General features: G+C 59.6%; 103 protein-coding genes and 2 pseudogenes (1 of these 105 running past the window's edge). 56 read left to right on the top strand and 49 right to left on the bottom strand.

Going from position 1 to position 115,343, the window contains the following annotated elements:
- The 3 genes from nadA to GGD46_RS22810 form a co-directional block, all read right to left on the bottom strand.
- Positions 1–329: the start of a quinolinate synthase NadA gene (gene nadA / locus GGD46_RS22820; protein ID WP_184708237.1), read on the bottom strand. Its footprint begins 643 nt before the window's first position; only the first 329 of its 972 coding nucleotides appear in the window; its start codon is at positions 327–329; its stop codon lies off the left edge, out of view.
- Between the two features lie 69 nt (positions 330–398).
- The gene (locus tag GGD46_RS22815; protein WP_184708235.1) at positions 399–1,301 is read right to left on the bottom strand and encodes an NUDIX hydrolase; all 903 of its coding nucleotides are present in this window, start codon (positions 1,299–1,301) and stop codon (positions 399–401) included.
- Between the two features lie 113 nt (positions 1,302–1,414).
- Positions 1,415–2,107, bottom strand: coding sequence for a GntR family transcriptional regulator (locus tag GGD46_RS22810; protein WP_184708233.1), 693 nt, complete (start codon positions 2,105–2,107; stop codon positions 1,415–1,417).
- Between the two features lie 226 nt (positions 2,108–2,333).
- Here GGD46_RS22810 and araD point away from each other — a divergent pair, with 226 nt between their 5' ends.
- The gene (araD, locus tag GGD46_RS22805; RefSeq protein WP_184708231.1) at positions 2,334–4,070 is read left to right on the top strand and encodes an L-arabinonate dehydratase; all 1,737 of its coding nucleotides are present in this window, start codon (positions 2,334–2,336) and stop codon (positions 4,068–4,070) included.
- Between the two features lie 19 nt (positions 4,071–4,089).
- Complete coding sequence (locus tag GGD46_RS22800; RefSeq protein ID WP_184708229.1) at positions 4,090–4,815, top strand: ribonuclease activity regulator RraA; 726 nt, start codon at positions 4,090–4,092, stop codon at positions 4,813–4,815.
- 48 nt (positions 4,816–4,863) lie between these two features.
- Here the strand turns inward: GGD46_RS22800 and GGD46_RS22795 are convergent, their stop codons facing one another.
- The 3 genes from GGD46_RS22795 to GGD46_RS22785 form a co-directional block, all read right to left on the bottom strand.
- Complete coding sequence (locus tag GGD46_RS22795) at positions 4,864–5,466, bottom strand: DUF922 domain-containing Zn-dependent protease (RefSeq protein WP_184708226.1); 603 nt, start codon at positions 5,464–5,466, stop codon at positions 4,864–4,866.
- 75 nt (positions 5,467–5,541) lie between these two features.
- Positions 5,542–6,078 (bottom strand): recombination regulator RecX, encoded by a 537-nt coding sequence (gene recX, locus GGD46_RS22790; RefSeq protein WP_184708224.1) that lies wholly within the window; start codon positions 6,076–6,078, stop codon positions 5,542–5,544.
- 161 nt (positions 6,079–6,239) lie between these two features.
- Positions 6,240–7,274, bottom strand: a complete 1,035-nt coding sequence (locus GGD46_RS22785; RefSeq protein ID WP_184708222.1) for an aldo/keto reductase — start codon at positions 7,272–7,274, stop codon at positions 6,240–6,242.
- Positions 7,275–7,367: 93 nt separating this feature from the next.
- On the opposite strand from GGD46_RS22785, the gene GGD46_RS22780 reads away from it, so the two are divergent.
- Positions 7,368–8,270, top strand: a complete 903-nt coding sequence (locus GGD46_RS22780; protein ID WP_184708219.1) for a LysR family transcriptional regulator — start codon at positions 7,368–7,370, stop codon at positions 8,268–8,270.
- Between the two features lie 46 nt (positions 8,271–8,316).
- On the opposite strand, the gene GGD46_RS22775 is transcribed toward GGD46_RS22780, so the two are convergent.
- The 4 genes from GGD46_RS22775 to msuE all read right to left on the bottom strand — a co-directional run bounded on the left by GGD46_RS22775 (position 8,317) and on the right by msuE (position 10,533).
- Complete coding sequence (locus tag GGD46_RS22775) at positions 8,317–8,976, bottom strand: peroxiredoxin (RefSeq protein WP_184708217.1); 660 nt, start codon at positions 8,974–8,976, stop codon at positions 8,317–8,319.
- Positions 8,977–9,089: 113 nt separating this feature from the next.
- The gene (locus GGD46_RS22770) at positions 9,090–9,674 is read right to left on the bottom strand and encodes an RBBP9/YdeN family alpha/beta hydrolase (protein ID WP_184708215.1); all 585 of its coding nucleotides are present in this window, start codon (positions 9,672–9,674) and stop codon (positions 9,090–9,092) included.
- Between the two features lie 57 nt (positions 9,675–9,731).
- Positions 9,732–9,908, bottom strand: a complete 177-nt coding sequence (locus tag GGD46_RS22765; protein WP_184708213.1) for a hypothetical protein — start codon at positions 9,906–9,908, stop codon at positions 9,732–9,734.
- A 64-nt stretch (positions 9,909–9,972) separates the two neighbouring features.
- On the bottom strand, positions 9,973–10,533 hold the full coding sequence (gene msuE, locus GGD46_RS22760; protein WP_184708211.1) for an FMN reductase: 561 nt from the start codon (positions 10,531–10,533) through the stop codon (positions 9,973–9,975).
- A gap of 415 nt (positions 10,534–10,948) precedes the next feature.
- On the opposite strand from msuE, the gene GGD46_RS22755 reads away from it, so the two are divergent.
- Together GGD46_RS22755 and GGD46_RS22750 are read left to right on the top strand one after the other, a co-directional pair.
- Positions 10,949–11,944 (top strand): ABC transporter substrate-binding protein, encoded by a 996-nt coding sequence (locus tag GGD46_RS22755; RefSeq protein WP_184708209.1) that lies wholly within the window; start codon positions 10,949–10,951, stop codon positions 11,942–11,944.
- A gap of 206 nt (positions 11,945–12,150) precedes the next feature.
- Positions 12,151–13,587: a family 16 glycosylhydrolase gene (locus GGD46_RS22750; protein WP_184708207.1), complete on the top strand. Its 1,437-nt coding sequence runs from the start codon at positions 12,151–12,153 to the stop codon at positions 13,585–13,587.
- A 25-nt stretch (positions 13,588–13,612) separates the two neighbouring features.
- On the opposite strand, the gene GGD46_RS22745 is transcribed toward GGD46_RS22750, so the two are convergent.
- The 7 genes from GGD46_RS22745 to GGD46_RS34530 all read right to left on the bottom strand — a co-directional run bounded on the left by GGD46_RS22745 (position 13,613) and on the right by GGD46_RS34530 (position 21,048).
- Positions 13,613–14,263: a glutathione S-transferase family protein gene (locus GGD46_RS22745; protein WP_184708205.1), complete on the bottom strand. Its 651-nt coding sequence runs from the start codon at positions 14,261–14,263 to the stop codon at positions 13,613–13,615.
- 80 nt (positions 14,264–14,343) lie between these two features.
- On the bottom strand, positions 14,344–15,657 hold the full coding sequence (locus GGD46_RS22740) for an HlyD family type I secretion periplasmic adaptor subunit (protein WP_184708203.1): 1,314 nt from the start codon (positions 15,655–15,657) through the stop codon (positions 14,344–14,346).
- Positions 15,654–17,390 carry a type I secretion system permease/ATPase gene (locus GGD46_RS22735; protein ID WP_184708201.1) on the bottom strand — a complete coding sequence of 579 codons (1,737 nt, stop codon included), beginning with the start codon at positions 17,388–17,390 and terminating at the stop codon, positions 15,654–15,656. Before GGD46_RS22735 ends, GGD46_RS22740 begins: the two co-directional genes overlap by 4 nt.
- Positions 17,391–17,403: 13 nt before the next feature.
- Positions 17,404–17,709 carry a hypothetical protein gene (locus GGD46_RS22730; RefSeq protein ID WP_184708199.1) on the bottom strand — a complete coding sequence of 102 codons (306 nt, stop codon included), beginning with the start codon at positions 17,707–17,709 and terminating at the stop codon, positions 17,404–17,406.
- Between the two features lie 17 nt (positions 17,710–17,726).
- Positions 17,727–18,500, bottom strand: coding sequence for a siderophore-interacting protein (locus GGD46_RS22725; RefSeq protein WP_184708197.1), 774 nt, complete (start codon positions 18,498–18,500; stop codon positions 17,727–17,729).
- Positions 18,501–18,771: 271 nt separating this feature from the next.
- On the bottom strand, positions 18,772–20,661 hold the full coding sequence (gene htpG / locus GGD46_RS22720) for a molecular chaperone HtpG (protein ID WP_184708196.1): 1,890 nt from the start codon (positions 20,659–20,661) through the stop codon (positions 18,772–18,774).
- Positions 20,662–20,667: 6 nt separating this feature from the next.
- Positions 20,668–21,048 carry a nucleotidyl transferase AbiEii/AbiGii toxin family protein gene (locus GGD46_RS34530; RefSeq protein ID WP_409527707.1) on the bottom strand — a complete coding sequence of 127 codons (381 nt, stop codon included), beginning with the start codon at positions 21,046–21,048 and terminating at the stop codon, positions 20,668–20,670.
- Positions 21,049–21,260: 212 nt separating this feature from the next.
- On the opposite strand from GGD46_RS34530, the pseudogene GGD46_RS34525 reads away from it, so the two are divergent.
- From GGD46_RS34525 to GGD46_RS22685, 6 genes and pseudogenes are all read left to right on the top strand, one after another.
- Positions 21,261–21,314, top strand: a pseudogene (locus GGD46_RS34525) (hypothetical protein); the annotation flags it as partial.
- A 31-nt stretch (positions 21,315–21,345) separates the two neighbouring features.
- A complete protein-coding gene (locus GGD46_RS34520) occupies positions 21,346–21,627 on the top strand; it encodes an SIP domain-containing protein (RefSeq protein ID WP_409527706.1) in 282 nt (93 codons plus the stop codon).
- 378 nt (positions 21,628–22,005) lie between these two features.
- Positions 22,006–22,215: a cold-shock protein gene (locus GGD46_RS22700; protein ID WP_184708194.1), complete on the top strand. Its 210-nt coding sequence runs from the start codon at positions 22,006–22,008 to the stop codon at positions 22,213–22,215.
- 113 nt (positions 22,216–22,328) lie between these two features.
- Positions 22,329–22,610 carry a cold-shock protein gene (locus GGD46_RS22695; RefSeq protein ID WP_184708193.1) on the top strand — a complete coding sequence of 94 codons (282 nt, stop codon included), beginning with the start codon at positions 22,329–22,331 and terminating at the stop codon, positions 22,608–22,610.
- Positions 22,611–22,683: 73 nt separating this feature from the next.
- A complete protein-coding gene (locus tag GGD46_RS22690; RefSeq protein ID WP_184708192.1) occupies positions 22,684–22,914 on the top strand; it encodes a hypothetical protein in 231 nt (76 codons plus the stop codon).
- Positions 22,915–23,575: 661 nt separating this feature from the next.
- Positions 23,576–23,749: a hypothetical protein gene (locus tag GGD46_RS22685; protein WP_015342656.1), complete on the top strand. Its 174-nt coding sequence runs from the start codon at positions 23,576–23,578 to the stop codon at positions 23,747–23,749.
- Positions 23,750–23,826: 77 nt separating this feature from the next.
- Here the strand turns inward: GGD46_RS22685 and GGD46_RS22680 are convergent, their stop codons facing one another.
- Together GGD46_RS22680 and GGD46_RS22675 are read right to left on the bottom strand one after the other, a co-directional pair.
- Entirely contained in the window at positions 23,827–24,660 is an 834-nt protein-coding gene (locus tag GGD46_RS22680; protein WP_210325679.1) for an alpha/beta fold hydrolase, read from the bottom strand.
- 342 nt (positions 24,661–25,002) lie between these two features.
- The gene (locus GGD46_RS22675; RefSeq protein ID WP_409527705.1) at positions 25,003–26,007 is read right to left on the bottom strand and encodes an alpha/beta hydrolase; all 1,005 of its coding nucleotides are present in this window, start codon (positions 26,005–26,007) and stop codon (positions 25,003–25,005) included.
- Between the two features lie 305 nt (positions 26,008–26,312).
- On the opposite strand from GGD46_RS22675, the gene GGD46_RS22670 reads away from it, so the two are divergent.
- Together GGD46_RS22670 and GGD46_RS22665 are read left to right on the top strand one after the other, a co-directional pair.
- Positions 26,313–27,332, top strand: a complete 1,020-nt coding sequence (locus GGD46_RS22670; protein WP_184708189.1) for an alginate lyase family protein — start codon at positions 26,313–26,315, stop codon at positions 27,330–27,332.
- Between the two features lie 97 nt (positions 27,333–27,429).
- The gene (locus GGD46_RS22665) at positions 27,430–28,338 is read left to right on the top strand and encodes an acetamidase/formamidase family protein (RefSeq protein ID WP_184708188.1); all 909 of its coding nucleotides are present in this window, start codon (positions 27,430–27,432) and stop codon (positions 28,336–28,338) included.
- 14 nt (positions 28,339–28,352) lie between these two features.
- Here the strand turns inward: GGD46_RS22665 and GGD46_RS22660 are convergent, their stop codons facing one another.
- Together GGD46_RS22660 and GGD46_RS22655 are read right to left on the bottom strand one after the other, a co-directional pair.
- Entirely contained in the window at positions 28,353–30,095 is a 1,743-nt protein-coding gene (locus GGD46_RS22660; RefSeq protein WP_184708186.1) for a cation:proton antiporter, read from the bottom strand.
- Positions 30,096–30,319: 224 nt separating this feature from the next.
- Entirely contained in the window at positions 30,320–31,366 is a 1,047-nt protein-coding gene (locus GGD46_RS22655; RefSeq protein WP_184708184.1) for an NAD(P)-dependent alcohol dehydrogenase, read from the bottom strand.
- Positions 31,367–31,623: 257 nt separating this feature from the next.
- On the opposite strand from GGD46_RS22655, the gene GGD46_RS22650 reads away from it, so the two are divergent.
- A complete protein-coding gene (locus GGD46_RS22650) occupies positions 31,624–31,764 on the top strand; it encodes a hypothetical protein (protein ID WP_184708182.1) in 141 nt (46 codons plus the stop codon).
- Between the two features lie 12 nt (positions 31,765–31,776).
- Here the strand turns inward: GGD46_RS22650 and GGD46_RS22645 are convergent, their stop codons facing one another.
- Positions 31,777–33,240, bottom strand: coding sequence for a DHA2 family efflux MFS transporter permease subunit (locus tag GGD46_RS22645; RefSeq protein WP_210325678.1), 1,464 nt, complete (start codon positions 33,238–33,240; stop codon positions 31,777–31,779).
- Positions 33,241–33,656: 416 nt separating this feature from the next.
- Here GGD46_RS22645 and GGD46_RS22640 point away from each other — a divergent pair, with 416 nt between their 5' ends.
- Positions 33,657–34,451: a FadR/GntR family transcriptional regulator gene (locus GGD46_RS22640; RefSeq protein ID WP_184708178.1), complete on the top strand. Its 795-nt coding sequence runs from the start codon at positions 33,657–33,659 to the stop codon at positions 34,449–34,451.
- 170 nt (positions 34,452–34,621) lie between these two features.
- Here GGD46_RS22640 and GGD46_RS22635 read toward each other — a convergent pair whose 3' ends face one another.
- On the bottom strand, positions 34,622–36,118 hold the full coding sequence (locus GGD46_RS22635; RefSeq protein ID WP_184708176.1) for an MDR family MFS transporter: 1,497 nt from the start codon (positions 36,116–36,118) through the stop codon (positions 34,622–34,624).
- 411 nt (positions 36,119–36,529) lie between these two features.
- Between GGD46_RS22635 and GGD46_RS22630 the strand changes: the two genes are divergently transcribed.
- The 10 genes from GGD46_RS22630 (at position 36,530) to GGD46_RS22585 (ending at position 49,002) form a co-directional block, all read left to right on the top strand.
- Complete coding sequence (locus tag GGD46_RS22630) at positions 36,530–37,561, top strand: ROK family protein (RefSeq protein WP_246806448.1); 1,032 nt, start codon at positions 36,530–36,532, stop codon at positions 37,559–37,561.
- A 7-nt stretch (positions 37,562–37,568) separates the two neighbouring features.
- Positions 37,569–39,011: a M81 family metallopeptidase gene (locus GGD46_RS22625; RefSeq protein ID WP_184708172.1), complete on the top strand. Its 1,443-nt coding sequence runs from the start codon at positions 37,569–37,571 to the stop codon at positions 39,009–39,011.
- A 186-nt stretch (positions 39,012–39,197) separates the two neighbouring features.
- The gene (locus tag GGD46_RS22620; protein ID WP_184708170.1) at positions 39,198–39,935 is read left to right on the top strand and encodes a FadR/GntR family transcriptional regulator; all 738 of its coding nucleotides are present in this window, start codon (positions 39,198–39,200) and stop codon (positions 39,933–39,935) included.
- 82 nt (positions 39,936–40,017) lie between these two features.
- Positions 40,018–41,526, top strand: a complete 1,509-nt coding sequence (locus tag GGD46_RS22615) for an ABC transporter substrate-binding protein (protein ID WP_184708168.1) — start codon at positions 40,018–40,020, stop codon at positions 41,524–41,526.
- Positions 41,527–41,593: 67 nt separating this feature from the next.
- Entirely contained in the window at positions 41,594–42,541 is a 948-nt protein-coding gene (locus GGD46_RS22610; protein ID WP_184708166.1) for an ABC transporter permease, read from the top strand.
- A complete protein-coding gene (locus GGD46_RS22605; protein ID WP_184708164.1) occupies positions 42,538–43,416 on the top strand; it encodes an ABC transporter permease in 879 nt (292 codons plus the stop codon). The genes GGD46_RS22610 and GGD46_RS22605 overlap by 4 nt, the downstream gene beginning before the upstream one ends.
- Before the next feature lie 24 nt (positions 43,417–43,440).
- The gene (locus GGD46_RS22600) at positions 43,441–45,228 is read left to right on the top strand and encodes a gamma-glutamyltransferase family protein (RefSeq protein WP_184708162.1); all 1,788 of its coding nucleotides are present in this window, start codon (positions 43,441–43,443) and stop codon (positions 45,226–45,228) included.
- A 48-nt stretch (positions 45,229–45,276) separates the two neighbouring features.
- The gene (locus tag GGD46_RS22595; protein WP_184708160.1) at positions 45,277–47,124 is read left to right on the top strand and encodes an ABC transporter ATP-binding protein; all 1,848 of its coding nucleotides are present in this window, start codon (positions 45,277–45,279) and stop codon (positions 47,122–47,124) included.
- Positions 47,125–47,203: 79 nt separating this feature from the next.
- Positions 47,204–47,755 carry a glutathione peroxidase gene (locus GGD46_RS22590; protein ID WP_184708158.1) on the top strand — a complete coding sequence of 184 codons (552 nt, stop codon included), beginning with the start codon at positions 47,204–47,206 and terminating at the stop codon, positions 47,753–47,755.
- A 185-nt stretch (positions 47,756–47,940) separates the two neighbouring features.
- Complete coding sequence (locus GGD46_RS22585; RefSeq protein WP_184708157.1) at positions 47,941–49,002, top strand: class I SAM-dependent methyltransferase; 1,062 nt, start codon at positions 47,941–47,943, stop codon at positions 49,000–49,002.
- 43 nt (positions 49,003–49,045) lie between these two features.
- Here GGD46_RS22585 and GGD46_RS22580 read toward each other — a convergent pair whose 3' ends face one another.
- From GGD46_RS22580 to GGD46_RS22550, 7 genes are all read right to left on the bottom strand, one after another.
- The gene (locus tag GGD46_RS22580; RefSeq protein ID WP_184708155.1) at positions 49,046–50,131 is read right to left on the bottom strand and encodes an ABC transporter ATP-binding protein; all 1,086 of its coding nucleotides are present in this window, start codon (positions 50,129–50,131) and stop codon (positions 49,046–49,048) included.
- A 3-nt stretch (positions 50,132–50,134) separates the two neighbouring features.
- The gene (locus GGD46_RS22575; protein WP_210325682.1) at positions 50,135–51,037 is read right to left on the bottom strand and encodes a carbohydrate ABC transporter permease; all 903 of its coding nucleotides are present in this window, start codon (positions 51,035–51,037) and stop codon (positions 50,135–50,137) included.
- Positions 51,038–51,042: 5 nt separating this feature from the next.
- The gene (locus GGD46_RS22570) at positions 51,043–51,981 is read right to left on the bottom strand and encodes a carbohydrate ABC transporter permease (RefSeq protein WP_184708151.1); all 939 of its coding nucleotides are present in this window, start codon (positions 51,979–51,981) and stop codon (positions 51,043–51,045) included.
- A gap of 73 nt (positions 51,982–52,054) precedes the next feature.
- On the bottom strand, positions 52,055–53,302 hold the full coding sequence (locus GGD46_RS22565; protein WP_246806447.1) for an ABC transporter substrate-binding protein: 1,248 nt from the start codon (positions 53,300–53,302) through the stop codon (positions 52,055–52,057).
- Positions 53,303–53,510: 208 nt separating this feature from the next.
- A complete protein-coding gene (locus GGD46_RS22560) occupies positions 53,511–54,632 on the bottom strand; it encodes a Gfo/Idh/MocA family protein (protein ID WP_184708149.1) in 1,122 nt (373 codons plus the stop codon).
- A 12-nt stretch (positions 54,633–54,644) separates the two neighbouring features.
- Positions 54,645–55,574, bottom strand: a complete 930-nt coding sequence (locus tag GGD46_RS22555) for a sugar phosphate isomerase/epimerase (RefSeq protein WP_184708147.1) — start codon at positions 55,572–55,574, stop codon at positions 54,645–54,647.
- Between the two features lie 241 nt (positions 55,575–55,815).
- Complete coding sequence (locus GGD46_RS22550; RefSeq protein WP_246806449.1) at positions 55,816–56,877, bottom strand: LacI family transcriptional regulator; 1,062 nt, start codon at positions 56,875–56,877, stop codon at positions 55,816–55,818.
- Positions 56,878–57,109: 232 nt separating this feature from the next.
- Here GGD46_RS22550 and GGD46_RS22545 point away from each other — a divergent pair, with 232 nt between their 5' ends.
- On the top strand, positions 57,110–57,256 hold the full coding sequence (locus GGD46_RS22545) for a hypothetical protein (RefSeq protein ID WP_184708143.1): 147 nt from the start codon (positions 57,110–57,112) through the stop codon (positions 57,254–57,256).
- Between the two features lie 152 nt (positions 57,257–57,408).
- Here GGD46_RS22545 and GGD46_RS22540 read toward each other — a convergent pair whose 3' ends face one another.
- The 3 genes from GGD46_RS22540 to GGD46_RS22530 form a co-directional block, all read right to left on the bottom strand.
- Positions 57,409–58,200 carry an HpcH/HpaI aldolase/citrate lyase family protein gene (locus GGD46_RS22540; RefSeq protein ID WP_184708141.1) on the bottom strand — a complete coding sequence of 264 codons (792 nt, stop codon included), beginning with the start codon at positions 58,198–58,200 and terminating at the stop codon, positions 57,409–57,411.
- Between the two features lie 544 nt (positions 58,201–58,744).
- The gene (gene rhaI / locus GGD46_RS22535; protein ID WP_184708139.1) at positions 58,745–60,037 is read right to left on the bottom strand and encodes an L-rhamnose catabolism isomerase; all 1,293 of its coding nucleotides are present in this window, start codon (positions 60,035–60,037) and stop codon (positions 58,745–58,747) included.
- A 64-nt stretch (positions 60,038–60,101) separates the two neighbouring features.
- Complete coding sequence (locus tag GGD46_RS22530) at positions 60,102–62,198, bottom strand: bifunctional rhamnulose-1-phosphate aldolase/short-chain dehydrogenase (RefSeq protein WP_184708137.1); 2,097 nt, start codon at positions 62,196–62,198, stop codon at positions 60,102–60,104.
- 220 nt (positions 62,199–62,418) lie between these two features.
- Here GGD46_RS22530 and GGD46_RS22525 point away from each other — a divergent pair, with 220 nt between their 5' ends.
- The 7 genes from GGD46_RS22525 to GGD46_RS22495 all read left to right on the top strand — a co-directional run bounded on the left by GGD46_RS22525 (position 62,419) and on the right by GGD46_RS22495 (position 69,721).
- Positions 62,419–63,231 (top strand): DeoR/GlpR family DNA-binding transcription regulator, encoded by an 813-nt coding sequence (locus GGD46_RS22525; protein ID WP_184708135.1) that lies wholly within the window; start codon positions 62,419–62,421, stop codon positions 63,229–63,231.
- A gap of 53 nt (positions 63,232–63,284) precedes the next feature.
- Positions 63,285–64,280, top strand: a complete 996-nt coding sequence (gene rhaS, locus GGD46_RS22520; RefSeq protein ID WP_184708133.1) for a rhamnose ABC transporter substrate-binding protein — start codon at positions 63,285–63,287, stop codon at positions 64,278–64,280.
- 73 nt (positions 64,281–64,353) lie between these two features.
- Complete coding sequence (locus GGD46_RS22515; RefSeq protein ID WP_184708132.1) at positions 64,354–65,889, top strand: sugar ABC transporter ATP-binding protein; 1,536 nt, start codon at positions 64,354–64,356, stop codon at positions 65,887–65,889.
- Positions 65,890–66,001: 112 nt separating this feature from the next.
- Entirely contained in the window at positions 66,002–67,006 is a 1,005-nt protein-coding gene (locus GGD46_RS22510) for an ABC transporter permease (protein WP_184708130.1), read from the top strand.
- Complete coding sequence (locus tag GGD46_RS22505) at positions 67,003–68,019, top strand: ABC transporter permease (protein WP_184708128.1); 1,017 nt, start codon at positions 67,003–67,005, stop codon at positions 68,017–68,019. The genes GGD46_RS22510 and GGD46_RS22505 overlap by 4 nt, the downstream gene beginning before the upstream one ends.
- On the top strand, positions 68,016–68,342 hold the full coding sequence (gene rhaM / locus GGD46_RS22500; protein ID WP_184708126.1) for an L-rhamnose mutarotase: 327 nt from the start codon (positions 68,016–68,018) through the stop codon (positions 68,340–68,342). The genes GGD46_RS22505 and rhaM overlap by 4 nt, the downstream gene beginning before the upstream one ends.
- Positions 68,339–69,721, top strand: a complete 1,383-nt coding sequence (locus GGD46_RS22495; protein WP_184708124.1) for an FGGY-family carbohydrate kinase — start codon at positions 68,339–68,341, stop codon at positions 69,719–69,721. The genes rhaM and GGD46_RS22495 overlap by 4 nt, the downstream gene beginning before the upstream one ends.
- Here the strand turns inward: GGD46_RS22495 and GGD46_RS22490 are convergent.
- Together GGD46_RS22490 and GGD46_RS22485 are read right to left on the bottom strand one after the other, a co-directional pair.
- Positions 69,718–70,542: an aminoglycoside phosphotransferase family protein gene (locus GGD46_RS22490; protein WP_184708302.1), complete on the bottom strand. Its 825-nt coding sequence runs from the start codon at positions 70,540–70,542 to the stop codon at positions 69,718–69,720. The genes GGD46_RS22495 and GGD46_RS22490 overlap by 4 nt on opposite strands.
- Positions 70,529–70,969: a hypothetical protein gene (locus GGD46_RS22485; protein ID WP_184708122.1), complete on the bottom strand. Its 441-nt coding sequence runs from the start codon at positions 70,967–70,969 to the stop codon at positions 70,529–70,531. The genes GGD46_RS22490 and GGD46_RS22485 overlap by 14 nt, the downstream gene beginning before the upstream one ends.
- On the opposite strand from GGD46_RS22485, the gene GGD46_RS22480 reads away from it, so the two are divergent.
- Positions 70,954–72,060 (top strand): branched-chain amino acid ABC transporter substrate-binding protein, encoded by a 1,107-nt coding sequence (locus tag GGD46_RS22480; RefSeq protein ID WP_184708120.1) that lies wholly within the window; start codon positions 70,954–70,956, stop codon positions 72,058–72,060. The two genes, GGD46_RS22485 and GGD46_RS22480, sit on opposite strands and share 16 nt — an antisense overlap.
- Before the next feature lie 82 nt (positions 72,061–72,142).
- Here the strand turns inward: GGD46_RS22480 and GGD46_RS22475 are convergent, their stop codons facing one another.
- The 4 genes from GGD46_RS22475 to GGD46_RS22460 form a co-directional block, all read right to left on the bottom strand.
- On the bottom strand, positions 72,143–72,967 hold the full coding sequence (locus tag GGD46_RS22475; protein ID WP_184708118.1) for a sugar phosphate isomerase/epimerase family protein: 825 nt from the start codon (positions 72,965–72,967) through the stop codon (positions 72,143–72,145).
- A 130-nt stretch (positions 72,968–73,097) separates the two neighbouring features.
- Positions 73,098–74,273, bottom strand: a complete 1,176-nt coding sequence (locus tag GGD46_RS22470; RefSeq protein ID WP_184708117.1) for a dihydrodipicolinate synthase family protein — start codon at positions 74,271–74,273, stop codon at positions 73,098–73,100.
- A gap of 12 nt (positions 74,274–74,285) precedes the next feature.
- The gene (locus GGD46_RS22465; RefSeq protein ID WP_184708114.1) at positions 74,286–75,443 is read right to left on the bottom strand and encodes a Gfo/Idh/MocA family protein; all 1,158 of its coding nucleotides are present in this window, start codon (positions 75,441–75,443) and stop codon (positions 74,286–74,288) included.
- 129 nt (positions 75,444–75,572) lie between these two features.
- Positions 75,573–76,277 carry a TetR/AcrR family transcriptional regulator gene (locus GGD46_RS22460; RefSeq protein ID WP_184708112.1) on the bottom strand — a complete coding sequence of 235 codons (705 nt, stop codon included), beginning with the start codon at positions 76,275–76,277 and terminating at the stop codon, positions 75,573–75,575.
- 257 nt (positions 76,278–76,534) lie between these two features.
- On the opposite strand from GGD46_RS22460, the gene GGD46_RS22455 reads away from it, so the two are divergent.
- Positions 76,535–77,743, top strand: coding sequence for a TIGR03862 family flavoprotein (locus GGD46_RS22455; protein WP_184708110.1), 1,209 nt, complete (start codon positions 76,535–76,537; stop codon positions 77,741–77,743).
- 479 nt (positions 77,744–78,222) lie between these two features.
- Here the strand turns inward: GGD46_RS22455 and GGD46_RS22450 are convergent, their stop codons facing one another.
- Positions 78,223–78,990, bottom strand: a complete 768-nt coding sequence (locus GGD46_RS22450; RefSeq protein ID WP_184708108.1) for a GntR family transcriptional regulator — start codon at positions 78,988–78,990, stop codon at positions 78,223–78,225.
- Positions 78,991–79,174: 184 nt separating this feature from the next.
- Here GGD46_RS22450 and GGD46_RS22445 point away from each other — a divergent pair, with 184 nt between their 5' ends.
- The 5 genes from GGD46_RS22445 (at position 79,175) to GGD46_RS22425 (ending at position 84,211) form a co-directional block, all read left to right on the top strand.
- Positions 79,175–80,161: an ABC transporter substrate-binding protein gene (locus GGD46_RS22445; RefSeq protein WP_184708106.1), complete on the top strand. Its 987-nt coding sequence runs from the start codon at positions 79,175–79,177 to the stop codon at positions 80,159–80,161.
- 88 nt (positions 80,162–80,249) lie between these two features.
- Positions 80,250–81,029, top strand: a complete 780-nt coding sequence (locus GGD46_RS22440) for an ABC transporter ATP-binding protein (protein WP_184708104.1) — start codon at positions 80,250–80,252, stop codon at positions 81,027–81,029.
- Between the two features lie 7 nt (positions 81,030–81,036).
- Positions 81,037–81,960: an ABC transporter permease gene (locus GGD46_RS22435; RefSeq protein WP_184708300.1), complete on the top strand. Its 924-nt coding sequence runs from the start codon at positions 81,037–81,039 to the stop codon at positions 81,958–81,960.
- Positions 81,961–81,979: 19 nt separating this feature from the next.
- The gene (gene kynU, locus GGD46_RS22430; protein WP_184708102.1) at positions 81,980–83,227 is read left to right on the top strand and encodes a kynureninase; all 1,248 of its coding nucleotides are present in this window, start codon (positions 81,980–81,982) and stop codon (positions 83,225–83,227) included.
- 153 nt (positions 83,228–83,380) lie between these two features.
- Positions 83,381–84,211, top strand: a complete 831-nt coding sequence (locus GGD46_RS22425; protein WP_184708100.1) for an alpha/beta hydrolase — start codon at positions 83,381–83,383, stop codon at positions 84,209–84,211.
- A gap of 63 nt (positions 84,212–84,274) precedes the next feature.
- On the opposite strand, the gene GGD46_RS22420 is transcribed toward GGD46_RS22425, so the two are convergent.
- Positions 84,275–84,706, bottom strand: a complete 432-nt coding sequence (locus tag GGD46_RS22420; RefSeq protein WP_184708098.1) for a glyoxalase/bleomycin resistance/extradiol dioxygenase family protein — start codon at positions 84,704–84,706, stop codon at positions 84,275–84,277.
- A gap of 456 nt (positions 84,707–85,162) precedes the next feature.
- Here GGD46_RS22420 and GGD46_RS22415 point away from each other — a divergent pair, with 456 nt between their 5' ends.
- Complete coding sequence (locus GGD46_RS22415; RefSeq protein ID WP_184708096.1) at positions 85,163–87,631, top strand: glycoside hydrolase family 2 protein; 2,469 nt, start codon at positions 85,163–85,165, stop codon at positions 87,629–87,631.
- A 176-nt stretch (positions 87,632–87,807) separates the two neighbouring features.
- On the top strand, positions 87,808–91,068 hold the full coding sequence (locus GGD46_RS22410; RefSeq protein WP_184708095.1) for a GH36-type glycosyl hydrolase domain-containing protein: 3,261 nt from the start codon (positions 87,808–87,810) through the stop codon (positions 91,066–91,068).
- Between the two features lie 58 nt (positions 91,069–91,126).
- Here GGD46_RS22410 and GGD46_RS22405 read toward each other — a convergent pair whose 3' ends face one another.
- Entirely contained in the window at positions 91,127–91,957 is an 831-nt protein-coding gene (locus GGD46_RS22405) for an aldo/keto reductase (RefSeq protein WP_184708093.1), read from the bottom strand.
- Between the two features lie 30 nt (positions 91,958–91,987).
- Positions 91,988–93,181 (bottom strand): MFS transporter, encoded by a 1,194-nt coding sequence (locus tag GGD46_RS22400; RefSeq protein ID WP_184708091.1) that lies wholly within the window; start codon positions 93,179–93,181, stop codon positions 91,988–91,990.
- Between the two features lie 144 nt (positions 93,182–93,325).
- Here GGD46_RS22400 and GGD46_RS22395 point away from each other — a divergent pair, with 144 nt between their 5' ends.
- The 3 genes from GGD46_RS22395 (at position 93,326) to GGD46_RS22385 (ending at position 96,677) form a co-directional block, all read left to right on the top strand.
- A complete protein-coding gene (locus GGD46_RS22395; RefSeq protein ID WP_184708089.1) occupies positions 93,326–94,222 on the top strand; it encodes a LysR family transcriptional regulator in 897 nt (298 codons plus the stop codon).
- A gap of 33 nt (positions 94,223–94,255) precedes the next feature.
- The gene (locus GGD46_RS22390) at positions 94,256–94,912 is read left to right on the top strand and encodes a DUF2161 domain-containing phosphodiesterase (protein WP_184708087.1); all 657 of its coding nucleotides are present in this window, start codon (positions 94,256–94,258) and stop codon (positions 94,910–94,912) included.
- Positions 94,913–95,177: 265 nt separating this feature from the next.
- The gene (locus tag GGD46_RS22385) at positions 95,178–96,677 is read left to right on the top strand and encodes a DegQ family serine endoprotease (RefSeq protein WP_184708085.1); all 1,500 of its coding nucleotides are present in this window, start codon (positions 95,178–95,180) and stop codon (positions 96,675–96,677) included.
- 56 nt (positions 96,678–96,733) lie between these two features.
- Here GGD46_RS22385 and GGD46_RS22380 read toward each other — a convergent pair whose 3' ends face one another.
- Together GGD46_RS22380 and GGD46_RS22375 are read right to left on the bottom strand one after the other, a co-directional pair.
- The gene (locus GGD46_RS22380) at positions 96,734–97,687 is read right to left on the bottom strand and encodes a sugar kinase (protein ID WP_184708083.1); all 954 of its coding nucleotides are present in this window, start codon (positions 97,685–97,687) and stop codon (positions 96,734–96,736) included.
- 3 nt (positions 97,688–97,690) lie between these two features.
- Entirely contained in the window at positions 97,691–98,710 is a 1,020-nt protein-coding gene (locus GGD46_RS22375; RefSeq protein ID WP_184708082.1) for an SPFH domain-containing protein, read from the bottom strand.
- Positions 98,711–98,832: 122 nt separating this feature from the next.
- On the opposite strand from GGD46_RS22375, the gene GGD46_RS22370 reads away from it, so the two are divergent.
- From GGD46_RS22370 to GGD46_RS22350, 5 genes are all read left to right on the top strand, one after another.
- Positions 98,833–99,528, top strand: a complete 696-nt coding sequence (locus tag GGD46_RS22370; protein ID WP_184708080.1) for an NUDIX hydrolase — start codon at positions 98,833–98,835, stop codon at positions 99,526–99,528.
- Positions 99,529–99,781: 253 nt separating this feature from the next.
- Complete coding sequence (locus tag GGD46_RS22365) at positions 99,782–100,414, top strand: J domain-containing protein (RefSeq protein WP_184708078.1); 633 nt, start codon at positions 99,782–99,784, stop codon at positions 100,412–100,414.
- Positions 100,415–100,729: 315 nt separating this feature from the next.
- Positions 100,730–102,226, top strand: a complete 1,497-nt coding sequence (locus GGD46_RS22360; protein ID WP_184708076.1) for a lipopolysaccharide biosynthesis protein — start codon at positions 100,730–100,732, stop codon at positions 102,224–102,226.
- A 93-nt stretch (positions 102,227–102,319) separates the two neighbouring features.
- Positions 102,320–103,135 carry a galactosyl transferase gene (locus GGD46_RS22355; protein WP_184708074.1) on the top strand — a complete coding sequence of 272 codons (816 nt, stop codon included), beginning with the start codon at positions 102,320–102,322 and terminating at the stop codon, positions 103,133–103,135.
- A gap of 38 nt (positions 103,136–103,173) precedes the next feature.
- The gene (locus tag GGD46_RS22350; protein WP_184708072.1) at positions 103,174–104,244 is read left to right on the top strand and encodes an acyltransferase family protein; all 1,071 of its coding nucleotides are present in this window, start codon (positions 103,174–103,176) and stop codon (positions 104,242–104,244) included.
- Between the two features lie 10 nt (positions 104,245–104,254).
- Here GGD46_RS22350 and GGD46_RS22345 read toward each other — a convergent pair whose 3' ends face one another.
- On the bottom strand, positions 104,255–105,583 hold the full coding sequence (locus GGD46_RS22345) for a PLP-dependent aminotransferase family protein (protein ID WP_184708070.1): 1,329 nt from the start codon (positions 105,581–105,583) through the stop codon (positions 104,255–104,257).
- A 98-nt stretch (positions 105,584–105,681) separates the two neighbouring features.
- Here GGD46_RS22345 and GGD46_RS22340 point away from each other — a divergent pair, with 98 nt between their 5' ends.
- From GGD46_RS22340 to GGD46_RS22320, 5 genes are all read left to right on the top strand, one after another.
- Positions 105,682–106,659, top strand: a complete 978-nt coding sequence (locus tag GGD46_RS22340) for a nitrate ABC transporter substrate-binding protein (protein ID WP_184708068.1) — start codon at positions 105,682–105,684, stop codon at positions 106,657–106,659.
- Positions 106,660–106,703: 44 nt separating this feature from the next.
- Positions 106,704–107,597 (top strand): ABC transporter substrate-binding protein, encoded by an 894-nt coding sequence (locus GGD46_RS22335; RefSeq protein WP_184708066.1) that lies wholly within the window; start codon positions 106,704–106,706, stop codon positions 107,595–107,597.
- Positions 107,594–108,547 carry an amino acid ABC transporter permease gene (locus tag GGD46_RS22330; RefSeq protein ID WP_184708064.1) on the top strand — a complete coding sequence of 318 codons (954 nt, stop codon included), beginning with the start codon at positions 107,594–107,596 and terminating at the stop codon, positions 108,545–108,547. Before GGD46_RS22335 ends, GGD46_RS22330 begins: the two co-directional genes overlap by 4 nt.
- Positions 108,548–108,555: 8 nt before the next feature.
- Positions 108,556–109,335 carry an amino acid ABC transporter ATP-binding protein gene (locus GGD46_RS22325; protein ID WP_184708298.1) on the top strand — a complete coding sequence of 260 codons (780 nt, stop codon included), beginning with the start codon at positions 108,556–108,558 and terminating at the stop codon, positions 109,333–109,335.
- A gap of 75 nt (positions 109,336–109,410) precedes the next feature.
- Positions 109,411–110,592, top strand: a complete 1,182-nt coding sequence (locus tag GGD46_RS22320) for a M20 aminoacylase family protein (protein WP_184708062.1) — start codon at positions 109,411–109,413, stop codon at positions 110,590–110,592.
- A gap of 157 nt (positions 110,593–110,749) precedes the next feature.
- Here GGD46_RS22320 and GGD46_RS22315 read toward each other — a convergent pair whose 3' ends face one another.
- A complete protein-coding gene (locus GGD46_RS22315; RefSeq protein WP_184708060.1) occupies positions 110,750–110,926 on the bottom strand; it encodes a hypothetical protein in 177 nt (58 codons plus the stop codon).
- A 188-nt stretch (positions 110,927–111,114) separates the two neighbouring features.
- Positions 111,115–112,116 (bottom strand): hydrogen peroxide-inducible genes activator, encoded by a 1,002-nt coding sequence (locus tag GGD46_RS22310; RefSeq protein WP_246806446.1) that lies wholly within the window; start codon positions 112,114–112,116, stop codon positions 111,115–111,117.
- Positions 112,117–112,415: 299 nt separating this feature from the next.
- On the opposite strand from GGD46_RS22310, the gene katG reads away from it, so the two are divergent.
- Positions 112,416–114,614, top strand: coding sequence for a catalase/peroxidase HPI (gene katG / locus GGD46_RS22305; protein ID WP_184708058.1), 2,199 nt, complete (start codon positions 112,416–112,418; stop codon positions 114,612–114,614).
- Between the two features lie 33 nt (positions 114,615–114,647).
- On the opposite strand, the pseudogene GGD46_RS22300 reads toward katG, so the two are convergent.
- Positions 114,648–115,343, bottom strand: a pseudogene (locus GGD46_RS22300) (hypothetical protein); the annotation flags it as partial.

Here is a 115,343-nt window from a genome sequence, read left to right as displayed (position 1 = left end):
CATCCAGCCTCCAGATCCGGGATTAGAACCGTCTTGGTGGGGTTCAGCAGCTTGGCGGTCTCTGCCATGAAATGCACGCCGGCAAGGACGATGACGTCCGCATCGACCCCCACAGCCTTGCGGGCCAGCGCCAGACTGTCGCCGACGATATCGGCAACGCCATGGAAGATTTCCGGCGTCTGGTAGTTGTGCGCGAGAATGACGGCGTTGTGTCGCCGCTTCAGTTCGAGGATCGCCTCGACATCATCCTGGAATGTCAGCCATTCGGCCTTGGGAATGACGCGGCTGACGCGCTCGTAAATAGAGGATGCGGATATGGGAAGATTCATGGCCGGCTCCTAATTATGCTCATATTGAGTATATTATGCGCAAATAGATATTCTCAATGTGAGTACATGTCAATTGCGGGAGAGCGGCAATTTCGTTCCGGCGAGTTCGCGTTCCTCAAGGACGGCGCGGCGAAAGCGGAAGAGCTTTGCCGGACGACCACCGGTCTCGCTCTCGGTGCCGCCGCTTTCCTCCACCAAGTCCTGCTGCTCGATCAATCTGCGGAAATTCTGCTTGTGCAGGGTCAGGCCGGCCAGCGCCTCCACTGCCTTCTGCAATTGCAGAAGCGTGAAGGTCTCGGGCATGAGCTCGAAGACAACTGGTCGATATTTGATCTTGGCTCTCAGTCGCGCCATTCCGGTGGCCAGAATGCGGCGGTGATCCGCAAACATGGGGCGACCGAATGCGTGCGATTGATCGCAGCGCGCTTCGGCCACGAGACCTGCCTCATAGAGCAGCTCATAACGCTGCAGGACAAGATCTTCGTTCCAGGGGGCGCCGTTCAGCCCGAAATCGAAATCGGCGCGACGTTTGCGCCCATAGGCCTTGGCTACATCGTCTGCCACCCACGACTCAAGCCGGGCGGCGATGTCGTCAAGGATCGCCGGCCGGCCCTTGCGGTGATCTTCCCAGGGGAGATATTCGTACCAGCCGTGCCAACCCGGCAAGCCAGCACCAGGTGCCGCCTGTTCGCGCACGAGACCGAGATAGCTGATCGAAATCGTCCGGCCGCCGAGGATCTCGTTATTCCGATCGCGGTCGGCGAAAGTGTAGAGTTGTTCGAGATAACCGACCGGATGAGCCGTCTGCTCCCTGATCCATTCGCGCAGCCCGCTCTGCAGCGTTCGATGTCCAAGCTCGAACGGACCTGACGGCAAGGCCTCGCCCGACCGAACCGTCATCACCCTGGGATCATTCCCCGTGACAGCCGTCAAAACCGCGATCAGTTCGGCATGCGCAAGCCCGATGGTCAAGCAAACTCCCTCGTCATGTCAATCCCATGCTTTCTCGCATGAAGCGGCGCGCAAGCCAATGCATGCGGCGGCTCAGTCCACATCTCCCGGCAATTTTAAGGGGTAGCTTGGGCCTATCGGCTCACATAGTCCGGATGCTGCTCGCAAATCAGATCGACGATCGACAAGGTGCCGGACAGATGTTTGCGCATGGCGGCAACCGCCGCGTCCGGATCGCCCAAGCGAACGGCATCGACGATGCCCTCATGATCGCCAATGATTTGCTGCAACTTGCCCGGCATCGGCAGGTTCAGCATACGGAGCCGATCAAGATGCACGCCTTGACGCCGAACGGTCAACCACAGGCCCAGAATATCGGCTCTCTCGTAAAGCACCCGATGAAAATCCTTATCGAGAGTGTCGAAGAGATCGTAGGTCTCCGGCGACATGACGCGCTTCTGCCGGGTCAGAACCGTCTCCAGAGCCTCGGCGGTCTCGGCGGGCGATTCCAGCGTCAGCCGGCGCACCGCCTCAAGCTCTATCGACAGCCGCAGGAAGTGGGCCTCGGTCGCATTGCTTACATCGATGCGCGAAACAACGGTCGCATATTGCGGATAGACCTCGACCAGCCCCTCCTCCTCCAGGCGGATCAAGGCGTCGCGCACCGGCGTCTGGCTGACGTTGAACTCGCTCTGCAGCGAAATGCGCGACAGCACCGTCGTCGGAGGCAAGGCCATGGAAAGAATACGCGAACGCAGGATTTCCAGGATCTGCGGCGCCACCTGGCGGGAGCGATCCAGCGCGAATTCTTTCGGGTTAAGTTTCACCGGCAGCCTTTCTGACTGAGAACGTCGATCCATTAAGCACAGCTTCGGACTTGATGCACTGATACATTAGTGCTTTAGTCCGTTTCTGCCAACGTCCTTTCTTGCAGTTGGCGCAATCGGGAGGATTGAGCGAACAGGCGTCGCAGCCAGCAATCGGAAATCATCCAATGATGCGACACTTGCGCCACTCGGTTCTGCCCATCGTCACGAACAAGGCTCGAACACAATGAACAGCAGGAAGAAGCCCTCGGAACTGCGCAGCGCCAGATGGTTCGCCCCGGACGATCTCAGAAGCTCCGGGCATCGCTCGCGCACCATGCAGATGGGCTATGCCCCCGAGGAATGGATCGACAAGCCTGTTATCGCCATCCTCAACACCTGGTCAGACGCCAATCCCTGTCATGCCCATTTCAAGCATCGCGTCGAGGATGTGAAACGCGGCATCCTGCAAGCCGGCGGTTTTCCGCTGGAGCTACCCGCGCTTTCCCTTTCGGAAAGCTATGTGAAGCCGACCACCATGCTCTATCGCAACATGCTGGCGATGGAAGCGGAAGAGCTTCTGCGCTCGCACCCCGTCGACGGTGCGGTGCTGATGGGCGGTTGCGACAAGACCACACCCGGTCTTGTCATGGGCGCGCTCTCGATGGGCCTGCCGATGATCTATCTGCCGGCCGGCCCGATGCTGCGCGGCAATTATCGCGGCGAATATCTGGGATCCGGCTCGGACGCCTGGAAATTCTGGGACGAACGCCGCGCCGGCACCATCTCGGAGAAGGAATGGGTCGATGTCGAGGCCGGCATCGCCCGATCCTACGGCCACTGCATGACCATGGGTACGGCAAGCACGATGACGGCAATCGCCGAGGCATTGGGCCTGACCTTGCCCGGCGCCAGCTCTATCCCCGCCCCCGACGCCAATCATATCCGCATGTCCTCGGCCGTCGGTCGGCGCATCGTCGAGATGGTGTGGGAGGATCTTGTTCCCGCGAAGATCGTCACGGAAGCTGCCGTCAACAATGCCGTCGCCGTTGCGATGGCAACGGGCTGTTCCACCAATGCCGTCGTGCATCTGATCGCGATGGCGCGGCGTGCCGGCATCGACCTTTCGCTCGATGATCTCGATCAGGCCGGACGCACGACGCCGGTGCTCGCCAATATCAGGCCGACCGGCAAAGCCTACCTGATGGAGGATTTCTATTATGCCGGCGGCCTGCGGGCACTGATGGCGAAGCTTGCATCCAAGCTCGATCTCACCACGCTGACCGTATCCGGCGTCACCCTTGGGGAAACGCTGGAAGGTGCCAAATGCTACAATGACGACGTCATCCGCTCGCTCGACAATCCGGTCTATCACGAAGGGTCGCTGGCGGTGCTGAAGGGAAATCTTGCCCCAACGGGCGCCGTCATCAAGCCCGCCGCCTGCGACCCGCGCTTCCATAAGCATCAGGGACCGGCGCTCGTCTTCGACACCTACGCAGAGATGAAGGCGGCGGTCGACGATGAAACTCTCGACATCACGCCCGACCACGTCATGGTGCTGCGCGGCGCCGGCCCGCAAGGTGGTCCCGGCATGCCGGAATGGGGCATGCTGCCGATCCCGAAGGCGCTCCTCAAGCAGGGCCACAGGGACATGCTTCGTCTCTCCGACGCCCGCATGAGCGGCACAAGCTACGGCGCCTGTATCCTGCATGTTTCGCCGGAATCCCATGTCGGCGGCCCGTTGGCGCTGTTGCGCAACGGCGACATCGTCCGTCTCGATCTCGAGGCGCGACGCATCGACATGCTGGTCGATGAAGACGAGTTGCAGCGGCGGCGCGACGCCTGGGTCAAGCCCGCGGAGAAATTCGGCCGTGGCTATGGCTGGATGTTTTCGCGCCATGTCGCGCAGGCCGATACCGGCTGCGATTTCGACTTCCTGGAATCAAGCTTCGGCCCGTCGCCGGGCGAACCCGACATCTATTGATCTCAAGAGGATAAACCGCATGAGCAATTACGTGCTGAGCCATGAGACGCGCGACAAGCTGATGGGCGTCGCGACACCCACGATCGCGACCGCGCTTTTCAGGCGGGGCTTGCGCAACCAATTCATTCAGGATGTGCGCCCGCTCTCGCCGAAGAAGGCGAATATGGTCGGCCAGGCTTTTACGCTGCGCTATATTCCGGCCCGCGAAGATCTGAATACGCTCGAAGTCTTCCGCAACCCGGAGCATCCGCAACGCGCTGCCGTCGAGCAATGCCCTCCCGGCTTTGTGCTGGTGATGGATAGCCGCAAGGATGCCCGAGCTGCCTCGGCCGGTTCCATTCTTGTCTCGCGGCTGCAAGTGCGTGGCGCAGCCGGCGTCGTCACCGACGGCGGCTTCCGCGACAGCCCCGAAATCGCCGCCCTCGACATTCCTTCCTATCATCACCGCCCGTCTGCTCCGACGAACCTGACGCTGCATCAGGCCATCGAAATCAACGGTCCGATCGGCTGCGGCGATGTGGCGGTTTTCCCCGGCGACGTTCTCGTCGGCGACAATGAGGGCGTCATCGTCATCCCGGCACATCTTGCCGACGAGATTGCCAATGAGACGGTGGAGATGACGGCCTACGAAGACTTCGTCACCGAAGAGGTGATGAATGGCGCAACCATCATCGGCCTCTATCCGGCAACGAGCGACGCGCCAAAACTAAAATTCGCCGAATGGCGGAAGAAGAACGGCCGCTAGTCCGACCAGGCGAATGCAGCCAGCCATGGCTGGCTGCGCTCCGCAGGACTACTCTTCCTGCACCAGCTTCAGGACGAGTTGCTGGAGATTGCCGCCATCGCTAAATTCGACTTTGTCGAAATCACTGTTGCGACGCCGCTCCTTATTCGAAATCTCGCCGAGCCGTTTCGTCAGTTCCACACGGATCTTGGTGCATTTCGGATCATTCGGCACGGCAAAGCCGACGCTCATGGCCTCGATTTCCTTGACCATGTCCTTGATGTAACCACCATGCACGCGCTCATGCGCCTCAACGCCGGCGATGAATTTCTGCCAGCTTCTACGCGTGGACGGCGGCAGTTGCGCAGACGGCTTCGGCAAGGTGTAGGTGATGATCAGTTTCGGTATGTTGACGGTGATCTTGCAAGCGCCATCCGGCTGAGGCCCGTATTTCCGCGTCCAGGTCAGCTTGAAATCGGTATGGGCAATCGCCCTGACCTTCGGTCCGAGCAAGGGGCCACGTTCGCCGATGGAGTCGTAAAGCTCGCGGCCGGATGTTCCAGAGATCGCATAGGTCTTGATTGTTTCCACGGCCTGCCAGTCGGCATGGGCAGCCACCGGTAAGGAGACGATGGTTATTGCTGCTGCAAGTGATCGAATGCCTGCTTTCACGAACTTCCCCTGCACATCCTATTGACGCGCGGCAAAGCTAACCATTGACCCCAACCATTTCAATGAGCATTGAATTCAGAAGGCCGAGCCCGACTGCAATAGCTCTTCGGCGTCCTCCCGCTCCATGTCGAAAACCCGTTTGCCGATGGCGAAGCTGAAACCGTTGCGCGCAAAGGCGGACAGTTCTTTCGATTTGCGCTTTTCATCGAGATCGCCGCGCCGGAAAGGCCCGAAGCCGCGCTTCCTGGCAAAAATGATGGCGGAATGGAGATCATCGACCTCCCCGACTGCCGCGACGACCGTCTCGCCATCAATGCCCTTGGAGGCAAGCTTGAAGGCGATGGCCTTCTTCGATTTACCGGAGCGAACCGCCGAGCGCGTGCTGATTTCGGCGAAGGCGACATCGTCGAGCACCTTCAGTTCATAGGCGAATTTGACGGCAAAATCGGCGAGTGCCTTGACCTGCGTCTCGCTGATATCCTCGAATTTCTGCTTTGACTTCTTGGCGATCGCGTCGAACAGCTGCTTCTCCGTCATCATCCGACGTTCGAGGCGGTAGATCGTGGAGTTGCGTGCCCAGGAAAGCATGCGGCTGGTCGGCGTTTCATCCATGGGAATTGGCATTCGGCAAGAGAGGAATCAGTCTGGCAAAACTAGCCGACCCGTTCTGCTTGGGCAACGAAAGCCACCCCCAGCTGAAGCGGCCTTACGACAAACAGTCGGAGCGCTTCGCATTTCCGTGAAAGGCGAAGCACTCTAAGCACTACCCCCGATCAGACAAGCGGCGGGTTCAGCCGGGCAAATCCCTCCTGCCGCCGATAGGGGAAATAAGGATAGGGTGCGGCGACCGCGCTCACCTTATCGAGCTTCTCGATCTGCTGCGCAGAGAGCGTCCAACCGATCGCGCCGAGATTCTCCCGCAATTGCGGCTCATTGCGAGCGCCGATGATCACGCTCGTAACGGTCGGTCTGTTCAGCAGCCAATTCATGGAAATCTGCGGCACGCTCTTGCCCGTTTCTGCCGAAATCTCATCCAGTGCATCAACGATATCGAAGAGCTTCTCGTCATCGACCGGTGGTCCAAACGAGGCGGTCTCATGCAGGCGGCTGGTCTCCGGCAATGGCTGACCTCGACGGATCTTGCCCGTCAATCTGCCCCATGCAAGGGGGCTCCAGACCAGCGCTCCGACCTTCTGATCCGCACCGAGCGGCATCAGCTCCCATTCGTAGTCGCGGCCCGCCAGCGAGTAATAGACCTGATGGGCGACGGGGCGGACATAGGAATGCCTTTCCGAAACGGCGATCGATTTCATCAGTTCCCAGCCGGCAAAATTCGAAGCACCGACGTAGCGGACCTTCCCCGCCTTCACGAGACCATCGAGTGCGGAAAACGTCTCCTCCAGGGGCGTTGAGGCGTCAAAGGCATGCAACTGCAGCAGGTCGATATAGTCGGTGCCGAGGCGACGCAAAGCGGCCTCGACCGATCTGATCAACCGGGAGCGCGAAGCACCCCAATCTGCCGGCCCATCACCCATGGGCAAGCCCAGCTTGGTCGAAATCGTCACCGCGTCTCGCATGCCACGCACCGCCTGACCGAGAATTTCCTCGGAGGCACCGGCCGAATAGACATCTGCGGTATCGAAGAGCGTGATGCCCGCCTCGAGGCATATATCGACGAGACGCCGTGCCTCGTTCGCATCCGTGGATCCCCACGCGCTGAACAACGGCCCGCTACCGCCGAACGTGCCGGCCCCAAAGCTCAATGTCGATACTTTCAGGCCGGAGGCACCAAGTGTTCTGTATTCCATCGTCCAACTCCTTTGCTATTACGAATAGATAGACGCGTTATGCATGCTGATATAGATTGCCCGAAAGAAACAGATCTGTGATTTGAATTCATCATGAGCCGTCAAGATATCAATCGCTCCGGTGAAATGGAGGTCTTCGTCCGCGCCGTGGAACTGGGTGGTTTCACTGCCGCCGCAACGGCGTGCGGGATGACGCCCTCGGCGGTCAGCAAACTTGTTACCCGGCTGGAAAAACGACTAGGCGCCCGACTGATCAATCGCTCCACCAGACGGCTGCAGCTGACGCCGGAAGGCTGCGGATTCTACGAACGCAGCATCACGATCCTTGCGGATATGGCGGAAGCGGAACGCCATGCTTCGGCCGGCGAGCAGGTCGCGGGATACATCCGCATCAATACAAGCGGCTCCTTTGGCAATCACGTGCTGGCTCCGCTCGTTCCGATCTTCATGGGACTCTATCCAAAGGTCTCACTCGAGATCGTTCACACGGATCGGATCGTGGATTTGATGGAGGAGCGTGCGGATGTCGCCATTCGCACGGGACCTTTGAAGAGTTCGAGCCTCATTGCGCGCAAGCTTGGCGCGACACGCAATATGATTGTTGCATCACCGGACTATCTGCGCCAGCACGGCATTCCGAACTCACCGGCCGAAGCCGAGAGGCACAGTCGTATCGGCTTTTCCTACTCCCGGGCGCAGGAGGGCTGGCCCGTAAAATTCGGTGACCGGCTGGTGACGCTACCAGTAACGCGCGGATTGCAGGTGAGTGACGGTGAAGCCATGCGCCATTTGGCGCTCGCCGGCGCCGGTATTGCGCGTCTTGCTGCCTTCGCCGTAAAAGCCGACCTCGAGGCCAGGCGCCTGGTTCCTGTCCTCGAGGAACTCAACCCCGGCGATATCGAGGAATTCTACGCCGTTTACATCGGCCAGGGCGGTCCGCTGCCGGCACGTGTGCGCGCGCTGCTCGAATTCCTCAGCGAAAACGTCAGGCTATGAAAGTGATGCGGCCTGCATGGCCGCATCACTCAGTGTTCCCGCGCGCTCAGCCGGCAGGTTGGCGGGTCTTGCGCAGATAAGGCAGGACCGTATCGAACGATCCGAAACGCGTGATCGCATCCTCGTTGGAAACGGCTGCGGTGATGATGACATCCTCGCCCTGCTGCCAGTTGGCCGGTGTTGCCACCTGATGCTTGGCCGTAAGCTGGATCGAGTCGATTGCACGGAGAATTTCACCGAAGTTGCGGCCCGTGGTCATCGGATAGGTAAGGATCAGCTTGATCTTCTTATCCGGGCCGATGACGAAGACGGAGCGAACCGTGGCATTGTCCGCCGGCGTACGCCCTTCCGAGCTTTCACCGGCGCCGGCCGGCAGCATGTCATAGAGTTTGGCGACCTTGAGATCCTTGTCGCCGATCAGCGGATATTCGACGTCGAAACCGGTCGCAGTCTTGATGTCGCTCTTCCACCTGCTGTGGCTTTCGACCGGATCGACGGAAATGCCGATCACCTTGACGCCACGCTTGGCGAACTCCTGCTCCAGGCCCGCCATAGCACCGAGTTCCGTCGTACAGACGGGTGTGAAATTCTTCGGATGGGAAAACAGAACGGCCCAACCGTTGCCGATCCAGTCGTGGAACTGAAGTTCACCCTGTGTGGTGTCGGCGGTGAAATCGGGAGCGATATCGTTGATACGCAAACTCATTACCTTACCTCCAAAATGGCAGCCTTGCCGCATGCCCTGGACAGCGACAAAAGGCCATGGTCAAGAAATGCTAGCCGCACAATGGCGCTGAATGGCTCCCATGAAAAGCCCTTTCAAACCGAGGCAGCAATCGCCGTTGAGATTCCCTGCGGTCTGCGATGTCTCGCGCGGGTCTTCAGCGTCTCAAGGAAGCCATAACCGCTCGGCCACCGCCCAAATCCGCTTGCAACGTTGATATGTCCGGCAAGCCCGATATTGCGAACTTCGGAATTCCACAGCCGCCCGAACATTGTGAGACGATCGAGCGACATATAGACGTCGTTCAAACTGCCGATGGTGATACTGGGAAATGGCAACGCCTCCGTCGGCATCGTCCCGAACGAAAGTCGGCCGGCATGCAGCCTCTCCGTCGCCGGAATGTCGCAGGGCGCAACGAGAAGTGCGCCTTTGACCCTTCGCGCCGCCGGGCGCCCCGCCAGCCTCGCGGCCAGCAGGCAACCGAGACTATGTGCAACGAGATAGGCTTCGCCTGCCTCTTCAAGCGCAACCTCCAACCCGTCCATCCAGCTGCCGAGATTGGGGAAATCCCAATCGCTCTGCTCCACGAGACGGACGTCAGAATGATCCTGAAGCCAATAATGTTGCCAGTGTCCTTCGCCCGATCCGAACAAACCCGGCACGATGAGAATTCTGCTCATGATATCCTCGCAGCCGATTTCAGCGAGCCCCGCAAGACGAAGCCAGCGCTTATTCGCTCAGTACCAAGGTGCAGGCGTTGCGCACCAATAATAGAGTTCGTAGTCGCGGGCCGAAGGCTCCCGGTCAAAGTTCGCCGCAGGTGCCGCATACACTGCGGCAAAGTCGTCCTGCCTTTTATCCAACGGACGCAAGCCGAAGAACGTCTTCAGGCGACTGATGATGCCAATTGTCATGCAACCCTCCATCCTGTTGAATTCAAAGCTGGATACTCGTGTCTGGCGCACCCGCTTTGCAGCGTTACTCCGCAGCCGCCAAGACTCTTACCGGATGCGGAAAGAAGGCGGCCAGTTCACCGACAACCTCACTGATCCGCGCCGCCAGAGGCTCGGAGGAAACCTTGTAGTCGGTGAAATCGCGGTCCGAGGCATAAACCGCGGTCGGCAGCGTATGGGCCATGAAGAAGCCGAAGAGCGGCCGCAGCTGGTGTTCCACCATCAATGCATGCCGATCGCCGCCGCCGGTCGCGGTGATAATGATAGGCTTGGCGCGCAGCTCATGCGGATCGATGAGATCGATCAGATGTTTGAAAAGCCCCGGATAGGATCCTTTGAACGTCGGAGAACCAATGATCAGCGCGTCAGATGAAACGATATCGTCGATCACGCTCTTCGCCTGATCATCAAGATCCTTACGCCATTGGGCCGATCCGAGGGAGGGACCGACATCGTGCAGATCGTAAACCTTGCTCGTGAAGCCGTAGCGATCACCTGCCAGATCAGCGACGGTCTGAACAAGCGTGTAGGTCTTAGATGGCCGGTTGAAGCTGCCGGCAATGCCGACCAGTTTAGGCGCACTCATTATCATCCCTTTCCGAACGTCGGACACGTTTTCGATCATGCGAATATTGTCCACAAATTTGATAGATTAAAAGAAACAGCCATCTCTCCCTTCGCCGGAAAGGGGAAATCTGTTTCCCGCATGGCGACCTTGCCTCGCCTTCGGGTCTTTGCTGTGCAGCGCCTTGGCGCCATCGTGGCCGCAGACCGGGTACAGTCATTTCCTGTGGGAAAACCTAAAACTTCATGCCGCCAACACATGACCGGGATGGGCATGTGGCAGTAATCCCGGGCGTCCCCGACGACGACAGTCGATCCGGGTTGGCCTTGGCGTGCCCTGATGAGGCCGCAGGGTATCGCAAGCGCGAAGAGACATGAACGGCGGATTTGCCGTGGAACCCTTCGACAACAGCAACATCAGGACCTGGGGGTCTGAAATGAAAAAGCATATCGCTGCCGCCATCTTCGCTGCAGCACTCTATACCTTTGCCGGCGCAGCTCATGCCGATTGCGGTTCGGTTTCGATCGCCGAAATGAACTGGGCGTCGGCCGGGGTCGCGGCCAATGTCGACAAGATCATCCTCCAGGAAGGGTATGGCTGCTCGGTGGAGCTCGTCACTGGCGATACGCTGCCGACCTTCACGTCCATGAACGAAAAGAGCCAGCCCGACGTCGCGCCGGAGCTTTGGATCAACGCCGTTCGCACGCCGCTCGACCAGGCCGTTTCCGAGGGCAGACTGGTCATTGCCGCCGGCATTTTGTCCGAAGGCGGCCAGGACGGCTGGTGGATTCCGAAATTCCTGGCCGATGCCCATCCGGAGATCAAGACCGTTCAGCAGGCGCTGGAGCATCCGGAGTTTTTCCCCTCGCCGAACGACCCGAAGAAGGGCGTCATCTACAACTGCCCGCCCGGTTGGCAATGCCAGGCCTCGCTCGGCAATCTGTTCCGTGCGCTCGATGGCGAGAAGAAGGGATTTGAAATCGTCGAGACGGGTTCCGCCGCTGCCCTCGATGGCACGATCGCCAATGCCTTCGAAAGGAAAAACGGCTGGCTCGGTTACTATTGGTCGCCAACGGCTATCCTCGGCAAATATCCGATGGTGCGACTTTCCTTCGGCGTTCCCCATGACAAGACCGAGTGGGACGCCTGCACCTCGGTGATCGATTGCGCCAACCCGAAGGTCAACTCCTATCCCGTCTCCGAAGTCTTTACCGTCGTCACCAAGAAATTTGCCGACAAGGCCGGCGTTGCGATGGATTATCTCAAGACGCGGAAGTGGACCAATGATGTGGTGAACAGCGTCCTTGCCTGGCAGACCGACAATCAGGGTACCAATGAGGATACTGCGAAATATTTCCTGAAAACCCACGAGGACATCTGGACGACCTGGGTTAGTCCGGAGGTCGCCAAGAAAGTTAAGGCGTCTCTCTAATTGCAGACCTTGGTGGCGCAACGAAAGTTGCGCCACCAATCAGGTTGTCCTGACGGTGTCAGGGTCGACCGACGTTTTCTGCACCAAGGTGAAAAAACTTGTCGCAGGGGGTGGGCAAAAAAACAAAGCACGCTATCTGATGCAGATGAGTGGGGAGACATATTCAGTCGATCGGGAGGCAATTCGGCACATGGAAGAGACATCTCATGCGTAATTCCGTCTTGAATGCTCTTGGACAACCGCTTTACTACAGCGACACATCGACTGGTTTCTTTTCCGCCACCGGCTCAGGCCCAGTGCTCAATGGTACCGCAGGCAACGACTCGATGTGGGGCGACGCCTCCGTCAATGTGACGATGGCCGGCGGCACCGGCGATGACATCTATTATCTCTATTCCAGCCTCAACCACGCCTATGAGGCGCCAGCATCCGGCATCGATACCATCATCACCTGGATGGATTACACGCTGCCCGACAATTTCGAAAACCTCACGGTCACGGGCAACAACCGCCACGCTTACGGTAACGCTGCCGACAATATCATCACCGGTGGCAGCGGCAGCCAGACAATCGATGGTGGCCCTGGCAACGACGTGCTCACCGGCGGCGGCGGCGCGGATACATTCATTATCACCAAGGGCAACGGCAGCGATCTGATCACCGACTTCAGCGATGATGATAAGGTCAGGTTCAACCAGTATGGCCTGACCTCATTCAATCAAGTCATCAGCCATTCGACCCAGGAGGGGGCCAATGTGCGGCTCGATCTCGGCAACGGCGAAAGCTTGGTTTTTGCCAACAAGACTGTCGCTGATCTGCACGAAGACCAGTTTCAGCTGGGGCTCGACCGGTCGTCGCTGACACAGACCTTTTCCGACGACTTCAATACGCTTTCGTTGCATCAGGGCACGCAGGGCACATGGGATGCGAAATATTCCTGGGCTCCCGAAAAAGGCAGCAGCCTGAACAATGAGCTGCAATGGTACATCAATCCGTCCTATGCGCCGACAGCATCCGCAAACCCATTCTCAATCTCCGACGGCATTTTGACGATCACGGCCAAGCAAACACCGGATGCGCTGAAGTCGATCGTCGAAAATCATGATTATACGTCGGGCATCCTGACCACCCATTCCTCGTTCTCCCAGACCTACGGCTATTTCGAAATGCGGGCGGAAATGCCGCATAACCAGGGCGTTTGGCCTGCCTTTTGGCTATTGCCGGAAGATGGCTCCTGGCCGCCGGAGCTCGACGTTGTGGAGATGCGGGGGCAAAATCCCAACACGGTCAACGTCACGGTTCATTCGAACGCCACCGGCCAGCACACGATGAATTCGATCCCGGTCGAAGTGCCGAGCACGGATGGCTTTCACAATTACGGCGTGCTGTGGGACAAGGACCAGATCGTCTGGTATTTCGACGATGTTGCAGTCGCCCACGCCGCAACGCCTGCCGACATGCATGGCCCAATGTATATGCTGGTTGATCTTGCCGTCGGCGGTGTGGCGGGAACCCCGACCGACGGGCTGCCAAACGGATCCGAGATGAAGATCGACTACATCAAGGCCTATTCTCTGGACGATCATGCGGCCCAGCTTGCCGCCTCGGCCCAAACCGCCCACACAACGGATTGGCACATCTGACGATTTCGCGCTTGGAGCGGGCTCGTCAGCTGGCCGACGCGGCAATGAAAGCGGCCAATTGAGCAGCAAAGGCGCGCCGGTAAGCCGGTCGCGCTTCGCCCCGGGCGACGTAAGCGGAGAGGTTTGGATACTCGTCCAATAGACCCGCGCTCTTCAATCTGAGCAGTACCGACACCATCAAAAGGTCACCGGCGCTAAATTGACCGTCGAGCCAATCGGCTTCCCCGAGGCGTTTAGACAGCTCGCCCAGTCGCTGGCGAATGCGCTCATCGACGATCGGCAGGCGTTGCTCGCACCAGCTCTCGTTGCGCTCCACCAGCCTGGCGACGGTGCGCTCCGCGATTGGCGGCTCCATCGTGGAGACCGCGGCAAACATCCACATAATCGCACCTGCTCGGGCATTTGCATCGATTGGGAGGAGACCAGGATGGCGATCAGCGATGTAAAGGACGATTGCCCCTGACTCAAACAAGGCAAGATCGTCCTCCTCATAGGTCGGAATCTGTCCGAAGGGCTGAAGCGCGCGATGCGCAGGTTCTTTCATCGCCTGGAAGGAGACGAGGCGGACCTTATAAGGCTGCCTAACCTCCTCAAGCGCCCAGCGCAAGCGCATGTCGCGTGCAAGGCCTCTGCCACCGTCCGGCGAGCGTTCGAAAGCGGTAATCGTGATCGTCATAGCGGTCTCCATGGCTTGTTCGCCTTAAAGACGCTCGGCAACACGACAATCCGACATCATCGGAACAATCGGCCCCGGTTCTAATCCTCCTTGAAGGCGCGCCTGATCTGATCGGCCATCGGTTTGGTCAGATAGGCCAGAACGGTTCGTTCACCTGTCTGCATGAAGGCTTCCACCGGCATGCCCGGCAATGGCGTCAGCGGCCCCAACCGCCCCCACTCGTCCTTCGATACCCTCGCCCTTACGATATAGTAGCTCTGGCCCGAATGCTGATCGGTCACAAGGTCTGCGGAGACGGTCTCGACACGCCCATTCAGCTCCGGTGTGATCCGTTGATTGAAGGCAGGAAATCGCAGTGAGACCGGCTGGCCGACGGTGATCTGATCGATGTCCTGTGGCGCAAGTTTCAGCTCCGCCACCAACGCATCCTTGTCCGGAACGATCTGCATGACGGTTTCAGCCGGTGAGATCACCGCGCCTTGAGCGTGGACACCCAACTGATCCACGATACCGGCCTGTGGTGAGCGGATGTCGATCCGCTTGAGATCATCCTCGGCCGCGACCATGCGCTCGGCAAATTGTCCCAAGTCGCTTTGCGCCTGGCGCAGTTGTTCGGACACTTGCGAACTGCGATCGGCATCGACCTGCAGGATCTGCAATTCCGTCTCAGCGATCTTGCCGCGGGTCTGGGCAATCGAGGAAACGAGATTGCCCAGATCGCCAGTCAATGAGGCGCTCTCCCGCTGCAAGGAGTAAACCTTTGTTGCCGAGATGATCCCTTGATTGAGCAGTCCCTCGAGGCTGCCGAGCTCTTTGGCAATCAGCGCAATTTCACGGCGCTTGCCCTGCTCCTGCGCGATAAGGCCCGTAATCTCCTGGCGCAGCTGTTGAACTCGCTCGCGCAGCTGCGCCTTCTGCCCCTGGCTCGACGCCAGACGATCGCCAAAGAGCTGCTGCTCGCCGGTCAGCATGGCCCGAACGTCCTCATTGCCAGTAGCGGAAAGCAGATCGACGGGAAATGTGATATCGCTCTTGCCGTCGCGTTCGGCGACCAGACGCGCCGTGCGTGCCGAGAGTTCATTGAGGCGCTTGCGGATGATGGCGAGACTTGCCCTGGTCTGCGTGTCGTCGAGCCGCACCAATACCTGGCCCGCATCGACATGGTCGCCGTTGCGAACGAAAATCACACTCGCGATGCCGCCCTTCAGATGCTTCACCGGCTTGACGTAACTGTCGACGACCAGGCTGCCTGAGGCGATCACTGCGCCCGAAATCCTGGTTGCGGCGGCAAGGCCTCCCATGACGCCAAACAACAGCACGATCGCGACCACCACAGACAGAGACAGGCGGCGGATGGCTCGATCGGTTGATGGCAATGGCCCGTCATCGCTCATCGCGACTCTCCGCCGGAAATGGAAAGCGGTGCCGGCATGGCATGCTTGGGCGGCAATCCGAGAACCTCCGTCTTCGGCCCGAATGTCTGCACTTGGCCGCCGGCAACGATCATCACCGTGTCTGCAGCGGCAAGCGCACTCGGTCTGTGCGCAATGACAATGGCAATTCCACCGCGCTCCCGTACCCCCGACAGCGCCGCGGTGAGGCATGCTTCGCCTTCAGTATCGAGATTTGAATTGGGCTCGTCGAGCACCACGAGGAACGGGTCGCCGTAGAGAGCGCGCGCCAAGGCGATGCGCTGCCTTTGGCCGGCGGAAAGCCGTGATCCCGCCTCCCCAACCATCGTGTCGAACCCATCCGGAAGCTTGACGATCATGTCGTAGACGCCGGCAGCCCTCGCCGCCCTTATGACCGGCTCCGCCGTCACGTCCTTGGCAAATCGCGAGATATTGGCGGCGATCGAGCCTTCGAGCAGGCCAACATCCTGCGGCAGGTAACCGATATGCCGCCCAAGTTCGTTTACATCCCATTGCGAGAGCGCAGCCTTGTCGAACCTGACGGTGCCGATTGCTGCCGGCCAAAGGCCTGTCAGTGCCCGTGCAAGCGTCGATTTTCCCGACGCGCTTGGACCGATGACGCCGAGCACCGTCCCGGCAGTTAGCTTGAACGAGACATTCCGCAAAATCAGTTCTCGGGCACCGGGAGCGGTCACACTGATATTTTCGACGGCAAGCTCGCTGACTGGAGGGGGAAGAGAGAGGATATGGCTTTCGACGGGTGCTGCTCCGAGAAGAGCTGCAAGCCGCGCCCAGCCCTGGCGTGCGGCAATGAGACCCTTCCATTGGCCGATCGCGACCTCAACCGGCGCCAGTGCCCGGCTTACCAGAATCGAGCTCGCTATGATGATTCCACCAGTTGCTTCCTGGCGAATGACGAGAATGGCCCCGACCGCGAGCACGGCGGATTGAAGCATCATGCGGGCCATTTTTGCAGCGATTGTCAGCGCACCGACGACGGTGCCTGCCGCAACTTGATAACGCAGATAATCCTCATTCATGGCCGCCCATCTTTCGGTGAGCCTTCCGGCAAATCCCATGGAAATCGCAGCCTCCCAGTTTCTCCGGGCGGCCTGCGCAAAACCGAGACGTGCCGACGACGACTTCGCCGCCTCAAGCGCCGGCCGCCGCGACAGCGTTTCCGCAAGCAAGGTGATAGCAACGAGAAGAACCGCTCCACATAAAGCGGTCACGCCGATCCAGACATGGAACAGAAAGCATAGGAGGAGATAAAAAGGCACCCAGGGCAGATCGAAAAAAGCGGCAGAGCCGTTGCCTGAGAGAAAGGAACGAATTTGTTCGAGATCGCGCACGGACTGCAGGCCATCGTCTGAAGTCTGCTTTCGCGTCGGCAGAAAAAGGAGTGAACGGAAAACACTTCTGTTCAATTGTTCGTCGAGCGACATACCGATCCGCGCCAGCAGCATGGAGCGCAGCAATTCGAGCGTCCCCTGGAAAAGGAATAGGGTTGCGACGATTACCACCAGGCCGAGAAGCGTCGGCAAGCTGCGACTTGGAATGACCCTATCATAGACCTGCAGCATGAAGAGCGAACCGGTCAGCGCCAGCACGTTGATGGATGCGCTTGCAAGCGCAATACTCAAGAACGCCTTGCGTAACGATCCAAGCATCAACATGACGAAGGTCTGCGGCGGTTCTTTCGGGACGGCAAGCACCTCGCTAGGATCCTTAATATTGGCCGTCGCGTGCGGCGGGGTATTGCGCGATGTTCATCGACGCCGCCTCCCGCTCGGCGCCTGGAACCTGCAGAGAAATTGGCGACGATTGCGTCGCCATTTCCCCGTTGCAGCTAACCTTTGGCGATCTCACGCAATTTAGGAAGTCGAAATCCGCCCCGATTCCGGCCTTGGTGAACCCAATCTTAACATCGAGCGCCTCGTCCGTTTCCGACACAGTTGCGCAACAGATGGAGCAGTGCGTTTCACCGGCAAGAGCTATCGAATTGAAATCGCGCTCGGCGAGCGCCTTTTTCATCGCCCGCCGGATGGAGCCTATTCGAATTTTTCGGTCGTATCAGCTTTGCCCTTAACCCAGTAGCCGGAGGCCTTGATCCAGGCCAGCGAATATCCGCGCTTTTCGACGAGATAGGTTCTGATCGCCCGCGTGACCGAAGCTTCCGCTGCGATCCACACAAAGGTGCCTGGAGCGAGCTCCACCGATTGAAGTGCGGCGAGCAAGGCGGATGCATCGGTGGCGGCGGACAAGGGGCGATGCACCCAATGTGTGCTCACGTGGGCCTTGCTTTGAAAAAGCTGATGTTCGGCCGCATCGGCGACAGCCACAACGGCGGCGACATGGGCATCGCCACTGGCCTCTTCTATGCGGCGGCCGATGGCCGGCAGGGCTGTTTCGTCGCCGATCAACAACCAGTTCTTGATCTCGTTGGAGACCACCGCCGAACCGCGCGGGCCACCTATCTCCAGCTTGTCACCAACGCCGGCTTCGAGCGCCCACTGCGTGGCGGGGCCTGCTTCGTGGATTGCAAAATCGATGACAAGCGTGCGCGCAGCGACATCGTAGCGCCGAGGCGTGTAGTCGCGCCGCTCCATTTCTTCACCCGCGCCGGGCACGATGACTTTGATGTGGTCGTCGGGCGCCAGGCTGACGAAGTCGGCAAGGTCATCACCGACAAGTTCGATGCGCAACATTCCCGGCGTGATCTTTTCGACGTTGGAGACTATGAGCGAGCGCCGCTTCAGCTCATGGCGCACGCGCTCGATTTTCGGAGCGGAACCATTCGGGATCGAAGTGTGGGAGGTATCCATCTGCATCCTTTCGAGGCTTGTTGGTCTCGATCTGCAGGACACAGTCGCGCAGACCGAAGCCGCAGAGCCGTTCGATCATACGCGTTGAGTGACGTTAACGCTTACGTGGCGGGCAACACCCGGCCAATTCGGATTTCTCTATAGAAGAAGAAAACCGATCCCGCAATGAAAAGATGATTATTACAGGCAAGTTTTATGATCAAGCCGCGCCGACCGCGCTCGAGCTGGATCGGCCGGCACGCCCCTTCGCGGATCGTGCCGGCCTCGTCGACTACTGCAGCGCCTTTTCCATTACCCGCACGAGGCGCTCGGCAAAGGCGCGTGGATCTGCCGGCTTGTCGCCATCCAGAACACGGGCCTGGTCGAGCAGCAGGAACGCCGCATCGTCGCGCAGCGACGGTGCGTCGATCTTGGCGGCAATGGCCTTGACGACCGGGTGCTCCATGTTGACTTCCAGGATCGGCTTGGCGCCGGACTGCAGGCGCCCTGCCCCCTGCAGAATCTTCTCAAGCTGACGGTCGTAACCCTGCTCGGACGCAACCAGGCACACAGCGCTCTCGATCAGGCGATCCGAGGCGCGGACATCGGAAACCTCGTCGGCCAGCTTCTCCTTGGCGAAGTCGATAAAGGCCTGCACCTCGGCCGGAGCAGTCGCGCTTTCCGACTTGTCGTCGTCCTGCTTCTTGAACTGGGCAAGATCGGCGGAACCCTGGGTGATGGACTTGAAGCTCTTGCCTTCGAACTCAGGAGCGCTCATCACCCAGAAACTGTCGACCGAATCCGTCAGCAGCAGTACTTCGATGCCGCGAGCACGGAAACCTTCCAGCTGCGGCGATGCCTTCAACTGCTCGAGACTGCCGCCGACGAGATAATAGATCGACTGCTGGCCTTCCTTAGCATTCGCGACATAGTCCGCAAGCGAACGATAGCCATCTCCCGAGGCCGTCGTGCGGAAGCGCGATAGCGCCAACAGCTGCGAGCGCCGTTCGAAATCTTCATGGATGCCTTCCTTGATCAGGCTGCCAAAGTTCTCCCAGATCTTCAGGAACGCATCCTGGTCGCTCTCCGCCTGCTTTTCGATCGCGGTGATGATGCGGTTGGTGACGCCCTTTCGGATGGCCGACAGGATAGCGCTTTCCTGAATCATCTCGCGCGAAACATTGAGTGGCAGATCGGCCGTGTCGACAAGGCCGCGCACGAAGCGGAGATAACGCGGCAGCAATTCCGCCTCGTCCGTGATGAACACACGCTTCACGTAGAGCTTCATCCGGCCCTTGCGATCCGGGTCGAAGAGGTCGAAGGGCTGCGAGCCCGGCACGAAAGCCAAGGCGGAATATTCATGGCGGCCCTCGGCGCGAAAATGCACCGTCAGCGCCGGCTCGTCATATTGTCCGGAAACACTGCGATAGAAATCGGTATACTCTTCCGCTGTGATGTCGTTCTTCGACTTGGTCCACAGCGCCGTGCCGTCCGTAAGCTGCGTAGCTTCCTCGCCGGGCTTTTCAGCAATCTTGATCGGAACCGGTACGTGGCCCGACTGCTCCTTGACGATGCGCTCGACAGTCCAGCGCGACGCGTAGCTCTTGGCATCCTCCATCAGATGCAGCGTGATGCGGGTGCCGCGCGCCGGAGCTTCGCTCACATCGACGGGCGCAACGCTGTAGCCGCCCTTGCCGTCGGAAGACCAGAGCCATGCATCCTCGGCACCGGCGCGGCGCGAGACCACATCGACGCGATCAGCGACCATGAAGCAGGAATAAAAACCGACGCCGAATTGGCCGATGAGCTGCGCACCCTCACCCTGCTTGTTGGCCTCGATCCGCTCCATGAAAGCGCGCGTGCCGGAGCGGGCGATCGTGCCGAGCGCTTCGATCATTTCGTCACGGCTCATGCCGATGCCGTTATCTTCCACAATGAGCTTGCCGCCGTCGACATCGAGCGTCAGCAGGATGCGGCTGTCAGGATCGTTGCCAAGCAGGCCAGGATGCGCGATGGCCTCGTAACGCAGCTTCTCGCAGGCGTCGGCGGCGTTCGAAATCAGCTCGCGCAGGAAGACGTCCTTGTCCGAGTAAACCGAGTGAACCATCATATGCAGAAGGCGGGCGACATCAGCTTCGAAGACGTGGCTCTCGGCGATATTTTCTGCTGTGGTGGCTGTCATTTGCGTCTAGTCTCCTGGGAATGTTGAAAGTCGCGCCGCACAGGTGGCGGAAGAAGAGGCAAATTTCAAGCGGGCATTGTCAATCCAAGAGCAAAACGGACGAAGAGCTTCTGATCTATCCTCATTCGCGAGCAGGTCTCTGACATCGAACAGATCTCGCGGGTGCTGCCGACCCAAGGCGGCGACGATCTTGCCTGCGTAAAGGTCCGGGAAGGACGCAACTGGCACCTCGGCATAGCCGAAGAACTCTTCGACCCGGTCGCAGACCGAGCGTGTCTCGGGAGAGTAGACGCAGCCGCAAATGACGGGCGTCACCTCGATCTTGATCTGTACACCGTCGGGCGCAACTAGCGCCTTTGTGGCTGCGCCTTCGCTGTGCAGCGGCACGGCCTGGGTGCGGCTGCGCGGTGCAGATGAACATCGACTTCGTGGTACACGAGGGCGACAATGTCCCGGGAGCCAGATAGGCCCTCACCGCCCGCCCAGGTGATCGCGCCGGCCTCAGCGGTCCCGGTGGAGGCGGCGCGCCGGCGCCCCGCAAACTTATCCTTGCCGGCGATGAAACGGCCTTGCCGGCAATCGCGCGCATCGCCGCCGCCATGCCGGCCGATGCGGAACTGCGTATCGTTCTCGAAGTGGCGGACAGGCTTGAAGAACAACCCGTGATCTCCCAGGCATTCACAAATGTCACTTGGCCCCACCGCGATGGCGGCGTCGGCCGGGACAACCGGAGAGTTGGAACGCAACATCCGCAATGCCGTACTGGCTTGCGATGCAGAAACCTATGTCTGGGTCGCCTGCGAACAGACCGAGGCCCGCGCCATCCGGTCCTTCATGAAAGGCGAGAGAGCCAGAGAGCAAGCAAGCTTCATAACAACAATGTGGGAGGGAGATACTTCCTCTTTCGATTATCACCTCTCTTGCTCCCGAGGACTGCATCGAATGTGCCAATTCCGCAAGCTTTGAGATTGCCAATAATGCCGATGGACTTGAGGCTCCTGGGATTGAGTTAGCACCCGGGAACTCGCCAAGTGTCAGCCAAGTGCGGCCGACGCGCCTCGCAAGCGGTGCCGAAATAATGGCGCTGAATGGCTTGTAAAATTTGACCACTTCACATCGATTTCTCTGCAATTCTTAGTCGTTTTTCAGCTCAAACTGTCGACCTGAAAATGTAGCCTTGCCTTACCGCTATTTCGCCCCTATGTTATCAGGTGTCGATCTTGCTTGATGATCTTTGTTTGCGCAGATGCGTGGCGCGAATTTTCTTTCAATTTCGGTTTAAAATACTGCTGAGAGAACCTTTCAGCAGAACAAAATTCTATGTCCAATTGAAAGGAATCCACCATGACTTCAGGAACCGTAAAGTGGTTCAACAGCGCCAAGGGCTTTGGCTTCATCCAGCCCGAAGATGGTGCGACGGATGTGTTCGTTCACATTTCCGCCGTTGAACGCGCAGGCATGAACTCTCTCGCAGAAGGTCAGAAGGTGAGCTACGAACTGGTGCGCGATCGCAAGACCGGCAAGAGCTCCGCTGACAATCTGAGAGCCATCTAATTGTCATCCATCATGCTGACCACGGATGTACTGGCAGCACTGATTTAAGTGGCGGAAAGGTCGGGGCAAACCCGGCCTTTTGTATTTCTGCGAACCATCAGTAAGGGGATGCGATGAGCGGAACGAAATATTCGATCGGTGACCTGGTGGTCATGAAGGCCGATCTTACCCGACTAAAAGCAGCGCCGAGGGTATGCCGCATCCTGAGTCTGCTTCCCTCCGAAACGGAAGACGCCAACTATCAGGTTCGCTTCACGCATGAGAGCTTCGAACGGCGCATTTCGGCGACCGATATCGAGAAACTCTATACGGAGCCACTTGGCAGCGAACGGGGATCAGCATCATCCAAAGCAGAGCCATGGCTAAAGCCTCTTGGCAAAGGCCTCAAAAGATAGGCCATTCGATAAGACCGAATTTGTCTTAGTTCGACCGGCGGTCCGCATTGCCACTCAGCAGAAAGGAGCGATCATGTCCGCTACCAAAGGACAATTCTTCAAGAAAACCGCATCCATCCGTAACGATAAGGCCACTGCGACCGATAGCCTGTCGAAGAGCATCGTTGCGGCGGAAACCATCGCCCGAGAAAAGAAAACCGAAGCGCTGCGCGCCTTGCGTCTACAACAGGAGGCGATGGAAGAGCCGAAGGCTGTGAAGCCGGCAAAGGAAAAGAAAAAGGCCGTACGCCGCACTCGCGTATAATTATGCTTCCCTAAGAGGCCACAGGCGAGGACCCTATTCGCCGTGACGAGAGGAGTAGATCCGGTTTCGGACCGGCCATAGATACCCGGCATCCATCGCCATGATCGCCGCAGCAGATCACAGGTTCGCGTCGCCGCGCCATCGAAAATACTTCCACCAGCGGCGCCTCGATTGCCAATCGTTAGAAATAAATTTCTCAACACTTGCAATCATCGGAATGGTGGTCTATATAGGCTGGTAGCATTGCTGGTGAGCGCTGATGAAATTTGACGCTCGCAATGCTTTATTCGCTTTCTTCTTCTGACCACGGATGTACTGGCATTGGTTTGAGAGCGACTTCAGGAAGGTCGGCGCGTTTCGCTCCGGCCTTTTTTGTTGCGGACGTGGCGGCGCGTTTTGAGGGCGCTTCCGGCGAGTTAATAGATCGAACGCCCTCCCTACCGCTATGGAGACGAGAGCAGGTCTGACCGGGGAATTACCCCGTGAACTGATCGTAGAGTGTGAGTTCGATCCGCCACATGAGCCGACAGACCGGCATCGAAGCATTTCGCACCAGTTCCGACCAACTCGAGATACAGGCAGCCGACGCACGGGCGACGCTTACCAGCCTTGACATTATGGACTCCCTATGAGAACATAAAGTGAACAAATGGAGTTATCCATGACCAAAGCCGAGCAAGTCATCGAACGTGCAATGACCTTTGTCGCTGTCTCGAAGGCCCTTCGGGAGCGCGAACAAGAACGGCGCGCCACCTGGACGCGTCGTGTCGAAATCAGCCGGCCGCTACCGCCTTTGCCGCGCGCCGTTCAGCTCTCGTTGAAACTCGATAGCTGAAATGGCAAGGGTGGGAACAGCACCCGGCAGGCTGTGAAGCGCCCGCCTTATGGCGGGCGCCCCATCTCCTAGTCGGATCAGGCCTTGAAGAAGGCCAGCAGATCCGCATTGATGATATCCGCATGCGTGGTGGCCATGCCGTGCGGAAGCCCCTTGTAGACTTTCAGCGTGCCGTTCTTCAGCAGCTTGACGGAGAGGAGCGCCGAGTCCGCGATCGGCACGATCTGGTCGTCATCGCCATGCATGACGAGCGTCGGCACCTCGATCTTTTTCAGATCTTCGGTGAAGTCGGTTTCCGAGAAGGCCTTGATGCAGTCATAATGCGCCTTGGTGCCACCCATCATGCCCTGGCGCCACCAATTATCGACCACGCCCTGCGATACGGCAGCACCTGGGCGATTGAAACCATAGAACGGGCCGGCCGGGATATCGCGGAAGAACTGGGCACGATTGGCGGCAAGCGCTGTACGGAAGCCGTCGAACACTTCCAGCGGCAAGCCGCCGGGGTTCTTATCGGACTTGACCATGATCGGCGGCACCGCACCGATCAAAACCGCCTTCGAAACTCGTCCATGGCCGCCATACTGCGCCACGTAGCGAGCAACTTCGCCACCGCCGGTCGAATGGCCAACATGGATAGCTCCCTTGAGGCCTAGATGTTCCGTCAACGCCGCCACATCGGCGGCATAGGTGTCCATCTCGTTACCGGTCGCCGTCTGGCTCGAACGGCCATGGCCACGGCGGTCGTGAGCGATGACGCGATATCCCTGATTGAGGAAAAACAGCATCTGGGCATCCCAGTCATCCGAACTCAGGGGCCATCCGTGATGGAAGACGATCGGCTGACCCGTTCCCCAATCCTTGTAGAAGATCTGAGTTCCGTCCTTGGTGGTGATCGTGTTGCTGCTCATTGTGTCCTTACCTTTCGAAGATTGCTTTGTAGAGGCTTGCGCAGGTTGAGCGAAGGGCGCGGCAGCTGCGGCTGCAAGACCGAGCCCTGCTGCCATGACACCCCGGCGAGTAGCTTGATGGATCGACTGGCTCATTTCAATCTCCACTTATCTAATATCGCACGATTTATTATCGCGCTATCAATATGCATAGCGAACCACCTTTGCTCTGTCTACAATAAAATTTATCTTTCGATTATTTATCGCGCTATTTAATTGACGTAATGACACCAGCCGATGGAACTCCGCCCCTACCGATCTGCATGAATGACTGATGATCGAGGGTCGTCACGCCCCCCGAGCTTATTGTCCAGGCTTGTCGGCAAAATGCGAAATGGCAAACTCCGCGGCTCTCCCGACCGCCCTTCTTGAATCGTCGAGCCAGAAGGGGAACAGCTGCCATTGATGGATCATGCCGGGCCAGACCTCCAGACTGACATCGCCACCGGCCTCCCGCACCTTATCCGCCAGCCTCCGGCTGTCGTCGAGCAGCGTCTCGCGGGATCCAACCTGGATAAGGAGAGGCGGAAAATTGGCAAATTTGCCATAGAGTGGCGACAATGCGGGATCCGCCGCGGAATGGTTGGGTGCAAACGCATTGCGAATGATCGCCAATTCCTCCTTACCCATGAACGGATCTTCTCCGGCATTTGTTGCCAGCGACGCCCCGGTCGCGGCGAAATCGGTCACCGGGCTCATGGCGATCACGCCAGCAGGGAGCGGTCCCGAAAGGCGCATCTGATTGAGGACGACCTCGATCGCCAGGGTCGCTCCCACGGACTCACCGGCAATCACGATGTTTCCCGGCCTGTATCCCGATGTCGTAAGCCAGCGGTAAGCGGCAACGCAATCGTCGATCTGTGCTGGATAGCTGTAGTCTGGCGCGAGACGGTAGTCGATGAGCAACACATCTGCCGAAGCCGCCTTGGCAAGTGCCGAGGCGATATTTCGATGTGTCCTCAGCGAACCGCTGTAGAAGCCGCCGCCATGCAGATAGAGAATGGCGCGCCGGCCGATCGGATGGTGCAAGCGGGCCGGCCATATGAGATCGGCATCGACACCGTTTGCGTCAACGCGTCGGATCTGCACGCGCGTTGCATCCGGTGTCGCCCCCATGAGCTTCTCGAAATCCGCCCGCCGTCGCAACAGATCCTTGTCGGACATTGCGCCGCTGTCGCGCATGGAACCGATCAGTTTCTCGACCTGTTCGCTCGATGCCTTCGTTTGTGGCGGCAAATCCAACACCTCGTCAGCCGATGCCGATGTTACAGGCGGAAGGCTCATCGCCGCCGCGGCAACGACCGTCATGGCAAGACGGCACAGGCAACGAAGTAACCGTAACTCATTCATAGACGAGCCTTTTCCCTGAAGGCCGAAAGGGATGTCGCGATGCTACGGTCGCAGAATTGCGCTTTTAGTCAAGCAGCGGGACCAACGGGATGGATGGAAAGGCGAGCGAATGAGAGACCGACCCATGGCGGCATTTACCGGTCGAATACGGACGCAAAATCGCCATCAACCGGGCAATAGTGACGTGGCCATCAGCCGCAAACACGCGACCACACGCCCGGTGTCAAATGTCACATTTGGATAAGCTACCTCTGAAATCCGCCATGCTTACCCTCTCTCTGCTGCTTACAGGTATCGCCCAGGGACGAGCCGCCGAATTGCGAAGCCCGTGGGATATGCCCGTCTCGGTCCAGAAAAGAGATGCGTTTACCTGTCCGTCGCCGCCAGAGTTGCCAAACACGATCAAGGCGGCGGATTATTACACCGACGCGGCCCATTCCATTGTCGATCCCGTACGCAAGAAGGCCTATGATGAAGCAACGGGCGGTCTGCGTTCGGCAATGCGAGATGTCATCGATATGGCCGACCGCTATCAGGCCGACGGCGATGAGATGAGTGCGCGCTGCGCCGCACATTTCCTTGACAGTTTTGCCGCGAATAGCGCGCTGACCGGCGATACGACTACGAACCAGGCTGTTTACGTGCAGGGTTGGACGCTCGGTTCCTTCGCCATCGCCTGGCTCAAGATCCGCTCGGATAGCGATATCTCGGCGAAGGAACGATCGCGAATAACGGCCTCGCTGGCGGACGTCGCCTCGCGAAACATCGACTACTACAAGAAACGAGACGACAAGAGCGACGGCCGCAATAATCACCGCTATTGGGCTGGCTTCACCGCCATGGCAGCCGGCATCGCCGCCGATCGGAAAGATCTGTTCGATTGGGGCGTGGGCAGCTTCAAAATCGGAGCGAGGCAGGTCCAGCCTGATGGAACCATGCCGCTGGAAATGGAGCGGCGATCTCGGGCGCTGCACTATCATATCTTCGCCGCCGCTCCGCTGGTGACGATGGCGGAACTGGCCTCGGCCAACGACATCGATCTCTATGCAGCCAACGACAATGCGCTGTCTCGCCTCGTACGATTGATCGTTGCGGGCATCGATGATCCCTCCCTCTTTGCGACGAAAGCCGGAACGGCCCAAGAGGCCATGCATCTTCACGCTGACGACATCGCATGGGCGACCCCATTCGAACGCCGGTTCCCCAACTCAGAGCTTGCGGCATTGTTGAAAAAGTTGACCGCGCACAGCATGCCCTATCTGGGCGGGATGCCGCCGGTTTGATGAAAAGCGCAACGTCCTGGCGTAACAGTCTTTTCGGCATCGTCCCGGCAGCTTAGAAGATCTCTCGGACCCAAGTGCACAAGAGGCTGCAAACGCAATGACCACGCATCGTTTCGTTCCGAATAGTTTCCATAACGTCATCGGCTCGCTACCGTCGGCCTTGCATATCGCCGACGGCGATACGGTCGTCACCGAAACACTCGATGCAGCCGGTTACGACAAGCATGATATCAATCGCATCTCAGGCCCGAACCCGATGAACGGACCGATCTTCGTCGAGGGCGCGGAACCGGGCGATTCCCTGAAGGTCGAGATCCTGAGCATGGTGCCGACCCGGGACACGGGATTTACCCGTAACATGGTGGCCAGCAATGTCGTCGATCCCCAGGATGTACGCACACTCCCCGCAAGCGAGAGGGTGATCTGGAAGATCGACCGCGAGGCTCTGACGACCAGGCTCGCCGAGCCGGTCGCGGGTCTTGAAGATTTTACCTTGCCGCTTTCGCCGATGATCGGCTGCTTTGGCGTTGCGCCGTCGCTCGGGCAGGCGATATCGACAGCGACCAGCGGCGAGTTCGGTGGCAACATGGACTATCGCCTGCTGGGACCTGGCACGACCGTCTGGTTTCCAATATCGGCGCCCGGTGCGCTCTTCTTTCTCGGCGATTGCCATGCCGTGCAAGGCGATGGCGAGATCGTCGGTACGGGGATTGAAACCACCTTCGAGGTGACGGTGCGCCTGAGCGTGGGAAAGAAGAGGATCATCTGGCCGCGCGGCGAAACGGCAGACGACATCTTCACCATCGGCAATGCCCGGCCGCTCGATCAGGCGCTGCAGCACGCCACCAGCGAAATGCTGCGCTGGCTCGGTTCAGATTACGGGTTGGACAAGACGGCGGCAAGCCATCTGCTCGGACAAGTCGTTCGCTACGATGTCGGGAATGTCTTCGACCCGGCCTACACCATGGCCTGCCGCGTTTCGAAGTCCTGGCTCAAACGCCGATAGGGCGTCGGAAGCAATCAGCCCGCATCGAGCGACTGGTCGCGCCGCTGGCGTGACACGTTGCTTTCCTGCCGCTCCCTCGCCATCCGGCTGACGGCGGCGCGCAACTGCGGATGGCGCGACATGAACAGGTTAAAGTCGCGGCGTTCCAGAACGAAGAGCTGACAAAAGTCGACGGCAACGACATCGGCGGTGCGGCGTGCACCCGTCAGCAGGGCCATTTCGCCGAAGAACGACCCGGCACCGAGCGGAATTTCGTCTTCCTCGAGTTGCACTTCGACGGCACCGGATGCGATGAAGAACATGCTGTCGCCGCGATCGCCGGTGCGGATGACGCGGTCGCCGGGAGAAGCCGAGCGCGGCCGGAAGAGCAGAAGGAGCTCTTCATGCGCATTATCGTCCAGTTCGGCGAACATCGGGAATGTCTCGATCAGTTGCTCGATCTCGAGGTGATGCTGGCGGTCTCGTTCCTCGCGCTGCTTGTTGATGACGGCCAATTCGCGGCGTAGCCCGTCCTGCTTTGCCATGCCGTATCTGTTCGCAAGCGACGGCCACCGGGCAAATGTCCATGTCTCGAGCTTGCCGATGGCAAAGAAAGCCAGCGGGTTAAGCGTGATCGACAAGATTGCGCCTGCGAGAATGAGATCCTGTCCCTCGCGGGACAGAAGCCCCAGCGAAACGCCAAGCCCGGCCAGGATGAAAGAGAATTCCCCGATCTGTGCCAGACCGGCCGCGACCGCAAAGCCCATGGTGGCGGGATACCGGAGCAAGAGCACGACGCCGAAGGCGATTAAGGACTTGCCCAGCATGATCAGCGCAAGCACGCCGATGATCATCAGCGGCTCGCGGATCAATACCGACGGATCGAACAGCATTCCGACCGAAACGAAGAACAGTACCGAGAACGCATTCTGCAACGGCAGCGAGTCGGCCGCAGCCCTATGGCTGAGATGGGATTCACTCATCACGAGCCCAGCGAAGAACGCGCCGAGAGCAAAGGAAACGCCAAATATCTCCGCCGCACCGAAGGCGATACCGAGCGCAATCGCCAGAACGGACAGTGTGAAGAGTTCCCGCGAGCCCGTTCGGGCAACAGAAGTCAGGAGCCAGGGTACGACACGCGGGCCGAGGAAGATCGCAACGACGGCGAAGGCCGCCACCTTGAGGAGCGTCATCCCGATCGTCAGCCAGATCGAGCCTGATGCCGCGTGATCGCCCGCGTCCGCATGGCCGCCCATCACACCGGCAAAGGCCGGCAGCAGGACAAGCGCCAGCACCATGGCCAGATCCTCGACGATGAGCCAGCCGACAGCCACGCGACCATTGGTCGAACTCACCAGATTGCGCTCCTCCAGCGCCTTCAGAAGCACGACCGTACTGGCAACAGCAAGGCTAAGCCCGAAGACGACGCCTGCGCCGAAGCTCCATCCCCAAAGTGAGGTCAGGCCGATACCCAGGAGGGTGGCTATCAAAATCTGGCCGATGGCGCCGGGAATTGCGACGCCACGGACCGCCAGGAGATCGGCGGCGGAGAAATGCAGGCCGACACCAAACATCAGGAGGATGACGCCGATCTCCGCCAATTGCGAGGCGAGCGAGACGTCGGCGACGAAGCCGGGTGTGGATGAGCCGATGATGACACCGGCAACCAGATAGCCGACCAGCGGCGGCAACCGCAGCCTGTCGGCCACATAGCCGAAAACGGCCGCGAACACGAAGCCAGCGGCAATCAATGCGATCAATGCAACGTCGTGCGGCACGGCAATCCTTCCCGTTTCACGGCGTCAAGCCTGTTCCGTTGTTTCCGGCTACTACAGCACCTTTAGATCTGCTGCATAATTTGTCCTTAAATCGTTTTCCGATTTAAGGAATCATGCAGTAGCATCGCTTTTACCAAGCCGTCTACCGCCGATATGAAACATCGCCCCGCCGATGCACAGCCCGATATCAGGCATAAGGCAAGGCGATGTGACATGGTCGGAATTTACTGATCCAGAACGATCTGTAGCTTCACATCCGTCGGTCGGGCCTCGACGGCGCGGTCGAAGGCCTTGATGGACTGTTCGAAGGCGAAGGTCTCCGAGATCAGCGGTTTCAGATCGACGCGACCGGAGGCAATCAATGCGATCGAACGCTCATACTGATGCGCATAGCGAAAAACCGTCTCGATGCGGATTTCCTTGGTCGAGGCGGTCGAAACGTCGAAGCCGACCGGATTGACCGGCAGGCCCACGGCAACGATCACGCCGCCCGGACGGGGAAGCTCCATCACAGTCTCCCAGGCCTTGGGCGAGCCTGAGCATTCGAAGATTACATCGGCGCCCCAGCCGTCCGTCAGGCGGTCAACCTCTTCAAGCAGGTTCTTCTCGCGAATGTTGACCGGGATCACGCCCTGATACTGCGCTGCGATATCGAGCTTCGGCTGGGCCAGATCGGCAACGATCGCCCTTGCGCAACCGCCTGCCAGCGCCGCGATCGCCACCATAATACCGATCGGCCCGGCGCCAAGCACGACGGCCGTGTCGCCGGGCGTGATACGTGCCTTGGTCGCCGCCTGCATGCCGACTGCAAAAGGCTCGACCATCGCACCTTCGGCAAAGCTCACATTATCGGGCAGCTTGAAGGTATAGTTCGCTGGGTGCACGACAAAGGGCGTCAGCACGCCATGGATCGGCGGCGTCGCCCAAAAGGTGACGGCGGGATCGACATTGTACATGCCGAGGCGGCTGGCCTTGGAGTTGGGATCGGGAATCCCAGGCTCCATGCAGACGCGATCGCCCACCTTCAGATGCGTCACACCGGCGCCAACCTCGACGATCGTGCCCGCGGCCTCGTGGCCAAGCACCATCGGTTCGTTGACGACGAACGGACCGATCTTGCCATGCGTATAGTAATGCACGTCGGACCCGCAAACGCCGACGGTATGGATCTTGATCTTGACCTCTCCTGGCCCGACCTTCTGCGGCAGATCGATATCACGGATTGCCAGTTCATGCTGACGTTCCAGCACCAGGGCACGCACCTTGCTCATCGCACTCTTCCTCTTTCAAAGCGCCAATGATCCCGCTGTCGCAGGATCGAATTCCTTGTCCTTTATACGCGCCCGATCGCATGCTAAGAAGCGATCGTCGCTCTGCAGTGATCCAAGTCGCGCTCAATCGGCGCAGGGTAACAACACCAAGCCTTTGAGTATTAGAAAATCCTGATTATTCAGCGACCCCATTGCCAATATTGACTGGAGTTCCATTTCTTGCCTTTCTAATAATCGAGGAACAGGAGGGGATTATCATGGCAGTATATGACTGGACTGGCCAGCGCGCCCGGCGGATGAGGCTGGTGCGTACGGCAAGCGTTGCAATGCTTCTTATCATCCTGATGGCGATACCCGCGCTGTTGCTGCACTACAATCTTATCCAGTACCCCCATTGAGCGAGAATAATCTTATGCCGCCTTCTTCGTGCTGACCTTTGGTTTGCGCGAAACATTGTCGCCAGCCTTGCGGTCGAGCGGCAGGCAATCGAGAACGGCCAGCAACGCGATAATTCCAAGCAGCACGAAGGCGATGCGAAATTCTATCGCGACGATGCCGTTCCCTCCGAGCGGAGCACCGATCGCCTGGCCAATGCGAATACCGATGGCGCCGACGGCTATCCCCATGCCCATGGTCAACTGAAAAACAGTGCTGAACAGCGTGTTGGCACCGGTCATCTGCTGCGGTGGAATATCGGCAAAAGCGATTGTATTCAGTGCCGTGAAATGCATCGAGCGGCACATGCCGCCGATGAACAATACCGGCACGATGAACCAGAGCGGTGTGTCCGGCGAGAACAGGGCGCAGGCCGCGATGAAGATCGCATTCAGGATGCCGTTGACGATCAGCACCGGCTTGAACCCGAAGCGCCGCAAGATCGGCGTCGTGGCCGGCTTCATTGCCAGGTTGCCGGCAAAGACTGCCAGGGTCAGCATGCCGGCATGAAAGGCGCTGAGCCCGAAGCCGACCTGGAACATCAACGGCAGCAGAAAGGGCACGGCACCAATGGCGACCCGGAACAGCGACCCACCGGAAATCGTGATCGCAAATGTCGACAGCTTCAGCCCCGAGAGATCGATGAGCGGATGTTCTGCCCTGAGGAAATGAAACACCGAAACGGCAAGCAGGATCAGTCCGGCAAGAACATAGGACCAAGCCTCCATCCAGACCGGATCTGGACGACCGATCAGTTCCAGCCCATACATTAAGCTTGCCAGCCCGAGACCGCTGAGGACGAACCCCGCCCAATCGAAGGGCGGCCGCGCCGTCGTCTTCGTTTCGGGAATGAGCATCAGCGCGAAGGCAAATGCCAAAATGCCAAGTGGCAGATTAAGGAAGAAGATCCAGCGCCAGCTCGCATGATCGGTAATGAAGCCACCTAGCGGCGGCCCCAGGATCGGCGCGACCAGCGCCGGCCAGGTAATGGTCGCAATCGCCGAAATCAACTTGTCTTTCGGCGTGTTGTTCAAAACAACGAGACGGCCGACCGGCACCATCATCGCACCGCCGATGCCTTGCAGGATCCGCATCGCGACAAAAGAACCAACCCCATTGGCAAAGCCGCACAGAACCGAGGCAAGCGTGAAGATCACGACTGCCGTGGTAAATACCAGGCGCGCGCCGAAGCGATCGCTGATCCAGCCGCTGATCGGGATGAAGACACCGAGCGTCAGAAGATAGGCGCTCATGCCGATATTGAGATCGACGGGACGGGCACCGAAGGATACGGCCATCTGCGGCAACGCGGTTGCGATGACGGTACCATCCAAATTCTCCATGAAGAACGCGCCGGCAACAAGCAGGGCGATCCACAACGAGCGGGAACCGGCTGCCTGCATCTTCTCCTTTTCCCCGCGCGTAGACATGTCCGTCATCCGTCGATCACCTCGAATCCTCCTCGCACTCCACGTCATTTAATCGGTTCGGGAACGTTTACGATAGGTGAAAATCGCCACATTTCTCGCTTGGCCGATCACGTTTCGCTTAAGGGACGGTGCGCAACTTGATCACCGCACTGCCGCAGCCTGCACTGCGAATGGAGGTATCCGATACGCTGTTCTTGAGCTCGCAACCGGAAACAGACCGGTCAACGGCAGCCAGTAGGCATTCATGTGGAAGACATGCTAGGCTTTTCCGCCTGAATACGCCGCACGAAGAACGACAACATTGAAACAAGAACACTATGGAACAGCCCGAGGCAGCCGAGACGCCGGTACAGAAACCTCCCAGCCGACAAGAGCTGACGGCCGGTTTCACGACGTCGCATCAATAGGAACGAGAGCCCCGCATAATGAAACATGGCCCTGACGCAATGCCCACTCCGGTCACTCCGGAGTCGAAACTGATCGTAGCGCAGTCACCATTCGATGCCTTTGTGCGAAAATACGGTACGACCCCGCGCCGCGGCGTCTTCGGCTATTTCGTCCACGAGCTCGGTCGCCGTATCGTCGGCGGACGCTATCCGGCCGGCACGACATTGCCGAACGAGCCGGACCTGGTCGAACAATTCGGTATTAGTCGCACTGTTATCCGCGAAGCAATGAAGTGCCTCGCCGGAAAGGGCCTGGTCGAGATCAAAACGCGCGTGGGCACTCGCGTCAAGGAACGCAGCAACTGGCATCACCTCGATACGGATGTCATGGTCTGGTACTATGAGACTGGGCCTTCCGTAGAGATCATGCGGGCGATCAAGGATCTCAGGCTGGCCCTTGAGCCGGAGGCGACGGCACGCGCAGCGGCGCGCTGCACGGATGAGGACATCGCCGCCATTCGCTCCGCCTATGAGGAAATGGTCGCCAGTATTGGCGACATCGACACCAATGCGGATGCCGACCTGCGCTTCCACACCGCGATCTTCGCCGCCACGCACAACATGATCTATTCGCAGCTGATCGACCTGATCGCGGTCGGGATCTATGCCAACCGCACGCTTTCCGGCCATGAGGACGTTGCGGCGGGCCAGAAGAACGCCCTGCCTTATCACAAAGCCATCCTCGACGCGATTGCTGCGCGCGATGCCGAGGCCGCACTTCAGGCGTCACGGCGCCTGCTGGATTCCTGGCTGGTCAACTATCGCGACTTCTGATCGCGTTAAAGCAGGTCGCGATCCCTGAGATTCGCTTCCTGTGCTTTAAGCCATCCTTTCTGCGCATGTCGTTGCCGCAAAACCGCTACGCACTTTTACGCGACATGCTCCAGCATCGATGCAGAGAGAAATGCCGGCAGTGCGATTGGAGCAATGCCGGCCCTACTGTATCAATGCGTCATCGCATCCTGCGCATCGGCCTTGAGCGTCGAGCGGCCGCCGGCATCGTGAGCAACCGGGATCAGCCAGATCGTTGCAAAGGTCGTGACGGCGACGGCGACGACACCCCAGAAACTCCAATGCAAGGCGGCATCGAAGACATTTCTGATCGCCGGGTCACCGCCGAGGTTTGAAAGGCCCGTCGGCTGATTGAGGATATCGTGAAGCCTGCTTGCCAGTTCGCCGCTGCCGTAATGCGCTATGCCGACATTCATAATTGCACCGAGCGCCGTCGCACCAAGCGTATTGCCGAGACTGCGTGAGAAAATGATCGACGCAGTGGCGCTGCCGCGCATCGACCACTCGACGCTTTCCTGGACGAGGACGACGCTGGTGAGGCTGATGAGGCCCATGCCGAAACCCATCAGGAAGGAGCCGATACCCGCAATCACCGGGCTGCTTTCAGGGGTGAGAAACAACAGAAACAACGCGCCGAGCGGAAACATGAAGCTGCCGAAGCGCAATGTCCGGCGGATCCCGAAGGTGCGAAAGAACCGGCTCGAGAGCATGACCGCGAGCGGCCACCCGACGATCAGCATCGTCAAGGTGAAGCCGGCCTCCAGCGGCGAACGGCCGAGGACACCCTGCACATAGATCGGCAAAACTGTCGTCAGACCGATGAGGGCCATGCCCGCAAGCAACGTCGCGGCATTGCTGGTGGCGATGAGACGCCGGCTCCAAAGTGCGATCGAAATGATCGGCTCGGGCGCGCGCCGTTCCTGCCATAGGAACAGAATACCGCTGACCACGAAGACAATGGCAAGCGGACAGAGGACGGCAAAGCCGGCATCGGTCTCCGTCAGAATGACCAGCAGCGATATGATCGATATCGAGAACAGGATCGTGCCGAGATAGTCGATCTTCGCCTCACGCGGCGTGATACGCTCGTGCAGAAAGAATATGAAGCCCGCAATGGCCAGAACGCCAACGGGCAGGTTGATCCAGAAAATCCAGGCCCAGGAGAAATGATCGACGATGAGGCCGCCTGCAAGCGGACCGATGACGGCCGAAACAGCCCAGACGCTGGCGAGCGCGCCCTGCACCTTGGCCCGCTCCTCCAGCTTGTAGAGATCGCCGACGACGGTCATCGTCACGGGCTGAATGGCGCCGGCGCCGAGCCCCTGAAGCAATCGGAAAGCGATCAGCGAGGCCATCGACCAGGCAAAACCCGCAAGCGCAGACCCCACCAGAAAAATAAGAATTCCGCCGATCAGCATCGGCTTGCGCCCGAAAATATCGGAAAGCTTGCCGTAAATGACCGTCGTCGTGGATTGTGCGAGCAGAAAGGCGGAGAACACCCAGCTGTAATAGGTGAAGCCGCCAAGCTGACCCACAATATGCGGCATGGCGGTCGCGACAATGGTCGCTTCGACGGCAACCATGAAGGTCGCCAGCATGATCGAGACGATGACCAACGGGCGTCTCGAACGGTCGACCGTAGTGGACATGGTGTTCCTTTCTGACTGCGGCGCCTGACATCGGACACGCGGGCCGCCGAGCGGCCAGGATCGGGTGTTGATTTTGGAATCGACGTCGGAAGACGAGGCGACGGGAGGGCTAAGCCTGCTGAATCGTTATAATAAGCATTGCATATTGGTAGGGGCCGATGTCAACTGTTTAAATGCGGACGCCGGTGATGGGAATTTCCGCAGAATTTGCCGGCTCCATGCTCAGTTTGGCTCCCAGAAAAATTTATTTCCGTTGATTTGTTTATTTCCTGAACTTATGGTCGGGAAAAATGCGGGCGGAACGTTGAATTGCTTACCTCTTCTCAACAACAGCTTCTAAGGGTCATCGGGCAATCCGGGCCATCGAGCCGCACCGCCCTGGCTGCGTCCATGGGGCTCAGCAAGGCCGCCATGAGCGGGATCGCTCGCGATCTGATCGCGCTTGGCGTCCTGCACGAGACAGAGACGGTCCAGGGCCAGGGACGCCCATCGATTCTGCTTGATCTGCATCCCGAAGGCGCCTTCTTCGTCGGCATATCCTTGCTGGAAGATCCCGCGCCGCTGGTGCTGAGCGACTTCAACGGCAATATTCTCGCACGGCAGACCATGCCGCTGTCGCGCGATCCGGGCGTCATTGCCGGGTTGATCGCCGATGCTCTGCCGAAGCTGCTGTCCGGTCGGAAGGATGCCAAGCGAAAGCTCTACGGTCTTGGTGTCGCTCTTTCCGGTTTCGTCGACGAGAGACAGGCAAACTGCGTTCAGTCTACTTTGCTTGGATGGCAGGATGTGCCCCTGGCTCAGATCATTAGCCAGAAGTGCGGCATCGACACATTCATCGAAAACGACGCCAAGGCGGTTGCCGTCAGCGAGAAGTTGTTTGGTAGCGCCCGCGACGTGCAGAATTTCAGCGTCGTCTCCTTCGATGACGGCATAGGCTGCGCTCACTTTATCGGCGGCAAGCTTTACCGTGGCAATCACGGCGGTGCTGGCGAGATCGCCCATTGCACTATAGAGCCGGGCGGTTCGCCCTGCCGCTGCGGCAAGCGCGGCTGCCTCGATACCGTCGCTTCGCTAAAGGCAATCAGGGAAATGGCCAAGGCGGAAGGCCTTTCCTGCCATTCGATCGAGGACCTGGAAACCGAAGCGGCGCGCGGAAATGCAGCCGCCGTGCGCGTTCTGCATCGAGCCGGCAATGCCCTCGGGCTGGCCATCGCTCACCTGATCCAGTTCAACGATCCCGGCATGATCCTGATCGCCCATGTCGAGGGGCGCTTCGATGGCCTTTTCGGCACCGTCATGCGGCAGACGGCCGAGGCAAATGTATTGCCGCGCTACGCCGGGCAGACGCCGATCCGCACCCATCGCGTCGATCGCGACGTCTGGGCGCGGGGTGCCGCCAGCATTGCCGCTCACAATTTTCTGATTGGTCCCACCCCGAATTGAGGTTCCCATGCGCATTGCCGTCGGAGGCATTCATATTGAATGCAGCACCTATAATCCCGTTCTGAATGAGGAAAAGGACTTTCGCGTTCTTCGCGGCGAAGAGCTGGCGGCCGCGCCCTATTTTGCCTTTCTTAGGGATTACGACGGCGAATTCCTGCCAACCATTCACGCCAGGGCTATCGCCGGCGGCCCGGTCGCCCGCCACACCTACGAAGCGTTCAAGGCGGAATTCCTGGAGCGCCTGAAACCCCTCTTGCCGCTCGACGGACTCTACCTTGCCATGCACGGCGCCATGTATGTCGAAGGCATGGAAGATGCCGAAGGCGATTGGATCAGCGCTGCGCGTGCCCTCGTCGGCGACGATTGCACGGTCTCGGCCAGCTACGACCTCCACGGCAACGTCACGCAGCGCATCATCGACGCGCTCGACATGTACTCCACCTATCGCACCGCACCGCATATCGATGTCGAGGAAACGATGCGCCGTGCCGTCAAGATGCTGACGGAAAGCCTGAAGACCGGCGTAAAACCGATCCTGCTCTGGGCGCCGATCCCCGTCGTGCTTCCGGGCGAACGCACCAGCACGGTCGACGAGCCGGCAAAGAGCCTCTACGATCGGCTTCCCGAGATCGATGCCATCGACGGCATCTGGGATGCCTCCCTGATGGTCGGCTACGTGTGGGCCGACGAACCGCGCTGCACGGCAGCCGTCATCATGACTGGCACGGATCACGCCGTTCTCGAACGCGAGGCAAAGCGCCTGGCACAAGCCTATTGGGACGTGCGCGAGGACTTCGTCTTCGGTTGCGAGGTCGGCTCAACCGAAGAATGCGTCGACAAGGCAATTGCCAGCACGACCGCACCCGTTGTTCTGGCCGAATCCGGTGACAATCCCACTGGCGGCGGCGTCGGCGACCGCGCCGACGTGCTGGCCGAACTCCTCGCAAAGAAGGCCGAAGGGGTCATCTTCGCAGGCATCGCCGACCGGGCTGCGACCGAGGCTTGCTATGCAGCCGGCATCGGCGCCACTCTTGATCTCTCCGTCGGCGCATCGCTGGACACCAAGGGCAGCAAGCCGGTCAAGGGCACTTTCACCGTCAAATTCCTGCTTGAGACGAAGGATGCCAGCGACGCGCAAGCTGTCGTTTCGATCGGCGGCATAGACCTTGTGCTATCCGCCAAGCGCCGCCCCTATCACAACATCGCCGACTTCACCCGTCTCGGCCTCGATCCCCACAAGGCAAAAATCATCGTGGTCAAATCCGGCTATCTCTCGCCGGAGCTGGCTCCTATCGCCAACCCGAATCTCATGGCGCTGTCGCCCGGCGTTGTCGATCAGTTCGTTGAGCGTCTGCCGCGGCCCCGGAAGACGAAGCTCACCTACCCTTTCGACAAGGATTTCGACTTCACGCCGGAGACGGCGCTTTCGGCGCGCACCGTCGGTCGCTGAACCTTTCCCCGGCGAACGCCGGGGATATTCGCTCCCTCACCCTTCCCGAGGCGGCTGCACATCGCAGGCCGCCTTGAAGCATTGCGCACAAGCATTGTGCATTGTCAAAATTGCACAAAAAAGAGCTTGACGGAGCGGTTGCGTTGAATTTCAATCGAACCAATTCCAAATTGGTTCATCCTCGACATGGCAAGCAACAGCCTTCCGGAGAATTCGGTTCATGCTCTGGAGAAGCTTCGGGGCTTGCTGAGTTCGGATGGCTTGCCAGCCGATGGAAAGCTGCCGACGGAACGGGCCTTATCTGAGACCTTTGGCGTCAGCCGCCGAGCCATACGACGAGCACTGGAGGTGTTGGAAGCAGAAGGGCGCGTCTGGCGGCGTCAGGGCTCGGGAACCTATGCCGGACAGCGACCAAATGGCTGGAGCGAGCATGTCAGCTCGCTCGTTGCGGGCACAGATCTCATGGAAGTCATGGAAGTGCGCCTGCGCATCGAGCCGCAATTGGCTCAGTTGGCGGCCATGCGGGCCAAGCCTGCGGACATCGACCGCATGTATGAGCTGACGAAGAAGATCACCGCCAGCGACGATGCCGATAGCCGCGAACTCTGGGACGGCGCCTTGCATCGGCTCATCGCCGAGAGTGCCGGCAACCAGTTCTTTCTGACCATATTCGACGTCATCAATCACGTCCGACAGGATGAGGCCTGGCAAACCATTCGCGAATTGGCCCGCAGCACCAACAAGACACGCCCGGTCTCCTACGCGCAGCATATCGCAATCATCGACGCGATTGCGGCGCGCAACCCGATGAAGGCTGGCGAGGCCATGCGCGAACACCTTCTCATGCTTCAGGAGAGCCTGACCCGCATCACCTCTCTCGATGCGCAATACGCAAAGGAGTCGCCGGCCGGTGAGGCGGGCTGAACCAAAATCTCAAGTCAGGCCATGACCGGAGAGGAAACCGGCCAGGATCTGCGCACAACAAAACTATAATCAGGAGAACGAAATGAAGATCACCAAATTCCTGGCATCGCTTGCCGCCGGCGTCCTGATTGCCTTGCCGGCCTTCGCTGTTGAACTCAAGATCGGCCTTCAGGATGATGCCGATGCACTGGACCCGGCACAGTCGCGCTCGTTTGTCGGCCGTATCGTCTATACGGCCCTTTGCGACAAGCTTGTCGATGTCACCCCGGATCTGCAGTTCGTGCCGCAGCTCGCCACATCCTGGAAATGGTCTGACGACGGCAAGCAACTGATGATGGAACTGCGTCAGGGCGTCAAGTTCCAGGACGGAACGCCGTTCAATGCGCAGGCTGTGGTCGACAACATCCAGCGCTATCAGACCATGCCGGAATCCCGCCGCAAGAGCGAGCTCTCTTCCGTCGCCAAGGTCGAGGCATCGAGTGAATATCAGGTCACGTTCACCCTGAAGGCCCCCGATGTCACGCTGCTTGCCCAGCTTTCCGATCGCTCCGGCATGATGGTTTCGCCAACGGCGGCGAAGGCTTCCGGTGCGAAATTCGGCGACCACCCGGTTTGCTCCGGCCCGTTCAAGTTCGTCGAGCGCGTGCAGCAGGACCGGATCGTGCTCGAAAAGTTCCAGGATTACTGGAACAGGGACAATATCTTTATCGACAAGGTGACCTACCTGCCGATCCCGGACACGACGGTTCGCCTCGCAAACCTGCGATCCGGCGATCTCGATATGATCGACCGTCTCGCCGCATCCGACGCGGCCACGGTGAAGGGCGATCCCAATCTTGTCTACGCGGATGCGATCGGCACCGGCTGGCTCGGCATCTATGCCAATGTCGGCAATGGGCAGCGCGCCGACAATCCGATGGGCAAGGACAAGCGCCTGCGTCAAGCCTTTTCCCTGGCAATCGACCGCGAAGCCGCCATGCAGATCGTCTTTGACGGCACGGGCCTTGCCGGCAACCAGCCCTTTGCGCCGAACAGCCCTTGGTTCGACAAGACTATCCCGGTGCCGGCCCGCGACGTCGATAAGGCCAAGGCTTTGGTCAAGGCGGCCGGCTTTGATCGCGTACCTGTTGAAATGATGGTCTCGAACAATCCCGTCACCATGCAGATGATGCAGATCATCCAATCGATGGTCGCCGAGGCAGGTTTCGACGTGACGCTGAAGACGACGGAATTTGCGACATTGCTCGACGCGCAGACGGCCGGCAACTATCAGATCAGCCGCTCCGACTGGTCCGGCCGCTCCGATCCGGATGGCAACATCCAGCAGTTCGTGACGACCGGCGCCGGCCTCAACGATTCCAAGTACAGCAATCCGGAGGTCGACAAGCTGCTGCTCGACGCCCGCCAATCGCAGGACAACGCGGTGCGCAAGCAGAAATACGATGCGGCCGAAGCAATCCTCAACGATGATCTGCCGATCACTTTCCTTGGACACCAGGCGTGGATCTGGGGCTACAACAAGAAAGTGTCCGGTTTCCTGCCCTCGCCTGACGGCATGATCCGCCTTGTCGGCGTGAAGAAGAGCAACTGAGCCAGCCATGCCATGCGGCTTTGCCGCATGGCGCTTCCACCATCGATAGCGCGGCGAGGATCCAACCATGTATCGTTATATTGGAAAGAGGCTGATCGTCGCGATACCGACGCTGCTGATCATTTCGATCTTCGTCTTCTCGCTGCAAAAGTTGTTGCCGGGCGATCCGGTGCTCGCCATGGCGGGAGAAGAGCGCGATCCGCAAGTGCTCGAGCTGCTCCGCGAAAAATATCGCCTGAACGACCCGGTTATCTTCCAATATGGCTACTGGCTGCAGGGGATCGCGAAAGGCGATCTCGGCGTGTCGCTGCGCACCAATCAGCCCGTCCTGACGCTTGTCGCCGAAAAGCTGCCCGTCACCATCCAGCTTGCCGTCATGTCGATGATCTTCGCCTTCGTGATCGGTATTCCAATGGGCATTCTGGCTGCAGTGAAGAAGAATACCTTCATCGACTTTCTCGCCAATATCGTTGCCCTTTGCGGCCTGTCCGTGCCGAACTTCTGGCTGGGCATCATGCTGATCCTGCTGGTTTCGGTAAAGCTCCACTGGTTGCCGGCATCCGGATACCAGCCGTTCTTCGAGGATCCCTGGCGTTCGATCCAGACCATGCTGATGCCGGCCTTCGTGCTTGGCAACGCGCTGGCCGCCACACTGATGCGCCACACCCGCTCCTCCATGCTGAGCGTGCTCAGCGCCGACTATATCCGCACGGCACGAGCCAAGGGCTTGCCGGAGACGGCCGTGATCCTGCAGCACAGTTTCCGCAACGCCATCCTGCCCGTTATCACCGTTAGCGCCCTGCTTTTCGGCGAGCTGCTGGCTGGGGCGGTGCTGACGGAGCAGATCTTCACCATCCCCGGCTTCGGCAAGCTGATCGTCGATGCGGTCTTCAACCGGGATTACGCGGTCGTCCAGGGCGTGGTGCTATGCACGGCCATCGGCTTCATCGCGATGAACCTGATTGCCGATATTCTCTACGTCCTCCTCAATCCGCGCATGAGGGCAGCCCTATGAGCTCGATCGTTCAGGCAAATGTCGCGCAGCCTTCCGCCAAGCGCGTGCCCAACAGGGCTTGGCGTAAGCTAAAAGCCAACAAGGGTGCCTTGGTCGGGCTTGGGATCATCTTCTTTTTCACGGCACTTGCCGCGCTTGCCCCGCTCCTGCCAATCGCTGATCCGATCGCCACAAGCTGGTCGGCGATCCGCAAGGCGCCGTCGGCTGCCCATTGGCTTGGCACCGACGATCTCGGCCGGGACATCCTGTCCCGCATGATCTGGGGCGCGCGGGCATCGCTGATGGCGGGTGTGTTTTCTGTCGCCATCGCAGTCCTGATCGGCGTGCCGTTTGGCCTGATCTCCGGGTACTACGACGGCTGGATCGACCAGATCATCTCGCGCATTACCGAAGCCTTTCTGGCGATGCCCTTCCTTATCACCGCCATTGCGCTTGCCGCCTTTCTCGGACCGAGCCTCACCAATGCAATGATCGCGATCGGGCTATCAGCAACACCGGTCTTTGTGCGGCTGACACGCGGCCAGGTACTGGCGGTCAAGACGGAGGAATATGTCGAAGGTGCCCGGTCGATCGGTCTGCGCCACGTCAGCATCATCACTCGCTATATCTTGCCGAACGTCTTTGCTCCCATTCTCGTGCAGGCAACGCTGACGATAGCGACGGCTATCATCGCCGAGGCGAGTCTCTCCTTCCTCGGGCTCGGCCAGCAGCCACCCGCCGCAAGCTGGGGCTCGATGCTCAACGTCGCGAAAAACTATCTGGAACAGGCGCCCTGGATGGCCATGTGGCCGGGTGCCGCCATCTTCCTCGTCGTGATCGGCTTCAATCTCCTCGGCGACGGCCTGCGCGATGCGCTGGACCCGCGCGAAGCATGACTAAACCCAAAAGGATGCCCCCCTATGACTGCATTCACCACCCGCCCCGAAATCCTCGGCACTTTCGGCGTCGTCACCTCGACGCACTGGATTGCGTCTGCCGTCGGCATGAGCATCCTCGAAAAAGGCGGTAATGCCTTCGACGCAGCGGTTGCCACCGGCTTCGTGCTCCAGATCGTCGAACCGCATCTTTGCGGGCCAGGAGGTGACATGCCGGCCATTCTCTATTCGAAGAAGAAGGACAAGGTCGAGGTCATCTGCGCCCAGGGATCGGCGCCGGCCGGTGCGACGATCGAGCATTATACGAGCGAGGGTCTGTCGCTCATCCCCGGCGACGGCCTACTCGCCACCGTCATCCCCGGCGCCTTTGACGGCTGGATGCTGATGCTGCGCGACTATGGCACGTTGACCGTCCGCGACGTTCTCGAACCCGCGATCCACTACGCCGAGAATGGCCACCCTGCTCTTCCGCGCGTGTCTGCGACCATCGAGGGACTGGCTGATTTCTACCGCAAAGAATGGCCAACTTCCTACGAGACCTGGCTCCCCGGAGGCTCCGCTCCTCGGCCGTGGTCCAATTTCAAGAACCCCGTTCTCGCCGAAACCTGGAAGCGCATCGTCGCCGAAGCTGAGAGCAAAAGCGGTCGCGAGGCGCAGGTTGAGGCCGCCCGAGATGCCTATTACCGCGGCTTTGTCGCCGAGGCGATTGATCGCTACGTCAGCAAGACCGAAGTCATGGATGCGAGCGGTAAGCGTCACAAGGGCGTGTTGAACGCGGAGGACATGGCCAACTGGTCCGCCACAGTCGAGGAGCCACTGACCTATGACTATCACGGCTGGAATGTCGCGAAGATCGGCCCCTGGGGCCAGGGACCGGTTTTCCTGCAAACCCTGTCTCTTCTGAAGGGCTTCGATGTTGCCGGCATGGACCCGGCCGGTGCCGATTTCGTGCATACCGTCACCGAAGCCATGAAACTCGCCTTTGCCGATCGCGAAGTCTATTACGGCGATCCGAATTTTTCGGCCGTGCCGGTTGAGACGCTCCTTTCCGATGCCTATGCCGAAAAACGTCGCAGGCTGATCACACCGGAAGCTTCACTCGCCTTGCGGCCGGGCAAGCTGGCCGGATTCGAGAGCCAGTATGACCTTACCATGCAGATGCTCGAAGCGCCGGAGGCCAAAAGCGGCCCGGTCTACGAGCCCACCATGTCGCATCTCACTGAAAAGCGCGGCGATACCGTGCATATCGACGTGATCGACCGCGAGGGCAACATGGTATCGGTCACACCGTCCGGTGGTTGGCTGCAATCCTCGCCGATCATCCCCGGCCTCGGCTTCTGCCTGAATTCGCGCGCGCAGATGTTCTGGCTGAAGCATGGCCTGCCCTCCTCGCTTGCGCCGGGCAAGCGGCCGCGTACGACATTGACGCCGACGCTAGCGCTGCACGAGGGTCGACCGACACTCGCCTTCGGCACCCCCGGGGGCGATCAACAGGAGCAATGGCAGCTCTCCTTCTTCCTGCGCTATGTCCACCACGGGCTGAACCTGCAGGAAGCGATCGACAAGCCGCTATTCCATAGCACGCATTTCCCGAGCTCCTTCTATCCGCGCACGCGCGAACCGGGCGGCCTTACGGCGGAAGCGAATTTCAGCGTGGACGTTCTCGATGCGCTGCGCAGAAAGGGTCATCAGTTGACGGTTGCGCCGGAGTGGACGGTCGGGCGTCTCACTGCAGCAAGGCGCGACGCGGACGGCCTGCTACGCGCGGCCGCGACGCCGCGACTTATGCAGGCCTACGCTATTGGACGATAGCTGCCGCTCTCAGCTGCGCCAAGTGCAAGAACAGGAAAAGGGGATTTCATGACGACCACGAAGGCGCAGCAAGCCGATCCGGGCACTCGACCCGTTCTGTCGGTGTCCAATCTGACGACATCTTTTCTCGTCGATGGCGAATGGCGTCAGGTAGTCAGGAATATCTCCTTTGACATCATGCCGGGCGAAACCGTTGCAATCGTCGGAGAAAGCGGCTCCGGCAAGAGCGTGACCTCACTGTCGATCATGCGGCTGCTTGCCAAAGCCAGCAGCCGCATCGAAGGCACCGTCAAGTTGAACGGCCGGGACATCCTCCCCCTTTCGGAAGGTGAAATGCGCGACGTCAGAGGCAAGGACATCGCGATGATCTTCCAGGAGCCGATGACATCACTCAACCCGATCTTCACCATCGGCCGGCAGATTTCCGAGGCACTCACCTGCCATGGTGACATCTCCAAGGCGGAATCCCGCGCCGAGACGATCCGGTTGCTGGAAAAGGTGCGCATCCCCAACGCATCCTCGCGCTTCGACGAATATCCGCATCAGTTTTCCGGCGGCATGCGCCAGCGCGTGATGATTGCCATGGCACTTGCCTCACGCCCGAAGCTTTTGATCGCCGATGAGCCGACGACCGCTCTCGACGTGACCATTCAGGGACAGATCCTCGACCTCATCAAAGTGCTGCAGGAGGAGGAAGGCATGTCCGTCCTCTTCATCACGCACGACATGGGTGTCGTCGCCGAGATTTCCGATCGCACCATCGTCATGTATCGCGGCGAGGCGGTCGAGACCGGCAAGACGGACGATATTTTCCATCGTGGCCGGCATCCCTATACGCGCGCCTTGCTATCGGCCGTGCCGAAGCTTGGCTCGATGAAGGAACAGCCGCGGCCGCTGCGCTTTCCGATCGTCGATATCGGCACCGGCGAACGTAAAGAACCAACTGCGCTCGCCGATGCGATCGACTATGCCAAGCCACCCGTGCTTGAGGTTAAAAACCTCGTCACCCGGTTTGATCTTCGCGGCGGCCTGTTCGCCCGCCCCACCGGCGCCATTCACGCCGTCGAAAACGTCTCCTTCAATCTTGCCCAGGGGGAAACCCTGTCGCTGGTCGGTGAATCCGGCTGCGGCAAATCGACAACCGGTCGCTCCATCATGCGCCTCGTCAATCCGAAATCAGGCGACGTCCATCTCGACGGCTATGATGTGATGAAGCTCAATACGGGCGATCTGCGCCGAATGCGGCGCAGCATCCAGATGATCTTTCAGGATCCGTTCGCAAGCCTCAATCCGCGGATGACAATTGGATCGACGGTCGCCGAACCCTTCATCGAACATCGCCTCGGCTCCCGCTCACAAGCGCGGGAGAAGGCGGTCGACCTTTTGGAGCGTGTGGGTCTGAATGCGGATATGATGAGCCGTTATCCCCATGAGTTCTCGGGCGGACAGCGTCAGCGTATCTGCATCGCACGCGCGCTCGCACTCGATCCCAAGGTCATCGTCGCCGATGAAAGCGTCTCGGCGCTTGACGTGTCCATCAAGGCGCAGGTTTGTAACCTCTTGATGGATCTGCAGCAGAATCTCAACCTGTCATTTCTCTTCATCTCGCATGACATGGCCGTCGTCGAGCGCGTCAGCCATCGCGTGGCGGTCATGTATCTCGGCGAAATCGTCGAAATCGGCCCGCGCGCCTCGGTGTTCGAGAACCCGCAACATAGCTATACGAAAAAGTTGATGGCGGCCGTTCCTGTTCCGGATCCTGCGCGGCGCGGTATCAAGCGCAATCTTTCCGTCGATGAACTGAAGAGCCCGGTTCGGCCGGTCGGCTACAAGCCGCCCGTTCGGCAATATCGCGAAGTATCGAGTGGTCATCTGGTTCGAATTGACGCCGCCTGAACTCATTTCTGACCTTGACGGCGTTGAAATCCAGACAAATATCGGCATCCTGCTTTTCCAAAGGATTGGAGTGAAGATAATGACTGACAGCGTGCTCGATATTCCGGTGAAAAGGATCGATGGCGGCGATACGACGCTTGCCGATTATCGCGGCAAGGTCATCATGGTCGTCAACGTCGCCTCCAAATGCGGGCTGACCGTTCAGTATGAGGCGTTGGAAAAGCTCTACGAAGACAAGCGCGACGAAGGTCTTGTCATCGCCGGCTTCCCCGCCAACGATTTTAAGGGACAGGAACCCGGTACGAACGAGGACATTCTGAGCTTCTGCACGCTGACCTACGACGTGCAATTCCCGATGTTTTCCAAGATCGCCGTAACCGGCCAAGACCGGCATCCTCTCTATAACGGCCTGATCGCGTCAGGCGTCGAAGCAACCGGCGATGGGCCGATGCGCGAACGTCTTGCAAAGCACGGTCTGGAAACCGGGCAGGACGGCGGCGTTGTCTGGAATTTCGAGAAATTCCTGATCGGCCGCAACGGCAAGGTCGTGGCACGCTTCGCACCGGACGTGACGCCGGACGACCCTCGCCTTCTGTCCGTTTTGGAGAAGGAACTGGCGCAGTCAAACTAAAGCCCCAAGATGCCTTTCTGAACGCCAGAAACGACCAATTGCGTCAATAGGTTGCATTTCCTGCTGGGCGGCGCAGAGCACGCTCAACCGGATGGCTTAATTGCGCGCCCGGCTGCCCGGGAGTATGATTTCCTATTCGAATACATCATGACGGAATGCTGCATCAATTCTGATGGGAGGATGTCATGCGCGAACCTGATATGCAGAAACTCGATAGCCTCGTCGGACGCTTGGTCGGCGATCTCGGTGCGGCGGTCTCGGGCGTATTGGTAACACTCGGGGACCATCTGGGCCTGTTCCGGGCCATGGCGGACGGGACGCCGATGACGTCGGCGGAATTGGCCGACAAAGTCGGCGTGAAGGAACGCTACGTGCGCGAGTGGCTGTCGGCGCAGGCCGCGGCCGACTATGTCAGCTACGACGACGGGACCGAACGCTTCTATCTGTCGCCGGAGCAGGCGATGGTGTTTGCCGAGGAGAATAGCCCGGCCTTTTTCACCGGCGCCTTCGATGTCGTACAATCCATGTGGCTCGACGAGCCCAAAATCGCCAATGCCTTCAAGACCGGCAGCGGCCTCGGCTGGCATGAGCACAACGCCTGCCTGTTTCGTGGAACAGAGCGCTTCTTCCGGCCTGGCTACAACAGCCATCTCGTTTCGGAATGGATACCGGCACTGAACGGCATGGAGGAAAAGCTAAAGGCCGGTGCCATGGTTGCCGATGTAGGCTGCGGCCACGGCGCTTCGACCATCCTGATGGCGCAAGCCTATCCGAACTCGACGTTCTTCGGCTTTGACTATCATCTGCCTTCCATCGAGCGAGCAAAAGCCGCTGCGAAGGAAGCGGGCGTTGCCGACCGCATCACGTTCGAGCAGGCAAGCGCCAAGGATTTCCCGGCCGTCGACTACGATCTCGTCGCGATGTTCGATTGTCTGCACGATATGGGTGATCCTGTCGGTGCAGGCAAACATGTCAAGGAATGCCTTGCGGATGACGGTATCTGGATGATCGTCGAACCCTTTGCGCATGATTGCCTGAAGGACAATCTCAATCCCGTTGGGCGCGTCTTCTATGGCGCATCCACGATGATTTGCACGCCGGCGTCACTATCCCAGGAAGTTGGGCTGGGTTTAGGCGCGCAGGCGGGTGAACTGAAGCTGCGCAAGGTTGCGATGGATGCAGGCTATTCTCATTTCCGCAAAGCCACCGAAACACCATTCAACATGGTCTTCGAGGTCAAGGCATGAGGCGTCTGCCGCGCGTCTCCGAGCGCGCGGCAAGCGTGACGCGCTATAAACGCTGTCCGTCTTCACCGAACAACGACGCAAGCGCGGGCTGGAAGTAGGCCGGCTGCTCGCTGCCGAGCGCGATCTCCTCATCGGCATCGATACGCACCGACAAGGTCTCACTGCCGACCTGGCCCCAGATCAGGTTATCCGAGCCCATCGGCTCGACGATGGTGAAAGTCGCCGGCAGGCTTGAGGCCCTATCGCTGGCCGGCTGGAACTGCATTTGCTCCGGCCGCACGCCGAGCGTTGCCTTCCGGCCTTCGCCGGGTGTGCCGAAAAACTCATAACCGTTGAGATCGATCTTGCGGCCATCGGGCAGCGCAAAGGCGGGCATGCCATTGCTGCTCGTCACCTGGCCCGAAAGGAAGTTCATGGAAGGTGAGCCGACGAAGCCCGCAACGAAGCGGTTGACCGGACGGCGATAGATTTCCTTCGGCGAGGCGAATTGCTGAATCACCCCGCCGCTCATGACGGCAATGCGGTCCGCCAGGGTCAGCGCCTCGATCTGGTCGTGCGTGACATAGATCATCGTCGAGCCGAGGCCACTGTGGAGCCGTTTCAACTCGACGCGCAACTCGGTTCTAAGCTTGGCATCGAGATTGGAGAGCGGTTCGTCGAACAGGAAGACATCGACATCGCGCACCAGCGCGCGCCCGATGGCGACGCGCTGCCGCTGACCGCCGGAGAGTTCGCCCGGACGCCGCTTGCGCAACGGGTCGATCTGCAGGATTTGTACAGCGCGATTGACGCGCTCCGCGATCTCCTCCTTCGGCATGCCGGCGATGCGCAGCCCGAAGGAGAGATTTCCCTCGACCGTCATCGTCGGATAGAGCGCGTAGGACTGAAACACCATGCCAATGCCGCGATCCTTCGGCTCCTCCCAGGTGACGTTCTTGTCGCCGATCCAGATCTGCCCATCACTGATATCCGTGAGGCCGGCGATGGCGTTGAGCAAGGTCGACTTGCCGCAGCCGGACGGGCCGAGCAGAACGATGAACTCGCCCGAATTTATCTCAAGATTGAGCGATTTCAGAACGTTGACGTTGCCGAAATCGATTGCAAGTTCGCGAATGGAAACATTGGCCATGAACTATCCCTTGACTGCACCCGCGGTGATACCGCGCACGAACCAGCGACCTGAACCGAAATAGACGATCAGCGGAATGAGAGCGGTCAAGATCGTTGCCGCCATGTTGACGTTGTAGAGCTTCTCACCCTGGGTGGAGTTGACGATGTTGTTGAGCTGCACGGTCATGGGGAAGTTTTCGCGGCCGGCGAAAACCACGCCGAACAGGAAGTCGTTCCAAATGCCTGTCACCTGCAGGATCGACGCCACCACCAAAATCGGGATCGACATGGGTATCATCAAGCGGAAGAAGATCTGCCATAGTCCCGCGCCGTCGATGCGCGCAGCCTTGAACAGCTCCATCGGCAGGCTGGAATAGTAGTTGCGGAACAAAAGCGTCAGCACCGGCAGGCCGAAAACCGTATGGGTGATGATGATGCAAGGCAAAGTCGAATAGATCCCGATATCACGGTAGATCAGCACCAGAGGATAGATGAACACCTGATAAGGGATGAAAGCGCCAAGCAGCAGGACGGCAAAGAGCACGTTTGCTCCCCTCACCCGCCAGAAAGAAAGCGCATAGCCGGTCAGCGATGAAATGAAGATCGACAGGATCATGCTCGGGATCAGGATCTTCACCGAATTCCAGAAGCCGACGCTGATGCCGCCACATTCAAGGCCGGTACAGGCGGTGCTCCACGCCTGTATCCAGGCATCGGCCGACCAGGCTTGCGGAAAGGCAAAGATGTTGCCCTGCCGGATTTCCGGCATGGACTTGAAGGATGTCACAAGCATCACATAAAGCGGCAGCAGGAAGAACAACGCCGCAATGGCGAGAAAGAGATAAAGGCCTATACGCCCCGGGGTCAGATGCTGTGGCTTGCGGCCGGTCGGACCCTGCATGGCACCAGTGACGGAAGATGGCATCGTCATCAGTTCCCCCTCGGCTTTTCGCGGAAATATTCATAGTAGAGCCAGGGCGTCACGAGGATGACCACAGTGATGAACATCACGGTCGACGCGCCGGTTGCAAGCCCGATGTTACCGCGCCCGAAGAGGTAGTCCATGATGAACTTTCCGGGCACTTCGGTCGATATTCCTGGTCCGCCGCCGGTCGTTGCCAGCACAAGCTCGTAAACCCTGACGACGGCAATCGCCAGGAGGACGCTTGCGGTAATGATGGTTGGCCTCAGGATCGGGATGACGATGTGGAGGTAGACGCGCCAGCTCGGAATACCGTCAATGCGTGTGGCCTTCCAGAGCTCGCGGTCGATTCCGCGCAATCCCGCCAGCATGATCGCCATGACAAGCCCTGAAGACTGCCAGATGCCGGCAAGCACGATGACATAGAGGGCGAGGTCGCTCTGGACGATCCAGTCGAAGCGGAACCAGGTGAAGCCGATGCTGTCGGCGACCTTCTGCAGCCCAAGCGTCGGATTCATGATCCACTGCCAGACAAGGCCGGTGACGATGAAGGACATGGCGAAAGGATAGAGGAAGATCGTGCGGAAGGTGTTTTCGAAGCGCACCTTCTGGTCTAGCGCCACGGCAAGAAGAAAGCCGAGGATCAGACAACCGGCGATGAAGAGGACGCCGAAAACCACGACATTTTGCAGCGATATCAGCCAGCGCGCCGTATCGAACAGTCGCTCATATTGCTTGGTGCCGACAAAAATGTTGACTGGCAGCACCTTGCTGTCGGTGAAAGATATCCAGATGTTCCAGACGACCGTCACGACATAGGCCAGGACGACGATGGCAAAAGCCGGCAGCAGAGCCAAATAAGGCGAGAAATGCACCCGCCTGCGGGTGGCGGCTTTCGGCGCGACGGTCGCGCCGACGGCAGCGGCGCTTGTTTCAGGTGTGGTCATGGGCGCACTCCTCCTCAGCATTCATGAGAACCGGCGGCAGGCGAACCTGCCGCCGCATGGATGTCGGTGAAGCTTACTTCGCCTGCTCGATGACCTTGGCGAACTGATCGGCGAACTGGTCGGCCGTCATGCTCGGGGTCGTCCAATACTGGGCGACAAGGTCCTGTTCGGTCTGGACGATATCCTGCGGCGTCAACACGTCGGAGGTCAGAATCTGGCGGCTCGGATCCTTGAGCGCGGTCAAGCCCTTCTGTGCGCAGGCATCAAGCTTCGACGTATCGACGTCGAGACGCACGGGCACGGACCCCTTCTTGGAGTTGAAGGCGACCTGACCTTCCTTCGACATGATGACCGTTGCCAAAAGGGTCTGTGCATCGGTTGTCGCCTTGTCCTTCAGGACCGGGAAGACGAAGATGTCGCCGCCCATCATGAAGTTGGATTCGCCCGGTCCGAGGATGCAGCCGAAATCCTTGTCGGCGGCGAGGCCGGCATGGATGAATTCACCCTTGGCCCAGTCACCCATGAACTGGATGCCGGCCTTGCCGTCGATCAGCATGCCGGTCGCAACGTTCCAATCGCGGTTCGGGCTGCCTGTATCCTGATAGTTGCGCAACTTGGCGAAGACTTCCGCAACATGCTTGAACTTGTCGGACTTGACGGCGCTGGTGTCGAGATCCTTCCAGACCTTGCCGTAAAGATCCTTGCCACCTTCGCCAAGCAGGATGGCGTTGAACATCAGCTGCAGCTGCCAGGGCTGGCCGCCGACAGCAACAGGAATCAGGCCTGCGGCCTTGATCTTGTCGAGTGCGGCAAACATTTCATCCCAGGTTTTCGGCTCGGCGGTCACGCCCGCCTTGGCGAAAACGGGCTTCGAATAGAACAGCCAGTTCTGACCATGGTCGTTGATCGGCGCACCGTAGATATGGCCGTTATACTGGATGGCTTGATAGAAGGATGGCGTCAGGACAGACTTCCAGTCCTGTTCCTTGGCCAGATCGTCGAGCGGCCGCAGCAGGCCCTGCTGGGCGAGATCGTTCATCTGCGTACCGGTGTTGAACTGCATGGCGGCCGGCGGGTTGCCGCCGATGATGCGGTTGATGCCGATCGGGCGGGCCGTCGAGCCAGATCCGGCAATTGCAGTATCCACCCATTCGCCGCCGGCGGCGTTGAAGGCCTTGGCGAGTTCCTTGACTGCGGCGGCTTCGCCGCCGGATGTCCACCAATGCAGGACTTCGGCCTTCTTGCCCTCGGCCAGTGCACCGGTCACGCTTGCTGCGACCAGCGCCGTAGCGCCGACCAATGCCATCATCAATTTGCGCATTCGTTCCTCCTCCTTTGACGGCGTTCTCCAAACGCCTCTGTTCAGCCGCCGCCGTCTCCAGACATCGGATGCCGAATTTCATGATCCTCCAAAGCGATGCAACAGAGCCTCCGTTCCCTGCAGCAAGCGAGCAATGGTTCCTCAGCCACTGCCCCTTCGTCAAGCCCACAGTCCAAAAGGACTGCATTTTCCCAACCTATAGCGCAGCCTATGAGAAACGTCCCTCATTAATTGTGCGCGGTATCGGGTCGGGACGGCCGCAGCTGCTATGAATTGCAACCACGCCGCGAGATTGGGCAGATCGCTCAAAGGCAGTCATCACCTCGAGCACATGAAATGCAAGCTCGGACGATACCCTGTGTGGCCGACTGGAGCGAAGGGAATCCACCATCTCAGCTGCCCCCAATCCGCGCAGCCCGAGATGGCCAGGTACGCCTTCAGTGTAAGGGTGATCGACGGGAATATCACGCCATGCGTCATCGCCATCGCGGAAGATCTCGACCTTGCCGGTGAAGTTGTTCGGATCCGGCGTCACCATGGAGCCTTCCGAACCATAAAGCTCGATCTGGTTATGCTTGTGCCTGATGACGTCGAAGCTTGTGGCAATCGTGACCGTCGCGCCGCTGTGAAACTCCATAACCCCAGTCAGATGCGTCGGCACCAGAACCTTGATCGTCTCGCCACGACGCGGGTCGGTTTTCACCGTGCGTTCGATGCGGGTTATCTTTGCCGTGCCGAACACTTCGCGTACAGGACCGAGCAGCGCTATGAGGTTCGTAACGTAGTAGGGACCGACATCGAGCATCGGGCCGCCGCCGCGACCATAGAAGAAGGCTGGGTTGGGGTGCCAGTGCTCATGGCCGGGGAGCAGCAGCATGGCCGTTGCGGAAATTGTTTTGCCGATGCGTCCTTCATCCAGCAGTCGGCGCGTCAGCTGGTGGCCTCCGCCAAGGAAGGTATCGGGAGCGCAGCCAAGCCGCAGATCGCCTGCACGCGCGATTGCCATCAACTCTTCGGCCTCGGCCATAGACACGCCAAGCGGCTTTTCCGAATAGACATGCTTGCCGGCCTGCAGCGCCTTCTTGCTGATGGCATAATGCGAGACCGGCGTCGTCAGGTTGATGATCAATCCGATCTCCGGATCGGAGAGCATCGCATCCAGCCCAACGGCCTCGATGCCGAACTGCTCCGCGAGCTTGCGAGCGGGTTCATGATAGAGATCGTAGATCGACTTCACACGGATGAAATCGAACATATGCAGGGTCGCGACGTAGGTAGCGCTGATATTTCCGGCGCCGACGATGCCGACTTTCATGGGCTCTTTATTCATGGGAATTGCCTCTTACGAAATGGTGATCTCAAGCTCGGCGGCTGCGGCGCGCAGATAGGCCATGCCACGCCGCATCTCGTCATCGAATTCCGGCGTCGCTTCGCGGAAATGGGTCCAATGGGATGCTCCGGGCGCATCCTCCAGTTCGAGCGTGATCGGCCCCGAATAGCCAATGGCTAGAAGTGCGGAGAAGATCGCCTTCCAATCGATCTTGCCCCGTCCAGGCCGCCAATGGGCGTTCGTATGGCCCTCATTGTCGGAGAAATGCGTGTTGAAGATGCGGCTGCCGAGCGCCAGCACGACATAATGCGGCATATCGCCGGCGGGGAAGAGATGGCTCGGATCGAAATTAAGCCCGAGGTTGGCGGCGCCGGTGCGCTCGATCAGGCGCAGCATAGCTTGGCCGGAGCTGACCCAACGATAGGGATGCGGCTCGATCGCAACCTTCAGACCGGCAGCGGCCGCGATCTCGCATGCCTGAGCGAAACCCTCCACCACCACATCATACTCGCCCGTCCAGTTCCATTGCGGCTCAACGGCCGCACCCCATTCCTGCGAGATCGGGCGCTGCAGGATCGGCTTGATCTCGGACTGAAACGGATAGGGCGTCATGCTGGTGACGATGGGCGTACCTATCGCGGCGGCGACATCCATTCCACGCCTGTAGCCATCGAGATCGACGGTCGATACGGTGGCATTCGCGGCATGGCTGAACGGCAGATTGAAGAAGAAGTTGGTGAGCACCAAGCCCTCCCCCTCCGCGATCTCCTTCAACTCATGAACGGTTCGCGGCGTGTAGTAGCTCAGCATGTCCACCGACCATGCGGTGAGCTCGAAACCCTTGCAGCCGGTACGAGCAAGCCGCCGCAACGGTTCCTGGTACGGCGGGTTCCAGTTGAAGGTCCAAATTGGCGATCCGAAAAAAAGCGAGCCGCTATTCACGTCATCCTCCCTGGGAATGCGGAGCCTGCCTGCGGCCTAGCTTCCGCCATGTTCCGATAGTCTCGTCGACAAGCCTCCCAGCTCGAAATCAACGATCCGTAACGTTACGATTCATCGAAAATGAGGTGCTGTCAATCGTCTATTTTCTGGGCGATAAGGTATGATATTCACGAAATTCCGAAATTCGTAACGTTACGAATTGTTTCGCTGTACGTGTTCATGTGGCGAGCCATGGAAATATTCAGGCGTGAAGGATCTGGCTCTGATGATCTACGAAGGCGGCACGGACCACTTCGCGCAGGTCCGCAGGATCTTCGCCAGCGATCGCGCGATGCAGGAAGGCGGCCAATCGCTCGCCGATCGCATGATTGGAGTAGTAGAAGCTGCTCAGCGGCGGATTGAAGAAATCGGGTAGCGCCGTGCCACCATAGGTAATCAGCGCGAAATCCCTGCCGGCCTCTCGCCCGACGTCGCGCAGGCCCGCAAGGAAGCCAAGTGCCGCTTCCTCGCTTGCGACGAATGCCGCAGTTGCCTCCGGATTGGTCGCAATCACATGCTTTGCCATCTCGCGCCCATTGTCAGGCGTTGTCGCGGTGCAGTGGATGAGATCATCAGGGGCAATAAGATGGCGGTCGGCAAAGGCCTTGTGCCAACCCCGCATAAACTGCAGGCTGTAGGTGAAGTGGCTGCTTGGCGCTATCAGCAGCGGCCTGTGATGGCCGGCATCCAAAAGCAGGCCCGCCGCTTCGGCGCCGATCACCTCATGGTCGAGATCGACGCTCGGATGCGCACTCAACAGTTCTGTTCGCCCGAAGGTGACAAAGGGTATGCCAACCTCGAGCAGATATTTGACACGATCGTCCTGCGGGGTCGTATGCGTTATGATAATGCCGTCGACCGATCCTTCTTCGACGATATCGCGCACGCCCGTCAGGGGATCGTCCGCCTGCGACTGCGGCACGAGCGTGGTGCGATAACCCCTAGCTTTCATGTAGCGCGAGGCGCCTTCGATCAGCGAGGCGACGACGATATTCATCTCGCCTTCGCGACCGAACGGTAACACGATGCCGATGGCGTGGGTTTTGCCGGTGCGAAGATTGATGCCGCCGAGATTGGGGCGATAGCCGAGCTCGCCGGCAACGCGCTTGACCAGCTCGATCGTTTCCTTGTTGACCTCGGGGCCTTCCTTCAGGGCCCGGCTAACTGTCGTGACCGAAAGACCCAAAGCAGTCGCGACCGTGCGCAAAGTGACGCGCTGGCCTGCCTCGCGCCGCACATTTCGCCCCGCTGCCAATCCATGCATTTTCGACAAATCATTCCGCTCCGCCACGTCGGCGCGAGAATGCCCGCAGCCAAGCGGCGATGCAAGCACACGCTGAGATTCCAAACGTCGGAGGTAGATGCCCGTTGGAGCAGCCTGTCCGATAGCGGCGGCGCTACATAAGAATGCAACCTTGGGCGCCCCATTCAGGCAGCATTCAGAAAAGCACCTTTAAAGTGCATTTTGTTAACAATTCTATCATTGGGGGAAATTCATGGATAAGTATACCAAGACCGTATTGACCGTCATTGCCTTCGCGCTCGTGCTGATCGCAACGCAAAATGCAATCACGCCGGCAAAAGCCCGCGGCGATTGTGGCAATGCGGACTACAATCCCTGCTACGTAAGACTGGTAAAGTGATGGCCGCTTAACGCCGCCACGCAATCTGTACAACATTCGGATCTTGCGCTCTCTTGAGAGCTGCCGATCCGAATGTGACGACAGAGCCCGAAGGGACGCATCGACATAAGCCTGGAACCTCTTCCAGACATGCATCCTAGTTAACCTGACGATTATGCTTCAGCGATCTTGCGCGCAGCCTGAATGGCCGTGCGTGCACCTGCCCTTAGCTGCGCTGTTTCCGTGCCAGCGATGACGAGATCGAGGCCGAGCTTCAGATATTCTCCGGCGCGGGTACCGTCGCCACCGAAGGCGCAGATCACCTTGCCGTGGGCGCGGCAGCGCGCAAGCGCGGTTGCAAGCGCCTGATCGATCGCGGCGCTGTCAGGCGCGAGCCGGGCGCCGTTCGAAAGCGCGATGGAAAGGTCGGACGGGCCGACGAAGATGCCGTCGATACCGTCAACTGCAAGGATCTCGTCGATCGCGTCGAGAGCAGTGCGCGTTTCCACCATGGCGATGGTGACGGTCAGGCTGTTGGCGGTCTGCAGATACTCGTCTGCGGGGAGACCGAAGTGATTGATTGCCAGCGACGGTCCCCAGCTGCGCTCGCCGAGCGGGGGATATTTCGTCGCCTTTACCAGGGCGCGCGCGTCATCGGCGGAGTTGATCATCGGCGCGATGATGGCGGAAGCTCCGGCATCGAGAAGCCTGGAGGCGGCAGCAAAATCGCCGACGGGAATGCGAGCAACCGCCGGCTTGCCGGCCAGGCGCACATAGGCAATGCCGTTGGCGGCCGACGTCATGTCCCACATGCCATGCTGCATATCCAGCACCACGGTATCGAAGTCTTCCTGCGCCAGATGATTGACGAGCATCGGGTCGGGTATGCCAACCCAGCCGGAGATCATGCCGCCACTCTCGCGGCGCTTCAGTCGTCCGGCAAAACCGCTAATATCAGTCGTCATTGTCTTTCCTCACCTATCAACACAGGCTCAATCTTTGAAGGCAGCCTCGCCGTCAAATCACGGCGAGCCGTTGCGAGCGACAATACTCAATTCTCGTTGCCGAACCACTCGAAAGTGAGCAAGCAGCATATACGAGCCGATAAATTGGCCTCCGCCAGGCGCGGCTAAGAAGCCGAAAATCCATTCGGAATCTGCCAGACCAACATGACAAACATACGGAATTCTTTGGCGTCTAGGCATTCAGCCAGGTCATAGATGCGCTGGCGACGATAGGAAGCAAAGCCTTCCTATCGTCGCGACGCCCCCCGGGCATGCCGATGGAAGGGGCGTTTCCCGGTGTGCTTGTGCTCAGCTCAAGGAGGATCCATGAGGCGTCGGATGAAGACGAAACCATGGGGATCATCTCGCCGGGTCAGCCCTTTGCTTGTAAGCGATCAAAACCGATCAAGGGCAACGCGCTCGATGGTTCACCCGCAGACATGCGAACGGGTGCGGCCATAGGCAAATAGGTGCCGACCCCATTTTCAGTCGACACCCGATAACATCAGATGATTCCACCACCGCCGGCAACGGATGCCGGACGTTCGGCGGCGACCTTGTCGCGATAGCCGCTCGCACGATAGGCCGCGACCGGATCGATGGCGCCACCGGCCCGGCGGCGTGCTTCGGCAAGGATAGGTTCGACATCGGCGCGGTAAGCGCGCTTCAGTGTTTCCGATGCCATCAGCGCGTCATTCGCATCCTGATATTCGCCGAGCGCATTGCGATCGACGATCAGCGCCTGCGCATAGGCACGGCGGATTTCGTTGGCGCTGGAAATCAGGCTTTCGATCGGGTCCGTGACATTGTGCGACTGGTCGATCATGTGAGCCGGGTTGAAATCGTTGACCCCACGCCGTTCCGCATCGACCAGTTCGTTGAAGACGAGGAATAGGCGATAGGGCTCGATCGCGCCGGCATCGAGATCGTCATCGCCATACTTCGAGTCGTTGAAGTGGAAGCCACCAAGCTTGCCGAACTGGATGAGGCGCGCCACGATCATCTCGATATTGGTATTCGGCGCATGATGGCCGAGATCGACGAGGCAATGCGCCTTGGGGCCGAGCGTCTGCGCAATCAGGTAATTGGTGCCCCAATCCTGGACGACCGTCGAATAAAAGGCCGGCTCGTACATCTTGTGCTCGGAGAACAGCCGCCAATCGTCAGGCAGCGCCTTATAGATATCGGCCATGGCGGAGAGGTAGCGCTCGAACGCCTTGGTGAAATTGGTCTGTCCGGGGAAGTTCGAACCATCTCCCACCCACACGGTCAGCGCTTTCGAGCCGATCGCCTTGCCGATCTCGATGCATTCGATGTTGTGCTCGACGGCCTGGGCCCGGGTTGCCGCGTCGACGTGGCTGAGCGAGCCGAACTTGTAGGAATGCGCCTGACCCGGCACGTCGGAGAAAGTGTTGGAGTTCATGGCGTCGAAGCCGAGGCCAAGCGCCTCGCCCTTCGCCTTGAGCTCGCGCGGATCCGCCTTGTCCCAGGGAATATGCAGCGAGACTTTCGGCGTCGCGCGGGTGAGCTGCTGAATGACCGCACAATCGTCGAGTTTGTCGAAAATGCCACGCGGCTCGCCTGTGCCGGGGAAGCGGGCAAAGCGCGTGCCGCCGGTGCCGACACCCCAGGATGGAACTGCAACGAAGAATTCGGAAACCTTGCGGGTGACAACTTCGATATCGACACCGCGTCGTGCAAGCGCGGCGCCAAGTGCCTCGTAATCGGATTTCAACGCAGCGGCGCGCTTGTCGTTTTCTGCAGCAACCAGATCGGGCGCAATTCTAAACTCGGCCATTCTTTCCTCCCAAACGATGAAGGCCCGCGCCGGCAAATACAGCCGCGGCGCGGGCCGCTTGATATCAGCGCGTGAAGCTTTGCGCGTTGCCGGCATCGACGTTGATGATATTGCCCGTTGATTTGGCGGAAAGGTCCGAGGCCAGGAAGTAGATCGCCTCGGCGATATCCTCGGGCAGGACATTCAACTTCAACATCGAACGCTTGCGGTAATGTTCCTCCAGTTCGTCCACTTCGATCTTCGAGGAAGCGGCGCGCTGCTCGCGCCATTCGCCGTTCCAGATCTTCGAACCACGAAGAACGGCATCTGGATTGACCGTATTCACTCGGATGCCGGCCTCGGCACCCTCCAGCGCCAGGCAGCGGGCCAGATGAATTTCTGCGGCTTTCGCCGTGCAATAGGCGGCGGCATTCGGTGAGGATGCAAGGCCGTTCTTCGACGCGACGAAGACGACGTTGCCGCCGAGGTTCTGGCGGCGGAACAGCCGGAAGGCTTCACGCGAAACGAGGAAGTAACCTGTCGCGAGGATATCCATGTTGCGGTTCCACATCGAAAGCTCCGTGCTTTCGATCGGCGCAGATGATGCGATCCCAGCATTCGAGACCAGGATATCGACACCACCGAACTCGACGCACGCCTCCGCGAAGGAGGAAATGACGGCATCTTCCTTCGTCACATCAAGCTTGACACTGCGCACGGCGTCGGCGCCGAACATTTTTGCAAAATCCGCCTGGGTGCCCTCAAGTGCTGCCTGGTCGATGTCAGCCAGAACGACGCAGGCGCCCTCGCCCACCAAGCGAGCAGCGGTAGCGCGGCCGATGCCGCCGGCACCGCCGGTCACAAAGGCGACGCGCCCGGCAAGGCTTTTCGGCTTGGGCATGCGCTGCAGCTTTGCCTCTTCCAGCAGCCAATATTCGATATCGAAGGCTTCCTGCTCCGGCAGGCCTTGATATTCGGAAACGGTGGAAGAACCGCGCATGACGTTGATAGCGTTGACGTAGAACTCGCCGGCGATACGGGCGGTCGCCTTGTCACGGGCAAAGGAAAGCATGCCGACGCCGGGAACGAGGAAGATCACCGGGTTCGGATCGCGCATGGCAGGCGAGTTGTCATGCTTGCAATCATTGTAGTAGCGCGCGTAATCGGCGCGATAGTCTTCCAGTGCCTTGTCGAGACCGGCAATCACGGCTTCGACGTCGGGCTTTGCCGGATCGAAATCGACGATCAACGGGCGGATCTTGGTGCGCAGGAAATGATCCGGGCAGCTCGTGCCGAGCGCGCCGAGCGGGCGAAGATTCTTCGAATTGACGAATTCGAGTACGGCGCCCTGATCGTCGAAATCGCCGAGCTTGCGCTCGGCCTTGCCGATGCGGCCGCGGATTTCCGGCATCAGCCGGGCGGCGACGGCACGGCGTTCCGCCAGCGGCAGGCTTTCGACGACAGCGCCACCGAAAACCGTCTTGCCTTCGGTCTTGGCGGCAAACCATTCGATCGCCTTGTTGATGATGGCAAGCGTCAGTTCGTAGCAGGTCTTGGCGTCATCGGCCCAGGTGAAGAGGCCATGGCTTTCGAGGACAACGCCCTTGGCATTGGGATGCGCCTTGACGAAGGCTTCAAGATCGAGCCCGAGCTGGAACCCAGGACGGCGCCAGGACAGCCAGCCGATTTCGTCGCCAAAAATTTCGCGCGTCAGTTCACGCGAATTCTTCGCAGCGGCAATGGCAATGATGGCATCAGGATGCATGTGGTCGACATGGGCGAAGCGCACGAAGCCGTGCAACGGCGTATCGATGGAGGCGGCGCGCGCATTCAGATTGAAGGTACAATGCGGCAGGAAGCCGACCATGCGATCCTCGTCTGCAACACCCTGATAGATATTCTTCAGGCTATCGAGCTTGTCCTGATAGAGCGTCGCGAAGCCATCGAGCTTGATGGTACCGACATCGCCGCCAGAACCCTTGACCCACAGTACCTTGACCTTTTCGCCAGAAAGCGGATCGGTTTCCATGACCTTGGCCGACGTGTTGCCGCCACCGTAGTTGGTGATACGCTTGTCTGCACCGAGCAGATTCGAGCGATACAGCAGTTTGCCCGGCTCATCGAGGCCGGCCGCATATGCATCATCCCAACGGTTCTTCAGAAGCTGAACGTCAGCCGCCATGTCATCCTCCCTTGAAATCAAGTCTTGTAGATCAAGCCTTCGGGCGGTTCGGATCGTGATAGAGCCGCCCTTTGTGAGCAGGGTATCGCTCACACTTCATCACCTTGTCAATCGAAAACGATCAAAACCGATAATGTTGCGATGCAATATGAAAGATTATGATCGTTTGTGATTGACACATTGTCATATTTGCGAAATAACCGCCAATACGGAGGAACCAATGCACGAACGTGAACGCCATCGCATTATTCTGAGCGCCGTACAGGAAAAGTCTGTCGTGACGATTCAGGATATTTCCGAGCTCACCGAAGCTTCGGAAGCGACGATACGTCGTGATATCGCTGCCCTGCATGTACAGGGAAAGATCCGGCGCGTACGCGGCGGCGCGGAATCGATCCACCCTCCACAGCTCGGCAATCTGGCGGCGCGGCCGTTCCGCGTATCCGAAGCCGTCAATATCGATAGGAAACGCGCAATTGCGCGCAAGGCTGCCGAGCTTTGCAATCCCGGCGACGCAATCATCATCAACGGCGGCACGACGACGTTCCAGCTCGTGCACTATATCTCGGCCTTCCGGCTGCAGGTGATGACCAACTCTTTCGCTATTGCAGAACATCTGATCAAGCATTCGAAGAACACGGTGACGGTGCCGGGCGGCGCGATCTATCGCGAGCAGAGCCTGATCCTCTCGCCCTTCGATAACGACACCATCCGGAACTTCTATGCGCGACGCATGTTCATCGGTGCGCAGGGTGTCGGCCCGCTCGGCATCATGGAAGCCGATGCGCTGGTCATCCAGAGCGAACAGAAGCTCATGCGCCAGGCAGACGAACTCGTCGTCATGGTGGATTCGAGCAAATTCCGTCAGCGCTCAAGCCTGATCCTGTGCCCGCTCGAACAGGTCTCGACCATCATCACCGATGACGGCATCTCGGCCGACACGGTGCGAATGATCGAAGATGCGGGCATTTCGCTCATCATCGCAAATGTTTCGGCTGAGGCCGAGGAGGAAGATTCCCCATCGGTCGCATGAAACGCGCGGCTCAGGTGGGGTGAGCATGCCTATTAACTTTGGGAGGAAGTGACATGAATATTGCAAAGAAATTGGCGATCGGCGTCGCGCTCGCCGCAACGCTTTTCGCCGGCGCGGCCAGTGCAAAGGACATCAAGATCGGTCTCGTGGTGAAATCGCTGGGCAACGGCTTCTTCGAAGCCGCCAACAAGGGCGCCCAGGAAGCTGCCAAGGATCTCGGCGGCGTGCAGGTGATCTACACCGGCCCGACCTCGACCACGGCCGAAGGCCAGATCGAAGTGATCAATTCGCTGATCGCGCAGGGCGTCGACGCCATCGCGATTTCCGCAAACGATCCCGATGCAGTCGTCCCGGCACTGAAGAAGGCCACTCAGCGCGGCATCAAGGTCATTTCCTGGGATTCCGGCGTTGCCAAGGCCGGCCGTATCCTGCAGCTGAACCCCTCATCCAATGAGTTGATCGGCAAGATGTGCCTGACGCTCGCCAAGGATCATCTTGACGGCGGCAAGGGCGACTTCGCCATCCTGTCTGCGACAACAACGTCGACGAACCAGAACATCTGGATCGGCGAGATGAAGAAGCAGCTCAAGGATTTCCCGGGTCTCAACCTCGTCACGACCGTTTATGGTGACGATCTCTCGGACAAGAGCTATCGTGAAGCCCAGGGCCTCCTGACCTCGCATCCGGAAGTCAAGGTCATCGTTGCTCCGACCACCGTCGGCGTGCTCGCCGCGTCGCAGGCCGTCAAGGATGCCGGCAAGATCGGCAAGGTCTACGTGACCGGTCTTGGCCTGCCGTCCGAGATGGCCGGCGCGATCAAGTCCGGCGCAACGAAGGAATTCGCGATCTGGAACCCGATCGATCTCGGCTATTCCGCAACGCAGATCGCCTATCGCCTCGTCAAGGGCGAGACCGACGGCAAGCCGGGCAGCGAGATCAATGCCGGCCGTATGGGCAAGATCAAGGTTGGCGAAAACGGCGAAGCCGCCATGGCCGATCCGTTCGTCTACAACGCTTCGAACATCGATCAGTTCTCCAAGGTTTTCTGATCGAAACAAGCATCCGCACCTCTCCGGCGGCGTCAGCCGCCGGACCTGGCTTCATTGATCCGGTACATTGCTGATGACCACAGTCCTTCAACGACCCCTAGCGGACGCACCTGCCGCGAACAGTCAGGCGATCCTGGAAATGCGCGGCATTTCCCAGATCTTCCCCGGCGTAAAAGCGCTGGATGGCGTCAGCATTTCGCTTTACCCCGGCAAGGTCACCGCTCTGATCGGCGAGAACGGCGCGGGCAAATCGACCCTCGTCAAAATCCTGACCGGCATCTATCGTCCGAACGAGGGAGAAATTCTCGTCGATGGCAGGCCGACAACTTTCGCCAATGCCCAGGCCGCCATCGATGCGGGCGTCACCGCCATTCATCAGGAGACGGTGCTCTTCGACGAGCTGACCGTTGCCGAAAACATCTTCCTCGGTCATGCACCGCGCACGTCCTGGCGCACCATCGACTGGAAAACGATGAACAGCCGGTCGAAGGAGCTTCTTCAATCCCTTGAAAGCGCCATCGATCCGACAATTCGATTGAAGGACCTCTCCATTGCGCAACGCCATCTTGTAGCGATCGCGCGCGCCCTGTCGATCGAGGCCCGCATCGTCATCATGGACGAGCCCACCGCCGCACTTTCGCGCAAGGAGATCGACGATCTCTTCCGTATTGTGGAAGGCCTGAAGGCGAAGGGCAAAGCCATTCTGTTCATCAGCCACAAGTTCGATGAACTCTATGAAATCGCCGATAATTTTGTCGTTTTCCGCGACGGTCGTGCCGTTGGTCACGGCGATCTGAAAGCAACGCCACAGGACGAGATCGTTCGCATGATGGTCGGTCGCGACGTCAAGGACGCTTTCCCGAAGATGCCTGTCACCATCGGCGACACGGTTCTCGAGGTGGAGAAATACTGTCACCGCACGGAGTTCCGCGACATTTCCTTTAAGCTGCGACGCGGCGAGATCCTTGGCGTCTACGGCCTGATCGGCGCTGGACGCTCGGAGCTTTGCCAATCGCTCTTCGGCATCACCAAGCCGCTCTCAGGTCGCCTGACGCTCGACGGTCAGGAAATCCAGGTGCGGTCGCCGCAGGACGCCATCGGCGCGGGCATCGTCTACGTGCCGGAAGAGCGTGGCCGCCACGGCTTGGCGCTGCCGATGCCGATCTATCAGAACATGTCGCTGCCGTCGCTCGGGCGCACCTCGCGCAAGGGCTTCCTGAAGGCTGCCAATGAGTTCGCCCTCGCCCGGAAATATGCTGAACGGCTCGATCTTCGTGCAGCCGCCCTGTCCGTGCCCGTCGGCACGCTCTCAGGCGGCAACCAGCAGAAGGTGGTCATCGGCAAATGGCTGGCGACACAGCCGAAGATCATCATTCTCGACGAGCCCACAAAGGGCATCGATATCGGCTCGAAGGCAGCCGTCCACGGCTTCATCAGCGAGCTTGCGGCCGAAGGGCTCAGCATCATCATGATCTCCTCCGAACTGCCAGAGATCCTCGGCATGTCGGATCGTGTGCTGGTCATGAAGGAAGGCCTGTCCGCTGGCCTGTTCGAGCGCGAGGGGCTGACGCCGGAAACTCTGGTGCGTGCCGCGACGGGCAACGCATAGAACGTTCTGGCATTTCTTCGATCTGCCAGAACGCTCGTACTGTTTGTTTTTGCCGCATTTATGCGACGCCAGGTGAAGCCATCCGGCTGCATAATGCTCAAGGGAGGACAGGATGCCACGCATCCTCAAAAAGCGCGAAACATTGCTCGCCATCATCATCGCCGTGATGATCGCCGGCTTCGCCACGCGCGCGGCCGGCTTTGCCGAACCCGCCAATCTCGCCAATATCTTCAACGACACGTCGATCCTCATCATCCTGGCCCTCGCCCAAATGACGGTGATCCTCACGAAATCGATCGACCTGTCCGTCGCCGCCAACCTGGCGCTGACGGGGATGGCGGTTGCGATGCTGAATGCAGCCTATCCCGATGTCCCGCTGGCCGCATTGATCGTGATGGCAATCCTGATGGGCGCCGTTCTTGGCGCCATCAATGGCTATCTCGTCTGGGCACTGGAAATCCCGCCGATTGTCGTCACACTCGGTACCCTGACAATCTATCGCGGCATGGCCTTCGTGTTGTCGGGCGGCGCATGGGTCAATGCGCATCAGTTCACACCGATCTTCCTCAACGTACCGCGCACGCCGCTTCTTGGGCTGCCGGTGCTTGCCTGGATCGGCATCGCGATCATGCTGATGATGTATCTGGTGCTGCGCCATACCCAGTTCGGCCGCTCGGCCTATGCGAGCGGCGGCAATCCGGTCGCGGCGATCTATGCCGGCATCGATGTTGGCTGGACCCGCTTCCTCGCCTTCGTTCTCTCCGGCGCACTCGCCGGGTTGAGCGGCTATCTGTGGGTGTCGCGCTATGCCGTCGCCTATGTCGATATCGCCAACGGTTTCGAGCTCGATAGCGTGGCGGCCTGCGTCATCGGCGGCATTTCGATCGCAGGCGGCGTCGGTTCAGTCGCCGGCGCAGTGTTGGGCGCGCTCTTCCTCGGCGTCATCAAGAATGCGCTCCCGGTCATCGGTATCTCGCCGTTCACGCAGATGGCAATATCGGGCACCGTCATCATCCTTGCCGTCGTCTTCAACGCCCGCCGCGAACGCAACCGCGGCCGCATCATCCTCCGGGATCAGGCCGCAAAAGACACCGCCAGTGAGGGAGCAATCGCATGAGCAACGGTTTGCAAGCAGCAACGGCGGAAAAGCGCGCCATTCCGGATCGCCTCGGCACTCCTTTCAAACGCATCTTGTCGAGCTGGGAAACGCTGCTCTTCGGGGTTGCGGTCGCGATCTTCATCTTCAATTCGCTGGCCTCGCCCTATTTCCTCGATCCCTTCAACCTTTCGGACGCCACCTTCAACTTCACCGAAAAGGCGATGATCGCCTTTGCCATGGCACTGCTCGTCATATCAGGTGAAATCGACCTCTCGGTCGCAGCCATCATTGCGCTTGCCTCGACGGCGATGGGGGCAGCGGCTCAATTGGGCGTCGGCACATCAGGCCTTGTCGCGATCGGTCTCGGCGTTGGCCTCGTCTGCGGCATCTTCAACGGCTTCCTGGTTTCCGTGATGAAGCTGCCGTCGATCGTCGTCACCATCGGCACGATGAGCCTGTTTCGCGGCATTTCCTATATCGTGCTCGGCGATCAGGCCTATGGCAACTACCCCGATAGCTTCGCCTATTTCGGCCAAGGCTATGTTGTCTGGGTCTTCTCCTTCGAATTCGTGCTGTTCATTGTACTTGCGATCGCTTTTGCAATCCTGCTGCATGCGACGAATTTCGGCCGGCAGGTTTATACGATCGGCAACAATGATTTCGCCGCGCGCTTCTCCGGAATTCCGGTCGAGCGGGTGAAGTTCATCCTGTTTCTTCTGACGGGCATCATGAGTGGCATCGCCGCCATCTGCCTCACCTCGCGCCTTGGATCGACTCGCCCCTCGATCGCGCTTGGCTGGGAGCTGGAGGTGGTGACGATGGTTGTGCTTGGTGGCGTGTCGATCCTCGGCGGCTCAGGTACGATCGGTGGGGTCGTCATCGCCGCCTTCGTAATGGGCCTTGTCACCTTCGGCCTCGGCCTGCTCAACGTGCCGGGCATCGTCATGTCGATCTTCATCGGCCTTCTCCTCATCATCACCATCGCGCTGCCGATCGTTGCCCGGCGCATCAGGACCATGAGCTCCAAATGACATCAGCTCTCGAACGCCACGCCTTCAAGATGACGCTCAATCCGGGCATGGAAGCGGAGTATAGAAGACGCCACGACGAAATCTGGCCCGAGCTGATCGAATTGCTGCATCAGGCGGGAGCGAGCGACTATTCCATCCATCTCGACCGCGAGACGAACACGCTTTTCGGCGTGCTGACACGGCCAAAGGATCACACCATGGCGAGCCTGCCGGAGCATCCTGTCATGAAGAAATGGTGGGCACACATGGCCGACATCATGGCGACCAATCCCGATAATTCGCCCGTCCAGAGCGATCTCGTCACGGTCTTCCATCTGCCATGACCGACACGAAAGCCTACCGGCGTATCGCCGTGATCGACATCGGCAAGACCAATGCCAAGGTTGTCGTGCTGGAGGCCGAAACGGGCAGCGAAATCGCTGGTGTCAAAACCAGCAACAGCGTCGTGAAGACCGGCCTCTATCCGCACTATGATATCGAACGGCTATGGTCCTTTATCATCGAAGCCCTGAAGGGTTTTGCAACTGTTCCCGGCTTCGATGCGATCTCCATCACGACGCATGGCGCGTCGATGGCGCTCCTCGACGCCGATGGCAATCTCGCACTGCCGGTTCTTGACTATGAATACACCTACCCGCATCCCATTCGGCAGGCCTATGGCGAGTTTCGACCGGCTTTTACGGAAACCTTCTCGCCAAGCCTCTCCGGCGGCCTGAATGTCGGAGCGCAGATCCACTTCCAGAAAAACGCATTTCCCGAGGAATTCGCGCGCGTAGCAACCATCCTGACCTATCCGCAATACTGGGCCTTTCGCCTGACCGGCACTGCCGCCAACGAGATGACCTCGCTCGGATGCCATACCGACCTCTGGAATCCGACGAGCGGAGACTATTCATCCCTCGTCGCCAGGCTAGGCATTCGTGCACTGATGGCGCCGGTACGCTCAGCATTCGACGCTCTCGGGCCAATCCTGCCTCAACTTGCCGGGCAAATCGGCCTTGCGGAGCCGGTTCCAGTCTATTGCGGCATTCACGATTCCAACGCATCGCTGCTACCGCATCTGATCGAAAACGAAGCACCTTTCGCCGTCGTGTCGACGGGAACATGGGTGATCAGTTTCGCGGTCGGCGGCGATCTCGAACATCTCGATCCCAAACGCGACATACTTGCCAATGTCGATGCCTATGGCCGCGCTGTGCCGTCGGCTCGTTTCATGGGCGGCCGCGAGTTCGAGATCCTGGCGGCAGAGATCGGCACGGCGCCAGCCGATACCATCGAGGTTGCGCTTGAAAGGGTGATCGAAAAAGGCCTCATGCTGCTGCCCAATGTGGTCGAAGGATCCGGCCCCTTTCCGGGCAGGACCAGATGCTGGATCGGCGACGCGACGGATCAGGCAGAGCAGCTTGCCGCCGTCAGTCTCTACCTTGCGCTGATGACAGAAGCCTGCCTCGCTTTGATTGGCGCAAAAGGGCCAATCTTCGTCGAAGGTCCCTTTGCCTTCAATCGCGCCTATCTCACCGCCCTCTCCGCGGTCACGACAAGGGAGGTCATTGCCTTGCCGGGTTCGACAGGAACCAGCCAGGGAGCTGCCCTTTTGACGGGTATCCGCCCCTCTGCATCGGCGGAGAATGCGCCGATCCGCGCCGAACTTCGCGGCTTGGAGCGTTACCGGCAAGCCTGGCACGATGCTCTGAGCAATTAAACAGCAATGCTGTCAAGTTCCGCAGCAGCAATATCGGCGACCTGCAAGGTCGGCCTGATATGCTCGTCCGCGCCATCCTCGATCAACCATGCCGCCGAAAGACCTGCCCAGGCAACAATCCACTGCAGCAGGCGTCGACGTTCGAGCCGCGCTGCATCGGTGACGACGTCGACCTGGCGCGCGAGACGGCCAGGCGTGGTGGCGACCGCATGGTCCGGGTTGCAGAAGAGGTTGGCATAGTCAAAGCCACGCTCACCAACGAGGCCCTTCGGATCGATCGCGAGCCAGCCGCGCTCTGCGAAGTCCAGAAAATTGCCGTGATGAACATCGCCGTGCAGCGTAACGATATCGCGAGGCTCTGCCAGCAGCGCACGGGCGATGGCTGCGGATCGCGCGAAGGCACCGCCCTCGCGGTTGGCCGCTTCTTCGAGCGAACGAAAACGATGTGCCAGCGGGATCAGCGACGGCAAAAGCGACCCGCGCGGGGCGTGAAGGCCTGCGACGGCCCGGCAGATGATACGGCTTGCCTCGTCATCTCCGCCATTTCTGGCCATGTCGATCAGAGACCGTTCGCCGGTTGCGCGCTCGAGCAGGATCGCATCGCCCTGATGTTCGAGAACATGCGCGGCGCCGACACCGTTCCACCAGACCATGAGCGCCGCACCCAATTTCTCCTCGGGCGCGACCGCAAACTTGAGCATGGCCGTCTTGCCATTTCGCCGCACCGGGAAAAGCCTGCTCGAATGCGTCACGATCGGCTCGCCATCAAGAGAGAGGCTCCAAAGGTCAAGATAGGCTTTCGCAGCATCATTTTCGGTCATACGGATATCCGGCTCCTCCTCGCGGATCAGGTCGTTCGGCATTTCCGGTTCCGATCGGCGTCGCAATTTTTTCCGGTTCCGGGGCGACCGTCTCGGTCCTTCGACCCGCCATACGCCATCGATGTTTCAGGTAGGTGTTGACGAGCAGGATACAACAACCATCCCTCGTCAAAACGACACGAAAAATCGTCAAAATTGCTGCCGCGACGGTTATTTTCTTGCGGAATCGTCGCAACATTTCTACAGAAAATACTCTTATGAGCGCTTTCGAGGTCAAAAATGGCCGAAGGCAATCATCGGCTTCGATGCCAGTCCTGTCTTCTTCAAGAAAGCGTCCTACGGCAGTTTGCGCTTCAAGACGGGCTAGGGGGGTTACAAGGGTGCTGCCGCGCCCATCCAAGGAGAGATAATATGAGTCTGAAGACATTGACGGCCGCGACCTTCGTCGCTTCGCTGGCCTTCGCACCTCTCGCACATGCAGATATCACGATCGGCCTTATCGCGCCGCTGACCGGTCCGGTCGCCGCTTACGGCGAGCAGGTCAAGAATGGCGCACAGACCGCCGTCGACGAAATCAACAAGAGCGGCGGCGTTCTCGGCCAGAAGCTCGTTCTGAAGCTCGGCGACGATGCCGGCGACCCGAAGCAGGGTGTTTCCGTCGCTAACGGCTTCGTCGGCGACAGCATCCACTTCGTCGTCGGCCCGGTTACGTCGGGCGTTGCCATCCCGGTTTCCGATGCGCTCGCCGAAAACGGCATCCTGATGGTCACGCCGACTGCAACGGCTCCGGATCTGACCAATCGCGGTCTGACCAACATCCTGCGCACCTGCGGCCGCGACGACCAGCAGGCGACTGTTGCTGCCAACTACGTCGTGAAGAACCTCAAGGGCAAGAAAATCGCCATCCTTGACGACAAGGGCGCCTATGGTAAGGGCCTGTCGAAAGCCTTCAAGGACACCCTCAATAAGGGCGGTGTGACCGAAGTGGTCGACGACTCTCTTACCCCCGGTGAAAAGGACTACAGCGCCCTGACAGCGAAGCTGAAGCAGGCTGGTGTCGAAGTCATCTACTTCGGCGGCTATCATCCGGAAGCCGGCCTCCTTGCCCGCCAGCTGCATGACATATCCGTCAAGGCACAGATCATCGGCGGCGACGGCCTCTCCAACACAGAGTACTGGGCAATCGCCAACAGCTCGGCTGCCGGCACGATCTTCACCAACGCCTCGGACGCGCTGAAAAATCCGGATTCGAAGGACGCAGTTGCCGCCCTCAAGGCACGCAACATCCCGGCGGAAGCCTTCACGCTCAACGCCTATGCCGCCGTACAGGTACTGAAGGCTGGCATCGAGAAGGCTGGCAAAGCTGACAGCGCCGACGCAGTCGCCACCGCACTGAAGAAGGGCGAAGCCATCGATACCGCCATCGGCAAGGTTACCTATGGCGAAGCCGGCGACCTGACTTCGCAGAGCTTCTCGCTCTTCAAGTGGGAAGACGGCAAGATCGTTTCGGCCGAATAAGCCGTTACATCAACGCTTTGCAATTAAGCCGGGCCATTTGTGGCCCGGCTTTTTTTGATGGTTCGTTCCGGGCAGTCCTGTGTCAGCAAACGCTGCGGAAACGGTCGACACAGGTGGACAAAACCTCTTCTCCCGGTCGCGTCCACCAGTTGTTCTGGGAGAAGATTTCGACTTCCTGCAGCCCGAAAAAACCCGCCTTCTCGATCTCGGCACGAATGCCCTTGAGGTCGATGACGCCGTCGCCCATCATGCCGCGGTCAAGAAGCAGGTCCGTCGTCGGCACGAGCCAGTCACAGATATGATGCGCGAGGATCCGGCCATCGGCACCGGCGCGAGCAATCTGCTGATGAAGCTTCGGATCCCACCAGACATGATAGACGTCGATCGCAACACCGATGCCGTCGCCCAGGAGGTCACAGATGTCGAGCGCCTGTTCGAGCGTGTTCACACAGGCACGGTCGGCGGCATACATCGGGTGTAGCGGCTCGATCGCGAGCGGAATGCCGGAGCTGCGGGCATGGGGCAGGATTGCTGCGATACCGTCGGCCACCATCTCACGGGCGTGAGCGATGTCTCTCGATCCTGCCGGAAGACCACCCACCACGAGAACGAGGCAATCAGCATTCAGCGCCGCCGCTTCGTCGATCGCCCGCTTGTTGTCGTCAATTGCCGCCGCTCTGCCCTCGGCGTCAACAGCCGGAAACATGCCGCCTCGGCAAAGCCCGGTGACCTTGAGCTTGTTGTCTGCAACAATCCTGGCAGCTTCGGAAAGACCGATCTTGTGAACCTGATCGCGCCAGGGCGCGATCGCGACGATGTCCTGCTTCAGACAGGCGTCGACCGCCTGGCGCATATCATACTGCTGGCGCACCGTCGCCAGATTGATGGATAGTCCCTCGACTGTCATTGTGATGCTCCTCCCCGATCCCCGGAGCGTCGTGCTTCCTTTTGGAAGCACAAGGACGCTCCATCTCCTTGAATCTACGCATCAGGCTTTCCGAAAATCGTGTCCGATTTTCGGGCCGATGCTGAGTCCGCTATTCGACGCCGACGGTGGCGAGGATGGTTTTCATCCGACGCACCGCCAGATCCGGATCGCGCAAAACACGGGCCGCATCCGCCAGCTGAAAAAGCTCGGAGAGATGCAGGATAGAGCGCGTGCTCTGCTGGCCGCCGAGCATCTGGAAATGGTCCTGGAAGCCATTGAGATAGGCCAGGAAGACGACGCCGGTCTTGTAGAAGCGTGTCGGCGCCTTGAAGATGTGACGCGACAACGGAACGGTTGGCGCCAAAATCTGATGAAACGCATCGAGATCGTTCTCTGCAAGTTTCGCCAACGCCGCACTTGCGGCAGGCGCGATCGCGTCGAAGATGCCGAGTAGCGCGTGCGAATAGCCTTGATCGTCACCAGCGATCAGTTCGGCATAGTTGAAATCGTCACCCGTATACATCTTCACCGACGGATCGAGCCGGCGGCGCATGACGATTTCCTTCTCGGCCGACAGCAGCGAGATCTTGACGCCATCGACCTTGGCGGCGTTCCGATTGATGATCGCGACGGCTGTTTCCATCGCCTGCATATCATCACTCGATCCCCAATAGCCGGCAAGCGCCGGATCGAACATCGAGCCGAGCCAGTGGATCATCACCGGCTCCCTGACCTGCCGGAGAATGCGGTCGTAGACGCGGGCATAATCGTCCGGGCCTTTGGCGGCGGCAGCAAGCGCCCGGCTTGCCATCAGGATGATGCGACCACCCTGCCCCTCGACATAGGCAACCTGCTCCTCATAGGCGCGAATGACATCGTCGATCGTGACATCAGGCCCTGGCGGCAAATGGTCCGTGCCGGCGCCATAGGCGATCAACGCATCCGGTCGGCCACGCGCCGCCGATTGCGCATGGGCGATCAGCTCCTTGGCGCCAGCCCAGTCGAGCCCCATGCCACGCTGCGCCGTATCCATGGCCTCCGCGACGCCGAGACCGAGATCCCAGAGATATTCGCGAAATGCGATCGTACGTTCCCAGTCGATATTGCGGTCAAGCCAGGGATCATTGTCTGCGAAGGGATCCACGACAACGTGAGCTGCGGCATAGGCGACACGATTGAAGCGATGACCGCCCGCTGGCTTAATTGGAGCGCTCACCGGCGTATTGGTGAGCGCGAAATCGGCAAGCGTGCCGCCGGCCATTGGCAAGCGAAGGCTTCTTGTCATGATATCGACCCCTCAGAGAGCAGAAAGTGCTGGTACATCCACCCAGCGGCGCTCGGCCCAGCTCTGCTGCGCCAGTTCCGCCAGCTGCACGCCCTTGGCGCCTTCGCGAAGCGTGAACTTCCACGGCGCATCCTCGGCGACATGGCACAGGAACTGCTCCCACTGCGCCTTGAAGCCGTTGTCGAAAACCTGCGTGTCCGGCACCTCGTCCCAGGTGTCGAAGAAGTTGATCGGTTGCGGCTGATCGGGGTTCCAGACCGGCTTCGGTGTATTGACGCGATGCTGGGTCCAGCAACGCATCAGGCCGCAGACGGCCGAACCATGCGTGCCGTCAACCTGGAAGGTGACGAGATCGTCGCGACGCACGCGAACGGCCCACGAGGAATTGATATGGGCGATAACGCCGCCTTCGAGCTCGAAGGTAGCATAGGCGGCATCGTCGGCATCCGCGACATAGGTCTTACCGTTCTCATCGACGCGGCTTGGGATATGGGTCGCGCCGAGGCAGCTGACAGACTGGACCTCGCCGAACAGATTATCGAGCACATAGCGCCAGTGCGGGAGCATATCGAGGATCATGCCGCCGCCCTCTTGTCTCCGATAGTTCCAGGAGGGACGCTGCGCCTTCACGCCCCAATCGCCTTCAAAGACCCAGTAGCCGAATTCGCCGCGCACCGAGAGGATCTTGCCGAAGAAGCCGCTGTCGCGCAGCATCGCGATCTTGCGTAGACCCGGCAGGAACAGCTTGTCCTGCACCACGCCGTTCTTGACGCCGCGGCGTTCGGCGGAAGCGGCAACTGAGAGCGCCTCTTCCAGCGTTTCGGAAATCGGCTTCTCGCAATAGACGTGCTTGCCGGCCGCGATTGCCCGCTCAAGCAGCTCGACGCGCATCTGCGTCGAACCGGCATCGAAGAAGATCGTGTTGTTGGGATCGGCAAGAGCGGCGTCGAGATCGGTCGTCGTCTTGGAAAGACCGTGCTTGCGCGCAATCGCCTCGATCTTTTCGGCGTTGCGGCCGACAAGTACCGGCTCGGGCATCAGCCGATCGCCGTTTGCCAACTGTACCCCACCCTGCTCGCGGATCGCCAGGATCGAACGCACCAGATGCTGATTGTAGCCCATGCGGCCGGTAATACCGTGCATGATGATACCGATCGACTTCGTCGCCATTAGAGTCATTCCTCCCGTAAATAACTATATAGTTACATAACTGACATGGCGAAGCGGTGCTGTCAACGGCCTAGGTCAATGGCCGCAGTGCAGATCGGCGGAGATATCAGGCTCGTAGCGAAAGGGCGCTTAGGGGCGCAGATAGGCGAAGATGACGTCGACGATATGCTCGCCCCAGGCATCGATCTCGGCTTTGTCGGAAAGGTTGCGCCGGAAGATCGTCGAAAGCGTCCAGCGGTTCGTCAGAAAGAAGGAGCCGAGCGCTGCGATGCTCATATAGATCTTGACGGGATCACAGTCAGGACGGAAGTCGCCAGCGGCAGCACCTCGATCAAGCAAGCCGGAAATCTCGGAAACCAACGGCGAGTGCAATTCGAAAATGCGTGCCGACCGTTTGAGGAAGCGGGCCTTATGCATGTTCTCAGTGCTGAGAATACCAAGGAATTCAGGGTGATCCAAAAAATATTGCCAGGTGAAGACGACAAGCTCCCGCATACCGTCGGCAGGCGAGCGATGGGACAGATCGAGCCGTGCCTCAGCCGAGCGGATGGCGATGTAGCTGCCTTCCAGAACGGCAACATAGAGCGCATCCTTGCCGCCGAAATAATGATAGAGCATGCGCTTGTTGATCTTGGCGCGCTCCGCAATGGCATCGACGCGAGCGCCGCCATAACCGCGCTCTGCAAATTCCTTCGTTGCTGCCGCAAGGATGGCCTTGCTGGTGCGCTCCGCATCCCTGAGACGGGGCCGTTCCGACGAACTGGTCGATGCCTGATCCGCCTTTGCAGAATCCTCGCTCTTCGTGCGGCGCTTTACAGTTCTGGCTTCCGGCATCATGGCTCCTGGCGACGTCTCTGAAGGCCTCGACGACCCTTCCTGTCGCCGATAAGTAACCGATCATCGCACAAGTTGACAGTCCCTCGCCATTTGACAGCCGTAGTAACTAGACAGTTATATCGATTGAAACGTGGATATCTATCCGGCTCACGATCCGGTGGGGCACGGATTTCGTTGAGAAATGAAAACGACGATCTTGCTTTCGCTGCCGGGCCAGCCATAGAGAACGTATAGGAACGGACATCGGATAGTTCATGGCTGAGAAGCATATCGCAATCATCGGCGGAGGCCCCGCCGGGCTCATGGCGGCAGAAGTCTTGTCTTCATCCGGCCATCGCGTCACCGTTTACGACAGCATGCCGTCCGTCGCGCGCAAGTTCCTGCTGGCAGGCAAATCCGGACTGAACATCACCCATTCGGAAGATTTCGCACTCTTTGCCGATCGCTTTGGCGCGGCATCACAGCGGCTGCGCCCCGCTCTGGATGGCTTCAAGCCAAGCGATATCCGAGACTGGGCCGAGGAACTGGGAACGGAAACCTTCATCGGGTCGAGCGGACGTGTTTTTCCGAGGGTGATGAAGGCATCGCCGCTGTTGCGCGCCTGGCTCGCTCGGCTGGAGGCACGGGGCGTAAGCATCCTGACGCGGCACCGCTGGTCCGGCTTCGCCGATGAGCGACTGGTGTTCGAGACGCCGCAAGGCCAGAGCTTTGTCGAATATGACGCCGTCCTGCTCGCGCTCGGCGGAGCCAGCTATCCTCGATTGGGTTCGGACGCGGCATGGGTCGACTGGCTTGGCAACCGGAAGATCGACATCGCTCCCTTTCAACCCGCCAATTGCGGCTTTGAGGTTGCCTGGAGTGCACCATTCCGAGACCGTTTCGCCGGTGCACCGCTGAAGGCCGTCACGGCGACCTCGGAAGCTGGAACATTTCCCGGCGAATTCGTCATTTCAAAAACGGGTATAGAGGGCAGCCTCGTCTACGCACATGCCGCCGCACTCCGCGACCGGCTGGTCAATGAAAACAGTGCCGCATTGATCATCGATCTGGCGCCCGGCCGCGCGACTGAACGGCTGGCTCGCGATCTGGCGCGGCAAGATCCGAAAGCCAGCCTGTCCAACCGCCTGCGCAAGGCTGCCGGAATAGAAGGCGTGAAGGCTGGCCTTGTTCGCGAGCTTGCCGGGCCACCTGCCCTTTCGCAACCGGAAGATCTTGCTCGCTTGATCAAGGCCTTGCCCATTCCTTTGCTGAGACCAAGGCCCATTGTCGAGGCCATCTCGTCGGCCGGCGGCATCCGCTGGAGCGAGCTCGACGACAATTATATGGTGAGGAAGCTTCCCGGTATTTTCGTGGCCGGAGAGATGATCGATTGGGAAGCGCCGACGGGCGGCTATCTTCTGACGGCCTGCTTTGCTACCGGGCGCGCGGCGGCCGAGGGCATGGAAGCTTGGCTCAAGCGTTGAGGGTACGGGCATGAGCCGCTTTATTAGGCCATGTTGGAAATAAAGGCCCGTTGGGAATGAACATGATAAGCGACGAAAGCGTTCGCCCCGATATCTTCATCCTTATGCGTGCTTCCCGTGCCGAAAAAGTTTTCGGCGCGCCTCAAGACCTGAAGCAGTTTTGGCTTGCCCTCACTGTGCTGGCCCCAGCATCGGACTTAGTCGAAAATTTAAAGCTCCTAAACAGTCGGACGTTAAACAGTGGCAAAAGGCTGAGAGCCTAGTTCGTCACGGTTTCCTGTTTGAAAGCGTTGGTGAACCCTATCCAGCGGAAATCGGCGATGTGGAAGCATTCGCTCAAAGGCACGCGGTATATCTGCAACGTCGGCGCAACCGAGATGCCGAAATGTATGCAGTGATTGAGACTGCATTGAACAGGGTCACCAAGGTTTAAACCTTATCGAGATGGCTCAGTCAGTCAAAGACAAGACTCTGCAAGTCTACGATCGACCGCTCGCGCGCAACTCTGAAGCTCCGCGTCCTGCATCATCGTCCTCCGAGCGAATATAGACTTGCAGCGTGTAGCCAATGTGCTCGGTCATCAGCACCTTGGCACGGTCGAGATCGCGGTCGAGTGCAGCCTCCATCAGCGCCGTATGATGCTCGATCGCCATGGCATCCTGCAGGGCCGCTGCCGCCTTTTCATAGCCGATCGTCAGGCCGGCGGCAGCACGCTGCGTCGGCGCGAGACCGAGGAAACGGTGATGGCGGCGGAGCTGGTCGCTGATGGTGGCCTGAAAACGGAGGAGCCAGTTCGATGTTGCCGCGCTGACGAGCGCGGCGTGAAAGGCCGTGTGTTTCTCGTCCCAATCATCGGCCATCTCGTCGGATGCGTCATCCGGCACGATCTTGCAGCGCGACAGGCGGTAGTGCGCCGTGACGACAGCCGATTCCCAATCCGGGCCGCCCCTTTCGATCGATTCCATGAGCAACGGCAACTCGACGATCATGCGCGCGCGCATCAGGTCTTCCAACTCTTCACGCGAGACCGGTGCGACGGCAAAGCCACGATTGCTGACCGCCGTCACCAGCTTCTCAGCCTCCAGCCGCGAAAGTGCCTCACGAAGCGGCGTCCAACCAACGCCATAGCTGTCTCGCAAGGCCCCGAGCCGCAAGGACGCGCCGGGCCTCAGCCTCGTATTGAGGATATCGCGTCGCAACAGCGCATAGGCCGCCTCCGTTTTGCTCAACGCGTCCTTGTCTTCCATGCCCTCATCCCCATCGTCTCCCGGCCAGGATTATATATAAAATCGCCGTACAGGGAAAATATATATTAAAGCTGCACGCCCTGCATATCATATATCTCAAATTGACAGGAGTTCAGCAGTCGCTATGATCCCCGCCAAGAGAGCCTGAGGGAACATGGCTCCTTGACACATCCGGGAGGGAAATATGCGTAAATCTACGTCCAAATGGCTGTCCAGCCTCGTGGTCGCCGGTGCATTTATGGCGGGCGTCGCCACAGCGTCAGCCGAACCCATCAAGATCGCAATCGCCAACTTCGGCGAGCATCCGCAGCTCAACGCCTCGATCGCTGGTTTCAAGAAGGCGCTTGCCGAGAACGGCTTCGTCGAAGGCAAGGATGTCGTCTATTCCGAAAGCAATACGAGCTTCGACGCATCGCTCGTGCCGCAGATGATCGCCAAGCTCCAGGCCGAACATCCGAAGCTGATGTACACGGTCACGACGCCGGTATCGCAGATCGCCAAGAAGGCGCTTGCCGGCTCCGGCATTCCGATCGTCTTCACCGCGGTCACCGATCCGGTCGCCGCCAAGCTCGTCCCGTCATGGGATTCAGGTGATGTCGGCATCACCGGTTCGAGCGACCTGCAGGACATTTCCGCGATCCTGACCTTCACCAAGAAGCTGCTCCCGAATGCCAAGCGCATCGGCGTGCCCTACAATCCGGGCGAAGCCAACGACGTCGCACTCATCGATAAGGTGAAGGCAGCCGCTCCAGCGGCCGGCCTCGAAGTGGTGCCTGTCGGCGTCGACAACGTTAACGACATCCAGCAGCGCATTGCCTCTCTCGCCGGCAAGGCTGACGTGATCTACACGCCCGCCTCCAACCTGCTGCAGCCGGCGATCCCCGCCGTTGCCGCCGCCGCTCGCCAGGCACAGATCCCGATCGTCAATTCCGACGACGCCGCAGTTCGCAACGGTGTCGTGCCGGCAAGCTTCGCCGTCAACTACATCCAGGTCGGCGAAAATGCCGGCAAGATTGCCGCGCAGATCCTGAAGGGCGCCGACCCGAAGACGATCAAGCCCTCCGTTCCGGCCTACAAGGACCACGCGCCGCTGATCAACAAGGCCGTCCTGAAGGCATTCGGTGCCGAAGTGCCTGCTTCGCTTGCCGATTGCAATTGCTTCACGAAGTAATAGGCGGCATTTTCGAGGGATCAATCCGATCCATGGCGGCGTCAAAGGCGCCGCCATTTCATAACCCTACACTGCAGGGGAGGCACGGATGCTGGATATCAAATCCGCGCGCAAGGTTTTCTACAAAGGCCAGCCCGACGAAAAGGTCGCGCTCAATGGCTTGACGCTCTCCCTCAAAACAGGCGAATTCGGTGTCGTCATCGGCTCGAATGGCGCGGGCAAGAGCAGCATGCTCAACGCGATCTCCGGCGCTCTCAATCTCGATTCCGGCCAGGTCCTTATCAGCGGCAACGACGTTACCAACATGCCGGTGCACAAGCGCGCCGCGCGCCTTGCCCGCGTGTTCCAGGATCCGATGAAGGGAACCGCCGCCAGCATGACGGTCGGCGAAAACATGCTTCTGGCGGAGTTGCGCGGCAAGAGCCGGGGATTTCGCCCGGGCCTGAACGCAGCCCGCCTCGCCGCTTATAAAGAACGGCTCGCAGTTCTAGGCCTCGGCCTGGAAAACCGTATCGACACCAAGGTGGAGCTTCTTTCGGGCGGCCAGCGCCAGTCGCTGTCGCTCATCATGGCGGTCGGTGGATCGCCCGACGTATTATTGCTCGACGAGCATACGGCCGCACTCGATCCCCGCACCGCCGACATCGTCATGCAGGCAACGGTGCGCACTGTCGAGGCGCTGAAGCTGACGACATTGATGGTGACGCACAACATGCAGCACGCCGTCGATTTCGGAGACAGCATCATCATGCTCGATGCCGGGCGTGTTCATCTCGAAATTACAGGTGAAGGCAAACGGCGCATCACCGTGCCGGAACTCATCGGTCATTTCGCCGTCAAGACCGACCGCATGCTGCTGGTGAGCTGACATCATGATGGATTTCATTCAATCGACCGTTTCGAGCTTCGTCTCGCTTATCCCGGTCACGCTGGCCCAGAGCTTTATTCTGAGCTTCGTCGTCCTTGGGATCATGATCCCATTCCGGATGCTGAGTTTTCCGGACCTGACCAGTGAAGGCGCATTTCCGCTCGGCGGCTGCGTCTGCGGCATATTGCTGGCAGCCGGTGTCTCGCCACCGCTTGCGATCGCCGTTGCCTTCGTCGTCGGCCTTGCCGCCGGCTGCTGCACTGCCTTCATTCACCTTCGCTTCCGCATTCACACGCTGCTGGCCGGCATCCTGATGTCGACTATGCTGTACAGCGTCAACCTGGGCATCATGGGCAAATCCAACCTGTCCGTCTTCGGCTCGCCGACCGTCTTCGACGTCGTGCCGTTCACCGAACCCGGTTTTCCGGTGAGCAAGATCGTCATTGCCGGCCTGCTTGCCGTCGTCGTGCTGATTGGACTTAACCTCTATTTCAAGACGGAAAAGGGTACGGCGATGCGCGCCGTCGGCTCCAACCCCGACATGGCAGAGGCGCAGGGCATCAATGTGTGGGCTGCGACAATCGGCGGTGTTGGCATCGCAAGCGCATTCTCCGCCGCCAGCGGCGCATTGATGGTGCAGTCGCAAGGCTTTGCCGACGTTAATATGGGCATCGGCATCCTGATCAACGGTCTTGCGGCCCTCATGATCGGCGAAGCCTTCACCGGCAAGCAGACCGTGCTGCGCCAGCTGCTAGCACCCTTCGTCGGGGCAATCATCTACTATCAGCTCGTGTCGCTCTGCCTTGCGGCCGGCATGCCACCGCCGAATTTGAAGCTCGCAACCGGTCTGTTCGTGCTCATCATGCTGGCCTTGCCCAGCATCCGCCGGAGCCGCGGCGGTGCGGCCACCCGGGAAACCATTCGCGAATAAATCAAGAGGCCATAGTATCATGGACAGCCTTCCCGATCTCGCAGCCATCGAGGCTATGGACGAGACCGATCCGTTGCGCGCCTTCCGCAGTCGCTTTGCCCTGCCTTCCGGCGTCATCTACCTCGACGGCAACTCCCTTGGCGCCGCATCGCACGAAGTTTTCGCCGAAGTGCGTCAGGCGGCCATGGAAGAATGGGGCAACGGCCTGATCCGTAGCTGGAACAGCGCCGGATGGTTTCATCTGCCGATCGAGCTCGGCGACCGCATCGGCCGGTTGATCGGGGCTGCGGAAGGCCAGACCGTCGTGACCGATTCCACATCGATCAACATCTACAAGACCCTGCATGCGGCCTTGGCCATGCGGCCGGACCGCAACGTCATCGTTGCCGAAGGCGATAGTTTCCCGACCGATCTCTACATGGCAGAGGGCGTTGCCTCGACCCGTCCTGGCGTCACGCTGCGTCTGGAAGGCCGCGATGCCGAGACGATAGAAGAGCTGATCGACGACAGTGTCGCCGTCGTCCTCATCAATCACGTCAACTACAAGAACGGCGAGCTGCGTGACATGGCGGCGCTGACCAAGCGCATCCAGGCATCGGGCGCGCTGGTCATCTGGGATCTCTGCCATAGCGCCGGTGCTCTACCAGTCGACCTCGATGGCGCAAACGCAGATTTCGCCGTCGGCTGCTCCTATAAATATCTGAACGGCGGCCCCGGTGCGCCGGCCTTCATCTATGCGGCGCACCGCCATCACCAATCGATCGTCCAGCCGCTCAGTGGCTGGTGGGGTCATGCCCGTCCGTTTGCCTTCGAGCGCGGTTTTGATGGCGATGCCGGCATCAGGCGCTTCCTGTGTGGGACGCAACCCATTCTGTCCCTGAGGGCGCTGAAGGGTGCTCTTTCCATTTGGGACGACGTGGATATGAACGCGCTGCGCCAGAAAAGCATCGCCCTCAGCGATCTCTTTATCCAACTCGTCGAGGCAAGGTGCAGCCAGTACGGCGTCGTGCTCGATACCACACGGAACAGCGAGAAGCGCGGCAGCCAGGTCTCTTTCACCCACAACAATGGCTATGAGATCATGCAGGCGCTGATCGAGCGCGGCGTCATTGGTGATTTCCGCGCGCCTTCGACACTGCGCTTCGGCTTTACGCCGCTTTACGTCAGCTATCGCGATGTATGGCTGGCAGCCTCAGTGCTGGAGGAAATTCTGAGCAGTGGGTCCTGGCGCGATCAACGTTTTGCCGTCCGCTCGGCGGTGACCTGACCCCCGTCATGTTGGTCGCCAAACCGCTAGAGCATGATGCCGAAAAGTGCGCGCGGTTTTCGGGCGACATCATGCTCTACTTCTTTGATTTTAGAGCGGATTCAGATTTTAGGTCGAGCAGATCTAAAATCATCCGGCTCTAAGGAGCAGCAGATGAGCTATTTCAAGGTCACCGATTGGGACAGCGCCTATACCAACAGCGCCTACATCGTCGATGGCGACCAATGGCCCGAGGCGTGGATTGAGCCGGCTCGGGCCTTCCGAGACAGCATGGCTGCGGCCGGCCGCGCAAAACTCGACCTTGCCTATGGTCCCGGTGAGCGCAATCGCTTCGACCTCTTTCTGCCCGAAGGAGAGCCTAAAGGACTGGTCGTCTTCGTTCATGGCGGCTACTGGCTGCAGATGGACAAGAGCTACTCGTCGCATCTGGCAGCGGGCTCGATTGTGGCCGGCTATGCGGTGGCGATGCCGTCCTACACGCTTTGCCCGGAAAATAGCATCAGTGGGATAGGCCGGGAAATAGGCGCAGCAATCACGGCAGCGGCCGGTATGGTCAACGGCCCCATCATTGTGACGGGACACTCGGCCGGCGGCCAACTGGCGGCACGCATGATGACGACCACATCACCACTTGGCGAGGCGATCCTCAAACGCATTCGTCATGTCCTGGCCATCTCAGGCGTGCATGATTTGCGTCCGATCATGAGGCGCAGCATGAACAAGGAGCTTCGTATCGATGATGCCGAAGCAAGGGCCGAAAGCCCGGCGCTGCTGGAGCCTGTCGGCACCATCCGCTTGACCTGCTGGGTCGGCGGCGCCGAACGCGCCGAGTTTGTCCGGCAGAACGCATTGCTCGCCAATATCTGGGTCGGGCTTGGCGCCGCAACAGCTGTGGTGGTGGAGCCGGACAAACATCATTATTCAATATTGGACGGTCTCATGGATGCCGATCATCCGCTGACGCTGACCCTACTTGCAGCATAGAAATCTCGAAACAGTATTCGAAGCATGCCCTCGATACAATTCCGCACCGAGGGCACTTTGTTCTTACGCGTCGACGGGCGCGTTCATCGCCCAGACGACACCGAAGGGATCGCGCATCTGACCCCAGCGATCGCCCCAGAACATCACCTGCGGCTCAACGACGACCTCCAGCCCCGCATCGACGGCTCGCTTCCACCATGCATCGAAGTCTTCGACCACCAGCTGCATGACGAAGGACTGCGGCTTCTCCAACGCATGGCCGTACTCAGGATAGGCGTCACCCAGCATGACCGAGCTGCCGTTGATATAGAGATGGATATGCATCGTCCGGCCTTTTTCATCGACCGGAAACATGAATGCTTCCTCCGCGCCGAAGGCACGCTTGTAGAAATCGGCCGCTTTGACCGCGCCATCCACCGTCAGATAGGCCACCACGCCGCCGCGAACGGGCACACGTGGCTGAGAGGATTGCTTCTGGTCTGCTGCATCAGTCATGTTCGTCTCCTTGCGAACTGGATTTGATAATCGCCCCTCGAGATGGGCTAGCCCAAGGACGTTGGCATAAGCAACTTTCCGACAGGGCATATCATTTTTATTTTCGGAAGGCGCGATGATGTCGTCAATGCGATGGCCGCGTCTGAAAGCGTTGGAGAGGTGAGTGCCATACGCCGCTTTCTACACCTGCCAAAAATACCAGGAGCACTGCGACCTTTCGCTCCGATATCGCCCGCCGGTTGGCTTGACAGCTTTTGTCGAGCGACAATATGTCTTCAGGCAGTGGAGGATAGATGGTGCTTGGCATCGCTGACATTGAGGGGAAGCGCTCAGCGAGCGATCGTCGGCTGAACGACGTGATGTCGCGACGGATACACCAGCGCCATATACGAGCCGGCATAGATTTCATTGCGCCAAAGGCTGTTTGAGACATCAATTTCATTACGGACATATGACATGAAAAGACAGACGCTCGACACCGGCTGGACCATCTCACGCCTTCGTGCGCCCTCCGCCGCACCGTCACTGCCCAATGCCATACCGGCGGCGGTCCCCGGCAACGTGCACCTCGACCTCATGGCGGCGCAGCTGATCACCGATCCCTATCTCGACGTCAACGAGATATCGCAGGATTGGATTGGCCGCTCGGCGTGGCGCTACCGCCTCGCTTTCGACTGGGACAGCGACGGTGCCGAACGCATCGATCTCTCATGCCTCGGCCTTGATACGGCGGCGCGCCTGGAACTGAACGGCACGCTCCTCGGCGAAACCCGCAACATGCATCGCAGCTACCGCTTCGACATCGGCGACAACCTCAAGAGCGGGCGCAACGAGCTGATCGTTGATTTTCAATCCGCCTACGAGCATGGGGAAGAGGTGCGCAAGCAACTCGGCAGCGCCGCCGATATCCCGCAAAACTATCCTGGCCCGAGCAATCTCATCCGCAAAATGGCCTGCAATTTCGGCTGGGACTGGGGTCCAACTGTCGTTACCTCCGGCATTTGGAAACCGATCGTCATCGAAAGCTGGTCGAAGGCGCGTCTCGGTGCCATCCGCCCCGAAATCACGCTACAGGGCAGTCAGGGCGTTGCGCGTCTGCATGTCGAGATCGAATGGGCGGAGAAAGGTACGGACAGCGTAGCACTCGTCTTGTCCGTTGGCGGCAAACGTTCGGAGGTTCGGGTTGCGCAAGGCGAGACTCACGCTCTGATCGAGTGCCGTATCGACAATCCACAGGTCTGGTGGCCTCATGGAATGGGCGGACAGCCGCTCTACGATCTCGAGCTGCAATTGCTCGGCTCGGATGCCACGGCACTCGACGGCTGGAAGCGCCGGGTCGGATTTCGTTCCGTGCGGCTCGACACGACGCCGGATGAAATCGGCTCGGCCTTCACGCTCGTCGTCAACGACGTGCCTGTCTTTGCCCGCGGCGCGAACTGGATCCCGGACGATTGCTTCCTGCCACGCGTGACCCGCGAGCGCTACCGCGAACGGATCGCCCAGGCTCGCGACGCCAATATGAACATGCTGCGCGTCTGGGGTGGCGGCATCTACGAAACAGACACCTTCTACGAGGAATGCGATGCCGCCGGCATCATGGTCTGGCAGGATTTCCTGTTTGCCTGCGCCACCTATCCCGAAGAAGAGCCGGTTTATAGCGAGATCAAGGCGGAGGCGCGCGAGGCGATCACCAGACTCATGCCCTATGCCTCGCTGGTCATCTGGAACGGCAACAATGAGAATATCTGGGGCTACTTCGACTGGGGCTGGCAGGACGTGCTCGGCAACCGACCCTGGGGTGCCGGCTACTATCTCGATCTCCTGCCGAAATTGGTCGCCGAGATTGATCCGACCCGGCCTTATTGGGCAGGCAGCCCCTATTCAGGATCGATGGAAATCGCGCCGAATGTAGACGAGCATGGCTGTAAGCATATCTGGGATGTCTGGAATGAGGTCGGCTACGAAACCTACCGCAACTATATCCCGCGCTTCTGCTCCGAATTCGGCTGGCAGGCGCCCCCGACCTTTGCAACGCTTGCCCAATCCGTGCGCGAGAAAGATCGTGCCCCGGCCTCGCCGGGCGTTCTGCATCATCAAAAGGCGACGACCGGCAACGACAAGCTGCTGATGGGATTGGAGGGCTGGTTCCCGCATCCACAAACATTCGACGACTGGCTTTTCGTCACGCAGCTCAACCAAGCGCGCGCGATCAGCTACGGCATCGACCATATGCGCTCGCACCGGCCAACCTGCATGGGCACCATCGTCTGGCAACTCAACGATTGCTGGCCCGTCACCTCCTGGGCTGCCGTCGATGGCGCCGGCCGGAAGAAGCCGCTCTGGTACGCCTTGAAGCACAGCTATGCACCGCATCTCCTCACCATCCAGCCGCGCGGCGACGGTCTGACTGCGGTTGCCGTCAACGATTCAACCCTGTTCTGGCGCGTGCCCTTCACCGTTGAACGCTTCGATTTCAACGGCACGCTGCTTGCCCGTCACCATGTCTGGCGCGTTCTGTGCGATCGTTTCGAGAATGCTGACATCGAGATCCCCGCTGATGTCGCGACGCCCGGCGATCCCAGCCGGGAGTATCTGCGCGCCCGCCTTGGCGATGCCGAGGCATGGTGGTTCTTCGAAAAGGATATGAAGCTGCGATATCCGCAGCCGCGCTTCGACATCGAAAGCGCCGAAACGCCGGACGGGATAGCGGTGACCATCACCGCGCAGTCGCTTCTGCGCGACCTTTGCCTGTTCGTCGATCGCATCAGCCCGAATGCCGAGGTGGACGATATGCTCGTCACCCTCGCGCCCGGCGAAAGCAGGACGTTCAAGGTGAAGGGCGTTTCCAGGGAGGCGTTCGACGATGCCGATCTGTCGACCGTCCTTCGCACGGCCAATCAGGTTGCAGAGCCTTCGCATCATTGAACTTGGCACCGGCTTTTCCTGAAATTTCCGGCGCCTTGCGCCGGATCGGGGCAGCTATCGCATGTAAACCGTCACGAAAGATTGCGCAGGTGAACGAAGATTTGCCTCCTATGATCGGGCGCCGCCTTGTGATCTAGTGCCCCTTATCCGATCCATGAATCAGCGAGACACCGCTTATGTCGTCCGACGCCAATCGCAGCTTTCAAACGCCCCGTCGCGAAGAACTTGGCCTTCTCACGCTTGGCAATAGCGCCGGTCTTTCGGCCTCGGTTTTGCCGAACGGCACGCTGTTCTCAATCGATTTCGCCGACCAGCAGGGCGGCGTCATGATCAGCCAGGTGCTCGGCTCGCCCGTTTACGGCGGGATCGGCAGGCTTTATCTGCGCGTTGGCGGCGCTAAGCCAAAGACGGCTGAAATCGTCGGGCCGAAGGCTGCGGTGCGGTTCGGTCATGCCGAAAGCGGCTTTTGCTGGAGCGGCGAGACGGCGGGTATCAGGCACACGGTCAACCTTCGGCTTCATCCGAGTGAAGCGGCATGGTTCTGGCAAGTGTCGCTGGAAAATTCGACCGGCGCGGCTCTCGAGGCCGATCTTGTTCTTCTTCAGGACGTCGGCCTTGGCGACCGCGGCTTCCTGATGAACAGCGAGGCCTATGCCTCGCAATATATCGACCACCATATTGCCGGCCATGCCGCCTTCGGGCCTGTCATCATGAACAGACAGAACCTCAAGCAAGGCGGTGGACGCAGTCCATGGCTGGCGCAAGGTTGCCTGGAAGGGGCCGCAGCCTACGCGACCGATGCAATCCAGCTCCTCGTGCCGTCGAAAAACAATGACGGCGTTATGGTGCCGAACTTCGGCACTAGCTTGCCGAGCATCCGCAAGCAGCACGAGGTTGCCTGCCCGGCGATCCAGTCGAAGCCGCTGACGCTCGCGCCGACCGCAACTACAACGACAACCTTCTTTGGCGTGTTCGTCGCCGATCATCCGACGGCCTCGAGCGATGCCGATCTTGCCCGCCTCGACAACCTCGCGACATTGCATGGCGCATTGTCCAAGAACACGATCGCTGCCACCCAACCGGCCCGCAGCCTCGTCCAGGACGCGCCTCTTGCCGTCAGCGCGAGCCTCGGTCAGTCCGAGATCGATGCGCTTTACCCCAAGCGCATGCTTGAGGAGCATGTCGAGGGAAGGCTCGTTTCCTTCTTTGTGCCCGACGGGGCGCACAACAGACATGTCGTGCTCGCTGACAAGGAACATCTTGTGGCTCGCCGCCACGGATCCATCATCCGCAGCGGGCAGAACATGCTCCTCGATGACAAGACCTTGGCGGCCACCTGTTGGATGCAGGGTATTTTCGCCGCGCAGCTGACCATCGGCAACACCTCTTTCCACAAGCTTTTCTCCGTCTCCCGCGACCCCTACAATCTGACGCGGGCGAGCGGTTTGCGCATTCTGGTGGACCTCGGCGAAGGCTGGCGTCTGCTCGGCGTACCCTCGGCTTTCGAGATGGGCCTCAGCGACGTGAGCTGGACCTATCGGCTGTCTGGCCGCACCATATCCGTGTCCGCAATCGCTTCCGGCGACGATCCGGCCATGCAGTGGAGCGTCACCGTCGAAGGCAACGCCTGCCGTTTTCTCGTCTTCGGCCATATCGTCCTTGGCGAACGCGACTATGAAGCCGTGGCCAATATCGCCATCGATACGGCCAAAAAGAAGATTTCCTTCCGCCCGCAACCTTCCTGGCTGTGGGATCGCTATCCGAATGCCGCCTACCACCTCGTCACGTCGACGCCGGATGCCTTCGAGGCCATCGGCGGCGACGAGCTGCTGTATAGCGACGGAATCTCGCGCAATGGTCCGTTCATCGCGCTGAAGTCGCATCCCACGCAGACCTTCCGCTTTGTCGTTACCGGTTCGATGGCCGACGCCGCGGCCGGTGAGGCTTTTGCGGCACGTTATGCCAAGGGTGTGGAGAGCAGCGAGATGCTGGCGCCTGCGCAACGCTTCTGGAGCCATGTGACGCGCGGTGCGCGTATCGAAGGCGATGGTCGGGATGTGGCGGCACAGTCCGTCATGGTGCCCTGGATCGCGCATGACGCCATCGTGCATCTGAGCGTGCCGCATGGGCTGGAGCAATATACGGGCGCGGCCTGGGGAACGCGCGACGTCTGCCAGGGGCCGATCGAGTTCCTGCTCGCCTATGAGCATGACGAAGAGGTCCGACAGATCCTCATCACGCTGTTCTCCGAGCAATATCGGGATCGCGGCGACTGGCCGCAGTGGTTCATGCTGGAGCCCTACGCCAATATCCGTGCCGGCGAGGCGCATGGCGACATCGTCGTCTGGCCTTTGAAGGCACTGTGCGACTATATCGAGGCCACCGGCGATATCACCTTGCTTGCCGAAACCGTTCCGTGGCGGGCCGACGATACCGTACAATTGACCTCGGAACGTGCGACGATCTCCGATCACGTCGAGAAGCTGCTCGACACCGTGCGCAGCCGCTTCGTGCCGGGAACCAGTCTCATTCGCTATGGCGAAGGCGATTGGAACGACAGCCTGCAGCCGGCCGATCCGCACCTGCGCGACTGGATGGTGAGCAGCTGGACCGTTTCGCTGCTGTATGAACAGCTGGTGCGCTATGCCAATATCCTGACGCTTGCCAGCCGCAACGAGGAGGCACAGTCGCTCCAGGCAACGGCCGCCGCCATGCGCGCCGATTTCAACCGGCTGCTGATGCGTGACGGCATCGTCGCCGGCTACGGCGTCTTCGACCCGAGCCATGACGGCGTCGAACTGCTGCTGCATCCCGACGATACAAGGACGGGACTGCACTATTCGCTGATCGCAATGACCCAACCCATGATCGGCGGATTGTTCACGCCCGATCAGCGTCATGCGCACATGAAGATCATCCGCGAGAACCTGCTGTTTCCGGATGGCGTGCGCTTGATGGAAAAACCGGCAACCTACTCCGGCGGCCCGGAAAAGTTGTTCCGGCGCGCCGAATCCTCATCCTTCTTCGGCCGCGAAATCGGCCTCATGTATGTGCATGCGCATTTGCGTTACTGCGAAGCACTGGCACTCGACGACGACGCGGAAGCCGTGTGGGAAGCACTGGCGCTCGCTAATCCGATCGCCGTCAGCGGCAGGCTGGAGCATGCATCGCTGCGTCAGCGCAACACCTATTTCAGCAGCAGCGACGCGGCCTTCGACGACCGCTATCGCGCCTCTGCGGACTGGGCTCGCGTCAAGGCGGGCGATATAGCCGTCGATGGAGGCTGGCGCACTTATTCCAGCGGCCCCGGCCTCTATACCAAGAGCCTGATCGGCAATGTCTTCGGCTTTAAACGGCAGTTCGGCCAGCGCATCCGCAAACCGCTCCTCCCCGCCTCGATCGGCGCTTGTGAGGTCAATCTGGATTTCAAGGCCTGAAATCATCAGTAAAGAAGGGAGCCGTTGAGCGGCTCCCTTCTTCAATATCTTCCGAGAGTTAAGCAGCCTCGTCCCAGACTGGCGCGAGCCCATCAGGGCTGACGATCCGGCCCTTCGGCTGCGCGAGCGCGTGGATCGCAGCCATCTCGTCCTGCGAAAGCGCAAAATCGAAGATGGCCGCATTTTCTGCCGCGCGGGTTTCCGACACCGTCTTGGAGAGGGTGATCAACCCCTGCTGGACGATCCAGCGCAGAACGATCTGGGCAATCGATTTTCCATGTCGACCGGCAATCTCCTTCAGCACCGGTTCCGAAAGCACCTTGCCATCAGCCATGGCGTAATAGCCGGTTACCGACATGCCGAGGCTGGCGGCAGTCTCCATGACAAGCGACTGGTCGAGATAGGGGTGATATTCGACCTGGTTGTTGACGAGTGGCAAATCGCTGAGGCGAGCCGCGTCGCGCATCAAAGTCCGGTTGAAGTTGGAAACACCGATATGGCGAACCTTGCCTGCCTTTGCTACCTCATTGAGGGCGCCAATCTGCTCAGCAAGCGGAACGGCGTCATTCGGCCAATGCAGAAGCAGGAGGTCGACGTGGTCTGTCTTCAGCTTCTTCAGGCTTTCGTCGACCGAAGCGACGAAGGCGTTGTGAGAATAGTTCTCGACCCAGACCTTCGTGGTGAGGAACAGATCTGCGCGAGCGATGCCCGAACGGAGAATGCCGTCGCCGACGTCAGCCTCGTTGCCGTAGATCTGGGCGGTATCGATGTGGCGATAGCCATTGCGCAACACATGCTCCACCATGCGCTGGGTGTCCGGGCCGGGCATGCGGAACGTGCCGAAGCCGAGAGCCGGGATGGATGAGCCATTGGCGTTGACGATTTCCATTGGAATAGTCCTTTCCTTTAGAGTGTATGATCAGGCGGCGTAGGAAACGGCCTGCGTTGCGGAAGCCGAGCGGCGATCGAGCGCGCCGCTCCAGAGGGTAAACAGCAGGGCAGTGACGACGAGAATCGCGCCGACCCAGGGTGTGGCGCCGAGCCCCAGCGAGGATTCCACCACCAGACCGCCGACCCAAGCGCCTGCGGCTATGCCGAGGTTGAAGGCGGCGATATTGAGCGCCGAGGCCACATCGACGGCGGCGGGGCGCACCTGCCGGGCAAGCTGGACGACATAGAGCTGCAGGCCCGGCACATTAGCGAATGACAGGAAGCCGAGAGCTGCGAGCGTCGGGATTGCAAGCCAAGGCGAGACGGCGGTGAAGCTGAAGAGGACAAGGACGACCGCCTGAGCGGCAAACAGCCAAATCAGAGCCCGAACCGGGTTGCCGTTGGCAAGGCGACCACCCACGACGTTGCCGATTGCGATCGCAATACCGTAAACCACCAGGATGAGGCTGACGGCCGAGGCGGCAAAGCCTGTGACTTCCTGCAGGATGGAAGCCAGGAACGTGAAGGCGACGAAGGTGCCGCCGTAACCAAGCGCGGTCATGGCAAAGACGATCAGCAACCGACCACTGGCAAGCACTCCAATCTGCTCGCCAATGCTCGCAGGCGGAGCTTTCTTGAGGTTGGAAGGCAGCAACAGCAAGATGCCGGCAAAAGCCACGATACCGAGGCCTGCAACAGCAGCAAAAGTCGCGCGCCAGCCGAAGGTCTGACCAATGAACGTACCCAGGGGGACGCCGGTGACGATGGCAACGGTCAGCCCCATGAACATCATGGCGATCGCCGAGGCACGACGGTTCTCCGGCACGAGATCGGCGGCAATCGTCGAACCTACAGAGAAGAATACGCCGTGAGCGAAGGCTGAGAGCACGCGCGCGACCAGCAGCGGCGCATAGGACGGGCTCAAGGCCGCCAAGCTGTTGCCGATGATGAACAGCGCCATCAGGCCGAGCAGCAGCGGCTTGCGCTCGATACGGCCGGTCAATGCCGTCAGAATCGGCGCGCCGAAGGTGACGCCAAGCGCATAGACGCTGACAATGAGGCCGGCAAGCGGCAGGTTGATGTGGAGGTCGTTCGCCACGGTGGGCAGCAGGCCGACAATAACGAATTCGGTTGTGCCGATCGCATAGGCCGCGATCGTCAACGCAAAAAGTGCGAGAGGCATGGGATCACCCGATCGAGAAGGCAGCCGGAAATCTCGGCTGTGCTGGTTCTTGTTCGGGAGGGAATATGAGGCCGGGACATTCAATCGATAATCACCTATATTGCCTCAACACTTATGAATTTAATTCAAAGTCAGGAGGCAAGCTTGGACAATCGTGCTGGCGAGATGGATGTCTTCGTTCAGGCAGCGACATTGAGAAGCTTTTCGGCCGCTGGCCGCAAACTGCGCCTTTCGCCCTCCGCGGTCAGCAAGCTCGTCACCCGGTTGGAAGAGCGGCTGGGCACGCGCCTTTTGGTGCGCACAACCCGTTCGCTGCAGTTGACGCCCGAAGGAGAGATTTACCTCGAAAAGGCACGGGCGATCCTGGCGGATATTCAGGAGGCGGAGCGGATCGTGGCATCCGGTGGCGCGACGATCCCCCGCGGCCCGCTGCGCGTCAGCGCGTCAGTCGCATTCGGGGTTCAATGCCTTGTCCCGATCATGCCCGACTTCCTGCAGCGCTACCCGGAGATCGAACTCGATATCTCCCTGACGGACAGCGTGATCGATATTGTCGGCGAGCGAGCCGATGTTGCCATCCGCTCCGGCGCTTTGCGGGACAGTTCACTCAAGGCGCGCAAGCTCTTGGAGAGCCGCCGCGTCATCGTTGCAGCCCCCTCCTATGCCGAGCGGAGAGGCCTGCCGAAAGCGCCGGACGAGCTCGACGATCATAACTGCCTGACCTTCAACTTTCGCCCGACGGCAGAGGGCTGGCCCTTTCGCGATCCGACGAGCGGCGTACATTTCGTCAGGACGGTGCAGGGGAACTTGCAGGCCAATAACGGACCGACCGTTCGCAGCCTCTGCGTTGCGGGTATGGGCCTTGCCCGGATCGGCCAATTCCATGCCCAGCCGGACATCGACGCCGGCAGGCTCGTGCCCGTTCTCGAAGATTTCAATCCGGAAGACATAGAGCATGTCCATGCCGTCTATGCCGGCCATGAGCATCTGGCAGCCCGCATCCGCGCCTTTATCGACTTTCTGGTTAACCGAATCGGATAGAAATAGCCGGATGTGCACAGCCCGGAGGCAGATTTGGAAACGGCGCTCTATCTCCCCATCAAGACATTTCTCGAAGCCGCAGGCTATGCCGTGAAGGGCGAGATCAGTGGCTGCGACCTCGTCGGGCTCAATGACGGCGAGCCACCGATTGTCGTCATCTGCGAACTGAAGATGAGCTTCAATCTTGAGCTCATCCTGCAGGCCGTAGATCGGGCCGCGGCAAGTGACGAGGTCTGGATCGCCGCCCGCGTCTCGGCAAAGGGCAAGGGGCGAGAAGGTGATCGCCGCTTCCGTGATCTTTGCCGAAGGCTCGGCTTTGGTATGCTGACGGTATCGGACAGCGACGTCGTCGATATCATGGTCAGCCCGGTTGCGCCGATGCCACGCAAGAATGCACGGCGCAGATCACGCCTTGTTGAAGAACATCGCCGGCGCAAGGGCGATCCGGCCCTCGGCGGCAGCACACGCAAGCCGATCATGACAGCTTATCGGCAGCAGGCGCTTGTCTGCGCTGCTGCGATCGAAAATGGAGCGCAGCGGCCTAAGGAGATGCGTGAAGCCGCGCCGAAGGCCCCGCAAATTCTTAGGGATAACGTCTATGGCTGGTTCGAGCGCGTCGATCGGGGCATCTACGCGCTGACGGAGCTTGGCACAGAGGCGCTCAAGAGATGGCCGGTACCGCAAAGCTAAATATGGAAAAATTCCGGCAAACCAACATTAAATTCATGTAATATCTTACATTTTTGCAATAAAAACATGATCAATATTTAATTTGTAAAAGTCAGTTGGCGGATCATATTGTTCATCAGCGCCAATTCAGTTTTATACTTCACTTCACTGGAGTAAAGACGGGAAGCCAAGGTTTCCCGAATGATTTGACGCGGCCCCATTCGACGCCTGTCCCGGACATGGACAAGACGCCAATTCGCCAACAATCTCGCAAGGGACTTTTGCCATGTCATCTCTTCTTCGCAAGCACCGCACCACCGCCATCGTAGGCGCCGCCATCATCGTCGGCGCCGGCGCACTGCCTTTCGCCTTCAGCAACTCCACCACCGTCGCCGCTGCCGCTGAGCCCGCCGGCATTATCGCGCCCGGCGGCTCATTCGCTCCCATCGTCGATGCCGACAAGCCGGCCGTCGTCACCGTCACCACGACCATGAGGGCGACCGACACCAGCGCCGACAGCAACTCACCGATGGACGAACAGTTCCGCCAGTTCTTCGAAAACCAGGGCATTCCCTTCCCGAAGCAGGCCCCGCGCCAGCAGCAGGGCCAGCGCGCCATGGCGCTCGGCTCTGGCTTCGTCATCAGCCCTGATGGCATCATCGTCACCAACAACCACGTCATCCAGAACGCCGTCGACATCAAGGTAACGCTCGATGACGGCACCGAACTGCCGGCCAAGCTTTTGGGTGCCGACGCCAAATCCGACCTCGCCGTCCTCAAGATCAGTGCGCCGAAGCCGCTCGCAACCATCGCTTGGGGCGACTCCAACAGACTGAAGCTGGGTGACCAGATCCTGGCGATCGGCAATCCCTTCGGCATCGGCACGACGGTTACCGCCGGCATCGTCTCGGCCCGCGGCCGCGACCTGCATAGCGGTCCTTATGACGACTTCATCCAGATCGATGCCCCGATCAACCACGGCAATTCCGGCGGCCCGCTGGTCGACCGTGAAGGCAATGTCGTCGGCATCAACACGGCCATCTATTCGCCGAACGGCGGCAGCGTCGGGGTCGGCTTTGCCATTCCTTCCAACGAAGCCAAGGCCATCGTCGCCAAGCTGGAAAAGAGCGGTTCGATCGATCACGGCTATCTCGGTGTCGCGATCCAACCCGTGACATCCGACATCGCGAACGCCATGGGTCTGTCGAAGACCGAAGGCGCGCTCGTTGCCAATGTCACAGACGACACGCCGGCGGCTCGCGCCGGCATCAAGAGTGGCGACATCGTGACCGCGGTCGGCAATGAGACAGTCAAGACGCCGAAGGATCTGTCGCGGCTTGTCGCCGATCTTTCCCCCGGCGACAAGCGTTCGGTTACGCTCTGGCGCGACGGCAAGAGCGTGGATGTCAGTGTCACCATCGGCGGCAATGACGATAGCAAGCAGGCTGCCAACGACAATGGCGATGGCAAAGTCCAGCCGTCCAATCAGCCGAGCATCGGTGTCGGCCTTGCCAATCTCACGCCAGACGTCCGTCAGCAGCTGAACCTGCCGCACGGCGTGGAAGGTGCCGTGGTTGCCAGCGTCAATCCGGACAAGCCGGCCGCTGCCGCCGGCATCCAGACCGGCGACGTCATTGTCTCTGTCAACGACCAGCCGGTGCGTAACGCTCATGATGTACAGACGGCGGTGGCCAAAGCCGGCAAGGATGGCCGCAAATCCGTCCTGCTGCTGATCGAACGCGACGGCGGCAAGACCTTCGTTGCCGTGCCCTTCACCGCCGCCTAATCGTCGGAAGTCTTGATGATCGGCCCGTTTCCTTCGAGGAAGCGGGCCGATTGTTGTTACATCACCAATATCCCCTGGCGCTCGGCAAGGCCGACCGTCGCCAGCGTTCCGGCATTAAAGGGTAGAAAATCCGCCTCGATGCCATCGCTGAAGATGACGCCATGCTCGGCCATTTCGGAAGTGACAGTCATCGGCATCTCTGCTCCGATCTGTCCCGAAACCAGCGAAACACCCGTTGTGCGGCTCGGGAACGGCTCCCGCACGAAATAGTGCAGGAAGTTCGCATCCCAGGGAAACGAAGCGTCGGCAATGCCCGCCGGCAACTCAATGCCGCAGCTCGCGGCCGCGCCGGCCCAACCGGCATAGAGGCTCTTCAGCCAGCCCGTCGACCCCATGCCTGTGGACACGATGATGCCGCTCGACGACTGCCTTTCGTGCCGCTCGCCAATCCGAAGATCGTAGCGCGCCGAGACATGGCTGCGCGGGCCTATGAAGAGATCATTCACCGCATAAAGTACCTCGCCGGTATTGAGCGCGGCCCTTGCCATGCTGACGCGCTTGAGCGGCCGGCGCTGCGCCAAAGCTTCCGGCATGATTTTTCGCACGTCGGTCGCCTTAAATGGCAGCAGGATGCCGTCCCATCGTTTCGGATCCGGGTTCACTCCAAGCACATTCTGGCCATCGAGATATTTCAGCGTATTGGCGACCAGACCGTCCTGCCCCAGCACGACGACGAGATCATCGGCACCGAAGATGAAGTTTGCGAGATAGCGCCGGTTGAGCGTCTGCACTCGGGCGATGGCGCGCAGGCTTGCTTCCACCTCGCGCACAGCCGCTTGATAATGCTGCTGCTCTGCCAGGTAATCACCGAAATCCGCGCCGAGATGTTCGACATAGAACTGCGCCTGCTGAACGGTGTTGAAGCGTGTGACGAGTTCATCGAGGCGGGTATCGCGTGTGATCAGCACGATCTTGCGATCATCCGCCCTTCCATTGCTTGCCACCGGCATGGCTTATCTCCCTGCCTGCGGCTGCAGTATTTCGCGCAGGAGATCGGGAGTGACGTTCAGCTGGCCGATCTTGGTGGCGTTGTCGGCAAGGTCGCGGAAGGCGAGCGCCATCAACTGGCCGGGGTCCATGCCGACCGAAGCCAGCGCCTGCAGCATCTTGGGATCGGCGTCGCCGAACGATTTCATCATGGCAGCCAGGCCATAGGCCTTGGCATCGGCCTCCTCGCGCGCATTGCCCGAAGCGAGAGCGACGAGGGCCTTGTTCTGTTCCTCGAGCGCGATCTTGCCGGTCATCTCCTCGCGGCGGATCTGCAGCTGCCGCTCCTGCACCGAGCGTTCCGCATCCATCTGCGCCTCGCGAACCTGACGCTTCTTGTTTTCAACGGCGATCTCGGTCGCCAGTTCGTTCTCCTTGATGGTTCTTTCCTGCTCAACGCTTGCGTTGCGGCGGGCATAGATCGCCTCGTCGGCACTGCGCAGCAGCGCTTCACGCGCGCCGGCTTCCAGTGCCTTGGCGGTTTCCGGCTTGGGTTTGACCGCAAGGATCGACAGGCTGAGGAGTTCCAGACCCAGCGCCTGCAGCACCGGATGATCATGCAATACCCCTGCCACGCGGCCGACCAGCAGCTCGCCCGCGGCCAGCACATCTTTCAGCGACAGGGCCTGCACCTCGGCGCGCATGACGACCTGAACCTGATCGATCAACCGCTGCGACAGCTTCTGTGGATCTTCCGAACCGTAGATCCCTTTGGCGTTGAGCGAAAAATCGAGGAGCTCCGCCGTCCGCTTCGGCTCGGCGATGCGATAGGTGATCTGCCCCTGAACGGTCACTTCCTGGAAGTCCGCCGTCACTTCCGGGAAAATGAAGGGCTCGTTGACGCTCGCAGTCGGCACCACGACCAGCGAGCTCGACGGCGCAAAATACCAGAACGAGAGCCCTGCGCCCTCCCGCTGCGGCTGACCGCTGCGATACTGGATTACATATTGGGTCGGCTGAGCCTTGATGAAACGAAATCCGAACATGAATGCCTCCTGAAAAGTGGCTTTGCGACTGCGATGAGGCGAACAAACATCAGTTATTGTATTTTGTCAACTAAGTTAGTTGAAACTTTACACTAAGTATTTGCTGCGCTATGTAGAAAGCCATGAACAGCCCAGATGACCTTCATCAGAGACCGATCGTTTCGGTCGATCTTGCAATTTTCGCATTGGCGCCAGACGGACTTGAGGTTCTGCTGGCGCAACGCGGCGCGGAGCCGTTTGCCGGCAGCTGGGCCCTGCCCGGCGGCTGGATTCACGTCGACGAAGACCGAGACTTGGAGGCGGCGGCGCAACGTGTGCTCCGCGACAAGACCGGGGTCGCCGCGCCCTATTTCGAGCAGGTTGGCGTTTTCGGCGATGCAGCGCGCGATCCCCGCGGCTGGAGCTTGAGCGTGACCTACATGGCGCTGATCGCCAAGGAAGCTGTCACCCTCATGCACGGCGGCAATGCCACCGGCGCGGCATGGCATCCGATCGGGAGCGACACCGCGACGATCCCGCTTGCCTTCGACCACGCCGCCATTTTGAAGGCTGCGGTCACGCGGCTACGCAACAAGGTAGAATACACGACCTTGCCCGTTCACCTCCTGCCCGAAGCGTTCACGCTTAGCGAATTGCAGGCGGTCTATGAGCGACTTCTCGGACGCCTTCTCGATAAGTCTGCCTTCCGAAAGCGCATTGCTGAGGTGGATTTCATCGAGCCGATTGCGGGAGAGATGCGTCGGGCCAGCAATCGCCCTGCCCAGCTCTACCGGCTCAAACAGGCGCGCTCGACCGTCTTCTTCGACCGGACGATTTGAGCCAACCGATTTCCACAGATGAGGCAGTTCACCTTTGACACCGGCCTCTTTTTGTCCAAACTCTGCCTTTGTGATGGTACAAATAGGCCCGGGACCGATTGAAACGGCCCAACAAGACGTCTAAGCCCTGCCGGCCAGCCCGGTCGCAAGGGCTCCAGAATCTAAAGGGCAGAGCGTGATGTTGTCCGAAAACCGTTTACACTTTTCGGCATCGCGCTCTGGTAAACAGGAATAAGCGGCGGCAGGAGTTGGAGTGACTGATCCCTACGATATTCTCGGCGTTGCGCGCGATGCGAACGAAGAGCAGATCAAAGCGGCCTATCGCAAGCGGGCAAAGGCCGCGCATCCCGATTCCGGCGGCGACACCGATACCTTCTCGCGATTGCAGAAGGCCTATGAGCTGCTTCTCGACCCGGTGCGCCGGAAAGTCTTTGACGATACCGGCTATGACGTCGAGCTGACGGATGCGGTCGACCTGCAGGCACTGGTCGCCATCGAAAAGCTCATCACGGAGATGGTGTTGGACGAACGCGAGCCTGGAACCTTCGATCCTGTTGCCAAGATGCGGGCGGCTCTGCTTGAGGAAATCCGCAAGGCGCATTTCAGCAAGAGCGAACTGGAGCGGCATTCCAACCGCATCGGGCTTCATCTCGACCGTCTCGGTAAGCGCCCCGGCAAGGATGTCGTCGGCCACATGCTGCGCGCCCGCATCAAGGCGATCGCGACCGCCATTACCGAAACGGAAGCAAAGATCGGCGCCAGCGAGCGTGCTTGCGATATGCTCGACGGCTATCTCTATGTCATGAACGAACCCGACGACGAGATTGAACTTGCACCCGACATCGAGTGGGATGACGCGCCAAAGGTTCGCTCCGCCGCCCAGTGAGACCGGCCAGTGCTCTGGCCGTGCGGCTATGACTGATCACAGTTTCCGATGACACCGACGGCAAGTGCCACCTCGTCTGGTCTCCGGCCGCGTTCGAGTTTGCGTTGAAAACGGCAGACCTACGCGTTTATCTCGATCGTGGAATCTTTTTGGCAACGTAATGTTGCAATGCAACAACCATCCCTAGACAAATCGAAGAGCTGGCCTAGATCAAGCCTCCAGAGCGCCGCCTCCCAATCCATCGAAGGATGACGAAGCGGCAATGGACCGATGCCGGGCAAGGCTGGCGTCGGTTTGGGATCAATAAGGCGAGGTATGCGGTTGCTGGCTTCCGAAGCAGATGAAATCGTCTTTGAACATCTGAGTGAAAACCGATCGCGGGCAGCCTTGAGAGGCGCATTCTGGTCGGCCCTGGACACATTGATCCCGACCGCGCTCAACAGCCTCGTCTTCGTCGTGACCTCGCGATTTCTTCTGCCGCAGGATTTCGGCCTCGTTGCGCTCGCCTTCGCCATCGTCAGCTTCACCGCCGGCTTTGGCCCCACCGCCTTCGGCGAGGCGCTGATCCAGCAGAAGTCGATCCGGCGCAGCCACCTCGATACCGTCTTCTGGCTTTCCTTCTTTGCGGCAGCCATTCTTTACGCAGCACTATTTGTGCTGTCACCGACGGTTGCCCATTGGGTCGGCCATGACGAGATCGTCAACCTTCTGATGATCATCGGGCTGAAGATCTTCTTCGACATGATGATCATCGTTCCGAACGCCCTGATCGGCAGGACGATGTCCTTTCATCTGGCGGCCGTTCGTACCGCGATCGCCACCTTCGTCTCGGCGACCATCTGCCTGTCGCTCATCCTTGCCGGTTTTGGCCTGTGGGCGCTCGCGATCGCGCAGATCGCCGCACCCGCCGCAGCCTGCGTTGCGGCCTTCTGGGGGGCAAGGTGGCTGCCTGGTGTCCGGATCAAGCTGTCGAGCCTGCGAGAGCTGCTGCATTACGGCATCTTCGCCTCCGGCAACCGCTTCCTGCAGACCATGAACCTCGATCAGCTGATCATCGGTACGCTGGTGAGCCCTGCCGCTCTCGGTATCTATAATTTCGCCCGGCGGCTCTACGAGATGCTCAACAATGTCGTGGCTGGCGGCCTGACTTCAGTCAGCCACGTGCTGCTTTCCTCTCTACAGCACGACCAGAACAAGGTGCGCGAGGCCTTCCTCATGGCGACCTTCGGTTGCTCGCTGGTATCCTTTCCCGCCTTCATGGGGCTCGCGGCCGTCGCCGATGATGCGATTCCGCTGATCTTCGGCGCGCATTGGACGGCGGCGATCTGGCCGGTTCGCTTCTTCTGTGTGATCGGCCTCATGGGCGGCATCGGCGTTATTCAGGCGTCGCTCATCACCAGCCAGGGCAAGTCCGATTGGTGGTTCTATTATCAACTGGTACGCAACATCGTCACCATTCTGACGGTCCTTGCCCTCTACCAATATGGCGTCTCGACCATCGTCTTTGCGCTGATGCTCGAAGTGCTGATGCTGTGGCCTGCCACATTGTGGATGGTCTCCCGGCTGATCGGGCTCAGCATTCCGCAATATTTCGGCCAGTTCCTAAGGCCAATCGCTGCCTATCTCGGCATGCTCGTCGCGGTTCTGGCTACGTCGTCTGCCTTGAGCGACTGGTCCATGGCCGGACGCCTGGTCTGCGAGATTCTCGTCGGCGGCATTACCTATTCGGCTCTGATCTTCCTTCTATGCAGGGAAAGGATTCTCTTCCTGGTGCGCACGACCCTGCAAGGTCGCCGCGCCCGAACCCAATAACGAGATTGCGGCTGCCAGACCCAGCAAAGACATGGGCCTGCAGCGCCTCTTCAGTTCCCGCAACAGCCGTACCTTCTCTCAAAAGGGCGTGTCATGACACTGGTTACCTTCATCATCCCCGTTCGCCATCAGGCCAATTCCAACGACTGGCCTTCGCTGAAAAGCCGTCTATCCCAAACGATCGCCTCCATTTCCGGGCAATCCAACGGCGACTGGCGCGGCGTCATCGTTGCCAATGAAGGTGCCGATCTGCCGGACCTGCCGCCAAAATTCTCCGTCGAGCGGGTCACCTTCCCGCCGAACCAGCTGCACGATATCAATGGCGCCGACAGGGAAAAGGTCTATGACGCCTTTCGGCTGGACAAGGGGCGCCGAGTGTTAAGCGGCATGCTGTCTGCGCGCGACACGCGCTTCTTCATGATCGTCGACGACGATGATTTCGTCAGCGCCAATATCGTCGAATTTGCCGGCAGGAACAGCAATGCCAATGGCTGGAAGATCGACCGCGGCTATCTCTGGAACGAAGGTGGCCGGTTGCTGCTGCATCACAATGACTTCGCCAATTTCTGCGGCACGTCGCTGATTATCCGCTCCGACCTCTATGGGCTGCCGGCCAGCTTTGAGGAGGCCGATATCGACTACATCAAGTCGATGCTCGGCAGCCATGTCCGCATCGGCAAGATACTTGCAGATGCCGGTCACCCGCTCGGGTCGCTCCCCTTCCGCGGCGCCATCTACCGGGTCGGGCATGCCGGCGCGCACAGCAAGTCTTCCAACCTCATCCGGACGCACTTTTTGAACGCATCGGTGCTGCGCCGCCCCCGCCAACTTCTGTCCAATCTCTCGCGTGTCCGCCCGCTAGATCAAAGCCTGCGACGCGAATTCTTCGGTGCCCGCACGATTGGATAGAACATACGCGGTGCTGTTATCCAAAGAGGTCTCGACCCATGACGGCTGATACGCCCAGACACAGATATGCCGCCCTGGATGCGATGCGCGGCCTCGCGGCACTCGCCGTTGTCGTCTATCACCTCGACAGGCCCTATGCGCCGTCGGCCTATATCGCCGTCGACTTCTTCTTCGTGCTGAGCGGCTTCGTCATCGCTCGAGCCTATGGCGAAAAGCTCGCCGCCGGCATGACCGTCCTTGCCTTCATGAAGGCGCGCTACGCCCGCCTCTACCCGCTATTTCTGATTGGCAGCGTCTTCGGCCTCGGGCAATTGCTGATGCACTGGCAGGCAGCCGGCGTCGGACGGGCGGATCTTGGGGCGAGCATTTTATCGACCGTCTTCATGCTGCCGTCGCCGAGCTTCCTGACGCGATCGCCCGGCGATATCTGGCCGCTCTATCCGCTAAACGGGCCGGCATGGTCGCTGTTTTGGGAACTATTGGCCAATTTGGTCTTCGCGCTCGTATTGTTCAGGCTTAAAACGCGAAGCCTTGTTCTCATCGCCGCCGCATCCCTGGCGATGCTGGTCGGTTCGGTCTTCTTTCACAAATCGCTCGATCTCGGCTGGGAATGGCGCTCGGTCGACGGCGGTCTCGCGCGCGTCTTCTTCTCCTTCACGCTCGGTATGATCATCTATCGCCTTCGAAACGTCACCTCGCTCGGACGGACGGTAAACAGCTATGCCGCCCTGTTGCCCATCGCGGCGATCTGCCTCCTGCTGTTTCTGCCGACTTACTCGCTGAAATATGCGCTGGTGTTCTGTGTCCTGGTCTCGCCGCTGATCGTCCTTGCCGGCACGATGCTCGAATTGCCGCCCAAGCTGCAGCAGCCAGGCATTTTTCTCGGCTATCTCTCCTACCCGATCTATATGTGCCATCGCGGTTTTACGGAGATCTACGGGCATCTGATGCGTGATATACAACTGCCGCATCCCATCTACATCGCGATCTACCTCATCGCGATCATCATCATAGCGCTCATTTCGGCAAAGCTTGCAACGATGCTGGTTGGCTATGCCGGGTCCTTGAAAACGGCGCCGAAGAGCGCTAGAGCAACTCAGGGTAACTGATCTTGCCCGGTCAGGTGTGAATGGCGGCCAGTGCAATGGCATCGGCCACCTCCTCGAGGCGTTCGGAAAGAGTGGCCGTTACTACGCGCAGGTGACTGCTCGGCAGAATAGAGAATTTTGCGCCCGGACTGACCGCGATGCCGCGTGCCGCCAACGTGACCATTGCGAATGGTTCGGATGAAATCGGTATCCAGGCACATAGGCCAGCACCGTGCAGTGCAGGCACCTCGCGCTCGCCGAGTGCGTCGATCAGTGCAGCGCGGCGTTTAGCATAGACGTTGCGGGCATGATCCAAACAGGCTTCGGTCGCGGGATCGCGCAACAGCCATGCCGCCGCCGATTGAAGGATACGGCTCGTCCAGCCGGCACTGAAGCTGCGATAGGATTGAATCTGATCGACGATGGCCCGCGAACTCGACAGCACCGCCAGCCGCAGATCAGGCCCATGCGTCTTCGAAAACGAGAGAATATGGATGACGCGATCGGGATAAAGATGTCCCATCGACTGGCGTGGCGCGGCGGAAATATCCGCCACACCGTCATCCTCGACGATCAGCGTATCCTTGTCGCGAAGGATCTCCGCAAGTTTTGCCATACGGGTCGCGCTCACACTCTGGCCGGTGACGGAATGAAGACGCGGCTGGAAGACAAAGGCGACCGGGCGATATTTCATCGCCTCCTCCAGCGATGACGCCAGAGGGCCTTCTTCATCGCAGCGCACGGGGATAATTCGAGCGCCGCGATCTTCGAGAATATCGAGAAGCCGCATGCCGGTCGGATCCTCGATGGCGACCGCGGCGCCCGGCATGACCAAAGCATTGATCAGCGTATAGACGGCATTGTATCCGCCGTTGGTCGCAAGGAGAGCCTCCGGCTCGTAGGGCCAGGTTTTCCTGACTGCCGCCTCGAGCTCCGGGAGAATGCGGCTGCGCTCATAGCTATTGAGATTGGCGGCCGAAGCACCGTAGGCCATCGCGGCCTCCAGCTGCGGAAGTAGCTGTACATCCGGACCTGCTGATGTCAGATCAAGGACGTGATCGCCATAGTGTCCGGCGCTTGCAAGTCGGGCCGGCTGGTTGATGAAACGATCGCCGCTGACCCAAGTGCCATTGCGGCCACGCCCGCTGATGATTTTCTGGCGCCTAAGTTCGCTCCATGCTTCCGAGAGCGTCGCCGGGCTTATGCCGAGCGCAAATGCGAGATCGCGGATCGGAGGCAACTTCGTACCGACGGGCAGCGCTCCTGCGCGGATGAGCGCGCTCGTCTCCAATGCGATGCCACGAATCGTCCGGTCGTTCAATTTTTCGGCAAACCACGCCGCATCTCGATTTCCGCTCATTCTCGCGCCATTTTAATGTTCAATAACGTAATAACATTTGATCACCTCATATTGAACATTTACTCACTTGGAAAACAAGTTTTTCGCGAGTGAATTTCATGCCTCTTACTCTCCGCCTGGCCCTGCGCGATTGGGACTACATAACGCCGCTGATCCTGGGCGATGTCTCCTCCCCGAAACTTGACCTCAAGGTGGACCGGGTCGGAACCCTGATCTCGCATGTCGGCAAAAGCGACGACTATGATGCAGCCGAAACCTCGTTCAGCCGCTACACGCAGATGCGCATCGAAGGCGACGACAGCATCGTCGGCATGCCGAATTTCATCATGCGCGGCTTTCGCCATCGCTGCGTCATCACGACCAAGGAGAGCCCCGTCACGAGCTTTCCCCAACTGGCGGGCAAGCGCATCGGCGTCACGGGCTGGCGGGATTCTGGCAACACCTGGACGCGCGCAGCGCTTCGCCGCGAAGGGGTCGGCGTCGAGGATGCTGTGTGGTATGCCGGTCGCCTGACCGAGGCCCATCCGATCACCGACCGTCTCGATGGGTTCGGCCGCACCGGCCGCATCGAGGCTGCCCCCGGCGAACGCCCGATGATGGATCTGCTCAGGGAAGGCCAGCTCGACGCGATTTTCACGCCTTTCATGCCGGACGGCTATTTCGCTGGCAATTCCGGTTTCCGCCAGCTTCTGCCGGATTTCCGTACCGCGGAGCATCACTATTTTGCCGATGTGGGCTATGTACCCGGTATGCACCTGATCGGCTTCAGGTCGGAGTTTGTCGCGGAGCATCCGTGGGTCATGGCCGAATTGAACGCCCTGCTCGATGAATCGCAGCGCGTGTGGCTGAGCAAGCGGCGCAAATATGCCGATACGACACCCTTCATGCTCGACGAATTGTTGAAATCAGCAACCGAGCTGCCGGAGGGCTGGGATGCGAGCGGCTTTGCCGCCAATCGCAAGATGATCGCGGACTTCGCCTCGGAACTGCATGTGCAGGGCATTCTGTCGAGACTGATGACACCGGAGGAGCTCTTTCCGCTCGATGTCGACGGCAGCCGGACGGGCGACGCCTGATCATCATCAGAAATTCAAAGACGCAAAGCAAAAGGGGAACAAGCATGTCATTGAAAAAACTCACATACATCGCTGCGGCAAGCCTGATGATTTCGGGTTCGGCCTTCGCTGAGGACGCTGCATTGCCGAAGCTCTCGGTCAATGAACAGCTCCATGCCAAATTGCCGGAGAACATTCGCACCTCGGGCAAGATGGTATCCGTCAACAGCGGCTCCTTCCCTCCCTATGAGATCGTCAACGGCGCCTCCGATGTTACCGGCGCAAGCGCCGAGTTGACCAAGGCAATCGGGCAGATTCTCGGCGTCGAGATCGGCCACGCGACGGTCGGCGGCCTGCCCGCCCTCTTGAGTGGTATCAATTCGGGCCGCTTCCAATATGCCGAAGGTCCGGTCGGTGATTTCAAGTCGCGCGAAGATGCCAATGACTTCGTCGATTATGTTCAGGAATTCGTCGTCTTCGCCGTCGAAAAGGGCAACCCGAAGGGCATCACTGCGCTCGACACCGCCTGCGGCCATCGCATCGCCGTGATGGCGGGCGGATCGGCAGAGAAAGTCATCAAGGCGCAGGCCGAGAAATGCACGAAGGACGGTAAGCCGGCGCTGCAGGTTCAATCCTTCACCGATCAGCCTACATCGATCCTTTCCGTGCGCTCGAAGCGTTCCGACGCATTTTTCTCCTCTCAGGCACCGCTGACCTACTTCGTTTCGCAGGCAAACGGCCAGCTGGAGCTGGCGGGCGTCGGCCAGAAGAACGGCTTCGACGACCTGTTCCAAGGTGCGGTTTTGCCGAAGAATTCGCCGCTCAGCCCGATTTTGCGCGATGCGATCAAGGAATTGGTCGACAACGGCACCTATGCGGCCATCATGAAGAAGTGGGGCCTTGAGAACAACATGATCAAGGAGCCCGGTATCAACCTGGCGGCACAGGCGAGCAAATGACGAGCAATCCCAGAGACAGTGCACCGCCGCCATCCGGCGGTGCAGATCTTGAGCTGAGGGATGTGGCAAACGCCCATACGCCATTCCCCAAGGGCCGTGTCGCGGCCTGGGCCGTGACGCTTCTGATTGCCGCCTACTGTGCCTGGTCGATCGCCCGCAACGACAACTTCGGCTGGCATGTCGTCGGCCAGTATTTCTTCGATCCGGTCGTTATCGATGGCCTTTATGTTTCGCTTGGGCTGACTGTCGTCGCCATGGCCTTCGGTATCGTGCTCGGCCTGCTGCTGGCGATCGCCCGGCTGTCGAAGGATACGCTGGCAAGCTCGCTCGCTTCGCTCTACATCTGGTTCTTCCGCGGCACGCCGCTGCTCGTGCAGTTGATCTTCTGGTACAATCTCTCGACGCTCTTCCCGACGCTGTCGATCGGCATCCCCTTCGGCCCGACTTTCATCAGCTGGGACACCAATTCTGTCATCAGCCCGATGACGGCGGCGATTGCCGGCCTCGCCCTCAACGAAGCGGCCTATATGGCCGAGATCATTCGCGGCGGCCTGCTTTCGGTCGACAAGGGCCAGTTCGAGACGGCCGAAGCCTTCGGCATGACGCGCATACGCGCTCTGCGCCGCATCATTATCCCGCAGGCCATGCGGTCCATCGTGCCGCCGACCGGCAACCAGCTGATCAGTATGATCAAGGCGACTTCACTCGTCAGCGTCATTGCCATGGCCGACCTGCTCTATTCCGTCCAGTCGATCTACAATCGCACCTTCGAAGTCATTCCGATGCTTCTGGTCGCGGTGATATGGTACCTGCTGATCACCTCGGTGCTGAATATCGGTCAGAGCTACATAGAGCGCCATTATAGCCGCGCCGACCGGCGCTCCGCCGCCACGAAGGCCGCAAAGGAAGGCACCCCAGCGCTCGTGCCGGCACAGGAGGCGGGACAATGAACGTCGCAATGCATGCCGACACAACAGTGGAGCCGCTCGTTCGCGCCCGCAATGTCCACAAATCCTTCGAACATCTCGAGGTTCTAAAGGGTATCGACCTTGATGTGACACCGGGAGAAGTGGTCGTCATCCTCGGCCCATCCGGTTCCGGGAAGTCGACGTTTCTGCGCTGCATCAATCACCTGGAATCGATCAATCGCGGTTCCATCGAAGTGGATGGCGAGCAGATCGGCTACCGGCTGAACAAGGGGCGGCTCGTCAAGCTGTCCAACCATGCGATCGCGCTGCAGCGACGCAAGATCGGCATGGTGTTCCAGCAGTTCAATCTCTATCCGCATATGACGGCTCTGCAGAATGTCATCGAAGCGCCGATCGGCATCCATGGTGAAAGCCGAAAACAGGCAACCGACAATGCCCGGGCGCTGCTCGATCGCGTCGGGCTTTCGGCCAAAGCCGACAATTACCCGCGCCAGCTCTCGGGCGGCCAGCAGCAGCGCGTGGCGATTGCCAGGGCGCTTGCGATCAAGCCGAAGCTGATGCTGTTCGACGAGCCGACCTCCGCTCTCGATCCAGAGCTGGTCGGCGAGGTGCTCGCCACCATGCGCGACCTTGCCAAACAGGGATTGACGATGATCGTCGTCACCCACGAAATCGGCTTTGCGCGCGAAGCAGCCGACCGCGTTGTCTTCATGGATGGCGGCAAGATCGTCGAGCAGGGTAAGCCGGAGGATGTAATCGGCAATCCGCAGCATCCTCGCACCCGAAGCTTCCTGTCGCGCTTCATTTAGCGCGACAGCTCCATCATCACGAATGCCTTCACGCTCTGTGGCGGATGGCGGCTCAAGCGAACCATTGGAATAGCCATGACCCTCGATAACGATTTCGCCCGCCTCACCGACTTCGAACCCATGGAAGCCGGGTTGACCGGCATCCGACAGCATCTGCACGCCAACCCTGAGCTTTCATTCGAAGAGGCGGAAACCGCGCGCTTCGTCGCCGAAAAGCTGGAAGCCTGGGGCTATGAGGTGACACGCAATGTCGGCGGCCACGGCGTCGTCGCCCGGCTTACCTCTGGAGCCGGCAAGAAGAGCATCGCCATCCGTGCCGACATGGATGCGCTGCCGATCCTCGAACAGACCGGCCGCCCATATGCCAGCAAGACGCCGGGGAAAATGCATGCCTGCGGCCACGACGGCCATACGACGATGCTCCTGGGGGCTGCCGAGTATCTCGCTCGTACCCGCCGCTTCAACGGCACTGTGAACCTGATTTTCCAGCCCGCCGAGGAGGCCGGAGTGATCAGTGGCGCCCAGGCCATGATCAAGGACGGCCTGTTCGAACGCTTTCCCTTTGACGCGATTTTTGGCCTGCACAATCATCCAGGCGCTCCGGAGGGCAGCTGGCTGATGCGCTCAGGCCCGATGATGGCGGCAGCCGATACCGTCGAGATCACCATAACCGGCAAGGGCGGCCACGCCTCACGCCCGCACCTGACCATCGACCCCATCGTCGTCGCCTGCAACCTCGTCATCAGCCTGCAGACGGTGGTTGCACGAAGCATTGACCCCACGCAGACGGCTGTGGTGACGGTCGGCTCCATTCACGCCGGTGAAGCGTCAAACGTCATTCCTGAAAGTGCAAGGATGGCGCTGAGCGTGCGCTCCTTCGACCCGAAGATCCGTGAACTTCTGGAAACAAGGATCCGCCAGCTGACGCAATCCGTTGCCGAGGGTTATGGCGCCAGCGTCGATATCAACTACATCCGCGGCTATCCAGTCGTCGTCAATTCGGAAAAGGAGACCGAACTGGCGCGCACGGTAGCGGAAGAGCTTGTCGGCGCCGACAAGGTCTCGACCTGTAACCTCATTCCCGGCAGCGAAGACTTCGCCTACTTCCTCGAACGTAAGCCCGGCAGTTTCCTGCGCCTCGGCAATGGCGTCAACTCGCCGGTGCTGCACAGCGCAAAATATGATTTCGCCGATGAAAGTCTGACGGCCGGCGCTGCCATGTGGGCACGCCTGACCGAACGCTATCTCGACGCTTAGGACGCGATACCGCTCAGCATGCCGCAACAGCCCCGGGGTAGATAATCGGGGCCGCTGCGAGTTTCTTCTAGAGATACTGGGAAGAAGAACGGCGTGTGGCGCCGTTTGAAGATCTCTTCGGATCAGGGCGCGATCAACAGCGATCGCGGAAAGCCCATCATTTGTTCAGAGATGCAAGACGCTCTGTTGCGGCAGGTGCGGTATTCTCTCGAGTATCCGCGCGCAGCCCGGTCTTCAGCTGCAGGTCCTGCGCCTGCACCAGCCGCCACTCGCTTTCGAGGCGATCAATCACATACGTAGGAATCTCATTTCTTACGTTTTCGAACTCTTGCATCACGACCTCCATTGTCATGCGATAATGGGATGACATGGAAGAGTTTCTTTGTAAATCAAGGCATTAAATAATTTAAACGATTAAAATTACTCTAATCGTTTGAAATCTCCGCGCTTGTGGAAAAGAAATTGGCCCCCTTCGCTTTTCACAGGCATCGCGATCGCAACAAGGCGAATTTTCGCCAGTGGTCACTGCTGCTTTGATGAAAGAGCAGTATCAGCGCTGCTCCGGTTTAAGGGTTGCGCCAGACCGTTGGGGCCGAAATCCTGTGCTCGCCAAACCGAATCATGGTGTTCGCGCATCGCCTCGGCCGACTGGCGAACGACCTCAGAAATCCGCAGAAGCTGCTTGGCGAGCGGGCTCGTCTTGCGCCAGATCATGCCAATGGTCCGTGAGGGCTGCGGGCTCTGGAACCGCACGGCCGATACCGAGGCAGACCGCGTTTCGACGGCGACCGCCATCTCGGGGATCAGAGTGACGCCGATGCCGGCGCTGACCATTTGCACTAGCGTCGATAGCGAGCTGCCGTCCATCAACTCCCGGGGAAGCGCGGATTGTATGTTGCAGAAGGACAGCGCCTGATCGCGGAAACAATGTCCCTCCTCCAGTAGCAGCAGGCGCATTTCGCGCAGCGCCTCGCGATTAGGCACCGGCTTGCCTTCATCCTCGCTCGGCCGCACCAGCACGAAACTTTCGGAGAAAAGCGCCACCTCCGTCAGGGAGGGCTCGGAGACCGGCAGAGCGACGATAGCCGTATCCAGTCGGCCTTCGGCCAGCTCCTCGACGAGCTTCGACGTCAGCGTCTCCCGCACATGAATATCGAGACCGTCATACAGGTTGGTGAGATTGCCGATGATGGTCGGCAGCAGATAGGGCGCAACCGTCGGGATGATGCCGATCCTCAGGCGCCCGACCGGCTGACTGCGGGAGGCCCGCGCGAGATCCCCCAACTCATCCACGGACCGCAAGATCTCACGGACGCGCTCCGCAAATGCCTCGCCGAAATTGGTGAGACGAACCTGTCGGGCGCCCCTTTCAAAGAGATCGGTACCGAGCTGCTCTTCCAGCTCCTTGATCTGCATCGAGAGGGCGGGCTGGGAGATGGCGCAAACATCGGCCGCACGACCAAAGTGGCCGTGCTTTGCCAAAGCTTCGAAGTAGCGCAGCTGCTTGAGGGTAAGATTTATCATAACCTCACCTTATCGCACCAATCAGGAAATCCAACTTAAATTAATCGAAGAGCTTGGCTAGACTGCACCCAACAGCGGCGGGATGCCGTCGTATGTCATACGCAGCTCACATTGCGAGCTTTGACTAAGTGAATTCATCGATGCCCGGGATCGATCTGAATCCCGGGCATCGAACCGTGTTTTGGTTCCGGCAGACCCGCCACGCGGAGGCTGGAGCGACGAAAGTTCGAAAATTGCTTCCCCAGGGAGGCGAGACCCTTTTTCGGCAGTACAATTCAAGGCATCCAAGGGAGAAAGTCATGGATACTAAGGTTGAAAACGCAGGCAAATGTCCGTTCCCGCACGGCAACACGAACGTCTCGGCAAGATCAAACCGCGACTGGTGGCCGAACCAGCTGAACCTCAAGATCCTTCACCAGGGTTCTTCCTTGTCCAGCCCGCTCGACAACGGCTTCAACTATGCCGAAGCGTTCAAGAAGCTCGACCTGAAGGCGCTCAAGCAAGACCTCGTCGCCCTGATGACGGATTCGCAGGATTGGTGGCCGGCAGACTTTGGCCATTACGGTCCGCTCTTCATTCGCATGGCCTGGCACAGTGCCGGCACTTACCGCACCGGCGACGGCCGCGGTGGCGCCTCCTCCGGCACGCAGCGCTTCGCCCCGCTCAATAGCTGGCCGGATAACGTCAATCTCGACAAGGCACGCCGCCTTCTCTGGCCGATCAAGCAGAAGTACGGCAACAGCATCTCCTGGGCCGACCTCCTGATCCTTACCGGCAACGTCGCACTCGAATCCATGGGCTTCAAAACCTTCGGCTTCGGTGGCGGGCGTGAAGACGTCTGGGAACCGGAAGAAGACATCTATTGGGGTGCGGAAGAGACCTGGCTCGGCGACAAGCGCTATAGCGGTGATCGCAATCTCGAAAATCCGCTTGCAGCCGTGCAGATGGGCCTCATCTACGTCAATCCTGAAGGCCCGAACGGCAATCCCGACCCGTTGGCCGCCGCGCGCGATATCCGCGAAACCTTCGCCCGCATGGCCATGAACGACGAGGAAACGGTTGCCCTTATCGCCGGCGGCCACACCTTCGGCAAGACGCACGGCGCAGGTGACGCTGCCCTCGTCGGTCCCGAACCGGAAGCGGCTGGCATTGAAGAGCAGGGCCTCGGCTGGAAGAACAGCTTCCGCAGCGGCAAGGGCGGCGATGCGATCGGCAGCGGTCTCGAAGTCACCTGGACCTCGACGCCGACCAAGTGGAGCAACAACTTCTTCTGGAACCTGTTCGGTTACGATTGGGAACTGACGAAGAGCCCGGCCGGCGCGCATCAGTGGACGCCGAAGCATGGTGCGGGCGCCAACTCGGTGCCAGATGCGCACGACAAGTCCAAGCGTCACGCTCCGGCCATGCTGACCACAGACCTGGCGCTACGCTTCGACCCCTCCTACGAGAAGATCTCGCGCCACTTCTTCGAGAACCCGGAAGCCTTCGCCGACACCTTTGCTCGCGCCTGGTTCAAGCTGACGCATCGTGACATGGGTCCCCGCGCACGCTACCTCGGCCCGGAAGTGCCGAGCGAAGAGCTCATCTGGCAGGACCCGATCCCGGATGCCGACTACGCGCAGATCGATGCCAACGATATCGCGGCCCTCAAGGGTCAGATCGCAGCTTCCGGCCTGACGATCCCGCAGCTCGTCTCGACGGCCTGGGCGTCTGCCTCGACCTTCCGCGGCTCCGACAAGCGCGGCGGCGCCAACGGCGCGCGCATCCGTCTTTCGCCGCAGAAGGACTGGGAGGCCAACCAGCCGACTCAGCTCGCTTCCGTGCTTGAGGCACTCGAAGGCATCCAGAAGAAGTTCAACGACGCCCAGACCGGCGGCAAGAAGGTATCGATTGCCGATCTGATCGTTCTCGGCGGTTCTGTCGCCATCGAGCAGGCCGCAAAGAAGGCCGGCCATGACGTGGTCGTCCCCTTCACGGCCGGCCGTACCGATGCGTCGCAGGAACAGACGGACGTTGAAGCATTCGCCGTTCTGGAGCCGATCGTGGATGGCTTCCGCAACTATCAGCGGCAGGCCTACACCGTTTCCTCGGAAGAGCTGCTGCTCGACAAGGCGCAGTTGCTGACGCTTTCGGCGCCGGAATTGACCGTGCTCATCGGTGGCCTGCGCGCGCTCAACGCCAATGTCGGCCAGACGCAGCATGGTGTCTTCACCAAGCGCCCGGAAACACTGACCAACGACTTCTTCGTCAACCTGCTCGATATGAGCACGGAGTGGAAGGCGATTTCCGACGCGAAGGACGTGTTCGAGGGGCGTGACCGCGCAACCGGTGACGTCAAGTGGACCGCCACCCGCGCCGATCTGGTCTTCGGCTCCAACTCGCAGCTGCGAGCGATTGCCGAAGTTTATGGCCAGGCCGATGCCGGGCAGAAGTTCGTGCACGACTTCGTGGCTGCCTGGACCAAGGTGATGAACGCCGACCGCTTCGACATCGCCTGATGTGACGTAGAAAGAGATCTGGACGCGGCAACTTCAAACCGCGTCCAGATATGCTGTGTGGCTATTATTGCGCGGCTGGATCAATCCGTTGCCGTAATAGCGCTTTGGGCCCTGTCTTTTCCAATCCATCCATTCAATCGCGAGCGAGCCGGCTGTTCGATCAGATAGAAGCTGGTGGCCCCGCACAAGATTCCCTAAGCCAAAGCGAGAGGCGGCGACATCAGGCCCCTCACAACTGCAATAGAAAACGGCTGCTGCGGAAATCATTATGGATGCCGCGGCAACATCAGTTGACCAGAAGACGGTAAACCGATCTCGATCGAGGATATCATATTGAACAATGCCGTTGGCGATTGCCGCGAGTCCCAATACGAAGATGACTATGCCAGCGGAGCGCATGGCCGCGTGGCGAAGCACCAAGGCTACGACGCCAAGTAGCAGATAGCTGTGCTCTTCGACGCATAACGACCAAATATGGTCGAAGACCGATATGAAACTGCGACTTTCGATGATGACGTAATTCAACGTGAAGGTAAGCGCAGACAGAACGCCGATGATTCCGGGGTTCAACGGCGTTTGAGAAAGCGCGATCGAGGTTACGGCGACGAAGACCAATAAAGTCGGGTAGACGCGGCTAGAGCGTTTCATGTTTTGACGGAAGCGTAGCCTGCGTTTGAGAAGTAGTTGGCGCACTCTTCTGGCTTGATGGTGTTGGCGAGTATGCCCAGA

This window comes from Martinezella lusitana, assembly GCF_014207095.1.
Taxonomy (GTDB): domain Bacteria; phylum Pseudomonadota; class Alphaproteobacteria; order Rhizobiales; family Rhizobiaceae; genus Rhizobium; species Rhizobium lusitanum_B.
Note: the sequence above shows the minus strand (reverse complement) of the source record. Positions and strands in the feature narration are given on the sequence as shown.

Excerpts from the sequence above, each read along its gene's own strand:
- GGD46_RS22360 (WP_184708076.1), top strand. The coding sequence starts at position 100,730 with ATGCGGTTGCTGGCTTCCGAAGCAGATGAAATCGTCTTTGAACATCTG.
- GGD46_RS22490 (WP_184708302.1), bottom strand. The coding sequence starts at position 70,542 with ATGACCGAAAATGATGCTGCGAAAGCCTATCTTGACCTTTGGAGCCTC.
- GGD46_RS22560 (WP_184708149.1), bottom strand. The coding sequence starts at position 54,632 with ATGAATAAAGAGCCCATGAAAGTCGGCATCGTCGGCGCCGGAAATATC.
- GGD46_RS22470 (WP_184708117.1), bottom strand. The coding sequence starts at position 74,273 with ATGACAAGAAGCCTTCGCTTGCCAATGGCCGGCGGCACGCTTGCCGAT.
- GGD46_RS22405 (WP_184708093.1), bottom strand. The coding sequence starts at position 91,957 with ATGGAAATCGTCAACGCCAATGGCTCATCCATCCCGGCTCTCGGCTTC.
- GGD46_RS22415 (WP_184708096.1), top strand. The coding sequence starts at position 85,163 with ATGAAAAGACAGACGCTCGACACCGGCTGGACCATCTCACGCCTTCGT.
- rhaI (WP_184708139.1), bottom strand. The coding sequence starts at position 60,037 with ATGGCCGAGTTTAGAATTGCGCCCGATCTGGTTGCTGCAGAAAACGAC.
- GGD46_RS22605 (WP_184708164.1), top strand. The coding sequence starts at position 42,538 with ATGAGCTCGATCGTTCAGGCAAATGTCGCGCAGCCTTCCGCCAAGCGC.
- GGD46_RS22625 (WP_184708172.1), top strand. The coding sequence starts at position 37,569 with ATGCGCATTGCCGTCGGAGGCATTCATATTGAATGCAGCACCTATAAT.
- GGD46_RS22330 (WP_184708064.1), top strand. The coding sequence starts at position 107,594 with ATGACGAGCAATCCCAGAGACAGTGCACCGCCGCCATCCGGCGGTGCA.
- GGD46_RS22635 (WP_184708176.1), bottom strand. The coding sequence starts at position 36,118 with ATGTCCACTACGGTCGACCGTTCGAGACGCCCGTTGGTCATCGTCTCG.
- GGD46_RS22545 (WP_184708143.1), top strand. The coding sequence starts at position 57,110 with ATGGATAAGTATACCAAGACCGTATTGACCGTCATTGCCTTCGCGCTC.
- GGD46_RS22775 (WP_184708217.1), bottom strand. The coding sequence starts at position 8,976 with ATGAGTTTGCGTATCAACGATATCGCTCCCGATTTCACCGCCGACACC.
- GGD46_RS22505 (WP_184708128.1), top strand. The coding sequence starts at position 67,003 with ATGAGCAACGGTTTGCAAGCAGCAACGGCGGAAAAGCGCGCCATTCCG.
- GGD46_RS22800 (WP_184708229.1), top strand. The coding sequence starts at position 4,090 with ATGAGCAATTACGTGCTGAGCCATGAGACGCGCGACAAGCTGATGGGC.
- GGD46_RS22310 (WP_246806446.1), bottom strand. The coding sequence starts at position 112,116 with ATGATAAATCTTACCCTCAAGCAGCTGCGCTACTTCGAAGCTTTGGCA.
- GGD46_RS22465 (WP_184708114.1), bottom strand. The coding sequence starts at position 75,443 with ATGGCGACGAAGTCGATCGGTATCATCATGCACGGTATTACCGGCCGC.
- GGD46_RS22595 (WP_184708160.1), top strand. The coding sequence starts at position 45,277 with ATGACGACCACGAAGGCGCAGCAAGCCGATCCGGGCACTCGACCCGTT.
- GGD46_RS22690 (WP_184708192.1), top strand. The coding sequence starts at position 22,684 with ATGTCCGCTACCAAAGGACAATTCTTCAAGAAAACCGCATCCATCCGT.
- GGD46_RS22370 (WP_184708080.1), top strand. The coding sequence starts at position 98,833 with ATGAACAGCCCAGATGACCTTCATCAGAGACCGATCGTTTCGGTCGAT.
- GGD46_RS22435 (WP_184708300.1), top strand. The coding sequence starts at position 81,037 with ATGGATTTCATTCAATCGACCGTTTCGAGCTTCGTCTCGCTTATCCCG.
- GGD46_RS22380 (WP_184708083.1), bottom strand. The coding sequence starts at position 97,687 with ATGCCGGTGGCAAGCAATGGAAGGGCGGATGATCGCAAGATCGTGCTG.
- GGD46_RS22670 (WP_184708189.1), top strand. The coding sequence starts at position 26,313 with ATGCTTACCCTCTCTCTGCTGCTTACAGGTATCGCCCAGGGACGAGCC.
- rhaM (WP_184708126.1), top strand. The coding sequence starts at position 68,016 with ATGACATCAGCTCTCGAACGCCACGCCTTCAAGATGACGCTCAATCCG.
- GGD46_RS22585 (WP_184708157.1), top strand. The coding sequence starts at position 47,941 with ATGCGCGAACCTGATATGCAGAAACTCGATAGCCTCGTCGGACGCTTG.
- GGD46_RS22400 (WP_184708091.1), bottom strand. The coding sequence starts at position 93,181 with ATGCCTCTCGCACTTTTTGCGTTGACGATCGCGGCCTATGCGATCGGC.
- GGD46_RS22540 (WP_184708141.1), bottom strand. The coding sequence starts at position 58,200 with ATGACGACTGATATTAGCGGTTTTGCCGGACGACTGAAGCGCCGCGAG.
- GGD46_RS22550 (WP_246806449.1), bottom strand. The coding sequence starts at position 56,877 with ATGCATGGATTGGCAGCGGGGCGAAATGTGCGGCGCGAGGCAGGCCAG.
- GGD46_RS22600 (WP_184708162.1), top strand. The coding sequence starts at position 43,441 with ATGACTGCATTCACCACCCGCCCCGAAATCCTCGGCACTTTCGGCGTC.
- GGD46_RS22420 (WP_184708098.1), bottom strand. The coding sequence starts at position 84,706 with ATGACTGATGCAGCAGACCAGAAGCAATCCTCTCAGCCACGTGTGCCC.
- GGD46_RS22495 (WP_184708124.1), top strand. The coding sequence starts at position 68,339 with ATGACCGACACGAAAGCCTACCGGCGTATCGCCGTGATCGACATCGGC.
- GGD46_RS22730 (WP_184708199.1), bottom strand. The coding sequence starts at position 17,709 with ATGAAAAAGGCGCTCGCCGAGCGCGATTTCAATTCGATAGCTCTTGCC.
- GGD46_RS22725 (WP_184708197.1), bottom strand. The coding sequence starts at position 18,500 with ATGGATACCTCCCACACTTCGATCCCGAATGGTTCCGCTCCGAAAATC.
- GGD46_RS22610 (WP_184708166.1), top strand. The coding sequence starts at position 41,594 with ATGTATCGTTATATTGGAAAGAGGCTGATCGTCGCGATACCGACGCTG.
- GGD46_RS22640 (WP_184708178.1), top strand. The coding sequence starts at position 33,657 with ATGAAACATGGCCCTGACGCAATGCCCACTCCGGTCACTCCGGAGTCG.
- GGD46_RS22425 (WP_184708100.1), top strand. The coding sequence starts at position 83,381 with ATGAGCTATTTCAAGGTCACCGATTGGGACAGCGCCTATACCAACAGC.
- GGD46_RS22565 (WP_246806447.1), bottom strand. The coding sequence starts at position 53,302 with ATGCGCAAATTGATGATGGCATTGGTCGGCGCTACGGCGCTGGTCGCA.
- GGD46_RS22665 (WP_184708188.1), top strand. The coding sequence starts at position 27,430 with ATGACCACGCATCGTTTCGTTCCGAATAGTTTCCATAACGTCATCGGC.
- GGD46_RS22455 (WP_184708110.1), top strand. The coding sequence starts at position 76,535 with ATGGCTGAGAAGCATATCGCAATCATCGGCGGAGGCCCCGCCGGGCTC.
- GGD46_RS22615 (WP_184708168.1), top strand. The coding sequence starts at position 40,018 with ATGAAGATCACCAAATTCCTGGCATCGCTTGCCGCCGGCGTCCTGATT.
- GGD46_RS22525 (WP_184708135.1), top strand. The coding sequence starts at position 62,419 with ATGCACGAACGTGAACGCCATCGCATTATTCTGAGCGCCGTACAGGAA.
- GGD46_RS22765 (WP_184708213.1), bottom strand. The coding sequence starts at position 9,908 with ATGACAATTGGCATCATCAGTCGCCTGAAGACGTTCTTCGGCTTGCGT.
- GGD46_RS22685 (WP_015342656.1), top strand. The coding sequence starts at position 23,576 with ATGACCAAAGCCGAGCAAGTCATCGAACGTGCAATGACCTTTGTCGCT.
- GGD46_RS22780 (WP_184708219.1), top strand. The coding sequence starts at position 7,368 with ATGAGCCGTCAAGATATCAATCGCTCCGGTGAAATGGAGGTCTTCGTC.
- GGD46_RS22440 (WP_184708104.1), top strand. The coding sequence starts at position 80,250 with ATGCTGGATATCAAATCCGCGCGCAAGGTTTTCTACAAAGGCCAGCCC.
- GGD46_RS22460 (WP_184708112.1), bottom strand. The coding sequence starts at position 76,277 with ATGCCGGAAGCCAGAACTGTAAAGCGCCGCACGAAGAGCGAGGATTCT.
- GGD46_RS22580 (WP_184708155.1), bottom strand. The coding sequence starts at position 50,131 with ATGGCCAATGTTTCCATTCGCGAACTTGCAATCGATTTCGGCAACGTC.
- GGD46_RS22335 (WP_184708066.1), top strand. The coding sequence starts at position 106,704 with ATGTCATTGAAAAAACTCACATACATCGCTGCGGCAAGCCTGATGATT.
- kynU (WP_184708102.1), top strand. The coding sequence starts at position 81,980 with ATGGACAGCCTTCCCGATCTCGCAGCCATCGAGGCTATGGACGAGACC.
- GGD46_RS22515 (WP_184708132.1), top strand. The coding sequence starts at position 64,354 with ATGACCACAGTCCTTCAACGACCCCTAGCGGACGCACCTGCCGCGAAC.
- GGD46_RS22485 (WP_184708122.1), bottom strand. The coding sequence starts at position 70,969 with ATGTCTTCAGACTCATATTATCTCTCCTTGGATGGGCGCGGCAGCACC.
- GGD46_RS22590 (WP_184708158.1), top strand. The coding sequence starts at position 47,204 with ATGACTGACAGCGTGCTCGATATTCCGGTGAAAAGGATCGATGGCGGC.
- GGD46_RS34520 (WP_409527706.1), top strand. The coding sequence starts at position 21,346 with ATGTCACTTGGCCCCACCGCGATGGCGGCGTCGGCCGGGACAACCGGA.
- GGD46_RS22695 (WP_184708193.1), top strand. The coding sequence starts at position 22,329 with ATGAGCGGAACGAAATATTCGATCGGTGACCTGGTGGTCATGAAGGCC.
- GGD46_RS22375 (WP_184708082.1), bottom strand. The coding sequence starts at position 98,710 with ATGTTCGGATTTCGTTTCATCAAGGCTCAGCCGACCCAATATGTAATC.
- GGD46_RS22445 (WP_184708106.1), top strand. The coding sequence starts at position 79,175 with ATGCGTAAATCTACGTCCAAATGGCTGTCCAGCCTCGTGGTCGCCGGT.
- GGD46_RS22575 (WP_210325682.1), bottom strand. The coding sequence starts at position 51,037 with ATGCCATCTTCCGTCACTGGTGCCATGCAGGGTCCGACCGGCCGCAAG.
- GGD46_RS22740 (WP_184708203.1), bottom strand. The coding sequence starts at position 15,657 with ATGAGCGATGACGGGCCATTGCCATCAACCGATCGAGCCATCCGCCGC.
- GGD46_RS22475 (WP_184708118.1), bottom strand. The coding sequence starts at position 72,967 with ATGACAGTCGAGGGACTATCCATCAATCTGGCGACGGTGCGCCAGCAG.
- GGD46_RS22680 (WP_210325679.1), bottom strand. The coding sequence starts at position 24,660 with ATGAGCAGCAACACGATCACCACCAAGGACGGAACTCAGATCTTCTAC.
- GGD46_RS22645 (WP_210325678.1), bottom strand. The coding sequence starts at position 33,240 with ATGACGGACATGTCTACGCGCGGGGAAAAGGAGAAGATGCAGGCAGCC.
- recX (WP_184708224.1), bottom strand. The coding sequence starts at position 6,078 with ATGGATGAAACGCCGACCAGCCGCATGCTTTCCTGGGCACGCAACTCC.
- GGD46_RS22450 (WP_184708108.1), bottom strand. The coding sequence starts at position 78,990 with ATGGAAGACAAGGACGCGTTGAGCAAAACGGAGGCGGCCTATGCGCTG.
- rhaS (WP_184708133.1), top strand. The coding sequence starts at position 63,285 with ATGAATATTGCAAAGAAATTGGCGATCGGCGTCGCGCTCGCCGCAACG.
- GGD46_RS22675 (WP_409527705.1), bottom strand. The coding sequence starts at position 26,007 with ATGACGGTCGTTGCCGCGGCGGCGATGAGCCTTCCGCCTGTAACATCG.
- GGD46_RS22410 (WP_184708095.1), top strand. The coding sequence starts at position 87,808 with ATGTCGTCCGACGCCAATCGCAGCTTTCAAACGCCCCGTCGCGAAGAA.
- GGD46_RS22350 (WP_184708072.1), top strand. The coding sequence starts at position 103,174 with ATGACGGCTGATACGCCCAGACACAGATATGCCGCCCTGGATGCGATG.
- GGD46_RS22385 (WP_184708085.1), top strand. The coding sequence starts at position 95,178 with ATGTCATCTCTTCTTCGCAAGCACCGCACCACCGCCATCGTAGGCGCC.
- GGD46_RS22510 (WP_184708130.1), top strand. The coding sequence starts at position 66,002 with ATGCCACGCATCCTCAAAAAGCGCGAAACATTGCTCGCCATCATCATC.
- GGD46_RS22570 (WP_184708151.1), bottom strand. The coding sequence starts at position 51,981 with ATGACCACACCTGAAACAAGCGCCGCTGCCGTCGGCGCGACCGTCGCG.
- GGD46_RS22315 (WP_184708060.1), bottom strand. The coding sequence starts at position 110,926 with ATGCAAGAGTTCGAAAACGTAAGAAATGAGATTCCTACGTATGTGATT.
- GGD46_RS22325 (WP_184708298.1), top strand. The coding sequence starts at position 108,556 with ATGCATGCCGACACAACAGTGGAGCCGCTCGTTCGCGCCCGCAATGTC.
- GGD46_RS22345 (WP_184708070.1), bottom strand. The coding sequence starts at position 105,583 with ATGAGCGGAAATCGAGATGCGGCGTGGTTTGCCGAAAAATTGAACGAC.
- GGD46_RS22620 (WP_184708170.1), top strand. The coding sequence starts at position 39,198 with ATGGCAAGCAACAGCCTTCCGGAGAATTCGGTTCATGCTCTGGAGAAG.
- GGD46_RS22650 (WP_184708182.1), top strand. The coding sequence starts at position 31,624 with ATGGCAGTATATGACTGGACTGGCCAGCGCGCCCGGCGGATGAGGCTG.
- GGD46_RS22355 (WP_184708074.1), top strand. The coding sequence starts at position 102,320 with ATGACACTGGTTACCTTCATCATCCCCGTTCGCCATCAGGCCAATTCC.
- GGD46_RS22755 (WP_184708209.1), top strand. The coding sequence starts at position 10,949 with ATGAAAAAGCATATCGCTGCCGCCATCTTCGCTGCAGCACTCTATACC.
- msuE (WP_184708211.1), bottom strand. The coding sequence starts at position 10,533 with ATGAGTGCGCCTAAACTGGTCGGCATTGCCGGCAGCTTCAACCGGCCA.
- GGD46_RS22770 (WP_184708215.1), bottom strand. The coding sequence starts at position 9,674 with ATGAGCAGAATTCTCATCGTGCCGGGTTTGTTCGGATCGGGCGAAGGA.
- GGD46_RS22530 (WP_184708137.1), bottom strand. The coding sequence starts at position 62,198 with ATGGCGGCTGACGTTCAGCTTCTGAAGAACCGTTGGGATGATGCATAT.
- GGD46_RS22340 (WP_184708068.1), top strand. The coding sequence starts at position 105,682 with ATGCCTCTTACTCTCCGCCTGGCCCTGCGCGATTGGGACTACATAACG.
- GGD46_RS22320 (WP_184708062.1), top strand. The coding sequence starts at position 109,411 with ATGACCCTCGATAACGATTTCGCCCGCCTCACCGACTTCGAACCCATG.
- htpG (WP_184708196.1), bottom strand. The coding sequence starts at position 20,661 with ATGACAGCCACCACAGCAGAAAATATCGCCGAGAGCCACGTCTTCGAA.
- GGD46_RS22745 (WP_184708205.1), bottom strand. The coding sequence starts at position 14,263 with ATGACGATCACGATTACCGCTTTCGAACGCTCGCCGGACGGTGGCAGA.
- GGD46_RS22750 (WP_184708207.1), top strand. The coding sequence starts at position 12,151 with ATGCGTAATTCCGTCTTGAATGCTCTTGGACAACCGCTTTACTACAGC.
- GGD46_RS22700 (WP_184708194.1), top strand. The coding sequence starts at position 22,006 with ATGACTTCAGGAACCGTAAAGTGGTTCAACAGCGCCAAGGGCTTTGGC.
- GGD46_RS22480 (WP_184708120.1), top strand. The coding sequence starts at position 70,954 with ATGAGTCTGAAGACATTGACGGCCGCGACCTTCGTCGCTTCGCTGGCC.
- GGD46_RS22630 (WP_246806448.1), top strand. The coding sequence starts at position 36,530 with ATGAGCGGGATCGCTCGCGATCTGATCGCGCTTGGCGTCCTGCACGAG.
- GGD46_RS22785 (WP_184708222.1), bottom strand. The coding sequence starts at position 7,274 with ATGGAATACAGAACACTTGGTGCCTCCGGCCTGAAAGTATCGACATTG.
- katG (WP_184708058.1), top strand. The coding sequence starts at position 112,416 with ATGGATACTAAGGTTGAAAACGCAGGCAAATGTCCGTTCCCGCACGGC.
- GGD46_RS22655 (WP_184708184.1), bottom strand. The coding sequence starts at position 31,366 with ATGAGCAAGGTGCGTGCCCTGGTGCTGGAACGTCAGCATGAACTGGCA.
- araD (WP_184708231.1), top strand. The coding sequence starts at position 2,334 with ATGAACAGCAGGAAGAAGCCCTCGGAACTGCGCAGCGCCAGATGGTTC.